108 protein-coding genes and 3 riboswitches (2 of these 111 cut by a window edge) are annotated in these 115,343 nt (G+C 39.4%); of the genes, 37 read left to right on the top strand and 71 right to left on the bottom strand.

Annotated features, from left to right (window positions below; translation table 11 throughout):
* The 5 genes from J2X07_RS04595 to J2X07_RS04575 form a co-directional block, all read right to left on the bottom strand.
* On the bottom strand, positions 1 to 224 hold the start of the coding sequence (locus tag J2X07_RS04595; protein ID WP_310256998.1) for a 1,2-dihydroxy-3-keto-5-methylthiopentene dioxygenase. The gene continues 313 nt to the left of window position 1, outside the view; the window shows 224 of its 537 coding nt (coding positions 1-224); it begins with the start codon at positions 222 to 224; the stop codon falls past the left edge of the window.
* Positions 202 to 879 (bottom strand): methylthioribulose 1-phosphate dehydratase, encoded by a 678-nt coding sequence (locus J2X07_RS04590; protein WP_310256996.1) that lies wholly within the window; start codon positions 877 to 879, stop codon positions 202 to 204. Before J2X07_RS04590 ends, J2X07_RS04595 begins: the two co-directional genes overlap by 23 nt.
* A complete protein-coding gene (locus J2X07_RS04585; RefSeq protein WP_310256994.1) occupies positions 876 to 1,544 on the bottom strand; it encodes a 2-hydroxy-3-keto-5-methylthiopentenyl-1-phosphate phosphatase in 669 nt (222 codons plus the stop codon). The genes J2X07_RS04590 and J2X07_RS04585 overlap by 4 nt, the downstream gene beginning before the upstream one ends.
* Positions 1,541 to 2,782, bottom strand: a complete 1,242-nt coding sequence (locus J2X07_RS04580) for a 2,3-diketo-5-methylthiopentyl-1-phosphate enolase (protein ID WP_310256992.1) — start codon at positions 2,780 to 2,782, stop codon at positions 1,541 to 1,543. The genes J2X07_RS04585 and J2X07_RS04580 overlap by 4 nt, the downstream gene beginning before the upstream one ends.
* A gap of 320 nt (positions 2,783 to 3,102) precedes the next feature.
* Positions 3,103 to 3,221: riboswitch (SAM riboswitch) on the bottom strand.
* A 69-nt stretch (positions 3,222 to 3,290) separates the two neighbouring features.
* A complete protein-coding gene (locus J2X07_RS04575; protein ID WP_310256990.1) occupies positions 3,291 to 4,457 on the bottom strand; it encodes a pyridoxal phosphate-dependent aminotransferase in 1,167 nt (388 codons plus the stop codon).
* 140 nt (positions 4,458 to 4,597) lie between these two features.
* On the opposite strand from J2X07_RS04575, the gene J2X07_RS04570 reads away from it, so the two are divergent.
* The 6 genes from J2X07_RS04570 (at position 4,598) to J2X07_RS04545 (ending at position 11,666) form a co-directional block, all read left to right on the top strand.
* The gene (locus J2X07_RS04570) at positions 4,598 to 5,380 is read left to right on the top strand and encodes a carbon-nitrogen family hydrolase (RefSeq protein WP_310256988.1); all 783 of its coding nucleotides are present in this window, start codon (positions 4,598 to 4,600) and stop codon (positions 5,378 to 5,380) included.
* 113 nt (positions 5,381 to 5,493) lie between these two features.
* Positions 5,494 to 5,661: riboswitch (SAM riboswitch) on the top strand.
* Positions 5,662 to 5,748: 87 nt separating this feature from the next.
* Entirely contained in the window at positions 5,749 to 6,966 is a 1,218-nt protein-coding gene (mtnK, locus tag J2X07_RS04565) for an S-methyl-5-thioribose kinase (RefSeq protein ID WP_310256986.1), read from the top strand.
* Between the two features lie 3 nt (positions 6,967 to 6,969).
* Positions 6,970 to 8,028 carry an S-methyl-5-thioribose-1-phosphate isomerase gene (gene mtnA, locus J2X07_RS04560; RefSeq protein WP_310256983.1) on the top strand — a complete coding sequence of 353 codons (1,059 nt, stop codon included), beginning with the start codon at positions 6,970 to 6,972 and terminating at the stop codon, positions 8,026 to 8,028.
* Positions 8,025 to 9,152 (top strand): sugar ABC transporter substrate-binding protein, encoded by a 1,128-nt coding sequence (locus J2X07_RS04555; RefSeq protein ID WP_310256981.1) that lies wholly within the window; start codon positions 8,025 to 8,027, stop codon positions 9,150 to 9,152. Before mtnA ends, J2X07_RS04555 begins: the two co-directional genes overlap by 4 nt.
* A complete protein-coding gene (locus J2X07_RS04550) occupies positions 9,149 to 10,657 on the top strand; it encodes a sugar ABC transporter ATP-binding protein (protein WP_310256979.1) in 1,509 nt (502 codons plus the stop codon). Before J2X07_RS04555 ends, J2X07_RS04550 begins: the two co-directional genes overlap by 4 nt.
* Positions 10,638 to 11,666, top strand: a complete 1,029-nt coding sequence (locus tag J2X07_RS04545; protein WP_310256976.1) for an ABC transporter permease — start codon at positions 10,638 to 10,640, stop codon at positions 11,664 to 11,666. Before J2X07_RS04550 ends, J2X07_RS04545 begins: the two co-directional genes overlap by 20 nt.
* A gap of 34 nt (positions 11,667 to 11,700) precedes the next feature.
* Here J2X07_RS04545 and J2X07_RS04540 read toward each other — a convergent pair whose 3' ends face one another.
* On the bottom strand, positions 11,701 to 14,634 hold the full coding sequence (locus tag J2X07_RS04540; protein ID WP_310256972.1) for a bifunctional diguanylate cyclase/phosphodiesterase: 2,934 nt from the start codon (positions 14,632 to 14,634) through the stop codon (positions 11,701 to 11,703).
* A 353-nt stretch (positions 14,635 to 14,987) separates the two neighbouring features.
* The gene (locus J2X07_RS04535) at positions 14,988 to 15,347 is read right to left on the bottom strand and encodes a YisL family protein (RefSeq protein WP_310256969.1); all 360 of its coding nucleotides are present in this window, start codon (positions 15,345 to 15,347) and stop codon (positions 14,988 to 14,990) included.
* Between the two features lie 145 nt (positions 15,348 to 15,492).
* Between J2X07_RS04535 and J2X07_RS04530 the strand changes: the two genes are divergently transcribed.
* Positions 15,493 to 16,701, top strand: a complete 1,209-nt coding sequence (locus J2X07_RS04530) for an ornithine--oxo-acid transaminase (RefSeq protein ID WP_310256967.1) — start codon at positions 15,493 to 15,495, stop codon at positions 16,699 to 16,701.
* 183 nt (positions 16,702 to 16,884) lie between these two features.
* Here the strand turns inward: J2X07_RS04530 and J2X07_RS04525 are convergent, their stop codons facing one another.
* The 3 genes from J2X07_RS04525 to J2X07_RS04515 all read right to left on the bottom strand — a co-directional run bounded on the left by J2X07_RS04525 (position 16,885) and on the right by J2X07_RS04515 (position 20,520).
* Positions 16,885 to 17,673, bottom strand: coding sequence for an SDR family oxidoreductase (locus J2X07_RS04525; protein WP_310256964.1), 789 nt, complete (start codon positions 17,671 to 17,673; stop codon positions 16,885 to 16,887).
* Positions 17,674 to 18,174: 501 nt separating this feature from the next.
* Complete coding sequence (locus J2X07_RS04520; RefSeq protein WP_310256961.1) at positions 18,175 to 19,599, bottom strand: NAD-dependent succinate-semialdehyde dehydrogenase; 1,425 nt, start codon at positions 19,597 to 19,599, stop codon at positions 18,175 to 18,177.
* A 36-nt stretch (positions 19,600 to 19,635) separates the two neighbouring features.
* The gene (locus tag J2X07_RS04515; protein ID WP_310256958.1) at positions 19,636 to 20,520 is read right to left on the bottom strand and encodes a fumarylacetoacetate hydrolase family protein; all 885 of its coding nucleotides are present in this window, start codon (positions 20,518 to 20,520) and stop codon (positions 19,636 to 19,638) included.
* A 189-nt stretch (positions 20,521 to 20,709) separates the two neighbouring features.
* Here J2X07_RS04515 and J2X07_RS04510 point away from each other — a divergent pair, with 189 nt between their 5' ends.
* On the top strand, positions 20,710 to 22,467 hold the full coding sequence (locus J2X07_RS04510) for a B12-binding domain-containing radical SAM protein (RefSeq protein WP_310256955.1): 1,758 nt from the start codon (positions 20,710 to 20,712) through the stop codon (positions 22,465 to 22,467).
* 236 nt (positions 22,468 to 22,703) lie between these two features.
* Here the strand turns inward: J2X07_RS04510 and J2X07_RS04505 are convergent, their stop codons facing one another.
* Positions 22,704 to 23,786 carry an efflux RND transporter periplasmic adaptor subunit gene (locus tag J2X07_RS04505; RefSeq protein ID WP_310256953.1) on the bottom strand — a complete coding sequence of 361 codons (1,083 nt, stop codon included), beginning with the start codon at positions 23,784 to 23,786 and terminating at the stop codon, positions 22,704 to 22,706.
* A 14-nt stretch (positions 23,787 to 23,800) separates the two neighbouring features.
* Positions 23,801 to 24,472 (bottom strand): hypothetical protein, encoded by a 672-nt coding sequence (locus tag J2X07_RS04500; RefSeq protein WP_310256950.1) that lies wholly within the window; start codon positions 24,470 to 24,472, stop codon positions 23,801 to 23,803.
* A 322-nt stretch (positions 24,473 to 24,794) separates the two neighbouring features.
* Here J2X07_RS04500 and J2X07_RS04495 point away from each other — a divergent pair, with 322 nt between their 5' ends.
* Genes J2X07_RS04495 through J2X07_RS04485 form a run of 3 tightly spaced genes read left to right on the top strand, consistent with a single transcriptional unit; the run spans position 24,795 to position 28,458 of the window.
* Positions 24,795 to 26,246 (top strand): spore germination protein, encoded by a 1,452-nt coding sequence (locus J2X07_RS04495; RefSeq protein ID WP_396193589.1) that lies wholly within the window; start codon positions 24,795 to 24,797, stop codon positions 26,244 to 26,246.
* The gene (locus J2X07_RS04490; RefSeq protein ID WP_310256945.1) at positions 26,243 to 27,337 is read left to right on the top strand and encodes a GerAB/ArcD/ProY family transporter; all 1,095 of its coding nucleotides are present in this window, start codon (positions 26,243 to 26,245) and stop codon (positions 27,335 to 27,337) included. Before J2X07_RS04495 ends, J2X07_RS04490 begins: the two co-directional genes overlap by 4 nt.
* The gene (locus J2X07_RS04485) at positions 27,334 to 28,458 is read left to right on the top strand and encodes a Ger(x)C family spore germination protein (RefSeq protein ID WP_310256943.1); all 1,125 of its coding nucleotides are present in this window, start codon (positions 27,334 to 27,336) and stop codon (positions 28,456 to 28,458) included. Before J2X07_RS04490 ends, J2X07_RS04485 begins: the two co-directional genes overlap by 4 nt.
* Positions 28,459 to 28,666: 208 nt before the next feature.
* Here J2X07_RS04485 and J2X07_RS04480 read toward each other — a convergent pair whose 3' ends face one another.
* From J2X07_RS04480 to J2X07_RS04435, 10 genes are all read right to left on the bottom strand, one after another.
* Complete coding sequence (locus J2X07_RS04480) at positions 28,667 to 32,068, bottom strand: AAA family ATPase (protein ID WP_310256941.1); 3,402 nt, start codon at positions 32,066 to 32,068, stop codon at positions 28,667 to 28,669.
* Entirely contained in the window at positions 32,065 to 33,246 is a 1,182-nt protein-coding gene (locus tag J2X07_RS04475) for an exonuclease SbcCD subunit D (protein ID WP_310256938.1), read from the bottom strand. Before J2X07_RS04475 ends, J2X07_RS04480 begins: the two co-directional genes overlap by 4 nt.
* Positions 33,247 to 33,257: 11 nt before the next feature.
* Positions 33,258 to 37,004, bottom strand: coding sequence for a helicase-exonuclease AddAB subunit AddA (gene addA / locus J2X07_RS04470; RefSeq protein ID WP_310256934.1), 3,747 nt, complete (start codon positions 37,002 to 37,004; stop codon positions 33,258 to 33,260).
* On the bottom strand, positions 37,001 to 40,504 hold the full coding sequence (addB, locus tag J2X07_RS04465) for a helicase-exonuclease AddAB subunit AddB (RefSeq protein WP_310256931.1): 3,504 nt from the start codon (positions 40,502 to 40,504) through the stop codon (positions 37,001 to 37,003). Before addB ends, addA begins: the two co-directional genes overlap by 4 nt.
* A gap of 351 nt (positions 40,505 to 40,855) precedes the next feature.
* A complete protein-coding gene (locus J2X07_RS04460) occupies positions 40,856 to 41,914 on the bottom strand; it encodes a GGDEF domain-containing protein (protein ID WP_310256928.1) in 1,059 nt (352 codons plus the stop codon).
* A gap of 117 nt (positions 41,915 to 42,031) precedes the next feature.
* Positions 42,032 to 42,967 (bottom strand): GGDEF domain-containing protein, encoded by a 936-nt coding sequence (locus J2X07_RS04455; RefSeq protein WP_310256925.1) that lies wholly within the window; start codon positions 42,965 to 42,967, stop codon positions 42,032 to 42,034.
* Between the two features lie 85 nt (positions 42,968 to 43,052).
* Positions 43,053 to 43,142, bottom strand: a riboswitch (cyclic di-GMP riboswitch).
* 79 nt (positions 43,143 to 43,221) lie between these two features.
* Positions 43,222 to 43,869: a serine/threonine protein kinase gene (locus tag J2X07_RS04450; RefSeq protein WP_310256923.1), complete on the bottom strand. Its 648-nt coding sequence runs from the start codon at positions 43,867 to 43,869 to the stop codon at positions 43,222 to 43,224.
* A 106-nt stretch (positions 43,870 to 43,975) separates the two neighbouring features.
* The gene (locus tag J2X07_RS04445; protein WP_310256920.1) at positions 43,976 to 44,335 is read right to left on the bottom strand and encodes a hypothetical protein; all 360 of its coding nucleotides are present in this window, start codon (positions 44,333 to 44,335) and stop codon (positions 43,976 to 43,978) included.
* A gap of 14 nt (positions 44,336 to 44,349) precedes the next feature.
* Positions 44,350 to 44,559, bottom strand: coding sequence for a hypothetical protein (locus J2X07_RS04440; RefSeq protein WP_310256917.1), 210 nt, complete (start codon positions 44,557 to 44,559; stop codon positions 44,350 to 44,352).
* A 94-nt stretch (positions 44,560 to 44,653) separates the two neighbouring features.
* The gene (locus tag J2X07_RS04435) at positions 44,654 to 45,484 is read right to left on the bottom strand and encodes an STAS domain-containing protein (RefSeq protein WP_310256914.1); all 831 of its coding nucleotides are present in this window, start codon (positions 45,482 to 45,484) and stop codon (positions 44,654 to 44,656) included.
* 134 nt (positions 45,485 to 45,618) lie between these two features.
* On the opposite strand from J2X07_RS04435, the gene J2X07_RS04430 reads away from it, so the two are divergent.
* Positions 45,619 to 45,987, top strand: coding sequence for a DUF2243 domain-containing protein (locus J2X07_RS04430; RefSeq protein ID WP_310256912.1), 369 nt, complete (start codon positions 45,619 to 45,621; stop codon positions 45,985 to 45,987).
* Here J2X07_RS04430 and J2X07_RS04425 read toward each other — a convergent pair.
* Together J2X07_RS04425 and chrA are read right to left on the bottom strand one after the other, a co-directional pair.
* On the bottom strand, positions 45,978 to 46,634 hold the full coding sequence (locus J2X07_RS04425; RefSeq protein ID WP_310256910.1) for an N-acetylmuramoyl-L-alanine amidase: 657 nt from the start codon (positions 46,632 to 46,634) through the stop codon (positions 45,978 to 45,980). The two genes, J2X07_RS04430 and J2X07_RS04425, sit on opposite strands and share 10 nt — an antisense overlap.
* A gap of 82 nt (positions 46,635 to 46,716) precedes the next feature.
* Positions 46,717 to 47,919, bottom strand: a complete 1,203-nt coding sequence (gene chrA / locus J2X07_RS04420) for a chromate efflux transporter (protein ID WP_310256909.1) — start codon at positions 47,917 to 47,919, stop codon at positions 46,717 to 46,719.
* Between the two features lie 205 nt (positions 47,920 to 48,124).
* Between chrA and J2X07_RS04415 the strand changes: the two genes are divergently transcribed.
* Positions 48,125 to 48,556 (top strand): MarR family winged helix-turn-helix transcriptional regulator, encoded by a 432-nt coding sequence (locus tag J2X07_RS04415; protein WP_310256906.1) that lies wholly within the window; start codon positions 48,125 to 48,127, stop codon positions 48,554 to 48,556.
* A gap of 75 nt (positions 48,557 to 48,631) precedes the next feature.
* Positions 48,632 to 50,239 carry an MDR family MFS transporter gene (locus J2X07_RS04410; RefSeq protein WP_310256904.1) on the top strand — a complete coding sequence of 536 codons (1,608 nt, stop codon included), beginning with the start codon at positions 48,632 to 48,634 and terminating at the stop codon, positions 50,237 to 50,239.
* A 388-nt stretch (positions 50,240 to 50,627) separates the two neighbouring features.
* Here the strand turns inward: J2X07_RS04410 and J2X07_RS04405 are convergent, their stop codons facing one another.
* The 17 genes from J2X07_RS04405 to J2X07_RS04325 all read right to left on the bottom strand — a co-directional run bounded on the left by J2X07_RS04405 (position 50,628) and on the right by J2X07_RS04325 (position 67,126).
* A complete protein-coding gene (locus tag J2X07_RS04405; RefSeq protein WP_310256901.1) occupies positions 50,628 to 50,894 on the bottom strand; it encodes a hypothetical protein in 267 nt (88 codons plus the stop codon).
* Between the two features lie 64 nt (positions 50,895 to 50,958).
* Entirely contained in the window at positions 50,959 to 51,798 is an 840-nt protein-coding gene (locus J2X07_RS04400) for a GNAT family N-acetyltransferase (protein ID WP_310256899.1), read from the bottom strand.
* A gap of 124 nt (positions 51,799 to 51,922) precedes the next feature.
* Positions 51,923 to 52,561, bottom strand: coding sequence for a response regulator transcription factor (locus J2X07_RS04395; protein WP_310256897.1), 639 nt, complete (start codon positions 52,559 to 52,561; stop codon positions 51,923 to 51,925).
* Entirely contained in the window at positions 52,554 to 54,383 is a 1,830-nt protein-coding gene (locus J2X07_RS04390) for a sensor histidine kinase (protein ID WP_310256895.1), read from the bottom strand. Before J2X07_RS04390 ends, J2X07_RS04395 begins: the two co-directional genes overlap by 8 nt.
* Before the next feature lie 166 nt (positions 54,384 to 54,549).
* On the bottom strand, positions 54,550 to 55,908 hold the full coding sequence (gene mgtE, locus J2X07_RS04385; protein WP_310256892.1) for a magnesium transporter: 1,359 nt from the start codon (positions 55,906 to 55,908) through the stop codon (positions 54,550 to 54,552).
* Positions 55,909 to 56,077: 169 nt separating this feature from the next.
* A complete protein-coding gene (locus J2X07_RS04380; RefSeq protein WP_310256889.1) occupies positions 56,078 to 56,476 on the bottom strand; it encodes a DoxX family protein in 399 nt (132 codons plus the stop codon).
* 163 nt (positions 56,477 to 56,639) lie between these two features.
* Entirely contained in the window at positions 56,640 to 57,389 is a 750-nt protein-coding gene (gene map / locus J2X07_RS04375) for a type I methionyl aminopeptidase (protein WP_310256886.1), read from the bottom strand.
* Positions 57,390 to 57,703: 314 nt separating this feature from the next.
* Positions 57,704 to 58,309 carry a TVP38/TMEM64 family protein gene (locus J2X07_RS04370; protein WP_310257400.1) on the bottom strand — a complete coding sequence of 202 codons (606 nt, stop codon included), beginning with the start codon at positions 58,307 to 58,309 and terminating at the stop codon, positions 57,704 to 57,706.
* Positions 58,310 to 58,397: 88 nt separating this feature from the next.
* Positions 58,398 to 58,775 carry a hypothetical protein gene (locus J2X07_RS04365; protein ID WP_310256883.1) on the bottom strand — a complete coding sequence of 126 codons (378 nt, stop codon included), beginning with the start codon at positions 58,773 to 58,775 and terminating at the stop codon, positions 58,398 to 58,400.
* 84 nt (positions 58,776 to 58,859) lie between these two features.
* The gene (locus tag J2X07_RS04360) at positions 58,860 to 59,315 is read right to left on the bottom strand and encodes a pyridoxamine 5'-phosphate oxidase family protein (protein WP_310256879.1); all 456 of its coding nucleotides are present in this window, start codon (positions 59,313 to 59,315) and stop codon (positions 58,860 to 58,862) included.
* 95 nt (positions 59,316 to 59,410) lie between these two features.
* Positions 59,411 to 60,583 carry a beta-aspartyl-peptidase gene (iadA, locus tag J2X07_RS04355; RefSeq protein WP_310256878.1) on the bottom strand — a complete coding sequence of 391 codons (1,173 nt, stop codon included), beginning with the start codon at positions 60,581 to 60,583 and terminating at the stop codon, positions 59,411 to 59,413.
* A 146-nt stretch (positions 60,584 to 60,729) separates the two neighbouring features.
* A complete protein-coding gene (hpaD, locus tag J2X07_RS04350) occupies positions 60,730 to 61,713 on the bottom strand; it encodes a 3,4-dihydroxyphenylacetate 2,3-dioxygenase (protein ID WP_310256876.1) in 984 nt (327 codons plus the stop codon).
* 15 nt (positions 61,714 to 61,728) lie between these two features.
* Positions 61,729 to 63,204 carry a 4-hydroxyphenylacetate 3-monooxygenase, oxygenase component gene (gene hpaB, locus J2X07_RS04345; protein WP_310256873.1) on the bottom strand — a complete coding sequence of 492 codons (1,476 nt, stop codon included), beginning with the start codon at positions 63,202 to 63,204 and terminating at the stop codon, positions 61,729 to 61,731.
* An 11-nt stretch (positions 63,205 to 63,215) separates the two neighbouring features.
* The gene (gene hpaE / locus J2X07_RS04340) at positions 63,216 to 64,730 is read right to left on the bottom strand and encodes a 5-carboxymethyl-2-hydroxymuconate semialdehyde dehydrogenase (protein WP_310256871.1); all 1,515 of its coding nucleotides are present in this window, start codon (positions 64,728 to 64,730) and stop codon (positions 63,216 to 63,218) included.
* Positions 64,714 to 65,505 (bottom strand): fumarylacetoacetate hydrolase family protein, encoded by a 792-nt coding sequence (locus tag J2X07_RS04335; protein WP_310256868.1) that lies wholly within the window; start codon positions 65,503 to 65,505, stop codon positions 64,714 to 64,716. The genes hpaE and J2X07_RS04335 overlap by 17 nt, the downstream gene beginning before the upstream one ends.
* On the bottom strand, positions 65,506 to 66,429 hold the full coding sequence (gene hpaI / locus J2X07_RS04330; RefSeq protein ID WP_310256865.1) for a 2,4-dihydroxyhept-2-ene-1,7-dioic acid aldolase: 924 nt from the start codon (positions 66,427 to 66,429) through the stop codon (positions 65,506 to 65,508). It abuts the gene before it with no gap.
* A 13-nt stretch (positions 66,430 to 66,442) separates the two neighbouring features.
* Complete coding sequence (locus J2X07_RS04325) at positions 66,443 to 67,126, bottom strand: GntR family transcriptional regulator (RefSeq protein ID WP_310256862.1); 684 nt, start codon at positions 67,124 to 67,126, stop codon at positions 66,443 to 66,445.
* A 213-nt stretch (positions 67,127 to 67,339) separates the two neighbouring features.
* Here J2X07_RS04325 and J2X07_RS04320 point away from each other — a divergent pair, with 213 nt between their 5' ends.
* Both J2X07_RS04320 and cspD read left to right on the top strand, forming a co-directional pair.
* Complete coding sequence (locus J2X07_RS04320; protein WP_310256859.1) at positions 67,340 to 67,630, top strand: late competence development ComFB family protein; 291 nt, start codon at positions 67,340 to 67,342, stop codon at positions 67,628 to 67,630.
* Positions 67,631 to 67,833: 203 nt separating this feature from the next.
* Positions 67,834 to 68,034: a cold-shock protein CspD gene (cspD, locus tag J2X07_RS04315; RefSeq protein ID WP_310256856.1), complete on the top strand. Its 201-nt coding sequence runs from the start codon at positions 67,834 to 67,836 to the stop codon at positions 68,032 to 68,034.
* Positions 68,035 to 68,136: 102 nt separating this feature from the next.
* Here the strand turns inward: cspD and J2X07_RS04310 are convergent, their stop codons facing one another.
* From J2X07_RS04310 to J2X07_RS04300, 3 genes are all read right to left on the bottom strand, one after another.
* On the bottom strand, positions 68,137 to 68,280 hold the full coding sequence (locus J2X07_RS04310) for a hypothetical protein (RefSeq protein ID WP_310256854.1): 144 nt from the start codon (positions 68,278 to 68,280) through the stop codon (positions 68,137 to 68,139).
* Positions 68,281 to 68,376: 96 nt separating this feature from the next.
* On the bottom strand, positions 68,377 to 68,964 hold the full coding sequence (locus J2X07_RS04305) for an MEDS domain-containing protein (protein ID WP_310256851.1): 588 nt from the start codon (positions 68,962 to 68,964) through the stop codon (positions 68,377 to 68,379).
* 224 nt (positions 68,965 to 69,188) lie between these two features.
* Positions 69,189 to 70,067, bottom strand: a complete 879-nt coding sequence (locus J2X07_RS04300; protein ID WP_310256848.1) for a hypothetical protein — start codon at positions 70,065 to 70,067, stop codon at positions 69,189 to 69,191.
* Positions 70,068 to 70,201: 134 nt separating this feature from the next.
* Between J2X07_RS04300 and J2X07_RS04295 the strand changes: the two genes are divergently transcribed.
* Both J2X07_RS04295 and J2X07_RS04290 read left to right on the top strand, forming a co-directional pair.
* On the top strand, positions 70,202 to 71,677 hold the full coding sequence (locus J2X07_RS04295; RefSeq protein WP_310256846.1) for a methyl-accepting chemotaxis protein: 1,476 nt from the start codon (positions 70,202 to 70,204) through the stop codon (positions 71,675 to 71,677).
* Positions 71,678 to 71,741: 64 nt separating this feature from the next.
* On the top strand, positions 71,742 to 72,239 hold the full coding sequence (locus J2X07_RS04290; RefSeq protein WP_310256844.1) for an NUDIX domain-containing protein: 498 nt from the start codon (positions 71,742 to 71,744) through the stop codon (positions 72,237 to 72,239).
* Positions 72,240 to 72,267: 28 nt separating this feature from the next.
* Here J2X07_RS04290 and J2X07_RS04285 read toward each other — a convergent pair whose 3' ends face one another.
* Positions 72,268 to 72,684: a transporter gene (locus tag J2X07_RS04285; RefSeq protein WP_310256841.1), complete on the bottom strand. Its 417-nt coding sequence runs from the start codon at positions 72,682 to 72,684 to the stop codon at positions 72,268 to 72,270.
* Positions 72,685 to 73,076: 392 nt separating this feature from the next.
* Here J2X07_RS04285 and J2X07_RS04280 point away from each other — a divergent pair, with 392 nt between their 5' ends.
* On the top strand, positions 73,077 to 73,412 hold the full coding sequence (locus tag J2X07_RS04280) for a toprim domain-containing protein (RefSeq protein WP_310256839.1): 336 nt from the start codon (positions 73,077 to 73,079) through the stop codon (positions 73,410 to 73,412).
* A 69-nt stretch (positions 73,413 to 73,481) separates the two neighbouring features.
* On the opposite strand, the gene J2X07_RS04275 is transcribed toward J2X07_RS04280, so the two are convergent.
* The 3 genes from J2X07_RS04275 to J2X07_RS04265 form a co-directional block, all read right to left on the bottom strand.
* Positions 73,482 to 73,856: a VOC family protein gene (locus J2X07_RS04275; protein ID WP_310256837.1), complete on the bottom strand. Its 375-nt coding sequence runs from the start codon at positions 73,854 to 73,856 to the stop codon at positions 73,482 to 73,484.
* Positions 73,857 to 73,873: 17 nt separating this feature from the next.
* On the bottom strand, positions 73,874 to 75,097 hold the full coding sequence (locus J2X07_RS04270; protein WP_310256835.1) for an MDR family MFS transporter: 1,224 nt from the start codon (positions 75,095 to 75,097) through the stop codon (positions 73,874 to 73,876).
* A gap of 362 nt (positions 75,098 to 75,459) precedes the next feature.
* On the bottom strand, positions 75,460 to 76,092 hold the full coding sequence (locus J2X07_RS04265; RefSeq protein ID WP_310256832.1) for a DsbA family oxidoreductase: 633 nt from the start codon (positions 76,090 to 76,092) through the stop codon (positions 75,460 to 75,462).
* A gap of 334 nt (positions 76,093 to 76,426) precedes the next feature.
* On the opposite strand from J2X07_RS04265, the gene J2X07_RS04260 reads away from it, so the two are divergent.
* Positions 76,427 to 77,086, top strand: a complete 660-nt coding sequence (locus J2X07_RS04260; protein WP_310257398.1) for a deoxynucleoside kinase — start codon at positions 76,427 to 76,429, stop codon at positions 77,084 to 77,086.
* 45 nt (positions 77,087 to 77,131) lie between these two features.
* Positions 77,132 to 77,347, top strand: a complete 216-nt coding sequence (locus J2X07_RS04255; RefSeq protein WP_310256831.1) for a hypothetical protein — start codon at positions 77,132 to 77,134, stop codon at positions 77,345 to 77,347.
* A 17-nt stretch (positions 77,348 to 77,364) separates the two neighbouring features.
* Here J2X07_RS04255 and J2X07_RS04250 read toward each other — a convergent pair whose 3' ends face one another.
* Both J2X07_RS04250 and J2X07_RS04245 read right to left on the bottom strand, forming a co-directional pair.
* Positions 77,365 to 77,694 (bottom strand): hydrolase, encoded by a 330-nt coding sequence (locus tag J2X07_RS04250; protein ID WP_310256829.1) that lies wholly within the window; start codon positions 77,692 to 77,694, stop codon positions 77,365 to 77,367.
* A gap of 173 nt (positions 77,695 to 77,867) precedes the next feature.
* Positions 77,868 to 78,803: a magnesium transporter CorA family protein gene (locus J2X07_RS04245; protein WP_310256826.1), complete on the bottom strand. Its 936-nt coding sequence runs from the start codon at positions 78,801 to 78,803 to the stop codon at positions 77,868 to 77,870.
* Positions 78,804 to 78,950: 147 nt separating this feature from the next.
* On the opposite strand from J2X07_RS04245, the gene J2X07_RS04240 reads away from it, so the two are divergent.
* Entirely contained in the window at positions 78,951 to 79,130 is a 180-nt protein-coding gene (locus J2X07_RS04240) for a small acid-soluble spore protein H (protein WP_310256824.1), read from the top strand.
* 66 nt (positions 79,131 to 79,196) lie between these two features.
* Here the strand turns inward: J2X07_RS04240 and J2X07_RS04235 are convergent, their stop codons facing one another.
* The 3 genes from J2X07_RS04235 to J2X07_RS04225 form a co-directional block, all read right to left on the bottom strand.
* The gene (locus J2X07_RS04235; protein WP_310256821.1) at positions 79,197 to 79,571 is read right to left on the bottom strand and encodes a cupin domain-containing protein; all 375 of its coding nucleotides are present in this window, start codon (positions 79,569 to 79,571) and stop codon (positions 79,197 to 79,199) included.
* An 11-nt stretch (positions 79,572 to 79,582) separates the two neighbouring features.
* Positions 79,583 to 80,005 (bottom strand): DUF1992 domain-containing protein, encoded by a 423-nt coding sequence (locus J2X07_RS04230; protein WP_310256818.1) that lies wholly within the window; start codon positions 80,003 to 80,005, stop codon positions 79,583 to 79,585.
* Between the two features lie 563 nt (positions 80,006 to 80,568).
* Positions 80,569 to 81,528, bottom strand: coding sequence for an ABC transporter substrate-binding protein (locus J2X07_RS04225; RefSeq protein ID WP_310256817.1), 960 nt, complete (start codon positions 81,526 to 81,528; stop codon positions 80,569 to 80,571).
* Positions 81,529 to 81,715: 187 nt separating this feature from the next.
* Between J2X07_RS04225 and J2X07_RS04220 the strand changes: the two genes are divergently transcribed.
* The 6 genes from J2X07_RS04220 (at position 81,716) to J2X07_RS04195 (ending at position 86,450) form a co-directional block, all read left to right on the top strand.
* Positions 81,716 to 82,726 carry a FecCD family ABC transporter permease gene (locus tag J2X07_RS04220; RefSeq protein ID WP_310256815.1) on the top strand — a complete coding sequence of 337 codons (1,011 nt, stop codon included), beginning with the start codon at positions 81,716 to 81,718 and terminating at the stop codon, positions 82,724 to 82,726.
* A complete protein-coding gene (locus J2X07_RS04215; RefSeq protein ID WP_310256811.1) occupies positions 82,723 to 83,766 on the top strand; it encodes a FecCD family ABC transporter permease in 1,044 nt (347 codons plus the stop codon). The genes J2X07_RS04220 and J2X07_RS04215 overlap by 4 nt, the downstream gene beginning before the upstream one ends.
* A gap of 16 nt (positions 83,767 to 83,782) precedes the next feature.
* A complete protein-coding gene (locus J2X07_RS04210; protein WP_310256808.1) occupies positions 83,783 to 84,601 on the top strand; it encodes an ABC transporter ATP-binding protein in 819 nt (272 codons plus the stop codon).
* A complete protein-coding gene (locus J2X07_RS04205) occupies positions 84,576 to 85,334 on the top strand; it encodes an IucA/IucC family C-terminal-domain containing protein (RefSeq protein WP_310256806.1) in 759 nt (252 codons plus the stop codon). The genes J2X07_RS04210 and J2X07_RS04205 overlap by 26 nt, the downstream gene beginning before the upstream one ends.
* A gap of 92 nt (positions 85,335 to 85,426) precedes the next feature.
* Positions 85,427 to 85,708, top strand: coding sequence for a hypothetical protein (locus J2X07_RS04200; RefSeq protein ID WP_310256804.1), 282 nt, complete (start codon positions 85,427 to 85,429; stop codon positions 85,706 to 85,708).
* Between the two features lie 16 nt (positions 85,709 to 85,724).
* On the top strand, positions 85,725 to 86,450 hold the full coding sequence (locus J2X07_RS04195) for a hypothetical protein (RefSeq protein ID WP_310256802.1): 726 nt from the start codon (positions 85,725 to 85,727) through the stop codon (positions 86,448 to 86,450).
* A 48-nt stretch (positions 86,451 to 86,498) separates the two neighbouring features.
* On the opposite strand, the gene J2X07_RS04190 is transcribed toward J2X07_RS04195, so the two are convergent.
* Positions 86,499 to 86,861, bottom strand: coding sequence for a cytochrome C oxidase subunit II (locus J2X07_RS04190; RefSeq protein WP_310256800.1), 363 nt, complete (start codon positions 86,859 to 86,861; stop codon positions 86,499 to 86,501).
* Between the two features lie 154 nt (positions 86,862 to 87,015).
* On the opposite strand from J2X07_RS04190, the gene J2X07_RS04185 reads away from it, so the two are divergent.
* Positions 87,016 to 87,744, top strand: a complete 729-nt coding sequence (locus tag J2X07_RS04185) for a thermonuclease family protein (RefSeq protein ID WP_310256798.1) — start codon at positions 87,016 to 87,018, stop codon at positions 87,742 to 87,744.
* Between the two features lie 512 nt (positions 87,745 to 88,256).
* Here J2X07_RS04185 and J2X07_RS04180 read toward each other — a convergent pair.
* The 3 genes from J2X07_RS04180 to J2X07_RS04170 all read right to left on the bottom strand — a co-directional run bounded on the left by J2X07_RS04180 (position 88,257) and on the right by J2X07_RS04170 (position 89,910).
* Positions 88,257 to 88,445, bottom strand: coding sequence for a hypothetical protein (locus J2X07_RS04180; protein ID WP_310256795.1), 189 nt, complete (start codon positions 88,443 to 88,445; stop codon positions 88,257 to 88,259).
* Between the two features lie 314 nt (positions 88,446 to 88,759).
* Complete coding sequence (locus tag J2X07_RS04175) at positions 88,760 to 89,347, bottom strand: DedA family protein (protein WP_310256793.1); 588 nt, start codon at positions 89,345 to 89,347, stop codon at positions 88,760 to 88,762.
* Between the two features lie 140 nt (positions 89,348 to 89,487).
* The gene (locus tag J2X07_RS04170) at positions 89,488 to 89,910 is read right to left on the bottom strand and encodes a CBS domain-containing protein (RefSeq protein WP_310256791.1); all 423 of its coding nucleotides are present in this window, start codon (positions 89,908 to 89,910) and stop codon (positions 89,488 to 89,490) included.
* 239 nt (positions 89,911 to 90,149) lie between these two features.
* Between J2X07_RS04170 and J2X07_RS04165 the strand changes: the two genes are divergently transcribed.
* Complete coding sequence (locus tag J2X07_RS04165; RefSeq protein ID WP_310256788.1) at positions 90,150 to 91,070, top strand: metal ABC transporter solute-binding protein, Zn/Mn family; 921 nt, start codon at positions 90,150 to 90,152, stop codon at positions 91,068 to 91,070.
* Positions 91,071 to 91,376: 306 nt separating this feature from the next.
* Here the strand turns inward: J2X07_RS04165 and J2X07_RS04160 are convergent, their stop codons facing one another.
* The 3 genes from J2X07_RS04160 to J2X07_RS04150 form a co-directional block, all read right to left on the bottom strand.
* Positions 91,377 to 93,185 carry an ABC transporter ATP-binding protein gene (locus J2X07_RS04160; protein ID WP_310256785.1) on the bottom strand — a complete coding sequence of 603 codons (1,809 nt, stop codon included), beginning with the start codon at positions 93,183 to 93,185 and terminating at the stop codon, positions 91,377 to 91,379.
* A gap of 3 nt (positions 93,186 to 93,188) precedes the next feature.
* On the bottom strand, positions 93,189 to 94,952 hold the full coding sequence (locus J2X07_RS04155) for an ABC transporter ATP-binding protein (RefSeq protein ID WP_310256782.1): 1,764 nt from the start codon (positions 94,950 to 94,952) through the stop codon (positions 93,189 to 93,191).
* Between the two features lie 397 nt (positions 94,953 to 95,349).
* A complete protein-coding gene (locus J2X07_RS04150) occupies positions 95,350 to 95,886 on the bottom strand; it encodes a copper resistance CopC family protein (RefSeq protein ID WP_310256779.1) in 537 nt (178 codons plus the stop codon).
* 220 nt (positions 95,887 to 96,106) lie between these two features.
* Between J2X07_RS04150 and J2X07_RS04145 the strand changes: the two genes are divergently transcribed.
* The gene (locus J2X07_RS04145) at positions 96,107 to 96,196 is read left to right on the top strand and encodes a YjcZ family sporulation protein (protein ID WP_310256776.1); all 90 of its coding nucleotides are present in this window, start codon (positions 96,107 to 96,109) and stop codon (positions 96,194 to 96,196) included.
* 230 nt (positions 96,197 to 96,426) lie between these two features.
* Here the strand turns inward: J2X07_RS04145 and J2X07_RS04140 are convergent, their stop codons facing one another.
* Both J2X07_RS04140 and J2X07_RS04135 read right to left on the bottom strand, forming a co-directional pair.
* A complete protein-coding gene (locus J2X07_RS04140) occupies positions 96,427 to 98,523 on the bottom strand; it encodes a peptidoglycan D,D-transpeptidase FtsI family protein (protein ID WP_310256774.1) in 2,097 nt (698 codons plus the stop codon).
* A 144-nt stretch (positions 98,524 to 98,667) separates the two neighbouring features.
* Complete coding sequence (locus J2X07_RS04135) at positions 98,668 to 99,723, bottom strand: EAL domain-containing protein (RefSeq protein ID WP_310256772.1); 1,056 nt, start codon at positions 99,721 to 99,723, stop codon at positions 98,668 to 98,670.
* A gap of 165 nt (positions 99,724 to 99,888) precedes the next feature.
* On the opposite strand from J2X07_RS04135, the gene J2X07_RS04130 reads away from it, so the two are divergent.
* From J2X07_RS04130 to J2X07_RS04120, 3 genes are read left to right on the top strand one after another with little or no spacing between them, the layout of a single operon-like run.
* On the top strand, positions 99,889 to 100,668 hold the full coding sequence (locus tag J2X07_RS04130; RefSeq protein ID WP_310256771.1) for an ABC transporter permease: 780 nt from the start codon (positions 99,889 to 99,891) through the stop codon (positions 100,666 to 100,668).
* A gap of 3 nt (positions 100,669 to 100,671) precedes the next feature.
* On the top strand, positions 100,672 to 101,457 hold the full coding sequence (locus J2X07_RS04125) for an ABC transporter permease (RefSeq protein ID WP_310256768.1): 786 nt from the start codon (positions 100,672 to 100,674) through the stop codon (positions 101,455 to 101,457).
* Positions 101,458 to 101,469: 12 nt separating this feature from the next.
* Complete coding sequence (locus tag J2X07_RS04120) at positions 101,470 to 102,435, top strand: ABC transporter ATP-binding protein (protein ID WP_310256765.1); 966 nt, start codon at positions 101,470 to 101,472, stop codon at positions 102,433 to 102,435.
* 180 nt (positions 102,436 to 102,615) lie between these two features.
* Here the strand turns inward: J2X07_RS04120 and J2X07_RS04115 are convergent, their stop codons facing one another.
* Together J2X07_RS04115 and J2X07_RS04110 are read right to left on the bottom strand one after the other, a co-directional pair.
* Positions 102,616 to 103,476 (bottom strand): patatin-like phospholipase family protein, encoded by an 861-nt coding sequence (locus tag J2X07_RS04115; RefSeq protein ID WP_310257396.1) that lies wholly within the window; start codon positions 103,474 to 103,476, stop codon positions 102,616 to 102,618.
* Between the two features lie 143 nt (positions 103,477 to 103,619).
* Positions 103,620 to 105,224, bottom strand: coding sequence for an SH3 domain-containing protein (locus J2X07_RS04110; RefSeq protein WP_310256762.1), 1,605 nt, complete (start codon positions 105,222 to 105,224; stop codon positions 103,620 to 103,622).
* 237 nt (positions 105,225 to 105,461) lie between these two features.
* On the opposite strand from J2X07_RS04110, the gene J2X07_RS04105 reads away from it, so the two are divergent.
* A complete protein-coding gene (locus J2X07_RS04105) occupies positions 105,462 to 105,878 on the top strand; it encodes a hypothetical protein (protein ID WP_310256760.1) in 417 nt (138 codons plus the stop codon).
* 62 nt (positions 105,879 to 105,940) lie between these two features.
* On the opposite strand, the gene J2X07_RS04100 is transcribed toward J2X07_RS04105, so the two are convergent.
* Positions 105,941 to 106,717, bottom strand: a complete 777-nt coding sequence (locus tag J2X07_RS04100; protein WP_310256758.1) for a Cof-type HAD-IIB family hydrolase — start codon at positions 106,715 to 106,717, stop codon at positions 105,941 to 105,943.
* Between the two features lie 81 nt (positions 106,718 to 106,798).
* Positions 106,799 to 107,728 (bottom strand): DMT family transporter, encoded by a 930-nt coding sequence (locus J2X07_RS04095; protein ID WP_310256756.1) that lies wholly within the window; start codon positions 107,726 to 107,728, stop codon positions 106,799 to 106,801.
* A gap of 414 nt (positions 107,729 to 108,142) precedes the next feature.
* Here J2X07_RS04095 and J2X07_RS04090 point away from each other — a divergent pair, with 414 nt between their 5' ends.
* The gene (locus tag J2X07_RS04090; protein WP_310256754.1) at positions 108,143 to 108,349 is read left to right on the top strand and encodes an alpha/beta-type small acid-soluble spore protein; all 207 of its coding nucleotides are present in this window, start codon (positions 108,143 to 108,145) and stop codon (positions 108,347 to 108,349) included.
* A gap of 59 nt (positions 108,350 to 108,408) precedes the next feature.
* On the opposite strand, the gene J2X07_RS04085 is transcribed toward J2X07_RS04090, so the two are convergent.
* Positions 108,409 to 110,856, bottom strand: a complete 2,448-nt coding sequence (locus tag J2X07_RS04085; RefSeq protein ID WP_310256751.1) for a DUF6359 domain-containing protein — start codon at positions 110,854 to 110,856, stop codon at positions 108,409 to 108,411.
* Positions 110,857 to 111,312: 456 nt separating this feature from the next.
* Entirely contained in the window at positions 111,313 to 111,951 is a 639-nt protein-coding gene (locus J2X07_RS04080) for an SOS response-associated peptidase (protein ID WP_310256748.1), read from the bottom strand.
* Positions 111,952 to 112,024: 73 nt separating this feature from the next.
* On the opposite strand from J2X07_RS04080, the gene J2X07_RS04075 reads away from it, so the two are divergent.
* A complete protein-coding gene (locus J2X07_RS04075; protein WP_310256745.1) occupies positions 112,025 to 112,264 on the top strand; it encodes a hypothetical protein in 240 nt (79 codons plus the stop codon).
* Here the strand turns inward: J2X07_RS04075 and J2X07_RS04070 are convergent.
* The 3 genes in view from J2X07_RS04070 to J2X07_RS04060 are tightly spaced (each overlapping or abutting the next) and all read right to left on the bottom strand, a layout consistent with a single transcriptional unit that may run on beyond the window.
* Positions 112,221 to 113,351, bottom strand: coding sequence for a GerAB/ArcD/ProY family transporter (locus tag J2X07_RS04070; RefSeq protein WP_310256742.1), 1,131 nt, complete (start codon positions 113,349 to 113,351; stop codon positions 112,221 to 112,223). The genes J2X07_RS04075 and J2X07_RS04070 overlap by 44 nt on opposite strands.
* The gene (locus J2X07_RS04065) at positions 113,348 to 114,565 is read right to left on the bottom strand and encodes a Ger(x)C family spore germination protein (RefSeq protein WP_310256741.1); all 1,218 of its coding nucleotides are present in this window, start codon (positions 114,563 to 114,565) and stop codon (positions 113,348 to 113,350) included. The genes J2X07_RS04070 and J2X07_RS04065 overlap by 4 nt, the downstream gene beginning before the upstream one ends.
* Positions 114,562 to 115,343 carry the end of a spore germination protein gene (locus tag J2X07_RS04060; RefSeq protein ID WP_310256739.1) on the bottom strand. 898 nt of this gene lie beyond the right edge of the window, so 782 of the gene's 1,680 nt are visible here — the last part of the coding sequence; its start codon lies beyond the right edge, outside the window; the stop codon is at positions 114,562 to 114,564. The genes J2X07_RS04065 and J2X07_RS04060 overlap by 4 nt, the downstream gene beginning before the upstream one ends.

Genomic DNA, 115,343 nt, shown 5'->3' with positions numbered 1-115,343 from the left:
GTTACATATCCTCTACGTTTAGAGATGTCATCGATTTCACTGCGGAATGTTTGGATTACTTCTGCTTTTTCTTCGTCTGTTAAACTGTAGTTTTCACGAAGATTCTCAGGCAGTTTTTCAATGTCCCACTTTTCGTAGATAACTCCTTGGCTGTTTAAATAAGACTCTACCTCATTTTGTACTTCAATTCTTTCATTGTTATCATGAAATCTTAAATGTGCCATATTTTACCCCTCCAAATGAATTGAACTTATGTTTTTTATTAAGTAAGGCAAGTGACTGTAGCTTGATCATATATGAAAATAAGAATTCAAAAGCCTCGAGATGTTTTTTCGCTTCAAACGCATTTTTTCCCCACACCGTGATACCATGGTTTCGAATCAATACCGCTTTCGTTTCTGGCGTGATTACTTCTGCAACTGCTTGTGACAATTTCTCTAAATCTGCATGATTTTTCACGATCGGAACTGTTATGCTTCCGTCTTCTTCCCAGATTCCAAAAGCTTTGATCAGTTCTTGTTCTTTAAACGTAATTTTTCCTGCATCTCCATATAACTCAGAAATAAGATTGTTGTCGACGGTGTGTACATGAAGACAACAGCCCGCATCCGTTAATTTATAAACCTCGCAGTGAATACCAGTCTCAGCTGAAGCTTTAAGTGACGTTTGTTCCACAGCTTTACCTTCTTCATCTACAAGTAAAAAATCCTCTGCTGTTCGTTTTGTTTTGTCCTTTCCACTGGCTGAAACGTAAAACCTCAATGGATCATCAGAAACTTTAATCGATACGTTACCGCTCGTTCCAGGAAACCAGTTCCTTGCAGCAAGTTCATCCTTCACATCAGCAAGTTCATTCCATCGTTCTTCATGTATCGTCAACTTCTTACCTCCTTTTTCTCTAAAGCATGAATCACATCAAAAAATGTTTCAAAAGGTGTATATGGAATTGAATTTTCTTCACATTTTTCAATTAAGTAATCTCTTGCAAACACGACATCTGCACGCTTAGATGCTTGAAGATCTGTAATCGAATCCCCGATTACAATTTTTTGCGAATGAGGATACTTTTGCTCCAGCCTTCTAATCACCGATGGTTTGCAGCAGCCGCAATCATTCGTGCATTTGTCATCACACGCATTCGGCCAGGTAATTTCAATAAATTCTTTTGAAAAATCACTTCCGTTACAAATGATCTGTTCTGCCTCTATTTTGTTTTCCAATACGGGATGAACAAAGAAATCAATCCCGCCGCTCACAATATAAAGCGGTATGTTTTCTTTTTTTGTAAAATCAATAAATTCCTGAAAGCCATCCCTAATTTTTGAACGGGTTAAAACAAACTGGATAATTTCATCACGCTTATCAGATGAAATTCTGGAAAACAACTTCCCTACCCCTTCTCTTATCGAGATCGACTCATTCAAGATATCTTTTACAATCGGCTGCCAACCATCTGGTGCAAACTCCTCCATAATGGCGACAATATTATCTTTTTCTGTGACTGTTCCATCAAAATCACAAAAGATCACTGGATGACTCGTCATGTAACAGGCACTCCTCCCCAAAGCTCTAAAGCTTTTTGAAGTTCAGGATGTTGTTCACCATACTTTTCGAAGTCTTGCCCTTTTACAACTGCATCAATAGCTTGACGAAAAGCCCGTGCCCCGCCTGCTGCTCCATCTGGGTGACCGTGTATTCCGCCACCCGCATTAATCACACTATCGATGCCAAAGTCTTTATACAAAACTGGTGCCAGCCCTGGATGAATACCTGCAGACGGTACTGGAAATGCCTTTTTTAGTGCGATGCCGTCCGTTGTCAAAGCCTCGCTTATACTGATTGCTTCGCTGCGCTCTAGCGCTACACTTCCATAAGGACTTGGGAATAAGACGAGATCAGCACCCGCATATCTCAAAAGTTTTCCTAAAAGGACGGAGTAACCAATTCCGTAAAGAGAAGAGGAACCGATTGCGCCTGATAAAGCTGGATGTGCCATAATCGGGAGCTGAATCTCTTTATCCTCTGCCAGTTCTTGAAGAACATCTGGTCCATACGATAAGACATTGAAAAGCAGTGCATTTGCTCCTAGCTCTGCAGCCCGTTTTGCTTTATCTTTCAGTTCACCCGTGCGTCCCGTTAAGTTCACTGCATACAGTGTCTTTTCACCTGTTCGTTCTTGTACTTTCTGAAGTACTTTTTTTGCCGTTTTAACTCGGTCTTCAAATGGGGTGAGTGGATTATCAAATAAAATCTCGTCATCTTTTACAAGATCAACACCACCTAAAGCTTGTTCGTAAAGTTGCTGTTCAAAAAAAGATAAGTCTTTTCCTAAAACACCTTTAAAAATACTCATGACGAGCGGCCGATCATGGACACCTAATATTTTTCGAATACCCTCAATACCATATTTCGGCCCAGGAAAACGTGATTCCAGCTGTTTATCAAACTCTAAATCTACGAGTTTTATTTCACCGTCCAGTGAAAGCTTTCCGAAGACTGTCGTTAAGATGGCCGGAATATCTGGTGAAAAATTGGCTGCAGGATATGAAATTTTAATTATGCCTTTCGTGCGTTCGCTTCCTAAAAATTGATTCGTTTTATGATCGTCATCCAATACCTCGACACTTTCTACAATGCCTTTATGCTTTTCCAGCTGTTGTTTTTCTAATTGCGGAAGATCTGTCCACGAGCCTACGGTTAAACCAAGTGCGATCCCCTCCGCCTTCTTTTCCAAATTTCCATTTTTGTCATGTACTAAATATGTCGCTGTTACTTTACTCATCGTTGTTAAACCCCTTTCAAACACAAAACTTGCTATGAACTTTTCATCCTTTGACCAATTAAAAGCAAGAAAGTCTAGGAATCATTTATTTGCTCCTACATGACGACGAGATTCGCCGCTAATCAATGAACTTCCAATCGTTTATCATTCAGAAGCAAGAAGGTCGAGGAAGCAAAGGTTCGAGAATCGGACGCGTATTCAACATACGTAAGTATCGCAGAAACGAAGCTGACGACGAGATTCGATGCTTATCAATAATCAAACACAATAAAAAGCCCCTTCCAAAAAGGAAGGGGCGCCAATTATCTCAGTTCCGCTTCCTCTCATCTCTCAGTCCATTAATAGACTGCAAGAATTAGCACCGTTTTCAGCTAAATAAAATAACTGAATGGTTGCCGGGTTTCATCGGGCTAGTCCCTCCACCTGCTCTTAATAAGAGTGCAAATTGTTTGAATATAATGTTAAATGTGATTATGACAGGGTAGAAACGTTCTGTCAACAAAAAAAATTATAATAGCTTTGCAATACGGTCTGCCGCTTCTAGTAATCTCTCTTCAGAAGTAAGTAGACCTGCACGAACGTATTTGTCACCTTCTTTTCCAAAACCAATTCCCGGGGCTACAACAACATGGGCTTTATCTAACAGATGATCGGCGAATGATTCTGACGTGAACCCTTCTGGAACTGGAAGCCAGCAAAAAAAGGATCCTTTTGGCGCATCAACATCCCATCCGTGTTCTTTTAACCTGCCGATAAATGCATTTCGTCTGTTTTCGTAGGTATGAACAAGATCATCCACACAGTCTTGCGGTCCGTTAAGAGCTTCTGCTGCAGCATGCTGTACGGCACCAAACAAACTGACATAAAAATGATCCTGCAATAAGTTAATGGACTCAATGACTTGTTCATTTCCGACTGCAAAACCAACACGCCACCCTGCCATGTTGTACGTCTTAGATAATGTATAAATTTCAATTCCTACTTCCTTCGCACCATCAACTTGAAGGAAACTTACCGGTTTTTGACCATCAAACCCAATCGCACCATAGGCAAAATCGTGGCAGACTAAAATATCATGCTTTTTAGCGATTTCCACGGTTTCTTCAAAAAAGGCTTCCGTCGCAACTCCTGCAGTCGGGTTGTTTGGATAGTTTAAAAACATGAGTTTTGCTTCATCGAGTACACCATCGTCTAAACGAGTATAATCAGGTAGAAATTCATTTTCTTTTTTGAGTGGCATCGTTTCCATTCTTGCCCCGGCCATTGCGATGCCTGACCAGTAATCCGGATAGCCTGGATCTGGAACAAGTGCAATGTCACCGCCGTTTAAATAGCATTGTGAAAGCTCAACAAGACCGACTTTCCCCCCAAAAAGAACAGCCACCTCTTTTTCAGGGTCGAGGTCAACTCCATATTCCCGCTTATAAAAATCAGCAGCTGCCTGTTTTAAAAAGGGATAACCGCGAAAAGGAGAGTACTTGTGATACCCTGAATGGTCAGCACCTTCTTTTAGTGCTTCAACAATATGACTTGGCGTAGGAAGATCTGGATTTCCTTGTCCAAGATTGATAACATCATAGCCTTGATCCACATAGCTTGTCACCTTTTTTACTAGCTTCGCGAAGAATTGTTCTGGCAGCTTGCCTAAAACATCTGCCTGCTCAAATCGTTTCAATCGATCACTTCCAGTCTAAATTGAATATTCTTGAAATTCTAATGAGTTATGTTATACGCTTAAGGAAATTCTGTAAAGACTTTTTTTACCTTTTCTCATCTGACAGGTGTTTATCGCATTTTAATTAGGGGGTTACAAAAATGAAAGTTGCATGTATACAAGTGGATGTTCAATTCGGCAAACCGGAGTTGAACTATGAACATATTGAAAAAAAGATTCGTGAAGCTGTACTTCATCACAAACCAGATACCATTATACTTCCAGAACTGTGGGATACAGGCTATGACCTGACACGATTAGATGTGATAAGTGATGTTAACGGTGAAAAGGCAAAGAGGATCTTAAGCACACTTGCTAATGAGTTATCCGTTAACATTATCGGCGGTTCTGTTGCAATGCGAACAGGCGGTTCGGTATATAATACAATGCTCAGCTTTAACCGGAATGGCGAACATATTGGGACGTATTCTAAAGCTCACCTTATTACACTGATGGATGAAGAAAAATTTATTTCACCAGGAAATAAAACAGGCATGTTTACCATTGATGCCACTCCTTCTGCAGGGGTGATCTGCTACGATATCCGCTTTCCTGAATGGATTCGAAAACCTTTTCTTGAAGGAGCTAAATTACTTTTCGTTCCTGCTCAATGGCCGATTCAAAGGGAAATACATTGGCGTGCTTTACTCATTGCCCGTGCGATTGAAAACCAAAGTTACGTGATAGCGTGCAACCGCATTGGAAGTGATCCGAATAATACGTTTGCCGGACAGTCGCTGATCATTGATCCATGGGGTGAAATCGTTGCAGAAGCTTCTAAAACAGAGGAAGAAATTCTAGTTGCAGAACTTTCACCATCACTCGTCGACGAAGTGCGCGCCAAAGTACCAGCACTGAACGACCGCCGAAAGGATTTATATTAAAAAATAATCCTCTACCAAAAATAGGGTTGACAACCTCTTTTTATCGATGTAGTATAACGATTATGAATTGCGCGAATATTAATTCGCTTTGAATTATTAATTGAATAACAGGTCTCTTATCAAGAGCAGGTGGAGGGAATGGCCCGATGAAACCCAGCAACCGACCGTAATTCCATTGTGAAATGGGGCGCCCGCAATTTAGGGGAGCCGCTGAATGAACGTATTCAGCGTATGGCACGGTGCTAATTCCAGCAGAACATTTTGTTTTGCTAAGATAAGAGGCACGGGACTATACCTTTCCGAGCCTCTTTTCTTATATAGAAAAGGGGCTTTTTATATTTCATTAACCTAATAAGGGGGAAACAGCAATGAGTATCCAATTGGAGCGTACATACGAACCGCTAACTGAATTAAACGTGATAGAAGTCATCCGTGAGTTAAACTATTTTCTTCTCGAACAAGAAAATGAATTAGTTGTAAATGAAATTGGGGACGGAAATTTAAATCTTGTTTTTCATATTGAACATCCTGCCACAAAAAGAGCATTGATTGTAAAACAGGCACTTCCTTATGCGAAGGTTGTAGGCGAAAGCTGGCCGCTTACACTCGACAGAGCAAGAATCGAAAGTGAAGCCTTACTCACAGAAGCGGAATCTGTCCCTCACCTTGTCCCCAAGGTATTCAAAACGGATAGAACACTCGCTGTAACTGTTATGGAAGATTTGTCAGACCACACCATATTAAGAAAAGCACTCATTGAAGGCAGCACTTATCCAAAGCTAGCTGAAGATATTGGCACATTTTCTGCCAGTACAGCCTTTTATTCCAGTGATTTTCACCTCCATCCTTTTGAGAAAAAAGAGCAGGTCGCTAAATTTACGAATCCAGAGCTATGCAAGATCACAGAAGATCTCGTATTTACAGATCCTTTCTTTGATCATGATACGAACGATTTTCCTGAAGAACTAATAGACTCTGTAGAAAAGCTTTGGAATGATGAGGAGCTTTTGAGGAACGCAGCACAATTGAAGTATTCCTTTTTAACCCGCGCTGAAGTTCTGCTTCATGGCGATCTTCATACCGGAAGTATTTTTATCACTGAGAATTCAACAAAGGTGATCGATCCGGAATTCGCATTTTACGGACCTGCTGGATTTGACCTTGGTCATTTTTTTGCTAATTTAGCACTGAATCATCTTTCTCAGAACGCCCATGCAAAAGAGCCGTTTAACCGTGAGTCTCTGCAAAATTATTTACTCGAAACGATCTCAAATACATGGGATACCTTTGAAAATACGTTTTCTGATTTATGGCACGAAAAAGCTGCTGGTCCCTTTTCAAAAACGAACGGCGTGTTAAAGGATTTTCTTCAGCAAACATTTCAGGACAGCATTGGTTTTGCAGGCTGTGAAATCATTAGACGAACAATCGGCCTTGCACATGTTGCTGACTTAGATTCGATTGAAAATAAAGAAGTCCAATTGTATTACAAAAAGAAAGCACTGGAGCTTGGAAGCAAGCTGATTAAGAAACGATCATCTTTTACAACCATTACACAACTAACAGATACGATCAGAGGTGCATAAGAAATGACAGTTACAGATAAATGGGTTGCTTCGGTTCGTTATCGGAGCAATCACCTGCTTTTATTAGATCAGCAGCAGCTACCGCACAACACCGTTTACTTAAACGTAACCACGATCGAGCATGTGTGGGACGCTATTTCCAAACTTAAAGTCCGCGGGGCTCCTGCAATCGGAATTGCAGCTGCATACGGACTTACTCTCTGGAGTAACGCTGAAAAAGAAACAGATTTGAATACTTTTTTAGAAAAATTGAAGAAACAGCGCGATTATCTTGCCTCTTCCCGTCCAACAGCCGTTAATCTTTTCTGGGCAATTGATCGTGTTACTGCTGCCGCTCAATCGGCATCATCTGTTGCAGAAGCAAAATTACGAATTGAGCAAGAAGCACAAAACATTCAAGCAGAAGATGAGGAAATTTGCCGAAAAATCGGAGAATACGCCTTATCACTCCTTCAGGACGGTGATTCTGTAATGACGATCTGTAATGCGGGAGCGATTGCAACAAGTAAATACGGAACAGCACTTGCTCCCTTTCATCTTGCAAAGGAAAAAGGCTGGAATCTCAGCGTTTATGCGAACGAAACAAGACCTGTCTTGCAAGGATCCCGGCTAACTGCATGGGAACTACAATCTAATGATATAGACGTGACGCTGATTACGGACAATATGGCCGCTCATACGCTGAAAACGAAGAACATTAAAGCAGTGATCGTAGGCTGTGACCGAGTGGCGGCTAATGGAGATACCGCCAATAAAATCGGTACGTTTGGTCTTGCATTGCAAGCTAAAGCACTTAATATCCCTTTTTACGTAGCTTGCCCACTCTCCACATTAGACCTGAATACAAAAAGCGGTGACGATATTCCGATCGAGGAACGTCCTGAAGAAGAAGTCACCCATATAAACGGTGTTCGTATTGCACCAAAAGGAATTAAAGTGTTTAATCCAGCCTTTGACGTCACTCCCGCTGATTACATCTCAGCAATCATTACAGAAAAAGGCGTTGTCGAAGGAAACTATATCGAGTCCCTATCACAATTAAAGGAGGAGGAAACGAATTGAAATCATGGAAAGTGGCGTCTGCTGGTATCCTAACCGCATCAATACTCCTTACAGGCTGCACGAGTGAACAAGATGCTGTCGCACAAAAAACAGAAACGAAAACGGTACATGCTGAGAAATCTACAGATAAAACAAAAATAACATCATCGAAAAAAATTCCTTCTCAGCTCCAGAAACCACTAAAAATTGCGTCTATCAATCAGTTTTCAATTGGGACCTTCTCTTCCCAATATGTGAGCGGTGTCAAGAAACAAGTGGAAGAATTCGGTGGTTCTGTCCAAGTCTATAACGCGGATAACGATTTATCAAAAATGGCCGCCTATGTAGAGACTGCCATCAACCAGCAAGTCGATGGAATCTTAATTGACCATGGCCGTGCCGATGCGATTGCTCCTAGTGTAAAAAAAGCAGTTGCACAAGGAATTCCTGTCGTTGCATTCGATAGTGATATTAACATTCCAGGTGTAACTGTCATTGACCAGGATGACTATAGTCTTGCTTGGAACTCCTTAAGAACGATGGCACAGGACTTAAACGGCAAAGGCAAAATCGTGTATGTGTGGGTTGGCGGTTTTACACCGATGGAACGGCGAAACGTGATGTATGAAGCGTTTAAGAAGCGTTATCCAAATATAAAAGAGGTCGCCCGTTTTGGGAATGCGAGCCAAAATACAGCATTAGACACCCAGTCTCAGATGGAAGCTCTTTTACAAAAATATCCGAACAAAGGTGATATCGATGCTGTTTTCGCTCCATGGGATGAGTTTGCGAAAGGTGCAACAAGAGCGATTCAGCAGGCTGGCCGAGACGAGATTAAAGTATATGGAATCGACCTTAGTGATGAAGACCTGCAGTTGATGCAGGCTGACGAAAGTCCATGGAAAGCTACAGCAGCTACTGATCCTGCTGATGTTGGAAAAATGCAGGTTCGATTCCTCTATCAAAAAGCAGCTGGAGAAGAAACACCGCAAGTATATAGCGTACAGCCTCATTTAGTAGAAAAAGAGGTTCTTCCCTCTTCAAAAATTTCAATGAGCGAAATGGGTAAATACGTTGAGGGCTGGGGTAAATCTGATGCAGCTGAATCACCGTGGATGAAAACATTAAAAGAGGCTAGTAAATGATGAGTGAACTTTATTTAAAAAAAATCACAAAATCATTTGGTGATCAGAACGTGTTAAAAGGAGTGGATTTTACAGTCAAAAGTGGTGAGGTCCATGCCCTCCTTGGAGCAAATGGCGCCGGTAAAAGTACGCTCATGAAAATTCTTTCCGGCGACTATAAAAAAGATGAAGGAACACTTTTCCTGGATGGCATCGAGCAAAATTTCCAAACGCCGATTGATGCTAAAGAAGCGGGAATTGAAATGGTCGTGCAAGAAGTGGATACAGCTCTCGTCTCTTCTTTAAGCATCGCTGAGAACGTTATGATGAACGCCATCATTAATGGTCCTTCCTTTTTTTCTTGGAGGCAGCGTAATAAAAAAGCTTCTGATCTTTTGAAACGTGTTGGTCTGAACTTGGATCCCTCTCTTTTAGTCTCTCAATGTACGTTAGCAGAAAAACAATTAATTTTGATCGCTAAAGCTCTTTCTCGCGACTTATCTTTTATTATTCTTGATGAGCCTACTGCTCCATTAAGTTTGAGAGAAGCAGAGCGATTGTTCGATGTCCTTCGTGGATTACAGCGTGAAGGAGTAGGAATTATATACATTTCCCACCGGCTTCCAGAAGTGTTGGAGCTCTCTACAAAGGTAACCGTATTGAAAGATGGATATGTCTCTCTTCATAAAGAAACGAATCTTTGCGATAAAGAAGAAATTATATCTGCAATGCTTGGAAATGTTCTTGAAGAAATTTCGAACAAAGATGAAGACCGCGAACATGGTGACATTATTTTCGAAGTGAAGAACTTCAGAGTTTCTTCTACTGGAGAATCGGTCTCCCTTTCCGTCAGACAAGGGGAAGTCGTTGGAGTAGCTGGTCTTGTTGGTGCTGGTAAAACTGAGACGGCTAGAGCGCTATTTGGCGCTGACCGTTCGTTAGACCCCGTCTATGTGCATAAAAAAAAATGGAGATTGACGAGTACCGCTAAAGCAATTTCTGCAGGTATTTCGTTCATTCCAGAAGAGAGAAGAAAAGAAGGAGTTTTAGTAGATTTCAATGTAATCGAGAACTTAACACTCCCTGTGTTAAATAAGTTTACGAGATTCGGTCTCATCCAGAAAAAGAAAGAAATAATAGAAGCGGAGAAATGGATTAAAACACTTGGAATTAAAACTCAATCCCCCTCTTCCCGGCTGAATCATTTAAGCGGCGGAAATCAGCAGAAAGCTTCTATCGGCAAGTGGCTGTTAAATGATGGTGAGGTTTTTATTTTCGATGAGCCGACAAAAGGTATCGACGTAGGTGCCAAGCAAGATGTGTTTCAATGTATCCAAAACCTTGCTTTAAAAGGCAAAGGCATTCTTTATTTCACGAGTGAAATTAGTGAACTCCTAGCCTTTTGTGATCGGATTCTCGTTATGTATGATGGAAAAATTGCAGGTGAACTAAGCAAAGAAGAAGCAACGACAGATAAAATTATGTATTACGCGACAGGAGGTCACTATGGCTCAGTACGTTCATGAAGAACAGGTAAAAAATACGAAACTGCCCTTTACTGAAAAACTATTTCCTTTTTTATACCGTTACGGAACACTGCTGGTTATATTGTTAACGGTTATAATATTCAGCCTTATCAACGATAAATTTTTGAGTTATCACAACTTCACAGACATATTGCGCTCGATCTCCATCATTACCTTGCTGGCAATCGGAGTGACGATTTCACTGATCGTTGGCGGCTTTGATCTGTCGGTAGGTTCGACAGCCAGTCTTGCTACGGTTACGAGTGCTGCTGCATTAGTTCTTTACCGGCAAGAAACGATTGTAGCGATTTTAATTCCGATCATCATCGGTTTGCTCGTGGGTTTATTAAATTCATTTTTCGTTATTAAAGTGCGTTTGCCAGACCTTCTTGCCACACTTGCAGTGATGTACATTATTAACGGGCTGCACCTGACATTTACTAAAGGATTTTCCATTTATAACAACATGCCTTTAGCAGAAGGAGGAACAGCTCCGGGGGTATTTCTTCCCTCTTTTCTGTTTATCGGACAGGGTGAGATTTTTTCAGTCCCATTCCCTGTTATTATCATGCTTGCTGCTGTAGTCATTGTTCATTTCATTTTACAGCAGACGCGTTTTGGGAGACTGCTATATATCACTGGCGGGAACGAAGAAGCTGCACGCCTTTCTGGCGTTCGTGTTAAACGCTATAAAATGTACGCTTATCTTCTTTCCTCGTTTTTTGCGACACTTGCAGGTATCCTGCTCGCCGCCAGAATCGGGACAGGTCAAGTCTCTGCAGGTGCACCTCTTTTAATGGACGGTGTTGCTGCTTCCTTTATCGGTTTTTCTGTATTTGGCGCAGGCAAGCCCAATGTCATTGGAACATTCGTCGGTGCAGTATTGATCGGTATTTTATTAAATGGTCTTACGATGCTGAATGTTCCTTATTACGCTCAAGATATTGTGAAAGGTACTATTTTAATCGGGGCTCTTGCATTTATGTATTATGAAAAGAAACACGCTTAGTGCTAAATCAGAAAAAAACAGCCTTGCCTAATAATTAGGTCTGGCTGTTTTTTGTAAGGGAATAAAATTTAAGAAATACGTCAGCTTCGATTGATGGCATTGGTTTGGAAATGATATACCCTTGTGCATGATGACAGCCGTATTCTTGCAATAGCTTTAATTGCTCAAATGTTTCTACGCCTTCAGCTACCGTTGTTAAAGACAATCCTTCACACATCATGATAATCGCTTTTATAATGGCTGCATCACTCGTATTAAAGTAATCCTCACTTAAGTGACGAATAAAGCTCTGATCAATTTTTAACGAGTCGACTGGCAGATCTTTTAAATAACTTAAAGAGCTGTAACCTGTTCCAAAATCATCGATCGACAGTTTTACGCCAAGTTCTCGAAGTTCCTCCATGATGCTGATGCTGTACTCTACATTATGAATCATTGTACTCTCAGTTAATTCAAGGTTTAAACAATGCGCTGGTATTCCCGTCAATTCCAGTACTTCTTTTACTTCATATACGAAGGATAGCCGCTGAAATTGTCTGCTTGATACATTTACAGAAATCGATAAATGATCTTTATCTTCATCATGCCATTGTTTAAGCTGTTTACAGGATTCAAAGAGAACAAATCGTCCAATTTCATCAATGAGCCCAATCTCCTCTGCAAGCGGAATAAACTGCATAGGCGAAATAAGACCAAGTTCCGGGTGCTGCCAGCGAATCAGCGCTTCAAATCCAATGATCTTTTCGGTTTTCATACAGATTTGCGGCTGAAAAAAAGGAAGCAATTCACCTTTTTGAATCGCTTTGCGAAGAAAACCTTCTAATCTTAAACGCTCTAGACTGAAAGCGTTCATTTCACCTGTAAAGAATTCTCTTTTCCCAAATCCCTTTTCTTTAGCTTTATGTACGGCGATATCTGCGTTTTTTAATAAAACATCTGTATTCAAGGTGTCATCCGGATAAATGCTGATTCCGATCGATGCACTTACGGTATACTCTTCTCCATCTAAATAGATCGGCATTTTTAATGCTTCTGTTATCCGTTCTGTCGTTTCTATGATTTCACCTGGTTTATTCAGTGAAGGTAAGATGAGCGCGAATACATCTCCGGTAAATCGGCATAACAAATCGTGGTTTTTCGTTGCCTTTCTTAATTGCTTGCTCACATGCTTCAGCACAACATCACCAATATGGTGGCCGAGACTTTCATTTATAATTTTAAAACGGTCCAGATCGATAAACATAACGGCGAGCTTCTGATTGTTTCGGTCGCTTTCTTCCAGCAGTTCATGAAGTCTTTTTTCAAACAAACTTCTATTAGGCAATCCGGTAAGCGAATCATGAAAAGCTAGTCGTTCCATCTTTTCTTCCGCTTTTTTCTGCCACGTAATATTTTTTCCGATTCCATAAATCCCTACTACTTTTTGGTTAACAACAATCGGTATATTCGTTATGCTGCAAACTACATTTTTGCCATCTTTTTTAAGAATGGTCATTACAAAAGTTTGAGGTTTTTCATGAATTGCCAGCTTGAAGTGTTCAATAACCTGTTTATGATTTTCTGGACAAACAAACTTTAATGCATGCGATTTCATCATTTCTTCTTGAGAGTATCCGAGTGTTTGAACGAGTGCTGGATTGACACTGGTGATATAGCCGTTAAGATCCATCGAATAGATTAAATCAGGGTTATGCTCAAATAACGATTTGTATCTCTGTTCACTTTCTAAAAGATTGTCATTAAGCTGCTTCATCTCTTCTGTGCTTGTTTGAATTAAGTGGGATAATGCAAGCAGTTCATCGATATCCTTTGATTTTTCAGGCTTTTTTGAACTGATTCTTTTTTCGAATGTAGCATCTGCCGTTTCACTTAAAATCAACAGCGTTAAAGCATGTGATAGCAGATGAACCTGTTTGCCATCATGAAAATACTCTCCATATGTAAAGAAACCTGTAGTAGGCACAAATTGATCAATGGCAAAAAACTCTTCTTCTAACGTGCTTTTTAAAAATCTTCTTCTCGCCATGCAAGAATACATAAAAATGGATTCAGCTGGTTTATTTTGAAGATCTTTTGTTACGATATCTATCGTATTTATTAATAAACTTGCATCTCTATAACCAATTTGAAGCTGATTTCCACGCTTAACTGTTTGATGGTATGAAAAACCATTTCCATCTTCGGAAACTTTTATGGATAACGGAAAATAACTCTTGTCCTTTTTTACGATTAGAGGATATTCTGCTGCAGACTCAGGAAGGCTTTCAGCAATCTCTTTTCCTAAATATTGTGCATATAATTCATAGATAGACAACCCGTCGACTTCTAATTCTCCCCGTTCAGATACATCTGTAACAGAAAACACCTTGCCTGCTGGTTTCCACTCTGTATAAGACATCGTATTTACATATAATTCTTCACTATCAATGGCAGCAGCAACAACGCCTTTATCAAAAACACCTGTTTCCGTAAACAGGCAGATGTTTTTGAATAGCCCATTATCCCCAGCATTTCCACCTGACACAATCACTTTCGGTGCAACAGAATGAATGCCTTGCAGGAAAGAAGAACTTTCCATATACATTCCATTTCCAAAGATTAAAAGAAGCTTCGTTTTTTCGTTTATAAAGTTTTGCGCCAGGTGTTTTCCTAACTCTTCACTGTTGTTGTCTTCTAATAGCGGTATGTAAGAAGTTCGAGGAAGAGACTTTTCGAATATCGAAATTGAAATAACCGTTTCCTTGGTTGTCACACGGCCTTTTAAAACTTCCCCATCCGTTGTGACACCAATTATTTTGGCGTTCGGCAAATGAACGGTAAGCTTTTCTCTTAATCGATTTATCCATGTCTTATCAAGTCTTCCTGTGAAAACTTGTACTAACACATATTTTTGTTGTTTAAAATCATTTTCTTTAATCCATTTTTTAAACTGAATTTCATTTTTATATAAAAAGTTAAAGGTTTTCATGCTACCACCTCATTTAACAAGAACGTTCGAATATTATACTTCTATTATTATCGGTGGTCTCAGTTATTTTTTAACAGTTTAATCAGTGGTATTTTTTTACAATAAATTGTTTGGGGGGCCAGACCCCAAACAATTTATTTCCCTCTTCATTTTCCTTGATTTGTTCTGGTAGTTTCATGGATTTTAATATATGAATAAGATCCATTTGAAATTTCATTCATTTTCCACAGTATGATTTCCTTTTCTGTTAAGAAGGGAATCTTTTAAATCAAGCTCAATTTCATTGAAACAAAAAAAGACCCAAAAAGTGCGCGATCCGGCACTTTTTTGAGTCTTCGTTATCATTCTAGTTTTTAACCGCCAATTACAACGTATCCATAAAACAAGACTAATAAAAAAGTAATAAAGAAGAATACCCAATTCATGATTCGAACTTCTCCTCGTTTTCTTTGAACAAGGATGATTTCCATCAAGCCAATTAAAGTAATCCCTAGAATTCCTTTAATAATAATTGGTCCTTTATTCACAATACCTGCGTCCATTAAATAGTTTGCAAACATATGACCACCTGTTGCAAGAATCACTAAATACAAAACGCGTGTAATCATGTGAAAAATTTTCGCTTTTTTTCCTGCATTCTTTTTGTATAGCATATACGTTACAACAAAAAAGACTAATCCTAGAAACCAGGATGTTACGTGTACATGAATCATAAATATATCCTCCTATGTATAATTCTCCATAATACTATACCATGAACTGATATGAACTAGACAACTAAAAGAGATTCCCCTATAAAGAAAGCCTTTTCATTGGTATAATAGGGTTGTGAGAAATCTTGCGAATAGAGGTGTTTCCATGAAACAGACAGAAACGAAGAATACGGAAAAAGTTATTTCTAAAACGGAACAATATGGAGCTCAAAACTACCATCCGCTGCCGATCGTTATTTCGAAGGCTGAGGGTGTTTGGGTAACCGATCCTGAAGGAAACCGCTATATGGACATGTTAAGTGCATATTCAGCAGTAAACCAAGGACACCGCCACCCCAAAATCATTCAAGCTTTAAAAGATCAAGCAGACAAAGTCACGCTCACATCGCGTGCTTTCCATAACGATCAGCTTGGTGATTTTTATGAAAAAGTATCAAGTTTAACAAAAAAAGACATGGTACTGCCGATGAACACTGGTGCTGAAGCCGTTGAAACTGCGATTAAAGCCGTCCGCCGCTGGGCTTATGATGTAAAAGGTGTTGCTGAAAACCAGGCAGAAGTTATCGTGTGTGAAGGAAACTTCCACGGTCGTACAATGACAGCTGTTTCAATGTCATCTGATCCTGATTATCAGCGTGGCTTTGGTCCAATGCTTCCTGGTATTAAAGTAATTCCATATGGTGATTTAGAAGCACTAAAAGCTGCAATCACTCAAAATACAGCTGCGTTCGTTCTTGAACCGATTCAAGGGGAAGCTGGTATTGTAATTCCTCGGGATGGATTCTTAAAAGAAGCACTTGACGTATGTAAACAAGAAAACGTTCTTTTTGTAGCCGATGAAATCCAATCAGGTCTTGGACGTTCTGGAAAAATGTTCGCATGCGATTGGGAAGAAATCGAGCCAGATATGTACATTTTAGGGAAAGCACTTGGAGGCGGAGTGATGCCGATTTCTTGTGTTGCAGCTAATCGTGAAATCCTTGGCGTATTCAATCCTGGTTCACATGGTTCTACTTTCGGAGGAAACCCTCTAGCATGTGCGGTTTCAGTCGCTTCTGTTGACGTTCTAGTAGAAGAGAACTTAGTAGATCGTTCCTTAAAGCTTGGTGAATATTTCATAAACGAGCTTAAAAAGATCAACAATCCAGCGATTAAAGAAGTGCGCGGTAAGGGATTGTTTATCGGTGTCGAACTAAACGAACCAGCCCGTTCTTACTGTGAACGTTTAAAAGAACAAGGATTGCTCTGTAAAGAAACACACGAAAACGTAATCCGTTTCGCACCTCCTTTAATCATTTCAGAAGAAGATCTAGACTGGGCAATTGAGCGTATTAAGAACGTATTATCTGTTTAATGATAGGTTAAGCCGACTCGTAATTGAGCCGGCTTTTTTGTTTAGTGCAAGAGATACAAAAGAAGCAGTCATTATTGCTCCTGAGTCTGCAAGAAAGTTCTGCCGATGTGAGCTTCCTCGTAGCATGCATTAAGAAAAGAATACTCAGGTGGCTGGCGCGCTGTTCCTTCCGACATCAACACCTTATAATGCTTTCACCATACCGCCGTCGATCAACAGAGATTGACCAGTAATGTATGAATTAGCTCCTGAGCATAGGAAGACGACCATCCTCGCAAACTCTTCTGGTGTTCCATAGCGTCCGAGCGGTATTCCACTCACCACGCTTGCCTTCACATCTTCTGTAGAAACACCTTTTTTATCAGCTGCCATTTGATCCAGTTCTCCTACACGATCTGTACCGATCCGGCCAGGTCCGATCGTGTTAATCAAAATGTTGTCTTTCCCTAATTCTTGAGACAAACTTTTTGAGAGGCCATTGATCGCCGTCCGGAACGTATTTGATAAAATAAGTCCATCGATCGGCTGCTTGAATGATGATGATGCGATATTTACAATCCTGCCGCCCCCATTTTTCATCATGTTCGGCGTAACGGCACGTACTGTTCGAACGAGACTTAACAGCGTTAATTCGAACGCTCCCTGCCAATGTTCATCTTCAAAATCGTTAAACCCGCCTGCTGGAGGTCCGCCTGCATTGTTAACCAATACATCGATACTGCCAAATGTTTCAACCGTTTCTGCAACGAGCTCATCAATCTCATTTCGCTGAGTGATGTCACACTTTTTATAACGAACATTTGCACCTGTTTCGATGTTGATCGCTTCAGCTGTTTCTGAAAGCAGCTCTTCATCGCGGCTTGTCAGCATCACGTTTGCTCCTTCTTTCGCAAACTGCAAAGCACAAGCTTTTCCGAGTCCTTTGCTTGATGCAAGAACTAATACGTTTTTCCCCTTTAATCCCAAATCCATAGATGCTCACCCGATTCTATTCATATTTTTTATAAAGCTTGGTGTCAGCTGGTTTTAAAAAGATTTTCGCATATTTGTTGCTCTTGTAAGTGGTTGATTTCTGTTACAGGATGCCCGCTTTCCGCGGGGTGTTCGGTGAGCCTCCCTAGCGTCTTGCGCCTGCGGGGTCTCACCTGTCTAGCTACAGCGGCAAGCCCCTCGAGGTCAAAAGTTAAATGGTCCTGAAGCAAAAAGCGCCTTCTTAGCCCATTCCCCTTTTGCTAGTCGTGGCTGAACAAACCGCCTCCGCTTTTCGGACTGTCTAGCTACAGCGGCAATCCCCTCGAGGTCAAAAGTTTAATGGTCCTGAAGGCAAAAAGCGCCTTCTTAGCCCATTCCCCTTTTGCTTGTCGGGGCTGAACAAACCTCTTACACTTTTCGTACTGTCCCACTGATCACGCTGGAGTCTCACACCTTGCACTCTAATCAACTTTTCAATGAGGTCTCTAGAAAAAGAAGCTTTTATAAAACATAACTTACGTATTTTGTTTCTAAGTAAGCTTCCATTCCTTCAATTCCGCCTTCACGGCCAAGTCCGCTTTCTTTCATTCCGCCAAACGGTGCCTGTGCAGCTGATGGAACACCATCATTCCACCCGATGATTCCATAATCAAGACCTTCTACTACCTGTGTTCCTTTGGACAAGCTTTCCGTATATACGTAAGCTGCTAGCCCAAATGGACTTTTGTTTCCAAGCTGAATGCCTTCTTCGATCGAAGTGATCTTATGAATCGGTATGACTGGACCAAACGTTTCTTCGTTCATGATCAGCATATCTTGGTTCACGTTTTTCAGAACAGTCGGCTCATAATAATAAGCTCCGTTTTCAGCTGTGCCTTTTCCGCCAATCACACATTCTGCACCATTTGAAACGGCATTTTCAACATGTTCTGCGATTTTTTCGAATCCATCTTTGTTGATAATTGGCCCGATATCGGTTCCTTCTTCTAATCCGTTTCCGACTTTTAATTTTTTTGCTTCAGCAGCAACAAGTTCCACAAATTCGTCGTATACATTTTCTTGCACATAAACACGGTTGATACAAATACACGTCTGCCCCGCGTTACGAAACTTTGAAGCTACGACACCGGCAACTGCTTTCTTGAGATCAGCGTCATCGAGTACAATGGCCGGTGCGTGACCGCCTAGCTCCATAGATACATTTTTTACAGTTGCTGCACTTTGTTCAATCAGTTTTTTTCCAATTTCAGTGGAACCGGTAAACGTTACTTTTCTTACTTTTTCACTGTCCATGATCGCTTTTCCGATGATAGAAGAAGCGCCTGTTACGAGGTTGATAACCCCTTTAGGAAATCCTGCTTTATCGGCAAGTTCCACGAGTTTAATGGCTGTTAAAGGTGTTTCTTTAGGTGGTTTTACGATAAACGTACACCCCGCTGCCAGTGCCGGTCCTAGTTTTCTTGTAATCATAGCTGCAGGGAAGTTCCATGGTGTAATCGCTGCAACAACCCCTACCGGCTGTTTCAACACTTGCATTCTTTTATTTTGACCGCTAGAAGGAATCGTTCTTCCGTAAACGCGTTTCCCTTCTTCTGCGTACCATTTTATGAAGGAAGCAGCATATACGACTTCTCCAGCAGATTCTTTTAAAGGTTTACCCATCTCTAATGTCATCAGTTCTGCAAGTTCGTCTTTTTCTTCCATCATTAAATCATACAGCTTCATCAAATAATCAGCCCGCTCATAAGCTGTTAATTTGGACCACTGTGAAAATGCATCGTGAGCCGCATCGATCGCCGCATTCGTTTCGTCTTTTCCACATGAAGGCACAGTTCCAACTACTTCACCATTTGCAGGGTTATATACCTCTATTTTTTCAAGATCGTTTCCTGTCCAAGAACCATTAATATAAAGCAGTTTATCCATGTGAATTCCTCCTCTATGTATCTTGTAAGTTCGACTTCATTCTACTATTTCATTACGAAGTGTCCCGATTCCTTCTATTGAGATTTCAATCGTGTCCCCTCGTTTTAAAAACACGGGCGGTTTCATGCCTTTTCCTACTCCTGCAGGTGTACCTGTTGCGATAATATCTCCTGCTTCAAGTGTCATACCTTTCGACAGTTCCGCTATCATGGTAGGGATATCAAAAATAAAATCAGACGTTTTTCCGTTCTGTCTCACTTCACCATTTACTTTCGTCTGAATCGATAATTTCTCTGGATTTGGCACTTCAGAATGATGAACGATCCATGGACCCATCGGACATGTACCATCCAGACTTTTACCGATTAAAAATTGTTTGTGTCTTTGCTGCAGGTCACGAGCGGTAATGTCATTGATGATCGTGTATCCAAAAATATGATCAAAGGCATCCTCCTTAGAAATATGAATACCCTTTTTACCAATGATTAAGGCAAGTTCACCTTCATAATCTAACTGATTTGTCAGCTTATCATGACTTGGAATACCTGTATCGTGTCCGATCACAGCAGTCGGCGCTTTAGAGAACACCATAATATCCTCAGGAATATCAGCCTCGCTGCCCATTTCAATCGCATGATCGCGATAATTTTTCCCGATACAAAAAACATTCTTAGACGGCCGAGGAATCGGAGCTAATAGTTCTACTTCGTCAATTGGGTATGTAAAATCAGATGTACCATGCGTATTCAGTAAATCTTCCACGACCTTAATAAAATGCTCAGCCTGCTCAATCCCTTTTAAAAGTGTTTCTGGAAACGTTTTTTGGCTAAGTCTTGCAAGAGCGGTAAGGTTAATGATACTTTCTTCTTTTATAACACCAATAAACAAATCATCCTTATAAATAGCAGTTGCAAATTTCATTGAAATGTTAACCTCCTGTTTTTACTAGTCGTATTTATTTCTACTATAAAGTGTAGATCTTTTAGGCGTAAAGCAATATGCAATAGTGTTTTGGATAAAACTGATTTTTTACTTCTTTTTAAAATATGGTAAAATAGTGTGTCATCTAAATAACCCGAATTTTGGGTAATGGTAATGAGGTTATAAATCATGAAAACAGTACTAAGTACATTAAATGCAAAATATATACACACATGTCTGGCACTTCGCTATTTAAAAGCATACAGTCAGCCGGAATTCCCTGTCACGATCCGCGAGTTTACGATAAAAGATCCGTCTTTGAACATCGTCACTGACCTGTTTAATCAAGAGCCTGATGTTCTCGGATTCAGCTGCTACATCTGGAACATTGAAGAAACGATTAAAATCATTCAAATGTTCAAGAAAATTAAGCCTGAGACGAAGATCGTTCTTGGCGGTCCGGAAGTTTCTTATGATGTTGCTTACTGGCTTGACCGGATACATGAAGTCGATTTTATCGTCGTAAATGAAGGTGAAGAAACGTTCAAGCATTTGTTAAATGAGATTCAAAATGATGGACAGTTTAACAAAGTGGCAGGTTTAGCCTACCGTATGGAAGGTAAACCAAAAATCAACGGCCCACGTGAAAAACTGGACTTAAAAAAGGTTACCTCTCCCTTCCGCTTTGAAGAAGATGTAAAAGATCTATCTAAAAGAATCACTTATTTTGAAACGAGCCGCGGATGTCCTTACTCTTGTGCGTTCTGTTTATCTTCTATAGAAGTAGGTGTACGCTATTTTGACCCTGATGCCGTAAAAGAAGACCTGATCTTTTTAATGGATAATGGGGCAAGAATCATTAAATTCGTTGACCGCACCTTTAACATTCGACGAGATTATGCTCTCGACATGTTTTCTTTTTTGATCGAGAACCGGCGGCCAGGAGTCGTGTTCCAGTTCGAGATTACAGCAGATATCATGCGTCCTGAGGTCATTGATTATTTAAATGAACACGCACCAAAAGGACTTTTCCGGTTTGAGATCGGCGTTCAATCAACAAACGATGCTGTAAATCTTCTTGTAGAACGCAGACAAAACTTCGAGAAGCTTACCCGTACAGTTACGAACGTTCGCGACGGCGGCAAAATTGTTCAGCATTTAGATTTGATCGCTGGATTGCCTAAGGAAGATTACACGTCGTTCCGAAAAACGTTCAATGATGTTTTCGCATTCGGCATCGAAGAAGTTCAGCTTGGTTTCTTAAAGATGCTGCGTGGAACAGGGCTGCGGCTAACTGCAGAACAGCATGATTATGTTTATATGGATCATTCTCCATATGAGATTTTAGGAAATAATGTTTTATCGTTTGAGGAGATTATTCGAATTAAACAAGTAGAAGATGTACTGGAGAAATATTGGAATGATCATCGCATGGATCACACCGTAAAATATTTAATCAACCATGTGTTTGAATCACCGTTCGATTTCTTCCAAGAGTTTGGAACGTATTGGGAAACGAGAGGCTGGTCTCGAATCGGCCATCAGCTTGAAGATTTATTTAAACGACTAATTGCGTTTTTGACGGAAGCGGCGCCACATTGCCTCCCTGTTGCTGAGAGTTTAATGAAGCTAGACTATTTAGAGCGTCAGCAATTTAAACCACGTAAGCCTTGGTGGGAAAACACACAAAACAAAGAAGAGGCTTCAAAAGTGCTTACTGTTCTAGCAAATGAGCCAAATTTAATGGATGGTTTCCCCGTAATGACGGAGAAAGATCTGCATAAGCATGGATTTGTTGCTGAGACAGCAATCGATCCATTAGCAGATCAACTGAATTCAAGCGATGAGAATTCGTATTTATTAATTGCTTTATTTGATCCTAAACTGGAGAAAACGCAAATCTTCACATTAGCAAAATCTGCTCTACAAATAAAAAAGGATGCGTAACCCGCATCCTTTTTTTAATGACTGTTTTCGTATTGTTGTTTTTTATATTTTTTTCCTCTTCATTGATAAGTTGATTGGAGTGTAAGGTGCGAGACTCCTGCGGGAGAAGCGGGACAGGTGAGACACAGCAGGTGCAAAGCGCCAAGGTGGCTCACCGCACGCCCCGCGGAAAGTGAGCATCCTGTAACGGAAATCAACCACTTCCAAGTGCAACAATTTTCCGAAAACAGCTTTTTTTATTTTAATTGAAAAGCAGGTTCACCCGAAACAAATACTTTAGATGGGTTCATAACAACTGCTTCCCCTTTTTTTAGTCCTTTTTTAATCTCGACAACACCATTTTGCTTTAACCCTGTTGAAACTTCTACTTTATATAGTTTATTCTTATCAATCGTATATACATATTGCTTGCCATCATTATTAATCACTGCCTTTTGTGAAACACTCACAGCATTTGCTGATAACATTTCAGGAATGACGATATTTGCTTTCTGACCTTCCGTTAAAGCCGATTGATCTTGGGCAATTATTGAAATGATAAATTGCTGATCTTTTTTAGATGGCATTACACTTTGAACAGTACCCGTTAGTTTCTTTTTGGCAGCTGGTGTTGTAAATTGAACCTCATCCCCTGTTTTTACGATACCCGCGATAGTTCCGTTCACTTCTGCCAAGATTTCATAGTTGCCTTGACCGACAATTTCTACAATTGGTTTACCACTGTCGCTGCCATTCACTTCAGTGACTACACCATCTACTGGACTTTTAATAGAAAGCTCGTCCAGCTTTTTTTCCACCTCAAGAATTTCATCAAACAAAACCGAACTTTCTTTTTCTGCCAAGTCTACTTCAAGCTCAGCATCTGCTAATTGTTTTTGAATCATGACTTTTGTATCTGCTGAATCTTTATCTTCATCAAAACTAGAAAGTTCACTTTGCCAATTTGTGATTTCACTTGAATAATGATTTGATTTAACATCTGCAGCTTCCTTGTCTCTCTTTAAGCTTCGAAGCTCTTTTTCTATATCATTATTTTCATAACTTGCGATCGTTTGACCAGAAGTAACCGTTTCACCTTCACTTACCTGTATCTCTTTAATCGCGCCCAGTGTCGGATTATAATGAACATCAAACGTGTTCTTGGATTGAGCAAAACCTGTTACGTTCCACTCTTTAATGAAATTACGTTCTAGTGATCCAGCCGTTTTAAGTCTCGGTGCTTCTACTGCGGTTGTCTCTTCTCGACCAAACAACATAATATTCATCGTTAAAAGGAGAGCAGCGATCACTCCAGCTGAAGCCCATTTCCATTTACTCATATGTACGCTCCCCCTTACACCAGTTGTCCGCTGACAAGTGCAGCATATAGAGAAAATAAAACGGTCCAAAAAACACATGTTCCGAGTGTAATGATTAAGCAATACGATTTTGATTTAAAGGATAATTGCCTAAGTGCATAATAGGTCACAGCCGTACCCCATACGGTAAACACATTCACAAAGTTTAGAAATTCCTGCCAAAACCCATGCTTAAAGATCAGAACTCCTAAAAATCCTAACCCTAACGGCTGGACCACTTCTTCTCCACCAGATGTAAACTGAAATGGAAGTTCAAACGCCATTCCTGCTAAACACAATATATAAATAACACTCATTACATAAAAGAGTGTTTTATAGCCAACATCACGGAAAAAGAAATATAAAAATAGCGTGCCTGCTTGTATGACTAAAAAAGGAGCAAGGATTCCCCATACGAACCCAGCTAAGGCAAGTAAATATCTTAAAAGCTCTAATTCAGGTGCAGAAAGCTTTGCTGATACCACAAAATGAATCACTTTAAATGAAGGAAATGCAGCAAAAAAAGACAAAGCATGTAGTAATCCGCTAACTGCTAAAATAGCAGCAAATCGCAGCCAAAAACCTTCATTGTCCTTTGATTCTTTAAAAAATGAAAAATATGTATAAGGCTTAGTCAGTGCAGGAATAAACTGTGCGTTTCCTATCATACGGCCTCCCCCTTCTCTCTCTTTATCTCTACATCCTATCACAGATTCACTTCAGTGAATGACAATTTTTGACGTTTTCATCAAAAAATAGTCATATCTCCGCATAATTACATTTCTATAACAAAAACTAAGTCAAACTCTGCAGATCGGGATGAGGTTTATGACTTTCTTTAAGAAACCGAAAAAATTAACACAAGTCTTGCAAGAAAATCAAGAAATAAAAGAACAAAATGCTCAAAATAATACAAATCAAAGTAGCTCTCAAATTACTGCTCAAAACCATATTCAAAACGAAGAAGACGAGATTGTTGTTGAGGAGCAAATGACGATTGAAGAATTAATAGCAGAAGTTAAGAAACCTTTTTCGAATACGCAAGACATGGTGACACACTGGATTAACCTACCATCAGATGATTCCAAAATTGTGTTTCTATTTCTAGATTCAATTATTGATAAAAGTATATTGAAGCTTCACATCCTAAATCCTTTTTTTGAGTTAAAAAAAGACATTGACCTATTATCATTTGAACAAATCGCTGGTCTTGAATTAAAAAAACAAACAGATTTTACTCTAGTACCCCAACTGCTTCTTCAATCGAATGCGCTTGTTTTTACTCAAGATACTTCTTGCTATTATTCTATATTAGCTCCTTTAAATACACAAAGAGATATAAAGGAGCCAGATAACGAAGCGATCATCAGAGGTTCTCATGAAGGATTCATTGAAAGTATGACAATGAATCTTGCACTTATCCGAAAACAGCTAAAAACGCCAAAGCTGACGATCAAATATTTCAAACTTGGGAGCGAAACACATACAAATGTCGCATTAGTTTATGTAGAAAATATTGCAAATCCAGATCTTGTAAGAGAAGTGGAAAGAAGAATTACATCCATTGATGCTGAAGCAGTATACACACTTGGTAACGTTGAGGAAAGTATCGAGGACAAACCGTTTAGTTTTTTTCCGCAAATGTTAAGTACTGAACGGCCAGATCGTGTTGCAGCCAATATGATGGAAGGCAGAGTCGCACTCGTATACGATACTTCTCCTACTGCACATGTTTTACCGGTAAACTTTTTTACTTTTTATCAGTCTGTAGACGATTATAATAAACGCTGGCATATTGGATCATTCTTTCGTGCAATAAGACTTTTTAGTTTTTTTATTGCCATTGGACTTCCTGCAGTTTATATCGCAACCGTTTCTTTTCATTTTGAAATTATACCCTTTAACCTGATTTTGCTAGTTAAAGGGTCACTGGAAGATATCCCTTATCCACCTTTATTCGAGGCGATGCTAATGGAATTAACGATTGAATTAATTCGTGAAGCTTCCATAAGGCTTCCTACCCGAATAGGTACGACCATTGCCATCGTAGGTGGTTTGGTTATCGGTGATGCTGTCGTTAAAGCTGGACTCGTGTCTAACTTAATGATTATTGTTGTGGCGATTACCGCAATCGCGGCTTATATCGTTCCTTCAAACGAAATGAGTGCAGCAGTGAGAATTTTGCGTTTCCCTTTCATGCTGGCAGCCGCAACCTTAGGATTTCTTGGAATTGTATTTGGCTTTATCGTTTTACTATTTCATTTATGTAAACTGTATACATTTGGCTCCCCCTATTTTGCACCTTTAGCTCCATTTAAGATCGATGACATGAAAGATGCAATCATCAGACTTCCATTCTGGAAACAAAATAAACGGCCGAATGATGCAAGTCCTTTGAAAAGAGATCAAGCAAATCGAACAAGAAAGTGGGATAGGAATTGAATAAACATACAATCACACATAGACAGTTATTTTTCTTGATCTTACAAACGCAAATCGGAGTGGGTATTCTCTCTCTTCCTTATTCACTGTTTCAAAAAGCAAAAATTGATGGCTGGATTTCACTCTTTATTGCTGGGGTAATCATCCAATTTTCATTGCTTGCGATTTGGAAGCTTTGTGACCGTTTCCCACAAAAAACATTGTTTGATTTTCAGCCAAAAATATTAGGGAAAAATTTAGGTTTCATTTTCAATGTCATTTATACACTCCATTTTCTTTTCATTTCAGTCCTAATATTAATTTTGTACAACAGTATTGTGTCAAAATGGATATTATTTGAAACCCCAAGCTGGGTCATTATTTTGATTATGGCTTCTACCGGCGCTTATTTTATTACAAGTTCGCCTAGAGAAATGGCGAGGTTCTATACAATCGTGACACCCCTATTATTAATCCTGTTGGGTTTCATTTTGTACGCCTATACAGGGGTTCACCCACTCTATATCCTCCCTATAGGTGAAATGGGTATGAGGACCATCCTAAAAAGTTCTCAAGACGCTGTAGTCGCTTTATTAGGGTTCGATGTTGCACTTGTTTTTTTAGCGTATACAGAAGGGGAGAGATCTAAAAAAATCAAAGTAATATCATATGCATCACTATGTGTAACAATCCTTTATGGATTTGTGGTTTTGACAACCTTTATATATTTTAATCCTGAAGAGATTAAAATCGTGCCAGAGCCTGTACTCTATATGTTAAAAGCTTTTTCATTCAGTATCATTGAGCGGACGGATTTAATTTTCCTTTCCATATGGATGATATCTGTAGCTACTTCCTTTATTTGTTATTTTTTTCTAGCTGCCAAAGGTGTACAAAAACTTTTCGGATTGAAAAACAACAAAAAATCGGCTCCTTATTTAGCGATTATCTGTACGTTGATCGCAGTTATTCCAAACGATAAACTCGAAGTCGCAGCTTGGAATAAATATATTAGTTTTACTTCTTTACTATTTTCTGCTTTATTTCCAATTCTTCTATTGATCATTGCTGTATTAAGAAAAAAGGAAGATAAAGGAGCTGCTTCTTCATGAAAAAAAGATGGTGCTGCTTACCAGCACTTTTTCTCTTAACTGGCTGCTGGGATACACAAGCACTACATAAAACAAAACTAATTACTGCAGGTGGATTTGACTACACGAAAAATGGAAATGTAACCATCACAGCATCGATTCCGCAATCTATAGCTCCTGCAGCTGGAGGACAAACTCTCATAAATCAAGCTTATTCCGCAACTGGACATACAGCACGTCAAAGCCGTGTATTACTTGACAGAAAAGTTTCTGAACAGTTAGATGTGTCAAAGAATCAAATTATTATTTTTGGAGAAGATTCTGCCAAAAAAGACATCTATCAGCTGTTGGATGTTTTTTACCGTGATCCTAAATCTGCACTAAATGCTAAAATAGCCGTTACAAAAGGCAGTGCCAAAGATGTAATTAGCAACAAGTACATGGAAACAGAAAGTGGGTCAACAGGAATAGGAGAATATTTAAGGGATGTCATTAAAAGTTCTGAAGAATCAGCTACTGTTACGAAAGAAACGATTCAATCCGTCTGCCCCATCATGTTTGATCCAGGGCAAGATTTCACCTTGCCCTATATCATCCCTCTAAAACATACCGCAAAAGTGGATGGTGTTGCCGTTTTTCATGGTGAAAAAATGGTAGGAACGATTACAGGACCAACCTCAGTATTGTACGTTATGCTTACAGGGCAGCATTACACGAAAGCAATGTCAACTACTAGAAAAATTTCAAGTGACAAAAAAGTAAAACTCAATAATTTTACTTCATTTAAAGTAAAAAAGAACAAACGGATATTAGATGTAACTGTTTCTGCAACTGGGCAGATATCAGTCGATCTACAATTAAAAACAAGAGTCATTATCATTGAATATCCACACAATAACTTGAATACATCTGGGGAAGTTGAAAAAGTTGAAAAAGAATTGTCAGCCACGTTAACGAAAGAGTCTCAAAAAATTGTAGCGAAACTTCAAAAAATGAATGCAGATACGTTTGGAATTGGAAGAGAATTGATGGCCTTTCATTATCCTTTTTGGAAAAAGTTAGATTGGGAAAAAGAATATCCGAAAATCCCTATTCATACTAAAGTTGATATTACCGTAATCGGGCATGGAATCATTGAATAAAAAAGGCTGTTTTAATAAACTCACGGTTTTTAGTCATAATCTAACGAATTTTTCAATAAATTCACAGATTTCGGCTATAATCTCGCGGATTTTTCAATAAACTCACGAACCGAAATGACATAATTGAAAACTCTCCTAACCAGATTAATTAGAAAAAAGAGGCATGAACTCAAAAGTTTAACACTTTTGAGTCAGCCTCTTTTCCTGCTTATAACTGATCGAGCCTCACTCTCGTTCCTTTTCCTGAATGTTCAGCTGGCTCTACAATTAATCTTTTTGTTAATCTTGCTTTTAGTTCTGGCACATGCGATATAACTCCAATCGCAAAGTTCTCCATTTGTACTTTTTCCAGTGCTGTTACTACCGTATCAAGCAACCCTTGATCTAGTGTTCCGAATCCTTCATCAAGGAAGAAAAATTGCAGCGGATACTTTCCTCGCAACTGAATTTGTGCGGATAATGAAAGTGCTAATGCTAGAGAAGTTAAAAACGTCTCCCCGCCGGATAATGAGCTTACTGGGCGTTTAATACCACCGTTTGCATCATCGCGAATGACAAATCCACTGTTGGAATCTACTTCTATCGCGTACCGGCCTCGTGTAAGTTTAGACAAACGGCTGGAAGCATCACGTGTAACGTGAATCAGCTGTTCTTCTGCCATAAATTCCACGAATGTATTTCCCCTGAAAACCGTTTGAAGTTTGCCGATCTGTTCAAGTAATGTCGATACCTTTGTCTTCTCACTGCTGAGCTCATTATACCGAATATGATTCCTTTCAATCGTTAACCAATTCTGTCTGGATTGTCCAACGGCTTCCCGCGCTTCATTAGTTTCCGACTTTATCGCCTTTAACTGTGCCTCTGCATCTGTTAATTGTTCTTCTGTCAAACGTTCAGAAGAAAGCTTGTTTTTCAAAGAATCGATAGATGTTTGAACAGCTTTACATTGGTCATCATAGTGAGTTAATTCGTTCTCCCATTTCTTCTGCTCCTCTTCTTCAGTTAAGCAGCTTTCGTATTCCTCAAAAGAAGAAAACATCGATTTCCCTAGCTGAACCTGCCATTCTTTCTCAGATTTTATTTTTCTCTTTTGAACATCTTCAAAACGCTGCAAAATGGAATGGTATGCTTTGTCACGATCTAAAAATTTCACCCGAGCTGCTTCGAAGTTTTCTTCTGCTATTTTAAAGTGCTTCAGAAGATCTTCCAGCTGTTCTTCAACGATTAATAATAGGTCTTGTGCACTGTTATCGCCAACCCGTTTTTGAAGTTTTTCTTGAAGAATTTCAATATCTTTTTGCAAGAGTTTTTGCTTATTGGATGATGTATTCAGTTCTAGTTCAAGCTTACCTTTCTCATCTTTTGCTTTTTCAATTTTAGCTGTTTGTTCTTCTAAAAACCTGACAGCTACTTCAAGGCTTTTTTGAATCTCAGCTTGGCGTTCTTCCCTTTTTTCGAAATCCTGTTTCTTTTCCTTGAGCTGTTTTCGATCGAATGGAATATTTGTCTCATCCCATTCAATTTGAAATTGTTCGATTTTAGTCTGAATGCCGGAAAGGTTTTCTTTCAGTTTTTGCAGCTGTTTTTCTGAATTCTCGTTTTCAAACGAAATACGCTCCAGCTTTTTTTGAAGATCATCCATTTGATGCAGTGCTGATTCAAATCTATCTTCAATTGAAAGCCGGTCTTGCATAATTCCTTTAACCCGCACAGAAAGTGAACCTATTTTCTCGTGATCGATGTTTGAAGTTACTTCAGCCGTCCCGGCAGTTAAGAATTCTCTGGCTGCCGCAATTTCCTTGTTTGCTGATCCTAATTTGTTCCAGATCTTTTCTGAAACTTTTTCTAGTGATTCACGAACATGGCTGAGATTATGATTCATTTGTTTTAGTGATTCATTTGCAGATTCTAATTCGTCTGTTTTCTCCTGAAGATCATCTATTGGTTCCATATCATTAATAGGAGATGGATGCACAGTTGATCCACACACGGCACATGGTTCATTATCCTTTAATTGGGAAGAAAGCTGGGCAGCCAGATACTTGATTCTGTTTTGTTCTTGAGCAGTTTTGACAGCTTTAAGCTCTTGCTGCAGCAAACTGATGAGCTGCTCATTTTCTCTTTCTGCTTCGCATGCTTCTCCGTACAACTGCTCCACATCATTGGACAAACTCTTCCATTTCTCCATACCATTTGTTAAAAGGATTTGAGCATCTTTTTTATTTTGAAGGATGACACTGGCACTTTTTTCAGTTTGAGCCAGCTCATTTTGAATTTTAGCTTCTTCAGTTTCAGCATTTTGAAATTGCTGAAATAACAATAAAGCTTGCTGAAACATGGTTCTCTCTTTTTGAGAAATTTCTATGGACGACAATTCTGTTTTTAACTTCGTTTGTTTGTCCTTGCCTCTTTCAAGCATTTGTGCTGCATTTTCTTCTGTTTTTTTACTCTGATTAAACGCATTTAACAATTGATTTTGTATTTCTTCTTCTTGCTTTAAGTAATTACGTTTTTCTTTCAGCTCTTTTTCCCATTCAAACGCATCTTTTAACCCGCTTCGTTTATCGATAAGTACAGGTTCTTGTTTATTTTTTTTTGTTTTAACAGCATCAAACTCTTTTTGAAATTCTTCAAACGCCGTTTTTAATTCTTGTGTAAGCTGTTGAAGTTCATCCTTTTCCTTACTAAGTTTACGTTCAGTTAGAATAGAATCCTGCCATTCTTTTGCATATGGAGACACTCTATCAGCAGAGATTGCCTGTTTTAGTCTCTTTTTAAGCTGCTCCATAACCGGTTTTTGGAGATTTAGTTCTTTCAGTGTTTTTAGCAGTGTTTCGTTTTCAGTCTGAACTTCCCAATAGGATTTTAAAGTTGTGAACTTTTCTTCGTCATGCTTTAACCGCTCAGAAACGGATTTAAGTTTTTGTTCGTTTTCTTTTAAAATCTTAGCTGCTTCATTTAAAGCTTCACTTGTAGCATCGCCTAAACCTGCTTGCTCGGCATTGATTTCGTTCAGTCTGTTCCTTTGCTCATCAGATTTTCTTTTTAGCTTTTGGTTGAGTACATCACCATACTTTTCAAGCTGAAAAAGACGCTGCAGCATCTGCCTTCTGTCAGCACCCTTCAAGGAAAGAAATTCAGCAAATTTTCCTTGGGGAAGCACAACAGCACGAGTGAAATCTTCAATCGTAAGCCCGAGCAGCTCCTGAACGAGACGGGTTACATCTCTTTCCTTATCTGCATGAACGACAGTATCCTCACCAATTGCTTCAATTAGTCTGGAAGTACTTGTCCGAATCGTATGCTCTCCAGATCTTTTGTAAGACCGCTCGACTGTATAAAGCTTTTCGGCAGCTCCTTGACCAATTTGAAACGTGAAAGAAACAGATAGCTTCTCTTCCGCTTGATTCAAAATTCCGTGTGTTCCGCTTGCTGCGCGTTCTACTTTGCCATATAAAGCAAGTGTGACTGCATCTAGAATGGTTGATTTACCGCTTCCGGTTGGTCCAAAAATACCAAAAACGCCACCTGAGCAAAGTTCACTGAAGGGGATCGTTTGAGCTTCACGAAAGCTTTGCAATCCGGATACGGTTAAGGATACGGGTCTCATATAACAGCCTCTCCTTCGGTATCTTCTTCACCGACAAGTTCTAAGAAAAGGGATATCAATGCTTCATCAGGCTGTGCTCCGCCTGTCTGCCGTTTATAAAAAGAGGTAAAAAGTTCGTCTATCGGCATTTTTTGAGCAGAAACAGAAGCTTTCTCTAAGCTATTTTCAGTGAATACTGGTTTGATGTGTATAATTCCTTCATGTGCCTTTCTAAGCCTTTGGATTTCTTCCATCGACAAAGCGTCTTTTACATGGATGGAAAGATCGATCCAGCAGTTGCGGTGTATCCCGTCTTCGATGCCTTGCAGAACTTCTTGTATCCCATTTTTCGCTTCCCAGGCCACGAGAGGTTTGCCGCTCTTAAGATAAATTTCTTTCACTTGAGCATGCTGATTCGGTTCCACATCTATTATGAAAACAGATTTCGCTTGCCCGCTCTCTGAAAAACTATACGATAAGGGTGATCCGGAATATCTTGCATCTGTTTTCGCTCGCTTAACTGCTTGCGGTCTATGAAGATGACCTAGTGCCACGTATTGTGCAGCCGCTGGCAGACTTTCAGCTGCCACCGTATAGGCCCCGCCAATGTGAACCGGTCGCTCGGAGTCAGATTCTTTGCTTCCCGCCACATATAAATGACTCATCGCAATGTGTACATTTCCTGGCTGAAACAGCTTGGATACTTCTTGAAAATATGAATCTACCCATAGATCATACTTATTACGAACATCAAGCTCTTCGGCTGATTCACTTAAAAGCATCTTTAATCTTGATTCAGACGGATACGGCAAAGCAGCAATCTCCAGTATCTCTCCAGTGCGCTCTATCGGCACCCTGCATAATTCTAACGAAGGAAGTCCGACTAACGTGATACCGAGCTCTTTTGAAAGAGGAAATGATGCTGCAAGCCTGTCTGGCTGATCATGATTTCCGGCTATTGCAATAAAAGGGCACATTCCTTTTCGGCTAATTTTCGCAAGCGTTTCGTAAAACATCTGCTCGGCTGCTGCAGGCGGGTTTACCGTATCGAACACATCTCCTGCCATTAAGACGGCGTCTACTTTTTCTCGTATGACGATATCTACTAATTCATCTAGAAATGCTTGCTGTTCTTCCAAGCGGCTGCGCCCCTCTAATGCTCGGCCTAAATGCCAATCTGCTGTATGAAGCAATCGCATCAAAAAACCTCCTATTTCACTTGTAAAATATGTCCGCCGTCAAAAAAGTACAGATAGCTTTCTTTTACAGGCTTCTTTAAAATCCGTTCAATCGCTTTCGCATATAGTGTTAGCTGAACTTCATAACGATCAAGTAATACTTGTTTTGCTCCTTCAAAACCGTTAGTGAAACGGTTTGATATTTTGTCTGTTTTATAATCGACCAAGATGAAACCATCGTCTTCCTCTACTAAACAATCAATAACACCTTGAACAAGTACGTGCTCATCTTCTTTACTTCTCCAGCTTGCCTGTACTTCTGACAAAGGAAGAGCCATACTAAACGGCAGCTCCCGCTGAATATTCCCAATCTCTATGATTCTTCTTCCAAGTGGCCCTTCTAAAAAGGCTTTAATTTGCGGAAGCTGGATATAACGTGCTTGTTCTTCTGTAATTAGTTCTTTTGCAATCATCGCTGCCAGCTGCTTCTGCAGATCCTCTAATGTAATAGATTGTTTGAAGTGAATATGCTGCATCACCATATGCATAGCTGTCCCTGCTTCTGCTGCATTCAGCTGCGATTCCTGCATAAACCGAGGACGTTCGTGAATGACCGGCTGTGCCACTTTTACGAGGTCCGTACTGCTATATTCATCATTGCTTTGAAACTGCTTTTTTATTTCAGTAACAGATTGCTTTGATCGGGTAACAGACAACTGTGAATGTTCATATTTCCACTCAAGCCGCCGCTTGATTTCTTCTTTTAAATCACTCGTAAGTTCGACAGTTTCACCTTTTTGCAGGGACATTATCAATTCTTGATGATCTTGTTTTTGTTCGATATTTTGCTCTTCATATTCACTCGCTGGCAGAATCGTAATTTTCCAGTCTGTCTGATCGATGAACACTTCTCCCCTGCCCTGCTCACTTGTTTTCAAGTGCTCTAAAATAGGACCCGCATTTTTATGGCGGATAACGGCAGGACCAACCCAATCCAGATAACTCTTTACTTGGGCTCGATCAAAATCAGGCAGAAGCCAGTTATCCTCATAAAGTGAATCGCTCCATTTATCTGCAGCTTTCTCGATATCATTTACGGTTCCAACCAGATACAATTTTTCTTTAGCACGCGTTAATGCCACATAAAGAACACGCATCTCCTCTGCGATAAGCTCCAGCTTTTTCCGCCCAGTTATCGCAAGCTTAGGAAGGGTCGGATACATCACGCGATACTGTGGATTAATATATTGCGTTCCAAGGCCAAGCTCTTTATGAAGAAGCACCTTTTCTTTTAAATCCCGAGTATTGAACTGTTTGTTCAAGCCTCCGACAAATACAATCGGAAACTCCAGACCTTTACTTTTATGAATCGTCATGATGCGAACCACATCTTCCTGTTCACCTAATGCTCTGGCTGCTCCAAGATCTTTTCCTCGCTCCTGCATTCTTTCGATAAAGCGAAGAAAGCGGAAAAGTCCTCGGAATGATGTGCTTTCATACATTTTTGCCCGGTCATATAACGCTTTTAGATTAGCTTGCCTTTGTTTCCCTCCAGGAAGGCCTCCAACATAATCAAAATAGCCAGTTTCTCTATAAATATCCCAGATCAAATCTGCAAGTGATCCTTGCCTTGCCTGGTCTCTCCATGAATTCAGCTTTCCTAAAAAGAACGATGCTTTTTCACGGATTTCAGATTTTTCACCTTCTGCTGCGTACTGTTCAACAGCTCCGAGATAGTTTTCCTTTTTTTGAATCAGCCTGACGATCGCAAGCTCTTCGCCAGACATACCGACAATCGGCGAACGCAGCACCGCTGCAAGCGGAATATCCTGAAGCGGATTATCGATCACTTTTAAAAGAGACATCATGACATGAATTTCGGTAGCATTAAAATATCCTGTAGATAATTCAGCGTACGCAGGAATTCCCTGCTGCTTGAACTCCTCTAAAATGACAGGAGCCCATACTGAAGTTGCGCGGAAAAGCATAACGATATCCTTATACTTTGCGGGACGCATCGTCTTCGTATATTTATCAAAAACAAGGTGAGGAGATCCGCCGTTCGTCCCGATCAATTCTTTTATTTTTTCAGCAATTACTCTTGCCTCAAGCTGAACTGTTTCCAGCTCAGACTTTTCCATCTCACCTGTATCTATTCCTTCTTCATCAACAACTGGTTCACTTTTGTTGATCAAAATCAATTCCGGTTCATTGTTTTCAGATTCAGGATAATAAGCTGCCCCATGCTTAAGTTCAGCATCTTCACTATACTCGATCTCACCAACGGTCTCATTCATAATTTGTCGAAATAGATAGTTAGTGGCATGCAGCACACCATCACGGCTTCTGAAGTTTTTTGCTAGATCAATTCTGAGACCCGCTCCGCCTTCTTTTGTGAACTGTTTATATTTGGATAAAAAGAGCAGTGGTTCTGCTAATCGGAAGCGATAGATCGACTGCTTCACATCACCAACCATGAACATATTGCCTTGATCTCCGTCTTTAGCAACAAGCCTTACGATTGATTCTTGTACAAAGTTTGTGTCTTGATATTCATCTACTAAAACTTCTACAAAACGTTCACGGTATTCCTTTGCTGCATCTGAAGGTACAGGCTGATCCATTGTTGACCCTTCACCTTTTAATATGTGAAGACAATAATGTTCCAGATCTCCGAAATCAACGAGTGACTTTTCGCGTTTTGCCTGCGAATACCTGCGTCCGAATTCTTTAACCAATGAAGTCAGCTCCATGACGATCGGAGCCATTTCCTCGATATGTGTCACATATGACTCGGGGTGACGCTCAAAGAACTCTTCTTTCATCATTCCTAGCCGCTTTTTAACGGTATCCCTCATACCTTTTACTTTCTCTTTTAACATTTCATCGACATCTTGTCCGCGAACGGCTTTCAACTTCGCAGGCTCGTAGTTTTGAAAGATTTCGTATAATGAGCTCCAGCTGTTCTTTGCCTGATTCAGTTCGTTCAAAAATTGCAAGTCCTCTTGTAAGGCTGATGTATATGCCGCAGGTCCACCAGGAGATTCTGCCAGTTCGTTTGCGCGTATTGTAAAATGCTGGAGACCTTCTATTTGCAAACCAATGTCAAAGAGCAGCTCTTTTGTCCAAGATAATTCGTCGATAGACATATGGCTTACTTGATAGTTTTGAGCCATTTGATCAAGCCAGCTTTCAGGGGCGGGGTGACTCCTCGCAAAATCATAAAGTGAAAGTACAAGGGTTTGCAAATCAATGTCGTTCCGGTCTGAACTATAGGCATCCACTACTTGATAAAAAGTGTTGTCTTCGCCTTTGCTGTATTCTTCTTCAAACAGATCCTCGATTACTTCCTGGCGGATTAATTCTGCTTCAGTTTCTTCTGCCACACGGAAGCCTGGGTCTAAATCTGTTTCGTAATAATATTTTCTTAGCACCTCGATACAGAACGAATGAAGGGTTGAGATTGAAGCTTTATTCAGTAAGTTCAGCTGTCTTCTTAAATGAAGCGAAGAAGGATGCTGTGACAGTTCTTTATCGATCGCTTCTCCAATTCGCTTTCTCATTTCGGCAGCTGCAGCATTCGTAAACGTTACGATAAGCAGTCTGTCGACATCTGCAGACTGTTCCCGGATCATCGTAATAATTCGTTCAACAAGAACAGCAGTCTTTCCAGATCCTGCGGCGGCAGCTACGAGAATATTCTCTCCTCTAGCTTGTATCGCCTGCCACTGTTCATCTGTCCATGTTGAACCTTCAGGTTTAGGAATTAACGTTTTCAAAGCAAGTCCCCTCCTTCCTGCATCATTTTTTCTAAAATAATTTCGTCTTTTTCAGATCTCAGCTGACGGTACTGATTTTCCTCTAGTGTCTGGTCAAATTGACAGACAGGTTTATACGAACAATACGTACATGGGGTCTTCTTACTCATCTCATATGGGGAGATATCAATGACTCCATTCGTTATTCCTGCGCCACTGTCTAACGCCTTCTTGCGCACATGGCTTCTCATCGTCTGAAAATGAGGGCTCGTCGCGACAGAAGACTGTGTTTTATGAAATCCTTTTGCCGTCAGGGCAACTGGAATAATGTTTGAACGTTTCTCCATCGTGCTATCCATTAGGTTTACCGCTTCTTCCTCTGCTAGAACAAGACCCTTCATTTTGAACTTTTTCAAAATTTCCTGCTCAATCTCTTCAACAGATAAAAGCTTCTTCTTATTCAGCAGCGGGTTATGAACATGAAAATATAAAACACCTGCCGGAATCGATTCTTTTCCCAGCCATTTTTGTGAATGGGTAACTGCTACGTCAAGATAAGTTAACATCTGAAGCGCAATTCCATGATAGAGCTCTGACAAGCTTAATCCTGTAGAGCTGGATTTATAATCGATAATACGCATTAAAAGACCATTTGAACTTTCAGCAGTATCCACCCTGTCAATACGTCCAACCACTTCCATCGATGTCCCGTTCGGAAGTTTGTACATGAGCGGAGGAAGCGTTCCGCCAGTCCCAAATGCCAGTTCAAGTCCAGCAGGAGTAAATCCGCTTGCTTTTGCATGTTCACTTAGTACATGGGACGCTTTCCCGACCACTTCTTTCAGTTTCTTTTTGATATAAAGGTGCCGATTTGAGCTCAGTAAGATCTCATGCTGAAGCTGTGGTGCAAGTAATTCTACGATATCCCCTGCCATACGGTAACAATCCCCTTTGGAGAGATCACTCCAAGACACTCTTCGCTGCAGCAGTGCATCGTTCATCTGTTTTAAGGCAGCATGGAAAAGCTGTCCAATATCAGGGGCTTCAAGCTTGTACATCTGCCGTTCTTTCAGCTTCAATCCATATGATGCAAATTGAGAAAATGGGCAAGACTGGAAAAGTTCCATGCGTGAAATACTCGTTAAGATTGTTTCGCCGTACAATTCTCTCGAAACTTCTTCGCTTAAATTCGCTTCTCGATTTAAATAAAACAAACTGGATATCGATTTGGCTGCATATGGTCTATATTTGTGATTTGTGATGGACCAGTTGTACACATCCCACCAAACAGGTGAAACCGGATAACCTTTTTTCCATTCACGAAGCTGAGCGCTTAAATAGGAGACACTTTTTAAAGGATGCTGAATAAAGTCCATACTTCCTTCTAAAGAAGGCTCATTTTGGTATAATTCTTCTTTTAAATTCGAAAAAAGATCATGCAGCCGGCCAATAACCATTGAAGGCTGCAGCGTTTTGCCTTCTTCATCGGCAAGAGCATACGACACATATAGCCGGTCACTTGCATTTGTTAAAGCCAAATAAATCATAAACTGTTCATCAAGCAGTTTACGTCGTGATGAAGGCGCAAGCTCAACACCATTTTTGGACAGCGCATCTCTTTCATCTTCAGATAATAAGCCATCATCTTTTGGTTTCGCGGGAATAATTCCATCATTAACGCCTAAGATAAAATTGACTTTTACATCCGTAAATCTGGATCGTTCAAGGGTTCCTGCTAGAACTTGATCCAATGACGGGGGAACCAATGCAAATTTCATGCTTTCCAAACCTGTATCCAACATCTGCAGCCATGTATCTTTTGAAAGCTCTTCTCCACCAGTCAATTCAACCATCTCATCCAACAAGTTCAGAACAGCATTCCATACTTGACCGTGCTCTCGTGCTGCCCGGAGCTTCCCGGCCGATTCTGCTTTGAATCTCATTTTTTCCAGTTTTAATGGGATGCTGAGCTCCTCTAAAAATGTATAGAGTGCACTGCAATAATCTGTAACTGTCTTGCTGGAATTCAGCCTTCTTGACAGGCGTTTTAATGGTGAAACAATCATTTCACGAAGATCATTGAATAGTTGTTCTTTTTCATCATCACGGGTTGTTTTTCCAAAATCCTCGGCTTCGAATCCTCGGAATCTTTTATACTTCCACGGCTTAGAGTCGATCCACCTATTTCCTTGTATACCGAGTGCAAGTACGTAATTTTCAAGCTCGTCCATTCCCCGTCTTATCTCAGATGTCGTTTTACTGATCTCATCTGCTGGGTAGAGCAATTCTGTTTTTACCGCACGGAAAACAGCTTCGTATCTCCAATTTTTCAAAACAATATCTAAAGAAGAACGAATTAGTTCAATGAGAGGGTGATGAAGCATCGATTTTTTTTGATCTAAAAACACAGGAATATCATAATCAGCAAAAACCGTTTCGATCAATGGCTGATAACTGCCCGAGTGACGGACAGTTACAGCGATATCCCTATATCTGTAACCTTGATCACGCACGAGTTCAATAATTTTTCGTGCAGCTCCTTCTACTTCAGATCTTAAATTAACCCCAGCTCCAACGTGTATTCCATCTGTTTCTTCAATGGAAATGGCTGGTCTTGTATCATAATGTTTTTCAATATGTGAAATTGACTGCGAACGGAATTTAGGAGTTTCATAGCGTAAAATGGGCTCCAACAGTTCCACACCAAGCTCTTGTGCTTTTTGTGTTAATAGTTGTGCCGTTCTTTTCGTCATATAAAACAGATCTAACTCATGGGGATCAGAACCATTTTCTTGGGACGGATCTGTCGTAAGTGCGATCGTTACTTTTTTCGCATGCTTCATCAATGCTGCTGTTACTTCTAGCTCCTGAGGAGTAAACGAATGAAAACCGTCTATGTAAATTTCACAGTTCTTGACCATATCAGAAAAAGCTGTTTTTTCCTGCAGCAGTCTCAAGTAATCTTCTGAATCTAGATATTTTCCAGCTAACGCTTTCTCTAATGCACCTGATATCACACTTAAATCAGATAGTTTATCCATCAGTACTTTTTTGTTATTTGCTTTTTGCCCGAGGCTCAAGAGCGTTTCCGCATTATATGATAAATGTTCTGAAGATACACAATATCGCTTCAGTTCTGTCATCATCACTTCAAGTAATTCATAAAAGCCGTTCTGCTCTGATGCTTTTTTGAAAATCTTAAGTTCTTCTTTTTTGTTCTCGATAATCTTTCTGAGCATCATACGTACCCCAGAACTTGTAATGTGGAGCCGCGTCATGCCTCCCGTTTCACCGAGAACGCGCCATGCAAGCCTTGAGAAACTGTAGACTTGCGCTCTCATCATCCCGTTCAAACCAGGTGTACTTGCAAGTTTGTATTCTGACTGAAATGTCATTTGATCTGGTACTAGATAGATAATGGGACTTCCAGTTGGATCCTCTGCTAGTTTTTGTTGAATGTCCTGAAAGACAGAGTGGGACTTTCCGCTGCCGGATCGTCCCAAAATAAATTGCAAATTCATATTTTCATCCCCTGTTCCGTACACAATTTCTATTCTTATTATCTCATAATCTCCTATGAGAACAAAGGTTAGCATTCTCAAAAACAAGTGAATCAAGCTGGTATTTACAGGATATCTCTTAATAAAATGCTCGATTTAATATTGTTTCGTCTCTTTTCTTTAGGGTTTATGGTATTCAGTGTTGTTTTGGAGGTAGTCGATTTCCGTTACAGGCTGTTCGATTTCCACAGGGCAGGAGTCTCGCCCTTTCGGCTCCAATTAACTTTTCCATGAAGAATTTCTTAAAACCCACTTAATTGCAACAATCTTTCAGAAATAGAGACTAATAAAAAAAGAAAACCAGCCTCTATTTCAGCTGATTTCCTTATTATGATCTGCCCTGTATGTATTTCTTCCGGCTGTTTTCGCCTCGTAAAGAAGTGCATCCGCTCTTTTTATAAGACTTGCTGGCTTTTCACCAGGATGATAGACCGCAATTCCATAGCTTAATGTTACAGGCAGAACGCCATGATGTAATCGGTAAGGGTATTTTTTTAAATGGTCATTCACTTGGTCAATAATTCTTTTAACGGTGGTTTCTTTATCTGTATGTATGATCCAAGCGAACTCTTCTCCCCCATAGCGGTATGCAGTCCCGTCTTTCATCGGTAAATACCGTGTAAAAACCGAGGAAACTAGCTTTAGCACTTCATCACCAACAACATGTCCATGAGCATCGTTCACTTTTTTAAAATGATCAATGTCACAAAACACCAGTACAAAGGGGGATTCTTCTTTTGTCTTCTCTAATACATCCTCTTGAAATTTACGATGATTGAAAAGACCCGTTAAATAATCCTGAACAGATTGCAGCTGGTACATGTTTTTCTCAAAATAGTTCTGCCTTTCCTTTGAGGCAAGTACTCCGCCATATAAAGCAATCAGCCACAAAAATGTACTGTTTACAAAGAAGTTAAATAATGTCGTCGTCTCTTCATATCCCGCATCATATAAAAATAACGCAACAAATTCTGTAAATATTGCAGCAGCTAAAACGATAGAACCTTTTAGCCTCCAGTAAATCGCTGCATGGATGACAATCAAATATCCTACAGGAATGAACGGACTTTCTGAGTTGCCTGTAAGCAGCAGAAGCCACGTGTAAACAATAAAATCAAAAACAATGCCTCCACGCGTAAATATTCGATAATAATAGGATTTCTCATGAAAACGCCAAAGAACAACTTGTGTTGCTGTCATATAAGCAATTCCGATCGTTAAAAGCAAAGGAAATGACTCTTTATTAAAGTTCAATATGTTTGCAACTGGATTGTAATAGAATAAAGGTACACAAACGATTACAAAAAACCATCTTAATAGTGACGAAATGGTCTCTGAACGATGATCCGTTATTACAAATAAGTCTTTCATTGCTGCCATCTTCTTTCATATTTATGTTCCTAATTCTAGAAATTATAGCATATGGGCATACTTCCCTGATAAGACTTTTCCTTACATATCAGTAAAATGGTTCAATCGGCACAGGAATTATGTCTTAATTTCTCGTTTATTGCTATACATTCGTTCATCAGCTAATTGAAGGTAATAATCGATATTCTCATAAGCATCACTTAAAAGCTCGATTGCACCATATGCGAGCGATATCGCCTTATTCCAATTCATGAGCTGGCTCTCCATTTTTTCAACGAGGTGATACGCTTCTTCTTCGTTTAAACCAGGCAATAAGAATACAAACTCATCGCCTCCAAATCTAAACCCGGATGAGAGTTTTAATCGTTTAGCCAATTCGGCAATTTGCTGCAAAAGTTCATCACCTGCATGATGACCGTATTCATCGTTTATTTGTTTAAAGTGATTAATATCAAACATAACAAGCGTGATCGGAACATTCATTTTTTGGGCATTTTTTATTTCACTTTCCAGGCAATCATAAAAATAACGGCGATTGTATAGATTCGTTAAAGGATCTCTAATACTTATCTCTTTTAAATCTTTAAATTGCTGTGAAGAAAATCCGCTTAAAAACCCTGTAATTGAACGATGCGCTGCATGGTTCCAGCGATCGAGCATTACCAGCTGAATAATGACCTCTTCATCTCTTGTGACTATTTTCATCTCTTGAAGTACTGCGTCTCTTATACTTGTTGAAAAACAAGCGAGAGCACGATGTGGAATACGCTGATGTTTTAAAAAGTGTATGCCAGATCGAAAAGCCTTTTCCTCGGCGTGTTTTAAGAAGTCTTGAAAACGATCTTCATTTAAAAACACAGCATGTACGATTCCACGAAGAAATTTTTCCAGCACTTTTTCATATTGTTCAACAAAACCACTTAGAAAAATACTAAAGTCCTCATATAAACGCAGTTCTTTTTTATGCGTGTCTATCATGGACGGGATGGATCTAATGAATCTTTTATACAAATCTTTTTTGAGTGTGCGCAGGTCTAGTTGGGTTTCTTCCATATTAGCAACCCTCAAATCTCCAAAAATTTACATACTAAAAGCCATTTCCCCAAAAATTGAAAGGGAAATGGCTTATCCGTTCCCCTTTGGCAACCGGCTGCCATTGTATGCACACACACACTTTAGGCCCATAGCTTTGCGTCCCAGCCTTTCAACTGGTTTGCCCTTATAACAAAGGTTTTTAAATTTATAGTTATTATATCCTATAAAGGAAAATTACGCCAATATTATTTATAGGTAATATTAACTATTCCTCATTCGTTTTTAAAATTATATTTAAGCTTACGATAATACCTATACCCTATTCGAACTAGATTTAAAACAAAATATGGAATACGTAAAGGAAAACGGTATAGTGTTTTTTTGTAAAATTTGAAATAAGCTTTCCTTAGATCCGTCCATTTTCTGCACTCTACCTGTTTATAAAAGTCAGATACATCCACAATGACTCCTCTGCCCTTACTGATCATGACATTCTTCCCATGAACATCGACGGGATATAGCCCCTTTTTCTTAGCGTAATCCAGAGCTTCATCAATGTCATAAATAACTTTTTCCGGAATTTTAACTCCTTTATGAACACAATCATAAAGAGTGATCCCTTCAATTCTTTTTAATATGAGGAATCTGTCCTCTGTATAGTAGCAAACGGAATAGCCGGGATGTTCCCCCAGTCTTTCATATACCTTTTTTTCTTGAATAAGGCCATCGGCTTCTCTTCCGTAAACTTTAACGACATGACCTGGAAAGTCTGGGTGAAGGAATACAGCAGCATAATTTCCGCAGCCGATTAATTTCCAAGGATGAGGAGTGTTTATCGGACATACCGGATCAAACGGACTGGGGGTTTCGATTATTATTTCTCTATTTAACTGTCTTGTAAGCTGGATAAAGTGTTCCATACATTTCCTCTTTTTCGGTGATATACCTTGAGATATAGCATCTAGCAATACGTTCATTGTATACACAACCAGATAAAAAGGAAACCGATTTGCAGGAAAGAAATTTTTACTGTGAAGCCCCGCGAAGATAAGACATCATGAGGGTTTCAGCTTTATTTTTTAAATGGACATTCGGAAATCTCATAATTTCACGATAGCCTCTGATGAATATCTCATATTCGGTAACATCGTTGTCTTTTTGGCCATCCATCACCTTGATTTTTCTTTTTCTTAGTTCGACGCGAACATCGTACAAGTCTTTGCTGATCTGGTTCATAATTTGCTCCAGCAAAGCAATGTAAGGCTGCTTTAACTTAAAAGGAGAACGATTCACAACTTGCAGATCACGGTGGAAAACCGTTAATAAAATCGGATACATAACAAATTTATCAATGAGCGAACGTTCCTCTTCATTACCATACTGCATGATGAATCCCCCTCTTAAGAAGGCAAAAATTTAAATTCAAAAGATAAAATATTGCTGATTTCAAATGTTCTTATTTGTTTCCGCTCAGAGCAGAAAGCCGTAACAAGCTTACCGTCACAAGCATAAGGCGTGATAAGCCGCTGTGTGATTGCACCGCTTTTAGAAAGGTAGATTACCTCGATTGGCGCCCTTTCTTGGATGCATCTCATAAACATACTTGTCATGTTAGAGACCTCCTTTTTTTTAGTATATACGAACAGGTGTTCTTTTAACACTAGAAAAAAATACCTGCCCTTTATTTGGACAGGTACCTTTAAGTTATTTGGATGTTGATTCAAAGCCCATCGCTTCAAGCTGCTGATACAAATTTCCCGCAATAGAGATGCCCTCAAAGCTGATTCCCAACGAAACTACTGTTTGAGCAAGTTCAGGACGCATACCGCTTAATGTCACTTCAACACCTAATAATTTTAAGGAGTTGATTACTTTAAATAAATTGTGTGCAACCATCGTATCAATAACCGGAACCCCTGATAAGTCGATAAAAAGATGTTCTACCTGCAACTCGGTGCATCTTTCCAACGCGGTTTCCATAATTAGCTTTGAACGATGAGTATCAATTGTACCAACAAGCGGAAGTACTGCGATAGATCGTGTAAGCCGGACAACAGGTACCGATAATTCTTCGATTGCCTCACGAGCAAGGCCCAATACTTTATTGTTGTTTTCAACATAGGCAACACTAAATGCATGAACGGCTTCATCCAGAAGCGGATCTATAATGGAGGCAGCTTTTAACACCGTTTCTGCAGAAGACGTCTGTTTTTTTATTTCGTCTCGAATAAAATCCCATAATACAATTCTGTAAAAGCGAGTACTGTACAATGCCAGATCAAGAGGAACTTCATACTGCACAGCAAGTTCTCCATTCCTTTTTCCCCATTCGATGAATCCTTTTTCGACTTCTTTTAAATTTTCATATAATGCTTCTCCAAAATAAGAAAAAAGTTCTCCACGTAATTGAAGCACTTGTTCTGTAAGCTCCGGTGGATTTTGACCATGCTGGATTCTTACTTCATCAATTTTTCTTGCCAAATCGTATTTATGTTCTACGATTTTTTTCCCTAACAGCTGCAAATGACCTTCCATCTCTATATGATCCCCCTAAAAATATATAAAAGTATTGCATAGCTCCTATCTATATACCATTATTATACATGAGATAAACATTTTAATGAGATAAACAAGAAATTTGTCGAAAATCTGAACACAGGGGAATACATATGAAAATTTGGCTAGGCTTTATTTTTGGACTTTTCGCAATGTCTCATTGGTCGACTTATGCTTTTGCATTTGAATTAAAAGCTGAAACCGCTGCAGAAAGAATTGGCGCAGTTTCTATTGGCGTTGCTATATTAATCATTTTATTAATGTTAATCTACAAACGGTATGACGCCTCGTTTTTTCACGGGTTCTTGGCTGCTATCGGATTATTTTTAACAGTAGACAATATTTTATTTCATTGGGTATTTAAGCTGCATCGGATTACTAGTGGTCCGGAAGCAAATATCCTTGAGCCATTATTTGTAGTTGCAGGAATCGGCCTTGTTTATTATGCGTGGAAAAAAGAGCAGCCACAAACTTATGAATGATCAATAAGGACTGCAAACCCTGCCGCTTTTGCTTTAGATGCCAGTTTTTGAGCGTTCTCTCTCGACGAAAAAGCACCGATTTGAACTTTATAAAGAGTATTGGATGCCACAACAGTATCTTTAAACGCTTCATCTTGAACAACCATTTTTTTCAATTCATATTTTACATCCTCGAGAAAAAAGGGAAATGATTTATCATATTGATGCATGCTATTGAGCGGATCCGTTCTGCGTTTTGGATCCAGCTGAAAGTGTCCTTTTATATGAGTTTCAGGATCCCAGCCATACTTTTCACACAAAAAAGCAAAGAACCAGACATAACGATTGTATGCCTCCGTAAAGTGAATCGACGGACCGTAACATAACTCAACTCCCACTGCCCACTCATTTGCATCCGATACGTTTGACCTCACATGCCATGCTTTTTCTTCCAGGGGAATGATGACTAGTATCTGTTTATCATCAATAAAAACATGTGCGGATGCTTCAAGTTGTCTACTGTTGAAATAATGGTAATTTTGTTGTGCTGTAGAATCCGGGTTACCTGTATCATGTGCAACAGCATAGCGTGGAACTCTATTACCCCCTGGCCGCTGCTGCAGCTCCTTTTTTATGTATTGATAGGTGATCGGATATTTTCCTTCCATTTCATCAGCTCCTAATATTTTTTTGCTTTCATCTATAAGTAGCTGAAGAAATGAAAAAAGAGCCATCGAAAAGGCTCTTTTTTTATGAAATAAATGATGTAATTATACCGCCTATAACTGCTGCAGCTACAATCATCCAAGGCGGCAGTTTCCAGATTACGAGTGCTGTAAACGCAATAGCAGATAAAACAAAATCTAAAGGTGCTTTTATCGTGCTCGTCCATAGAGGATCGTAAAATGCCGCAAGAAGCAATCCTACTACGGCAGCGTTCACGCCTGTTAAAGCTGCGGAGAATTTTACATTGTTTCGAAACGAATTCCAATATGGAAGTGCTCCATACACTAGTAAAAAGGAGGGCAGGAAAATTGCAATTACTGCTATTATTCCGCCGCTAATTCCAGCTGTCATCGTCCCCAGGTATGCAGCAAACGTAAAAAGAGGACCCGGAACTGCTTGTGCTGCTCCGTATCCGGCAAAAAATTCCGAACTGCTCACCCAGTGTGAAGGCACGACTTCTCTTTCTAACATTGGAAGCACAACATGACCTCCGCCAAACACCAATGACCCTACTCTGTAAAACGTATCCATCATCGCGATTTCAATTCCGAAAAACTGTGACCGAAGAAAAGGCAAAATGGCGAGTACCCCTGAAAACAGCACTAACCAAACCCAGCCTCTTCCTCTTTTAACATTTGGTTCAGAGTGTTCATGATTATAATCATTACTACTTTCACGATATAAAAAATAACCAATCATTGCAGCTATTAGAATAACTCCAAGCTGGGCGATTGCCGATGGCATTAAAAGAACGGCTGCCGCTGCAAGTACAGCAAGTCCGGCTTTGCTGTTCGTGTTCGCCAGATTTTTTCCCATTCCAACCAGCGCTTGAGCAACTACTGCTACCGCAACGATTTTTAGCGCATGAATCAAACCATCCAAATCATACGAGGTTCCCTTTAAAAAATAAGCAAATAATATAAGTGCAATAACAGATGGCATCGTGAAGCCGAGCCATGCAAAAAAGCCGCCTAGAAGACCGCCTCGCATCGCTCCGATACCAATACCGACCTGACTGCTCGCCGGTCCTGGCAGGAACTGACACAGAGCTACTAAGTCTGCATATGTACGATCATCCAGCCATTTTCTTTTTTGGACATACTCATCCCTAAAATAACCTAAATGTGCGATCGGACCTCCAAATGATGTCAGACCCAATCGTAAAGCTGTAAAAAATATTTCTAGTAATGTGTGCCTATTTCTTTTCGCTTGCTTCAAGGAAAACATCTTCCTTTCTACATCCCGCCTCCAGGTGGTGATTGTGTAACGATTGCCCACACCCAGTAAGCAATTCCGACTAAAAAACCAAAACCTAAAAGCAACAAAAACAAAGTTGAATTTTTCATCATTTTTTCCCCTTAAACTATTTACTTTCTTTTTATCTATAAACTATCATATACTATTAGAAGAAACAAAAAACAAGGGTGTTTATATGAAAAATGTTGAACAGGGACGCAAAGAGATTGAACATGAGCTTGAGATGAGCATACGCAGGCTTTTTAGAACGCTGCGAAAAGGACTTAACGAACTCTACACGGATTATATTCCAAGTAATGAATTTGCTGTTTTGCAAACACTGAGTAATCACAGTCCACTAATGGCTTCCGAAATAGCTAATGAACTTAAAGTTTCTTCCAGCCACATTACAGCCGTGACTGACCGGCTTGTAAAAAAAGGATACATTCGACGTGTACGATCTGATTCAGACCGTAGAATCGTCTACTTGGAAATTACAGATGAAGGAAGAAAAATTGCTGGTGAGATGGACGAAATCAAAAACGAATATTTTGGAAACAAATTCAATCACCTATCAGATGAAGAAATGAAGACTATGATAAGATTTTTCACAAAACTGCTGGATTAATTGCGGCAGTTTTATTTTTGGAAGGTACTTCACTTTGTGAATTATTTACTATATGAATAGGGGGGCAACAAAAATATGGAACATCTCGAAATGAGACGTAAAGTTATTATTATGATTTCCATTATGGCAGCAATGCTGTTTGCAGCATTAAACCAGACGATTGTAGGGACGTCGCTGCCGAGGATTATTGCAGATATTGGTGGTATCGAGTACTACAGCTGGATCTTCACGATTTTTATGCTAGCATCCAGTGTTACCGCCATTTTAGTAGGTAAGCTTTCCGATATTTACGGGCGCAAGCCTTTTATTCTTCTAGGGATTGCCGTTTTTTCTGTAGGATCACTACTTTGCGGTGTATCTCATAGTATTATTCAACTCATTTTATGCCGTGGTATACAAGGATTTGGCGGCGGTATGATCATGTCGACAGCATTTACAGCGGTGGGGGATTTATTTCCTCCCCGTGAACGTGGTAAATGGCAAGGAATCATGAGCAGTGTGTTCGGATTAGCGAGTGTATTCGGTCCCACACTTGGCGGATATATCGTCGATCACTTCCATTGGCACTGGGTCTTCTGGATTTTCCTGCCGTTTGGTTTAGTTGCATTTGCAGCCATCTATTTCTTATTCCCATCGGTAGACCGCAAGAAAAAAGAATCAATCGATTATGCTGGTTCTATATTCCTTACAATAACAATGGTACCTCTTCTGCTTTCCTTTACTTGGGCAGGAAACCAATATGACTGGGTATCACCACAAATCATCGGTCTATTCGCAGTAGCGATTGTAGCATTCTTTCTATTTATTTTTACCGAAAAGCGCGTATCAAGTCCTGTACTTCCATTAGAAATGTTTAACAATAGGGTGTTTACGGTCTCTAATATCATTGGATTCTTTTTAGGAGCAGGTATGTTCGGCTCCATCATGTATATGCCGTTTTTTATCCAGGGAGTTATGGGTACATCAGCAACGAAATCAGGCTTTGTTATGATGCCTCTGACGTTATCCATGGTTGCCGGAAGTACCATTTCCGGCCAGATTGTAACGAAGACAGGCAAGTATAAAAAGTTAGCAATGCTCGGACTCTTTATTATGGTATGCGGTATGTCAAGCATGCACTTTATGGACACTGAAACAACAAACATGACAGCGATCTTGAATATGATTTTAGTTGGTGCTGGTCTAGGTATTGCGTTCCCGATTTTTACACTTACCGTTCAAAATGCTACGGAACATAAATATTTAGGTGTTGCTACTTCTTCTGTTCAGTTGTTCAGACAGCTTGGCGGGACGATTGGCGTATCCATTATGGGTAGCGTAATGAATAACCAGCTTGCTGATCGTTTTAATGAAAAATTACAAAAATTGATTGCGGCTACTCCTAACTTTCCAAAAAGCATGACGGGAAAAATTCACGAACTTGCTAACCCGCAAGTATTGTTAAATCAAGGAGCAGTCATGAAGAAATTCAGCAGCTTACCGCCTGAGTCCGTCATGTTCCTTAAAAAAGTGCTAGGGATATTACGGGAATCTTTAAGTCATGCACTAAACGGGGTATTCCTGACTGGAGCCGTTGTTATTGGATTAGGTTTAGTTATTACTTTCTTCTTCCTGCAAGAAATACCGCTAAGAACGTCTAATCATGAAAAAACAGAAGCAGCATCGAAATCAGAAACTGCATAAGAAAAACAAAGAAGAGGCTGACTCAAACGTGTAAAACGTTTGAGTTCATGCCTCTTTTTCCTAGACTGTTTTCGCATACTTTGTTGTTCTAATAAGTAGTTGATCTCCGTTGCAGGATGCTCGCTTTCCGCAGGGCAGGCGGTGAGCCACATTCGTACGTTTCACTTTTAAGTGTCTCTCCTGCCCACCTGTCCTGCAGGAGTCTCGCACCTTCCACTCCAATCAACTTGCCAATGATGAAAAAGATTAATTCGTTCCAAAAGCAGCAATCATTAAGAAAATAGCACCTTCCTAACTTACCTAGCTCAAGGATTATCCTTTTTGTCATTTTTGATCTGTTCGCAAGTTTATAAAAAACCCGCGAGATTATGAGAAAAGAGTAGTATTACTATACCGTTCCAATAAAGTTGAATAAGGTCACTATGAAATATATTGCAAGCACAAATGAAACAAGTGATATATATTTAATGACGCCTTTTTCTTTCTTAACAATTGCTGCGATTGACAATACAAATCCTATTATATAAATAATTGCACCTATTAATACCCCATACCAATTAGTGATTATCGGTAAATTAAGTGGAGAAAATGGCTCAATAGATAAAAACAAACCTACAACCACCAAAATAATTGACCACAAACCATAATTTTTCACCAATTTGTTCCTTTTTAAATTTTCATTATGATACCAAATTTATGAAACTAAAAGAAAATCACAATTAAGAATGATTTTGGACTGCATTATCCACTGGTTCTTCTTTCCTTATCCGTGAAGGATAGTTCATGCTCCAAAAACCGATATCTTTGAATCCTAATCTTTTATAGATTGAGCCTGCCTTCGGATTATCATAGAACAAGCAAAGCGTTTTTCCTTCTGCAAGCACATCCAGGCATAATGCATTCATACATATTGATGCAAGTCCTTGGTTTCTTTTTTCAGGATGTGAACAAACCCCTACGATCATAGCGGACAATGAGTTTTCTGCAGTCGTTGATGCACAAGAAACAATGTTTTCTCCTTCTATCATGAAGTAAGTTCTTCCTGTCTTCGTCGTAATCGATTGTTCTAAACTTTGTCGAGCAGTTGGACCAATTTGGAATTCTTTAATCATGCTTTTAAGATGCATCAGTTTATCAACATCTCCAAGCTCTGCTATTTGAATTTTTTCTCTGTTTGTTTGCTTATTTAATAAACGATCGTCCTTCAATTCAGCAAAATACGTTTCCTTTGTACGTTCAAAATGAACATATGGAAAAAACTGTTCTGTAATTTCCTTTTTGCCGGAAAGCATCTCATAATCAGTATCACTGTTGATAATCACTGAAAATGCTTCAGCATTAATTGTCCCTTTCGCATATGGAAGATAGTTGCCTAAATAACGCAAAAGAATTCCTTGAATATTTCCCTCTTCATCCACATCCGCCCATATATCTTGAAAGTCTGTTTCGTACCCAAAATTTTCGATATCAGAGAGGATAAAAAGGTTTAATGCTGGTTCGTCACTAAGATATTCCATCACCTTTTCGTGCCAAGTTTGATCTGTTTTTATAATCATCATCCAGATTCTCCCACCCTATGTTTTTATCTATTTTATAGGTAATTTGTAAAAAAGCAATACGAAAACAGCCTTATTAAAAGAATCCTGCCAAAAAAAAAACACTCAAAAGAGTGCTTTAAAGGATTTACATGGATACAAGCTGATTCTGAACCGCATAGATTACAGCTTGAGAACGGCTTTTCACTTCTAGTTTTTTAAAGATTTTACTTACATGGATCTTAACCGTTTTATCACTTATGAAAAGTTTTTCTGCGATCTCTTTATTGCTCAATCCTTCAACGAGGCCGATCAGGACCTCTTGCTCACGTTCAGTAAGGTTTGAATCTTCCCTTTTCACCTGTGTCTGCTGCAAGTGAATATTGACAAGCTTCTTTGTCATACGGGGTGTAATCATTGATTCTCCGCGATATACCGCTTTAATTGCGTCGACAACATGTTCAGATGGGGCATCTTTTAGTAAATATCCATCTGCTCCTGCCTTCAATGAAGCTAGCAAATACTCATCATGTGTATACATCGTTAAAACTAAAATCCTCGCGTTAGGTTTTTTCGCTTTAATAATGGATGTCGTCTCGACTCCGTTAATACCAGGCAGATTGATATCCATGATGATCACATCTGGGGACAGTTGCTCTGACAAGACTAGTGCCTCTTCTCCAGAAGTCGCTTCACCTACTACATGCATATCCTCTTCAAATGATATGATGTTTTTTAATCCATCTCTTAAAATAGCGTGGTCGTCTACAAGTAAAATATTAATCAACTGAATGCGCCTCCTTTGGTTCTAGGTTTGGTATTTGCAACCTGATTTCTGTTCCTTTTCCTTTAGCTGATTTAATATGAAGTGCTGCTCCTAAACTCTCTGCAAGTTCATTCATGTTCAAAATTCCATAGTGCGGTTCATTTTTAGCTTTCATCATACTTTCATATAATGAGAAACCTATTCCATCATCTTTTATTTTAAAGAGTACTTGTTCATTTGAATAACTTAAAAGTATATCAACTTTGCTGGCTTCTGCATGTTTAATTGTGTTTTGAAGACTTTCTTGAAATATATCAAAGATTACTTTCTCGACCATCGTACTGAGCTGATTGCTTTCTCCTCGGACTTGAAAACGAATCTGAAAAGTATGATTTTCCTCTTCTACACCATTAATTTTAGCTTGAATCGCTTGAAGAAGTCCAACTCGTTCAGTAGGATATGGTCTTAATGCGTAAATCGATTCTCTGAGTTCTTTTAAACTCCCGCGCAGCTTTTCTGTGCTGGTTGCTACTAAATCTTTTGTTCGATCGGGTTTTGTTGTGAAGAGACGTTCTGCAGTTTCAAGCTGCATGACTGAACCTGCTAATGTTTGTGCAATTCCATCATGAATTTCACGGGCAATGCGGTTTCTTTCTTCTAATAATACCCGCTTTTCTCTTTCTGAGATTAACAATTTTGTTTTCCACACAACTGTCAGCTGGTTAACAAGGGTTGCCATCGATTGTGAATCAATACTTCTAAAAGAATTTGTCCTCGTTCTCCCCGTAATGAGAACACCCGTCACTTCATCTTCCGTTATTAAAGGCGATACCATCACTGATTTGATGCTTGGTTGAAAGAAAATAAAAGCCCACTCATTATCTGACATTTTTTGATTAAATAAATGCTGAACCTTATCCTTTTCAAATCTCTTAATCATGGCTTCCGTTAATTGGTAACCGGGCAATACTTCTCCGTTTTCATAAATCATTCTCCACGTTTGACCGTCATTTAAAAACAGCAGTACGGCATCGGTTCCCAAAAACTCTAAGAAAGGCAGCTCTACTTTTTCCAGCCAGTCTTTAGAGGGAAGGTGTTCGTTAAAATTTGTGCTAATATCATACAGTGCCTTGAACCGGTTCCTCTCCTGCTGCAATCTGGCAATGAACGATGAGATCAATGCAATGGCAACTAATGGAGAAAAGAAAAAAACAAAGGAGAAAACATCAACGACACCTCGATTTTGGTTGCCCAACGTGACCATTAAGGTTACGTACAGAATCGAAAACAAAGTTACAATTGATTCGGATATGGCCTTTGTCTTCCAAACTTGAAGCGGATATGGTGCCGGTCTGATCCATAATAAAACATCTATGATGAGATTATTAAATAGGTAATATAGCAGAGCAATCAGAATCATGTGTAATTCTGCGTGCCACAAAGGTGCTAACTCGTTAGCAAACGTTTCCATAACAAATTGTGTTACATGGATCGCCACAAAGAAACTGATAACGAGCTGTGCGGGAGTAAAAAAAACAACTCGCAGCGGCCGCTTGTTTAGGGCATTAACGGCTAAAACTACAGCACCAAAAATAAAAATTGCCATTCCCCAGCCATACAAAAGCTCAAATGTATAAACAAGAGGAAAACTTAAAGAACTAAATCCTTTCCAAACTGGAATGGGAAAATATTCGGTGATCAGCAGCATTAATAAAAGTGCCGAAAAAATAAAGAGGTCTGGGACTGGCTTTAAGAAAAAAGAACTAAAGAGCCAAGTTATTAGTCCTGCTGCAATAATTGACGAAATAAAACGGATTGCTGCCGCTTCGCGATTAAGTCCCACAACGTTCACCTCTTTTAAAAAATTCTGTTAATTTATTATAACATAGGATAAAACCAACAATTTCAATCCAAAATGTGGGTTTTAGATGCGTAAAAAAACCGAAATTGACAAAAGGCACCTGCCTTTAACCAATTTCGGAAACACATTACTTTTAAACAATAATGGGTCATAAAAGATGAGATAAGAACATTGTTGCTGTACCAAAATATACAAGCAAAGAAAAAATATCATTTAAGGTTGTAATGAGCGGTCCGGAAGCTACTGCCGGATCGACTTTGAAGCGGTATAACAGTAAAGGAATCAACGTTCCTGCTAATGTGCCTATAATTAATGTGAAGAATAAGGAGCTGCCCACAACTATACCTAGTATGAGGTTTCCTTTCCACAAATAAGCAACAAGAGCGATTAAAATACCACACGTTATACCAATGATAAACCCAACACCAAATTCCCGAAGAATCAATTTAATGATGGTCGCACGGTCGATATCGTTTGATACGAGCCCACGAACAACGACCGCAAGCGATTGGGTTCCAGTATTTCCTGTCATACCTGCAATCATTGGCATAAAGTATGTGAGTGCAACTACCCGGTGTATAGTACTTTCAAAGTTGCTGATAATGCTTCCAGATAATATTCCGATAAAAAGTAATAAAATAAGCCATGGCAATCTTCTATAGGATGCAACGATTGCACTCGTTTGAAAGTCGATGGATTTACCTGTTGCTGATAATTTTTCAATGTCCTCGTTCGCCTCTTCAATCAAAACATCCAGGACATCATCTACCGTTACAATACCGATTAAACGTTCTTGCTCGTCAAGTACCGGAACCGCGATAAAGTCATAACGCTCAATTGTACGCGCAACTTCTTCCTGGTCCATATCCGCAGGGACGGCAATAACCCTGCTGTACATGATTTCTTCAATTTTTTCATCCATTTCAGCTAATAAAAGGTCTCTATAAGAGACAACCCCAACCAGCTTTTTTTCATCATTAATGACATATAGGTAATAAATGTTTTCTGCAAATCCGGCAAACGTCTTCAGTTTTTCAACCGCATCACGAACGGTAAATATTTGAGGAATCCATACAAATCGATTCGTCATGATCCCACCGGCAGTATCTGAGTCAAACTGCATCAAACTTTGAACACTTTTGGATTCGTCAGCCTTCATTGAACCTAAGAAATCTTGAAGTTCGTTTACATCAAGATTTGCCAGCAAATCGGCAAGGTCATCATTTTCCATCAAGTTCATAATATGAGATGAACGTTCAATGCCTAATTTATGCAGGATCTCCATCTGCAGGTCACTGTCTAATTCTTGAATCAACGATGCAATCTGTCTTGTTGTTAAGAAAGTGACAAATTTATGCCTGTGTTTCTCCGGCAGATTTTTATAAACGATAGCAATATCATAAGGATGAAGTTCGTCCATTAACAACTGAAATTCTTTTTTTCGAAGCTCTTTTAAGTTTTTTATGACATATAATAAGATCTCGTTTTCTGACATTTCTTTAAACAAGGAACGTCACCTCCCTTACAAAATACCTATTCATTATAAGTGATTTTTTTATATGTGACTATGATTGTGAATAGATTAATACCCTTATTTTTCGTTTTTTTTCATAGAAAAAACCATCTTAATAGGAAGATTAAGATGGTTTTTGCTTTTCTATTCGCTTTGTACTTTATTAAAACCAGTAATGATCAAGTGAATAATTACCTGCGCCAATTAATGCAACACCAATTACAACTGCGATTAGAACGAGGTTAAATTCATATCCATTCGCCGTTACCCAAAAGCCGTTCTGCAAGTGTACTTTGTAGATCGCTACTACCATTGTTGCAGCGATTAAAATGGCTCCTACCGTTGTAAATAAGCCTGAAGCAAACAACAAGCCTCCGAAAAATTCCGCTAACCCAGCTAACAATGCCATTGTATAACCTGGCTTGATACCGATTGATTCCATCCAGCCGCCTGTTCCTTTTAAGCCGTAGCCTCCGAACCAGCCAAACAATTTTTGTGCGCCATGGCCAATAAGGGCCAAACCGACAACAAGACGAATAATTAGTAATCCTAAAGATAACATAAAATAATTCCCACTTTCTTTTTTTATTTTTTATTACTTAACTTACTTTATGTTAGTATATTACGATATGTTGCTTATTTATGTCAAGTAACTTTAAAAAAATAAAAAATAGGATAAAAAAAATTCCGCATCCCTTATTTAAAGTTATGCGGCTAGTTGATATTTAAGCCTGTTCCGTTAAAATAATGGGTCCATCTTTTGTAATAGCAACCGTATGCTCATATTGAGCCGATAGACTTCCGTCAAACGTTAATGCTGCCCAGCCATCACTAGCCATTGATAAAAAGGGAAGTCCTTGATTTAAGATTGGTTCGATTGTAATAACCATACCTTCTTTCAGCTTCACACCTGTATTCCGTTCACCAACATGGTGTACTTGAGGTTCTTCATGTATCGCCTGCCCGATTCCATGTCCGATAAATTCTCTAACGATAGAGTATCCCTTTTTTTCAGCATACGATTGGATTGCATATCCAATATCACCAATGCGATTGCCGATTTGTGCTTTTTCAATTCCTTTATAAAGAGCTTTTCTTGTTGTATTCATTAACTTTTCTGCATCGGGAGATATGCGTCCTACTCCATAAGACCATGCAGAATCAGCAAGCCAGCCATCTAGGTCAACGACAAAGTCAATCGTAACAATATCACCATCCTGCAGCGGTGTTGTATTGGGAAAACCATGACAGACAACATTGTTTACGGAAGCACATGTAGCAAATGGAAAACCCCTATACCCCTTTTGGGCAGGTCTTGCTCCATGACTTTGCAGGTACCGGTCTACAAATTGATCAATCTCCCACGTAGTAATCCCTTTTTGTATCTTATTCGCCAAGGATTTATGACAAGCAGCAAGCAGCTGGCCAGCGCGGTGCATCTTTTCAATCTGTTCATCTGTTTTCAACTGAATCAATCCAGCACCCCCTTCTCTTATTTAAAAACTATATTCCAGCAAAAATCTTTGTGTGCCTGGTTAAGAAGGGGGACTGACCCCAAACAATTTATTTCCATTTATGATTTTGAGAATCTTTATAAAGAAGGCTGCTCGTTTTTGTAGGTGAATTTTACTTTCTTTTGATTTTGGAGCCATATGATATGAGATATTTCCTATGTTACTTTTCCTTCCTCACTTTTTCTTTTTGCCAAACAAAAAAGACTTGGATAGGCAGCTATCACAGCGCCTTTCCAAGTCTTTTTATCTGCCTATTCAAATGTCAGAGTTGGAGTTTATGCCTGACGTTCAGAGGATTTCAATCGGGATTCCACTACTTTTCCACCCAGCCATAAAACAAAAATACCAAAAGCAATCAGCCCTAATTTCAAAGGACTCTTTAGCACATCTACAAAATCATACCCAATAAAGGACACGATCGCGATCATCACAAGTTTTCCGAGTGTCAGAGCTAACAGGAACGTGCGTGTGTTTATTCGCGACAATCCCCCGACTACATTTATTAGTGCTGACGGTGAAAACGGAAAACAATAAATGAGAAATAGCATGCCAAATCCGTGGCGCTCCACCCAATTTAACAAACGGGTTGTATTTGCATGTCGGTTTAAAAAATCCAAAAACTTTTTTTGTCCGAATCTCCGTACTAACAAAAATACTAATATAGATCCTAAACAAACCCCGATCCAGGAATATAAAAAACCAAGCCAAAATCCGTAAGCGGCTGCATTACCAGCTACTACAATGAATAACGGCAAGATTGGCAGGAATGACTCAAGCATTGGAAGTAATATACCTGGCAAAAAACCAAGATCACGATATTGTTCAAGTAAATTTAATATGTTTTTTTCTGTAAAATATTGCTGCAAGTTTCTCCAGTCCATCGGTCGCTCACCCATTTCTTCCTCATACCCTCATCGTTGCCATTGTTCATTCATTTAAAACCGATTAAAGGAAAAACAAGGAGTTCTTTCAATTTATTTTATCATATTTTTTTTCGAGTTTAATACCAAGAATATATAAACAAAAAAGGGCGATAAGAACCTGTGGAATCAAAAAAAGAATAATCGTATGTTCTATTGCTGATGTTTCAGGACTATTCGGAAAGAGCAGCCAATAAAAAGATACCGAGCCATGCAAAAAAATTCCGATTGCCGCTATCCCTTTTATTAACGATGCAATACCAAAGCGATTAAGTGAGACCAATATTACAGCGATCCCCCAGAATAAAAGAAGATAACCCCAGGTGGTAAACCCTTTCGATTTATCTTCAAGAAAGCTCGTAATATAAAGGATACCAATTAAAACAGAAAACAAACCCGCAAATAAAAACAATCGCCATGGAGCCATTTCTTTACTCCTTTCCAAACAGTAAAAGAAAACCGCCGCAACACATGATGTCAGACGATTTTCTGCGATGAAACGATATATAGTTTAGGCCATTAAAGCTTTGTAAACTTTTTCGTCGAGTTCTTTTGCTTTCTTTTCATTGTAGGTTTTTTCGTATACAGGTTCCTGAACAACCTTTGCGCCCCAGAACATACTTTCAAATACGTGCTCGATAATTACTTCAATTTTTGAAAGTTTCAACGGAACATCTTGCATCGTGTCTTCAAGAATGTTCGCTTTTCCATTTATGGAATAGACGGTTTCTAGTGCCACAACCGTTAGAACAACATTGGGGTTTTCTTTAATATTTGTTACGATCCTTGAATTGTTCGTAACGGTAAAACGAATCTTTTCTTCTGACAAACTCTTCACCCACGAGATTGCATTAACAGATGGTGCCTTCGATTCTGCATCAACCGTTCCGAGCAGTACGAGCTGCTCACCCTGCAGGTAATCAAACAATTCCGGACTTAACGTTGTTGGTATTTCCTGTTTCGCCATTGGGGTCGCCACCTTACATTTTTTGTATTATGTATGGTGTTTATTTTATCACAATTTTCTAATTTTAAATAGAAAAAGGAGTTGTCATGTCCTCGTTATTCCTCAAAGGTTCCTTTTACAATAGCCTTGCCTTCTCGAACCATAACTTGACCGAGTGCAATCACTGTATCGATGTTAAGATTCTCTTTATTTAAAAGCACAAGGTCAGCATCGAGCCCTGTAAGCAGCTGGCCTTTATTTTTCAATTTTAAGATTCTCGCTGGGTTGGAAGTAATGGTCTGTAATGCTGTTTCCAGCGATATTCCCTCTGATTGAACTGCATCTCTCACTTCCTTATATAGAGAATTCACTTTTCCGATGCGAAGCCCGATAAACTCTCCACGATCATTAAAAGCTGGTAAACTCCCTTGTGCATCAGAAGTGAAAGTGATTTGCTCAACAGGAACACCTGCGTCAATCATACGTTTTAAGCCGACACTAGACTTTACTTCGCCTTCTTCAATAAATTGCTTAGTCGTGCTTGTTGTAAAATCAACAATTCCGCCCTTCTTGGCGTATTGGATCCCCGCTTCAAAAATGTAAGAGTTACGGTTAATGTGCGTAGGATAAAATTGTGAAACAGGCAGATCTGTCGTTTCAATCACTTCTTCGATTAATGACAGCATGCTTCTGCTGTCACCAAGATGAATGTTCACAACTCCAGCTTTTCCAGATAACATGCCAGCAACTCGAGCTTGTGCTGCAAGTCTTGCAAGCTCATGCGCTGTCGGCTGGCTGGAGCGATGATCCGCTATCGCTATTTCACCGACACCGATGATTTCTTCAACCATCATGATGTCTGTCTGTATATTGTCAGTCAATGTGCGAACAGGGACTTGGTAGGACCCAGTGTGAGCGTAGCAGGAAATCCCCTCTTCTTTCAGACCTTTTGCTTTTGCTATCAAGTTAGTCATAGTGCGAGCAGTTCCATCCGTTCCAATCACACCAACAACCGTTGTAATCCCTGCAGTCGTAATGTCCGTTAAATAGATTTCTGGCGTTCTTGTTTTGTACCCGCCTTCTCCGCCTCCGCCTGTGATATGAACGTGGCCGTCTATAAATCCAGGCGTGATAATCATTCCTGAAGCATCAATCACTTTAACGTCTATTGAAGAAGACCATTCTATGCGCTCTGAGATGCTGGCGATTTTCCCGGCAGCTAATAGGATATCCTTTTTACCAAGATAATGAGGTGCATATACCTCACCGCCCTTAATGAGAGTAAACATGTAAATATCAGTCCTTAATAAATAATGTAGTATTCCAATTATACCTTCAACAATGAAAATCGTAAAAAAAAAGACTGCAGCTTTATAAAATGAAAAAAAGCTGACTCGAAATTAACATCAGAGTCAGCTTTCTATTTATAATCAAATCACGTTACAAAGTCCGGCTTGCGCTGTGCGAGGGTCGGGCTTTTTTGATTTACTGGTTCTCCCTTTTCCAGGTCCAAAAAGGAAGTTGCTTCGTTAAACCAGCTGTCAGGTGCTTTATGACCCCAAAACGTTTGTCTTCGAGGATCGTTTATATCCCATTTTACAGGTTTGAAATCAGGATCACTCGTTAAGTAATCTCCGTTGTAAAGTTCAATTCGATTGCCATCAGGATCTCGTACATATAGGAAAAAGGCGTTTGATAACCCGTGGCGGCCAGGTCCACGCTCAATGTTATCCGCATATCCCATACTCGCCATCACGTCACAGCAATGAATAAGACTCATCGGATCAGAAAGCCAAAAACCGATATGATGCAATCTTGGTCCTTCTCCATTCATAAATGCTACGTCATGTACGGTTGGTTTTCTATGCAGCCATGCCGCCCATGTCCGATCATCTTCTGTTGCTGTATATTCCGAAACTCGAAAGCCCAGTTCCTTCGTGTAGAAGGAAACGGCAGCCTCCACATCGGGCACCATACAATTAATGTGATCAATTCGCTGAACACGTGCACCACGGTACAAATCATACTTTTGAATGCAGCGTTCAACACCTTTCATCTCCGCAAAAAATTCTAACGGTATGCCTGATGGATCTTCCACGCGTAATGTTTTACCGATCCCAGTTGCATCATCAGCTTCATACCAGTTCGCTTTTGAACCTTTTCCTTTAAAGAAAGCTTCTAAGGCTGTGAGGTGGCTGTCTTCCCATACTTTGTAGCTGACGAGGTGAACACCTGGCTTTTCTGCTTTTTTCAATAGAAGACTATGATGACAATGCTCTTCCAGCCCTCTTAAAGCAATCCATTCTGAACTAGAATCCGTTTCAATAAAACCTAAAGCATTTACATAAAAATCTCTTGAAGCGTTCAAGTCTGTTACATTCATAACGACTCGGGCAATCCGGATAATGTTAAAGTCCATTTGATTCATCCCTTCCTATACCCGCGTGTAATTATGACTGCTGGAATTCACACGTTTTAAAAAGTCCTGAACCCTCACTTTATAAGGTTCCTTATTGAATTGATCGTAATAAACATTAGACATGCGCGCAGGATCTCCAAAGAAGTAATATTCATAAAGCGCCTGACGTCCGCCAAAAGAACTTACTGAAATATCCCAAGCTAGACGGAACAGCTGAACGCGCTCATAGCCATCAATGTTTGCTCCTTGCGTATAACGGTGTACAAGTTCTCCGATATCATCTGCCTTAAAGTCTGCTTCAGTCGGAATTCCCATCAAACCTGAAGCTCCCAAAATCCTCACGATTTCAACAATGCGCTGATACATTTTCGGATACCAGTTGCGTGCAGCATTCAAAGGTGCAAAATCAGGTGTCATATTTCCATACTTATCAATCGATGCATTGTGTTCAGCACGGTAAAGATGTGAACGCATCGTCTCTAAGATCAGCATGACTTCTGACGCTTTTTCTTTAACATGCGGAAACACATCGATACCGATCGATTCCATCATATTTAAAATAACACCAAGGACAAACTCTGTTTTGACCGTGTTTTTCGCGATAACTTGATGTGCCATATGAACGATCGCATTCGTCTCGACATATGTGCGGTTGCATATGTCAGAATTTCCGCTGACAAAGACGCGCTCCCAGGGAACGAGTACGTTATCAAAAACGACGATCGCGTCGCTCTCTTCAAATCGTGAACTTAGCGGGTGATCCCACTGGCTTCTTCCTGTATCAAATGATTCACGGCATAAGAACTTTAACCCTTCCGTGTTGTTTGGAATAGCGAATGCCATTGCGTACGGATCATCTTCAGCTGAAGCTTTGTTCAACGTGGACGGAAACACAACAATCTCATCCGTCACCCCGCCAAGAGTCGCAAGGAGACGCGCTCCCTTGATGACAATTCCGTCTTTGTTCTTTTCAACAATTCGAGCTGAAAGGTACGGATCTTTTTGTTCAGACTGCTTTTTTGAACGGTTCGTTTGCGGGTGAATGAGGGTATGCGTTAAACTGACGTCATTTTCACGGCAATAGTCATAATACTTTTTTGCATTTTCAGCGAACATCGGGTCATCTTGTGCAAAAAAACTTCCAGATGTACCAAACGCCATCACGCTTGTATTTAAATAATCTGGTGTACGCCCCATCATTCCGCCTGTATACCCTGCCCATTCGGATATCATTTCACGGCGGCGGATAAGATCTTCTACGGTTTTTGGTGCGATAAATGAAAGACCTACTTGATCACCAGTCTGTTCAGAGGTATAGAGCATCTTGTCTGCTTTTTCGTGTTGGAGGTCGTACAAATTGGCAATGGATCTTACCGTATTACGGAATGCGGGGTGTGAAGCCACATCATCCACTTTTTCACCGTGAATCCATACGTTGTTTTTCGCTTTCTGAATTCCTTGAATATATTGTTCCCCCGTGCGTGCAGGCAAAGAAATCCCTCCTAGTGGTTGGCTTCAGTTTGAAGCTTTTGTTTTTTCTTACCAAACTGCTGAATATGATGATCAGCGAGTGCAACATGCACCACTTTCATTTCTGTGTAAAATTCAAAAGCGTAATGACCGCCTTCACGCCCGATTCCTGAGTTTTTAGAACCCCCGAACGGAATACGAAGATCACGGACATTTTGTGAATTCAGCCAAAGCATACCTGCTTCCACGCTGTTTGCGACACGCAGACCTTTTTTCATGTCGTTCGTCCAAACATAACCGGCAAGACCATAATTGATGTCATTCGCATACGCAATGACTTCTTCTTCATCTTTAAACGTCAAAACAGATAAAACAGGGCCAAAAATCTCCTCTTGAGCTACCGTCATGTCGTTTTTCACATTTAATAAAAGAGTAGGTGCAACAAAGTTTCCTTTTTTATGAGATTCAGAGAGTGGTTGTGAGTAAATCTCTGCTCCTTCTTCTTGAGCAATCTTCAAATAGCGTTTTACATTTTCATAGTGATCTTTATGAATGAGCGGTCCTACTTCTGTATCAGGGTCAGAAGGATCGCCAACGATGATATTTTCTACTCTTTCTTTTAAGCGGCTGACGAACTCCTCTTTAATTGTTTCTTGTACAAAAAGCCTTGAATTTGCTGTACAGCGCTCACCGTTAAACGAAAAGATTCCCCATACACACGCATCAATCGCGCGTTCCATCTCACAATCATCAAATACAATGATCGGTGACTTTCCGCCCAGCTCCATAGAAAAGCGCTTTAAGGAAGCCGCTCCGTTTCTCATAATCTCTGAACCAGTTTTCGTTTCTCCGGTAAACGAGATCAACTGGACGTCTGGATGAGCAACGAGTGACGCTCCAGCTGTTTCTCCAAATCCGTGAACAACATTAAAAACACCTGTAGGAAGCCCAGCTTCATGAATCAGTTCGGCTAGTTTGTTCGCTGTAAGCGGCGACCATTCTGCCGGTTTTAAAATGACAGTGTTTCCTGTAGCAAGTGCTGGAGCAATCTTCCACGTCTCGAGCATAAACGGTGCGTTCCACGGTGTAATGAGTCCCGCAACACCTACAGGCTTTTGAATGGTATAGTTCATAAATTCATCATCAACATGATATGCTTCACCTGACATGCGGTTTTTCACCATCTCTGCGTAAAAACGGAAGTTATCCGCTGAACGGCCAACCATTTTCCTCGTCTGTGCAATCGGCAGTCCTGTGTCATAGGACTCAAGCAAAGCAATCTCTTCAATATCACGATCGATCAATTCCGCAATTTTATAGATAAATTGAAGACGTTTTCCCTGCTTCATCTTTCCCCAAGGTCCTTGCTTAAAAGCTTCTTTTGCTGCTTTTGCAGCTAGGTTAATATCTTCTTTCGTCCCTTCACTTACTGTATTAATTTTTTCGTTTGTAAAAGGATTCAAATTCACAAATGTTTCTCCGTTTACACCAGAAACGAACTGTCCGTTAATGTAGTGCTGAATTTTTTCCTTAACTTCTGGCTTCATCGGCCTTCCCTCCTGTTGATACCTTATCGGTACGCCCGTCTACAATCTTATTTTCAAGAACACCCAAATAGTCGATTTCAAGTCTGACAACATCTCCAGGATGTACGTGAGAGATCCCTTTAGGCGTTCCTGTCCAGATCACATCATTCGGTTCAAGCGTCATGAATGATGAGACGAATTCAATAATCTCAGGAATCGAATACATCAAGTCTTTCGTATTTCCTTGCTGTCTTAATTCACCGTTTACATACGTACGAAGTTCAAGATTCGCCACGTCTGGAATATCTGCTGCGTCTACATAATACGGACCCATCGGGCCAAACGTATCATGCCCTTTTGCTCGAACGGGCGGGCGGTACCAATTGTTTACGAAATCACGTACAGTCACGTCATTCGCAATTGTGTAACCGCTTACAAATTCCATCGCATTTTCAGCTTTTATATTTCTTCCCTCTTTACCGATCACAACGGCAAGCTCATTTTCGTAATGCATGTATGTTGCACCATCTGGATAGAACACTTGCCCTTTATGTCCCACTATAGATGAATTTGGTTTGATGAACAATACCGGTTCAGCTGGCTTTTCTAATCCTAGTTCATCCGCGTGATCTGCATAGTTCAACGCGAGACCGATCATTTTATTCGGCTGAAACGGTGGAAGCCATGTTTCAATGTCTTTTATATCAGCAGTTTTTCCCGAAGAGAATGTAATTGTTTCATCTACAATTGTTCCTTTTTGCTCTCTGCCTTCATATATCACGCGTGCATGTTTCATTTACACTTCACTCCCTATTTTTTCTACGAGTCCATAATCTGCTAATACTGATCTGATTTCTTTTTGCAGAGATTCAGCAGGCAAGTCCATCGGCATTCTTAATGTAGGATTGATTTTTCCCATCATACCTAACGCTGCTTTTAATGGAGCAGGGTTTGTATCTTTAAAAAGTACATCGTTAAGGGGCATGAGGTCGTAATGCAGTTTCATAGCTTCCTGCACATTTCCTGACTCCCAAGCGTTATACACTTCTGCCACTTTCGATGGCAGAACGTTAGCCGTTGCCGATATGTAGCCCGCTCCGCCAATGGCAAGCATCGGATAACATAATAATTCAATGCCTGAATACAGCAAAAAGTCGCGTCCGCATTCGAGCAGCACCCGGTTAACGTGTTCAAAGTCCTTATTGGATTCTTTTACACCGATTATGTTTGGGCAGTCTTCGTTTAATCTCGCGAGTGTTTTTACTTCCAGATTCACTGCCGTTCTCCCTGGAATGTTATAAATGATCAATGGAATATCAACGCTGTCAGCGATCGTTTTAAAATGTTTGTAAAGTGCATGCTGTGAAGGTTTATTGTAATAAGGAACGATGACCATTGCGGCATCTGCTCCCATTTCTTGGGCGAGTTTTGTTAAGTGAAGGGATTCTTGGTGGTTGGTTGATCCTGTACCCGGAACGATAGGTACACGCTTATTTACGGTTTTAATCGCTGTTTCCATCACTTGCTCACGTTCTTTTAATGTGAGTGAGGATGGTTCTCCGGTAGTTCCTGTGACCGAAATTCCATGACTGCCTGATTGAATATGCCAGTCTATTAAACTTTTAAGAGAATCCAAATCAAGGGATTCATCGTCGTGGAACGGTGTAATGACCGGTGCGATCGACCCGCGAAGATTCTTTTTCACTTCTTCAAATTTCATTCCTTCCATCTCCTTATAAAGTATTCATTTTTAATTTTGACTGAATCGTTTTGTCCTCCTGAAAAGCTTTTAGCGTATTCATTTTGTGGCACCGAGTAAATGACTCGATTTTTTTGGGATCTTCTCTTTTTTCAATCATCTCTATTAATTGATAATGTTCCGCAATAGAACGTTTCATTCGGGCCGGCTGCATTGTCGTACCATTTTTTCTGACAGTACTAAGCCTCTCCCAAGTGGCCTGAATTTGTTCCATTAAAAATTGATTGGTGCAGTAGGTATAAGTGAGTTTGTGGAATTCTTTGTTGTAGTTGGAGAAAAGAGAAAAATCGAGTACATCAAGTGCGTCTTCCATGAGTTGAGTATACGTTCTTAAATTCTTCAGCTTTTCATGAGGAAAGTGGACAGACGATTCTGCAGTTGCGTAACCTTCTAATACTGCCAAAACTGACAAAGTCTCTAAATATGCTTCTTCATCAAACGGGGTTACAATCGCTCCCGAGTAGGGTTTGAATGAGATGAGAGAATCTGCTTCCAGCTGCCTGATCGCTTCACGTACAGGAATCGCACTTGTGTGGAGTTCTCTAGCCAGCTGATCAATCACTAGTTTGTGACCAGGCGGATACCTGCCATCCAGAATGCGGGAACGGATGACTTGATAAGCATATTGCTGCTTGTTGGGTTTGTGTGTAGTCTTCATAACTCTATGTTAATCTCAAATCATATATGATTTCAACACAATTTTCAGAAAAATCATATATAATTGTCAATTTAGTAAGAAAGTAACGTTTTATGAACATATCTTAAAAATTGATAGGGATATGGTCATAATCACTATTTTATAAGTTTACACATGTAGTAAGAATAAGCTATTCTATTTCTATAGATTGTATACAAAGGGGTAAATAAACCCATGAAAGTGATTAACGCCATGGAAATACTTGTAGAAGAAGCATTAATGAACTACTGGGGCCAACTTCAGCTTCCATGCAAATGTGAGATTTGTAAAACGGATGTTTATGCGATTACACTCAATAATTTGCCGCCCCGATATGTCTCAAATGAAGATGGCTATGCATACGTAAAAGCACAAAACTTTGATGACCAATCTCGAGTTAATATTTTAAATCAGATCGTTAAAGCAACTGGAATCGTAGCAACGCGACCTTCACATGAAATAGAACCATCTTCCTATTCCGAATAGAAGATGGTTTTTCTGTCTCATGACGCTATTTTTGTCCCTGTCTCTTTATTCCTATTTTTCAGAAAAGTCCCTTGATAGCGCTTTTTCTTTGTGATATATTGATTTCAACCATACTCGACTGGATTACATCTTATGTGTTAAGAGTTTGAAAGGAAGTCTGGTAATTCCGGCACAATTGTGCAAACGTTTTAGGAGGCATTCACATGCAAACAGGTAAAGTAAAATGGTTTAACGCAGAAAAAGGTTTTGGTTTTATCGAAGTTGAAGGCGGAGACGATGTATTCGTACATTTTTCAGCAATTCAATCAGATGGTTTCAAATCATTAGATGAAGGTCAAGAAGTAGAATTTGAAATCGTTGATGGAGCTCGTGGACCACAAGCTGCTAACGTAACTAAAAAATAAACAAAACTTATACACGAACCGGCAATCATCTGCCGGTTTTTTCTTTTGCACTTGAAAAGAGCCTTGTAAAAACAAAAAGGCTTCTTCAATTAGAAGAAACCTCTATTCTTTCATCGTTATTTTTGATTTGTAATTTTCTATTTTCCCAAGTATATCCGCTTTATCTTCGCATGAAAATATCCCAAGTTTATGAAGGATCAGCGTATACTGCTGCAGTTTAAATAATGAGCTTTCTTTGTACCACATGGCATCCACCTGTCTTTCCTTAAGGAAACTTTTTTCTCCTTTGAAAACATTATATGCCGTATGCTACTTTAATGACTCTTTCTTAAAACTATTTTTTTAGTGTTCATTTGTAAACATTTTAACTTCCTTATCATTATATTGATCTGAAAAGTACAAATCATCGTCAGTCATGATGTATTTATGCGTTCGTAACAGAATGGTTCTAAGAGTTTCAGGCATACCGGTTTCTTCGTATGCACACATTACTCTTAAATTAAGTTCATCTACCAGGATATCTACACTTTTTTCCAATTCTTCAACAATAGAAAACGGCCCCTCAATCGTACTCCACTCAACATGTGTCCATGTCCGAACCGGTATATTTTGTTCTAAAAAGGGCTGAAGTGATCTATGAATGTATTTAGAAATGGCAGGAGGATGATAGCTTCCACTTGAATAGTAAAAATCAAAATTACTAATATAATGGATTTTATCCCGATCTTTTTCATCCAAATATTTCTCCAATTCATCCATTAAATAAGGGAGTATCCTTTCACTTTCAATAAGTAAGATTGACTCGCCATATTCGATTCCATTAAGAATATAGGCCACCGTGTTTTGTATATACTTGTGCAAATCGCTAAAAGAATAAAATAGATGAGCACTATTTTGATTATTTAGCACCTGGTTCATTTTTTGCTTCATTTGACGACCTCCTCGTTTTCATTTTACTTTCGCAATCTTTATATCACTTAAATTCTTTTTCCTTAAAATAATTCCTCTCCTAAAAGGGGGCTGTCCTCTAATTTTTTTTTGGTTTTGAAAGTTGCCACTGTGACTCACCTACCCTCACGAAAATGAATCACCTGCAAGAGCAGCAAAGTATGAAAGCAGCCAATAAAAAAAGCGTACCAGCTGGCACCCTTTTTTTACTTCATTTTTAATGTGGATAACATTGCCCAAATTTCTTGTTCCCATTCCTTAGACTTATCATGCTTTGGCAAGTTTACTGTATACTTTACCATCTTACCACTCTGTTGTTTTTGAATGACAATGTATTTTGTATATGAATCTTTAGAAGCTGTGATAAAAAGTTCTGTGTTCGCAAATCCCGGACCAGCTACTTCACTGCTCTTCACTTCTTTTACTTCACCAACCGCTTCTAGTTCATCATTCGCCCACTTCTTCAAATCATCTATCGATGCGTCATCTGCAACTGGCTCAATTCTTACAAAAGTTTCTGCATATGGCGAGGCAAACAATAAGTCTTTTCCGGGTTCTTCAGCCGTGAACTCAAAATCATCAACTTTATAGAAGGAATAACCTTGCTCGCTTTGTATGAGAGCTGCTTCTTTTCGAATCTTTTTGCCATCTATCGTATACTCTAATGTTTTTGTTGGTGGCTGTTCAACTTCATCAGAATCGACCGCCACAATTTTTTCCAATATATTTTGATCATTTTCGTCTTTTTTATAAGTGACCGAAACCGTTGCCCCATCTTTTAAAGCTGCGAGTAATTTGCGAGTTTCATCCGTTAAACGAAGCACAAGGATTTCTCCATCCGCTTCCACTTCAATGGAATTATTATCGATTTGTCCGACATATGTTCCATCGATTTGAATAGCGGTTTGATCCGTAGCTGCTTCTTCTTTTTTATCAGATTTATTTTCATTTTGTTCCTTTTTTGGAGCTGTTGCGGCAGTCTTATGCTTTACATCTTTTGGCTTGGAATCCTGATTGTTGCTGCAAGCTGATAATATTACTGCCATTATTACTAAAGCGCATTTTATCCCTGTCTTATTTGTCATGTTTGGCCACCTCATAGATTTAGACGAATTATTAGAAAATTTTGTTACATAAGGTTTAAAAACCGTTAATTCTTAAAAAATATTGTCGATATATAGAATAGCACTTTTATATTCTAAAACGGAGATGAAAAAATTTGAATCCATCATTTGCCTCAAATTTACAAACGAACAAACTCGTTACCAAAATGTTATGGGGTATGTATTTTTTAGGGCTTGGAAGTACATACGCTAGTACGAAAACATTAGAAAGCGTTGCTTTTTACGGGATTGGAGGACTGATTATTCTTCTTGTCCTTACTGTATGGACAAGCCGGCAATGGGCTCCAGAGGCCGTTCAATATTTTGTTGTAATTGGTATGACTGCCCTGGCTGTTATCATGGCTGACTCAAACCCGAAAATTTCTACTTATTTAATGACTTACGTTTGCCTTGCCTTTATCACGCTATACCATAACTACATTTCTATTTTACTATCGGGTGTTAGCGGATTATTTTTAACCAATTTTTTCTTTTTCCAATATAAAGATACAATGTTTGCCGGACAAGATCCTAAGATTATCATTTCATTAAATGTTTTTTTAATTGTCATCACTTCAGCACTCGTTGCTCAGGCTAAAATTGGACAACGCATGCAAAACAATATCCTGCAGGCAGAAAAGCGTGCAGAAAATGATAAAGTAAAACTGGAGCATTTGTTATCAAAAGTAAAAGAAGCGACGGAAAACCTTCATTTATTTAGCCAATCCGTAAAAGAAAACGTAACTAGAACAGGCGAAATATCCAGCAACATCAATCATGCATTTTCGGAAGTCGCAAAAGGTGTTGAGTCACAAGCTGTCAGTGTTGGCGGCATGAACGATTCAGTAACGAGTACAAACGATGTAGCAAAAGGATTGTTCCAGCATTCTACCGACATGAAGCAATTATCTGAAGAAACAGCACATGTTACGAAAGCTGGTGAAAATCAGGTTCTAGAACTTTCAGCTAAAATGGAAGAAGTAAGTGACTTGATGAAACAAACGAATTCACTGATGAATGAACTGAATGAACAGAGTGAATCGATCGGAGATATTTTAACAACGATCGAAGAAATTTCTTCACAGACGAATCTATTGGCATTAAATGCTGCGATTGAAGCAGCCAGAGCCGGTGACCAAGGACGAGGATTTGCCGTGGTAGCTGATGAAGTTCGCCGTTTAGCAGAAGACTCGCAAAACTCCACAAAACAGATTGCTGGTATCCTTGGAGAAATACGCAGCAAAGCAAAACAGGCAGCACAATTCGTTGATGGGTCTCAAGGAGTCGTTTCATCCAGTTTGGAAGCCACTCAAAAAACAGCCAATAATTTCAAACAAATTTTATCGAATACAGATCAGGTGGCTGCTCAGTCATCACAAGTACAGTCGCTCATCAATCAACTTTACGAATCTACCGGACAGATTGTAGGCGAAATTCAATCGGTTTCTGGAACAGCTGAATCGTCAAGTGGTGCTGTTGAAGAAGTACTTGCCAGCGTTGAAGAGCAATACCGCTGTGTGGAAGATGTTGTGGAGAGTTTCACGAAATTCGAAGCACTAACTTCAGAATTGAATGAACTAGTAAAAGAATAATGTTATTGCTTAATGCCTTTTCATACATAATGAAGAGGCATTTTTCATAAAGGAGACGGATACGATGCATACGCATAGAGGAATCTATTTAATTTGTGTGAATGATGCTGGTCATCTGCTGACGATTAAAAAAAGCGGAGGACCTTACAAAAATCGCTTAGACCTTCCCGGCGGCACTCCCGAGAATGGAGAGTCCGAATTAGAAACCGTTGTACGTGAGGTGTTAGAAGAAACCGGATATCATGTTCTGACTGCTGCTAAACTAGCAGAAAGAATCTACGAGATTCCATGGTACTATAAAATTTGGACGGTTTCACAGCATACCGCTATTTATTTTATAGGAAAAATCAATGAAACTACACGTCACTCTCTAGCCTCAATCCCTGATCAAGATTCTAAAGGTGCATTTTGGGTCGATCCTATGGAGCTGAAGCTGCACGAAGAGTGGTGTTCACCGCTTGTATGGGAAGCTTCACAATACTTATCGTGTAATGATATTCCTACGGAAATGAAATTGTATCAAACATGGGATGTTCTTCAAGCTCCTGAATATGAAAAATAAAAATAACCGCCAAAACGGCGGTTATTTTTTATGAACAGAAAAAAGCGTTGATTTGGCGAGTGTCCATTCCGAAGTACACCCAACGACGTCCATTCCATCGGAAGCCTGCAACAGAATGGCGGCCAGCAAAAGTAAGCCATGCCCAAAATCCATGTCCCCAGTTCGGCCATATATAGACGTACCGGTACAGACAAGGACGAATGGCACCTGCATCAATTGCATATTGGCCATGGTGTCCTCCTTGTCCTCCGTGGCCTCCTAAACTAAAACCTTGGGATTGATGTGGTGTGTATGATGGTGGAGGTGAATGTGGAGCCATACCTCCACCGCCCCCTCCTGGAGGTCCGCCTGACGGTCCACCATGAGGTCCAAACCCTTGTCCTTGACCCTGTCCTTGTCCTTGGCCACCTTGCCCTGGAAAGAACGGAAACATCCTTTGTACCAAAATATCCAACTCCTATAAAAAATTGTTTGTGCCCTAGTATCTTATTCACAGCAAATGGTAGACGTATAGACAAGTATCCCGTGGTTTAAGAATTAATAAAGATTGCCTCTGCTGTATTTCGGGTATATTACTAAAAATCAAGCTTTTTGAGGAGGTATACAAAATGGGACGCATCAGCAAAGGGCTAAAAGGGATGGCTTTCGCATTTCTGCTCAAACAAGGCAAAAAGAGATTACTGCCTATTATCGCTAGAAAATTAAAAAATAGATAAAGAAGCAGCGGAGAAGTATCCGCTGCTTCTTTTTTGTTCCGAGGTTCGTATGAGTAGTTGTACTATTTTCACAACGCCCGCCATAGAATCATAATGAATCTTATGATTTACAGGAGGCGCTATGACCGGATACATTGTTGAAGGAAAAAGTGATCAACTGAAAGTTCAGTGTGTGGACCCTCATGCTCATTTTGTTATTTTAAACGGTATTTCATTCCGTCATAAAGAAAGAAGAGCTATAGAAGAAGCTTTAATTTTATGTGATGATGTATACGTTTTAACAGATCCAGATGAACCTGGGGATAAAATTGCTCAAAAAATAATGGAAGCCTATCCTGAGATTAAACGCATCTTAATAGACCCGAAGAAAGCTCGTAATGTGCGTGAACACCGTTATAAATACGGTGTAGAGTATTGTTCTAATCAATATTTAAAAGAGACGTTGCCGGGAATTTAACAACGATCAGTTTTTAATAAGGACTCTTTTTCAGAGTCCTTTTTATGAATCGCAATAGTCTTTATCAGATTATTTCGCCTCAAAAAACTCGAGTGATTCTTCATCAGGTCCGTAAAAGAAAAAATACTTTCCATTTGGCAGTTCGGTTATTTCTTGATCTTTTAATTTGACCCCTTTTTCTTGCAGCAGTTTAAATTTTTCTTCAATATTCAGTACTGAGAATGCGAGGTGATGTACCTTCCCTTCATTTGTTACTTCTCCGGGATAACCTTCGATAAGTTCCACAAGCACTTTTCCATCAAGTCCTAAAAAAGCTAAATTCACATCCACGCTCGTGTGGTCAAATCTGTCTATAAACTCCAGACCTAAAATATCCTTATAAAATAAAATTGATTTTTCCATATCTGAAACCATTATTCCAGTATGTTCAATACCTGTTATCATGATAGTGTTCTCCTCCCTTATGTTGAAACCGAATGATTTGCTGCTGTGTTTTTACGTACAATTTCCCCGTATTGAAAAAATGGAAGTGACAATAAAGAAATGAGCGTTAAGCAGCCAAATACATAGAATCCATGATGAAAACCAAATGTACTCAGCAGCAGTCCTCCGATCCATGGTCCTGCACTAAAGCCGATTGACCGAAATGACATCGCCCCAAAATAGGTACCTCTCATATGATCAGGTGCCAAGTCATCCAACAGTACATCACTCATCACAAATACAATAATTTCACCCACTGTTAAGACAACCATGCTGATGACTAAAAATACAGCATTCGCTGATAGACCAAAACCTAAAAACGAGAGGCTGAATGCGATACTTCCGAAACGGAGTGCATTCATTGGTTCCCATCTCTTTATGTAATTCGTCACTGGAAACTGAAGTAAAAGGACCGTTGCCGCATTTGCTACGACTAAGTACGCAAATAGTTTAACACCATTTTCAAATTGAGGGGCGTTCCCTATATATTGCGCCAAAGTAGTATCCATTTGTGACTGTGACATCATCACTATTGTGTTTCCTGCTAAGAAAAAAGCAAGAACTTTATCTTTGGATAGCACGGTTAGTGCTGATTTCACTGAGAACTTTCTTTCTTCACCGCCTTTTAATTCAGACGAGTACCGAGTCAGCGTACTTATGATCACAAGGCCGTAGAGCAGGTAAGCAGCTGCCGTTATATAAAAAGCTTGTGTTGATGATGCAGTACCAAGATGCGTTCCGATAACAGGACCGATAGCAGCCCCCACGTTTATTGCAAAATAACGGGCATTGAATACACGTAGCCTGTTCTGTTTTGTAGTTACGTCGGCGAGCAAAGCTCTTGAAATTGGTTCGAACCAAGAACGGCACAAACCGTTTAACATGTTTAGTAAAAAGAAATGCCATACATGGTCAGCGACCGCAAATCCCGCAAATACTGCACTCCATGTGAATATGGCAACAGTCATTACCGGCAGCCTGCCTATACGGTCTGATAAATATCCACCAAAAAAACCTCCAAGAGTTCCCGTAAGAGCACTTACTCCAATGATAATCCCAACAGTGGCTGGATCTATTCCTTTTTCAGTGTATAAATAGATAGCCAAAAATGGCATTGTCATAAAAAAAGCCGCTCTTGTAAAAAGTGTTCCAGCTATAATTACAATAACAGCTGGATGCCACTTATCGAAAAATCCCCTCATTCCCATCCCTCTCTTCTTTTTCTGTTTTATACTTTATCACTTTTCAATAGAAGATTGGAAAGAAAATTTACATTTTTTGAAACTTTCTTTTATTTGACTCGTCTTATATAAATGTACCCCCTTTTCCTGAAAGAGCCCACCCCTTACTAGGGCTCTTTCCCCATTGATTAACTGGACGTTACTTCTTTAACGCGTCTTTGTCACAAAGTGATAACGTTTATCAAAAAAATCACATATTTCTCATGTTTTTAATCCTAGTTGCTATATTATAGTCATCCCTATCAACAACCCCCTTTTTTCATTGTTAAGAACGTTAAAAGAGCGCCAAGAAGGATAACCTTCTAAGCGCTCTTTTTTCTGTACTATTCACATTCATCGCCTTCACAAAACTCCATTTTCTCATCGCGGATTGCACCTCTCAAGGCTCGTTCGATGTTCGCCTGCGGATGGAGTCCTTTTAGAACACGGTCACCTATATACAAGGTCGGGACTGCTGTGATTCCGTCTTCTTCATGTGCCTTGCGTAAATATGCTTCTCTCTCATCACTAAATTCGCGTAAACGAAGCGATTTTTCAAATGCTTCCCCATCCAGTCCAACTTCTTCTGCAATATTTCGAAGTACTTCGATCTGGCCGATATCTTGCCCTTCCTGATAAAACCGAGCAAATACCCGGTGAGCGTATTCTTTTTCTTTACCCTGCCTTTTTGAGAACAATAAACCTTCATGTGCATAATGTGTATGCGGCTGAGGTGTAACATCAGGCAATATCATTTGAACACCAAATTTTTGCGCAAGCGGCAATACAGATTCATACCACGATCGTTGAATATAACTGTCTTCTGGTTTTAACGTTTTTTGCGGATACGGCCGCAGTTCAAACGGGATCCATTCTATGGTTACATCTTTTCCTTCAATGGCTTTTAAAAGCGGTGTCTCTGCTAGAAAACAATACGGACAAACAAAGTCTGAGTATACTTTAATAGGAATTGCCATAATTGTTCATCCTTTCTTCTAATCATCTCTTCCTCTTACTTTTCTCCAATTTCCGACAACACCCTCTATTCACATTTTTCAATCCGTGATATATTTAGAAAGGCTTTATGTCATACATACCATATATTGATTTTACATATTTACATAACGATTTGCTTTTTTGCAACCGACCCGGTTCAGCATTTCATTGTCCAGCTTCACCAGCCAGACACTCGAGGTCACATCTCTCCTTCCTAGGATACAAAAAACGTATCCGTTGTCAGGAGATTATGTGCTTGTCGTGTCTAAATGGCTGGTTCAGCATTTCATTTTAGGAGGATACACCGTGATTTTAATGGCAGGTATGATCGGTACTGGGAAAACAACATACGCTGAGTTTTTGAGCCAGCAGCTTGAAAGCGAAATTTATTATGAGAGCGTCGTTGATAATCCTATTTTACCCGATTATTACAAAAACCCGAAGCGATGGGCTTTTCCGCTTCAGATTTACTTTTTAAACACACGTTTTAAAACAATTCGTCAAGCGCGCACAAACCCAGACAATGTTCTGGATCGAAGTTTATATGAAGATTTAATTTTTGCAGAGCTCAATTTTGACTCCGGCAACATGACTCAGCTTGAATTCGATACGTATAAAGACTTGCTTGAGACGATGATGAACGAAATCGATAAAATGCCGAAGTCACGTGCTGATTTATTGATATATCTCGACAGTGACCTTGATACAGTTCTCGAGCGTATTACGCAAAGAGGCCGTTCTTATGAGCAGGTAGACAAAAATCCTGAGCTTTTAGCTTATTATAAAACATTGCACGGCAAGTATAAGGAATGGATTAAAGCTTATGATAAGACACCTGTTCTTATCATTGAAAGCAAAGAGTACAACATTTTTGACAAACAAGATCAAGACAAGATTCTCTCATTGGTAAATACAGAGCTTAAGCGACTCCATTCATTGGAAGGCGAGCCAGCTCTAATGAATGAAACTCGTTAATTTCACAAAAACTATGGACAAACAAGAATTAAGGAGTGAAAACAATTGTTTACACTAATCCTGATATTGTCAGTCCTCATTTTAGCTGGTGGTCTTTGGTGGACTCTTCAGTTAGCCAAAAAACAAAAAAGCTACACAAAGGATGAAATAAATCCAGCCGTAGCAAGACATACTGCATTATTTAACCCAGTATTTTTAACGTACATCGGTTTTACGGTAGTTGTAATTGTTATTATCTACATTGCATATTTCGTATATTAAACCAAAAGGCCAAGACATTATTCTGTCTCCGGCCTTTTTTCTTCCCAAATACTCATGGTTTCAATAAAATTTCTTGTTTCGTCCAGACCTAAATCATGGATAAATTGATATACTTCTTTTAGCTTACTATCATATCTGTGATTGTCTGGGTCATTGGAATAAGGAACATAAGGCAAGTGTGTTCGTACAAATGTGTCGTTTGCCATACTTTCCATCTCTTCAAACATGTATGCAAGCTTTCTTACATCTTCATCAGAAGCGGAGATTTCAAACTGAAAAGTGGAAGCCGTTTTTATCGGAAGTATTTCCCCGCTTTCCACGTTTACGTAATAAGGTCTTTTTCCCATGTGAAGCGCCTCCTTTTATCACTAGCTTTTCGCCACAAGACGCATTTTATGTAAGGCTGTTTTCTCATTTTCCTTAGAGCGTGCGGTGAGTCCTCTTGAGATTTTTGCCATAAGTGGTCGCAACTGTCCCTCATATCCTGTTATAGTCTCGCAACTTACTTTCCTGATTTTCATCACCACCATCTTTTTCTCTTAAAATATCCCATAATCAATACAGCAAGTATGAAACATAGGGTTAAAACATAAAAATAGCCGTATCTCCATCTCAATTCTGGTATATATTCAAAATTCATCCCATACAAACCAGCGATAAAAGTAAGAGGTACAAATACGGCACTAACGAGCGTCAGTGTTTTCATTATGCGGTTCATATGATCGGATTTTAATGACATCTGCAGATCAAGAATCCCTTTTAAATTTTCTTTATAATTATCAAAAGCAGCCGTAACTCTTGAAAATGCTGAAAGTAAATCTTTGAAATAAAAGCCAGATTCATCACTCGCAAATTCAAAATCATCATGTCCCATTTTTTGAATGACGAACTCTTCAGCCTCTACATATTGCCTCAGGTTGTGCAGCCTGCTTTTCCAGCGGTAAACGTTATGACCGATCTCCCTTTTCAAAGGATCAACAAAAACTTGTTTTTCCAAATCCAAAAATTCATCAGAAAGTTTGTCCACTACCTCCAAATAGGAATCAACAATATCCTTCATTAAATAATAAAGCATATAACTGACGTGCTTCATGTGCTCCGGATTTTCGATAAAATCCTGTACGAGCTTTTTTCTAAAGGGAAGGACATTCTCAGACATCGCGATTAAATATTGATTTCCAATCAGCAAGTTGATTCTGATCGGCTTAAAATCTTCTGTGTCTAAATAAAAAGTGGAAACGACTGCATGATTGGCGTAAATATTAATCTTTGGATGTTCCGAAAATGAAGAGAATGCATGAGTAGCTAAAGGGTGGATCTCCATCTTTTGCAGCAGTTCATCCTTATTCATTTCTTCAGGGCTATTATAAAACATCAATATGGTTTCATCAGAATCGGGGTAATCAAAGTGATCAATTTTTCCTGTTCGATTCGATGATTTTTTATACTTTAGCATGTTTAGCTCCTATGTGTGCCGTTTTGAATAGTTTCTCCTTTTATTGAAAATGCATAACAGCTGCAATGAAAATAGATCATGTGAGAATATCGGCATCTATTTGAACAAATATTAAATTTGCTGCAATTATTTCAGGAGGTGAAAAAAATGGATGCACAAAGAGCACAAGAGATATGTTCATCAACCGAAATGGCAAACGTCACTTGCCACGGGGAACAAATCTACATCGAGCATGTCGATCAAGAAACAGGTAAAGCTACAATTCATTCACTTAATAACCCGAATCAAAAGCAAAGTGTTGACGTTTCGAGCTTAAACGAACAATAAAGAAATGCTACTGCAGAAGGTACAGTGCCTATTTACGGAAAAAATGACCCTTTAGTATCCAATGGATTAAAGGGTCACATAACTAATCGTTTTTACTTTTTTTATTACAACCCTGTCTCCATGTGCGGGGGGTGTTGAAGTCACAAGAAATTCAACAGCATGCTGACTTTCGTTTCTAATTTGATGAGGTATACCGGGGGGGATTTCGATTCCTTCGTTAGCTTTTAAGATGTATTCTTCTCCTTCACGTTCCATCACGGCTTCTCCTTTTAAAATGAAGAAAAATTGCTTGGAAAAAACATGATAGTGCCTGACTTCAGATGTTTGTGGCGGCATTTTTTCATGAATGATACTTAAGTCATCCCGCTTGAGAAGAAACCATCCATCGCAAGCATCTCCCCATTGATAATGTTCAGCATTCTCAGCGCTAATCTTTGACATAGGTCCTCCATTTATTTGTTCAAAACGTCTTCCAGTTTCACTTTCATACGCTGTGCTGTAGGCGGGCATGACAAGTTGTGCTGAAATACTTTTTGATTAATCACTTCTACGGTCTTTTTAATGTTGTATTCAACTGTGTATGATTTTAATTCTTCTTTCAATACGTCTATCTCTTTACCGAGTTTCACCCAATTTGGTAAAATGTTATTGTCTTTCATGACTTTTTGAAGTCTTTTCTCAGGATTGTATTGAAGATCCATATCAATATTGAGCGGTTTGCCCATCCCTTCTAAGTCGTCAAAAGCCCCTTCTTTCCGAGCGCGATTCACAATAGCAGTTATATGATCTTCGTAGAAAAAACCGGTCGTCTGCTCGTCCTTCATTAAAATTTCCCGTTTTTGTATTTCTTTATCAATTGATGGTTTTTTGCTCATATCAAAAACCTCCAGGAATATATTTACTTCTTACTTATAATTTATGTATGACAGCCTTTTTTCCTCGTGTTAAATATGGCAAATTTATAACAGAAATGCGAAAAGTTAAATTTTGTACTTCTTGAACGTGGTTGATTTCCGGTCCAGGTTGCTAGCTTTCCGGGGGGTGTGCGGTGAGCCTCCTAAGTGCTTCGCACTTTCAGGAGTCTCACCTGTCTAGCTACAACGGTTAGCCCCTCGAGGTCAAAAGTTAAATGGTCTTGAAGGTAAAAAGTACCTTCCTAGCCCATCCACCTTTTGCTTGTCGGGGCTGTACAAACCGTTTCCGCTTTTCGGTCTGTCTAGCTACAACGGTTAGCCCCTCGAGGTCAAAAGTTAAATGGTCTTAAAGGTAAAAAGCACCTTCCTAGCGCATCCACCTTTTGCTTGTCGGGTCTGTACAAACCGTTTCCGCTTTTCGTTTGTCCCACTAATCCCCCAGGAGTCTCGCACATTAAACTTCAATCAAATTACCAATGAAGATAAAAAAAGAGGAAACGATAATCGCTCCCTCCTGCACTCATTTATTTATTTAAAAAGAACTTTTCTAAATCATCAAGCATTAAGTTAGCTGCTTTTACACCGCCAGCTGTATTCCAAATCGCATCATCTACTTTGTGTGCATTATTGGATTTTACAACTTCTAAGTTCTTCCAAAGCGGATTGTTCGTCCATTCTTTTTCAGTGTCAGTCGCTTTCCCATCTCCTGCTTCATATGTGAAGTAGAACAATACATCCCCATTCATATCAGGAATACGTTCTTGTGTTACTTCTTCAGCGAAGTCGGGTTTGTTTTGGTCAGCAGGCCGTGCAAATCCGATTTGTTTTAAGATAACACCAGAGAATGAATCCTGGTGATAGATTCTTGTTTTACCAGGCATAAAACGAACCATGGATACTTTTTGGTTAAGCTTGTCACCTGCTTCTTTTTTGAAGTCTTCGATACGCTTGTCAAACGCAGCCAGTACTTCCTTACCTTTTTCTTCTTTGTTCAATGCTTTTGCGTAAAGTTCAAAGTTCACTTTCCAGTCACCGCGAAGATCTTCCGCAAAAACAGTTGGTGCGATTTTGTTCAGTTCATCGTATTGCTTTTCTTGGCGCATCTTGTTACCGATGATCAAATCCGGTTTTAACGAAGCAATCTTCTCAACGTTAACGGCACTCTCATCTCCAACCACTTCTACACCCTTCATGTCGCTCTTGATATGATCATACCAAGGATCACCTAGCCAAGATTTAACTGCACCGACTGGTTTTACCCCTAAAGCTAGTACAGCTTCTGTTCCCTCGTTTGTTAAAACAACGACACGTTTGTTGCTTTTCACTTCAGTCGTTCCCATTGCGTGCTTTACCTTATAAGAAGAATCAGTTCCAGATGATTCTTTACCTTTTTGTTTATCATCCTTGCCTCCGCATGCCGCTAGAGCAAGCATAAGCGATAGTACTGCCGCAAACGCAAGTAACTTGTATGTAATCTTTTTCATTTTTCTTTCTCTCCCCTTTTTTCATATACACAAATGATAATGAGAATCAATTACAATACGTATCATAATACGGGGTTGTATCCGCTGTCAACGATTAATTGATAATGATTTTCAAAGTCATTGACAGATACTATAGAAACTCTTAAACTGTAATTGAGAATAACTTTCATTATTAAAAGAGGCTGCAATGAACGGTATATTACATGGAAACAAATTAAAAACTGCAGGATTGATCATTGGTATCGTTTTTGCTTTTATCATCCTGGTACTAAGTGTCATTATGGGCTACACAAACACTTCCTTATCAACAGCTATTGATGCTTATACAGCTTTTAACGGTTCTAATGAACAGTTAATTATTAAAATTTCACGTGTTCCCCGCGCACTCGTCGGAATGGCAGTCGGAATCAGTTTAGGTATTGCAGGTGTACTAATGCAGGCTTTGACTCGAAATCCAATTGCTTCCCCCGATATTTTCGGGGTAAATGCAGGCGCAGGATTCTTTATTGTATTTGGAGTGACCTTTCTAGGAATCTCTTCTATTCAAGAGTTCATGTGGATTGGATTTTTAGGTGCTGCTGTTGCTTCTGGAATGGCATATATTCTTGGATCTGCTGGAAAAGGCGGTTTAACACCTGTTAAATTAACGCTTGCAGGAGCTGTTATAGCTGCCCTATTCGCTTCATTGACACAAGGAATGCTCGTAACAAATGAGAAGGCATTGGATGAAGTTTTGTTTTGGCTTGCGGGATCTGTTGAAGGCCGGAAACTTTCGATGCTTACTGCCGTTTTGCCTGCGCTTTTTATCGCTTGGATCGTGTCCGTTCTGCTCTCGCGCCAGTTAAATGCCTTTGCATTAGGAGAAGATGTTGCAGTCAGCTTAGGACAAAAAACAGTAGTCTTTAAGTTTATTGCAGCACTCATGGTCATATTGCTTGCTGGCGGATCAGTTGCCATTGCAGGGCCTATCAGTTTCATAGGGATCGTCGTACCCCATTTTGCGAGATATTTAGTTGGCAGCGACCATAGATGGATCGTTCCATTCTCTGCTATCGTTGGCGGGATCATGCTAGTAGCTGCTGACATCGGAGCGAGATACATCATTATGCCGGAAGAAGCTCCCGTCGGAGTTGTAACTGCTCTGATTGGCACGCCATTTTTCATCTACATTGTTCGCAAAGGAATTTTTCAAAAATGAGAAAGTATTGGGTCATTCAACGGAATTCGTTTTCATACTTAATCGATAAAAAAACCTTGATAGCCATTTTCGTATTGGCACTGATCGCATTCGTATCAATGCTAGTCAGTATCGGAATCGGAGAATTATATATCGCACCATGGGACGTTTTCACGGCACTTTTCGGATACGGATTGGATATGAACCAGCTGATTATTACACAATTCCGGCTGCCGAGAGTAATCGTTGCATTTCTTGCTGGTGCATCTCTCGCTCTGTCTGGTGCGATTTTGCAAGGTGTAATCCGGAACCCGCTTGCATCCCCGGATATGATCGGAATCACGGGTGGAGCTGGTTTCGCTGCTGTAACGTTTTTAACGATGTTCAGTGATGAGAGCAATAACTTATTAATTAGTATTAATTATCTACCAGTGTTCGCATTCGCCGGCGCAACAATCGTCGCATTTTTAATATATGGACTCGCTTGGAAAAATGGCGTGACTCCCATTCGTCTCATTTTAATCGGCATCGGGGTTATGGCACTCTTTCAAGCACTTACAACGTTAATGATGTTAATGGGACCTATTTATAGAGCAAGTCAAGCAACGATCTGGCTGACTGGTACGGTCTATGGGACTTCATGGAAAGAAGTAAAAGCGATTCTCCCTTGGTTTATCGCCATGCTGCCAATACTTGTACTGCTCGTTCGCCGGCTGAACATTCAAGGTTTTGGCGATGACCTTACGATGGGTGCAGGCATAAAAGTTCACCGTGAACGGTTTCTTCTGCTCATGGTTTGCACAGCTTTAGCCGGATCTGCCGTTGCTTTTGCCGGCGCTATCGGATTTGTTGGACTGATTGGACCTCATATTGCCAGAAGAATAACAGGTTCATCATTTGGTGGCCTCTTCCCCGCTTCGGCTCTTATTGGCGGAATAATGGTGGTATTGGCAGACTTGGCCGGAAGAACTCTTTTTTCACCATTAGAAGTCCCTGCTGGCGTATTTACAGCAGCAATTGGCGCACCATACTTTATTTATCTATTATTTAGAAATCAATAACAGGAGTGGATGACAGATGACCGTATTACAAACTTCAAATCTGACGTTAGCTTATGGAAAAGAACCGATCATCGACGAGTTGAATTTACAAATACCAAAAGGGAAAATAACGGTCTTTATTGGAAGCAACGGATGCGGCAAATCTACCCTGTTACGCTCAATGGCCCGTCTCTTAAGCCCTAAATCAGGCAATGTTCTATTAAACGGAAAAAATATTGCGAAACGCTCAACTAAGCAAGTTGCGAAAGAACTCGCTATACTTCCTCAAGGTCCTGTTGCACCTGAAGGATTAACAGTGCTCCAGCTTGTTAAACAAGGACGGTTTCCATATCAGTCATGGCTGCACCAATGGTCAACAGAAGATGAGAAGGCGGTCATGGGTGCCCTTATGGCGACAAACCTGATTCCGTTTATGGAAAAGCCTGTAGATTCTTTGTCTGGAGGTCAAAGGCAACGAGCATGGATTGCCATGACACTTGCTCAAGGGACAGAAACGATCTTGCTTGACGAGCCTACTACTTATTTAGATATGACACACCAAATTGAAATTCTTGATCTATTGTTTGAGTTAAATGAACGGGAAAAGCGCACAATAGTTATGGTTCTGCATGATTTAAACCTAGCTTGCCGATATGCCCATCATATTGTAGCCATTCAAGATAAATCGGTCTATGCACAAGGTGCTCCAGAAGAAATTTTGACAGAAAAGCTAGTAGAAGATGTATTTCAGATGCCGTGTTCAGTGATTCCTGATCCTGTATTTGGCACACCAATGTGTATCCCATTTGGAAAGGGTCGTGTTGTTCGAAATGTCAATACTCCTCAGTACGCCTAAATCGTTCGGCTGGACGAAAGACGAAAAAGAACATATCAGCAGCAATTACCGATTTTCATTTCAAGCCTCTTTTCAAAGCGAAGAAGTGGTTTCTGCCTCTCAGCTGCTTGAAGAAGAAACATTGCTGAACTACTTGGATCAAACAGGACCGCGTATCGGTTCAAAACAGCGCCCAGTTACTGCTTCACTTTTTTTCAAGCGTTATGCGTTCTGCAGTTTAACTTCAAGTCTGTATGGAATGTCCATACTAAATAAATCGTTTGATATGAATATCGAAAATGTGTATTTGATTGATCATGCTTCTGAAGGGATGTGGCTCCCTTCCTTTACATTAAAAGATGCGTCGGCTCATATTTGTACGGGTAATCGTGATGAGTGGCGGTCAAATGTATTAGAAACTCTTTTTAAAGAAAATATTTCAGTTATGCTAAATCATGTGGCTCAATATGCCCGTATTTCAAAAGCAACTTTATGGGAGAATGCATGGATTTACATACGCTGGGTTTATGAAACTTGGCTTGGAGAAGAGCATCCAGCAGATGTTAAACAACGGATTCAAAGTGATTTTGCATTTTTTATGAATGCCCCCGCTTTCCATTTTGGGTTGTCCAAGAATCCTTTTCAGCGTTTTGCACCTCCGACAGGCTGTAATGAAACAAAAGTAAGAAAAACCTGCTGTTTGTATTATAAAACTGAAAACGGGACGTGCTGCAAAACTTGTCCAAAGCGTTAAAATCGTCGTGAAATTTACCGCGACGTTTTTTTGTTTTTTCTTTCTTGTTTACGGGTATTTTAAATGAGATAAGAAGATTGGAGGCGATTTGAATGTGGTTATGGATATTTTTAGCTGCATGCGCATGTGTGGCGGTTTCCTTTTTAGTCCCTGGAGTTAAAGCGATAAAAGAATCAATGACAACAGTTCAAAAGATGAAAAGTACCGGTGACAGCATGACGGCAAAAATGAATGATATTAAAATGCAGCAGCAGCTTCTTCAAGAAAAGAAAGACTATTTGCGTTATGACCTTTACCAGAAGAAAAATAGTTTTACAGCAGTTAAAGAAGCTTTTGCAGGATGGAAAGATACCCTTCAAAAAATAAAAAACTAGAGGAAAGTGAACGTATTTGAACATTCATTTGTTTGCTATGGCAGGGATTGATGCTCCAAAAGATTCAGATATCCGTCAGCTAAAAAAAGAATCTTTGCCATTATATGAATTAAATAAAAAGGACTTGTTTACAGCTTACTCTACACCTACTGGCGAATACTTATTTCTCAGTGAGAATAACCAATGGTACGCCGCTGGGCATTTTATAAAAAATACTTTGCATGGGTTAAAGTATGGCAGACAAACCTTCCGTCCCCCTTACAAAGAAATAAGTGATGATGAGTTGTCTTTCATAACCATGCTTGAAAGTAATGGGTGGACACCTTCCGATTCTCAATACGATAAGGCCATTTGCCATACCGTTCTTGAAGTGGATTCAATTAACGACGTTTCTCTATATACGCAGTCACGATTAGCACATGCAGATGGTGATGATGATCCACAGGTTGCTCATTCTCTTCATTATATAGAATCAGTACTAGATGGAAAGCGTTCGAGATTCATTTCCGGCTGGGAATCTCATTCTTTTGCAACTATTACAGAGAGTGAATCATTCTGTGACAACATTTTATTGCCTGTTTCCTCTTGGCTGTATTTGCTGTACTATACTCATTTTATTCATAACGAAGGTGAGATTCCGTCCTATCAGATGATGCCGAGACTGCTCGGAAACTTATGGGCCTCAACTTCTAAGAGTTATGGCTACAATGAAAGATTGATTCAAATCCAGCCGTTGTTCTAAAGAAAAAGTCTTCCAGCGCATGAGCTGGAAGACTTATATTCTTATTTTTTATTCAGCAACTAGTTTAGATACCATTTCAGCATGTCCTTGCCCACATGGAACGGAACAACGAATTGTATATTCCCCTGGTTTGAAGTTAACCACCTCAGAACCATTTCCAGAGATATTTACATCTTTTCCTTCAACCATCAATCCATGGTTTCCTTCTACACTTTTAAGTTTAAGAGCTACGTTTTTATTCGCTGGAACCTTATACTCTTTTTTATCAAATTCAAAATTTTTTGCTTCGATTGTTACGGTTTCATCTGCCTTTTTTGCGCTTTCTTTTTTATCTTTTGCGCCGCCGCAAGCTGCTAACAACCCCACAGAAAGAATCGCAATTACTGCAAGCCATAATGATTTTTTTAGCATATGAACTGCCTCCTTATGTAATTCTCATTCTATTATACCCCTATTTTAAACCGTTTAACGTGGAGAATCTGTGACAGAAATCACTTTTCAATCCTTTATTTTTATTTGAATATGGTATTCTGATTAAGAATTTATTGATTGAAGGATGATAGAAATGAAAAAATATTTTGGGCTATGCATCATGTTCACTGCTTTCCTGATGTTCGTTTTAACAGGCTGCAGCCAGTCCGATGAAAACAATGGCAGAATCCCCGTAAAAGTATTGGAAGTTGTGGACGGCGATACCATCCATGTTGAAATTGACGGGAAAGAAGAAACGGTAAGATTTCTTCTCGTAGATACCCCTGAAAGCGTACATCCAAATAAACCAGTGCAGCCTTTTAGTAAAGAAGCAAGCCATTATACGAAAGACTTGCTTTCTAAAAGTTCTGATGTTGAACTCGAACTTGGAATCGGTGAACGTGATAAGTATGGAAGATTGTTAGCTTACGTTTATGCTGACGGAAAAAGCGTTCAAGAAGCTTTATTAGAAAAAGGGCTTGCCCGAGTCGCGTATGTATTTGAACCCAACACGAAATACATAGATGACTATAGAGAGATTCAAAGCAAAGCACAAAAACAAGCGATTGGTATTTGGAGTTTAGAAAATTACGCCTCAGAAGATGGTTTTGATTCCTCTCAAGAATCGTCCAAATTACCTGCATCTAAAAATACAGAAGCTGCTACGAATGGTAAATGTACGATTAAAGGAAATATTAATTCATCTGGTGATAAAATTTATCATGTGGAAAGCGGAAGGTATTACAAAATGACAAAGCCAGAAAAATGGTTCTGTACTGAAAAAGAGGCTGTTGATGCCGGTTTCAGAAAATCTCAGCAGTAACTATATAAAAAACCGCTGTTCAGACTAATGCCTGGTCACAGCGGTTTTTTTATGATGATGATTAACAGCAGTCGTTTTGCCCAAGCATAATAAGGCCAGCTCCAGTACTTGAATCTTCAAAATCAAGCTTCAGTGAAGAAGTCTGTTCCTTAATCCTTGGATCAAACGCAACGCGAATCCCGTTAATTTCTTCAATAATATCAGTCGTTTCAGGCTCATCCAGAGCCAGTCCTATCTTTGGACCTCCTCAGCCCATACCTGAGAAGTAAACTCGAATACCATTTGCATCATTAAGCTCAAGCACTTCTTGAATGTAATTTTTAGCGCTCAATGTAATTTCCATAACCATCACCTCGTTACACGTAGTATACCCTAGATGGATACCATATTGAACGAAGAATGCTTATTACCTTCACCATACATGGAATTTGCTACTTGTCCGTCTCAAATGAACAAATTAAGAGATATGTATTTGAAGGGGGTCTGTCCCGGGACAGACCCCCCTTCTTATTTTAGCCTGCCCCTCGCATTTGCTTTAGCACTTGATCAATTTCTTTCTGATTATATCCGCAAATTTTCATAGCTTCAGAAACTCTCCCAGCTACCTTCGAATGATCATGATAAGCTTTGATCCGCTGCAGGAGTTCATTTACTTTTGCTGCATTATACGATTCATGCTCACTTTTTATGAATGTCTCCATACACATACCCCCTCATGATTTTTTACATCGTAGGGATATATATGTGCCGGACAATCTGCATTAGAATTTGTCCCTTACAACTAAAATTGATACCGTGCCAACTTCATACTTAACCACAGTTGTTCAATTGCAATCTACTTTTGTTTGGTTGTGTTCCATTTTTGTTAGAACGCACTATGTATTGTTTGGTTGTTTTGTTTGGTTGCGCTCCTTCCTTATTTGTTAGCAAGCTCCTTTTTTCAGGATTATTTAAAAAGCAAAAAGCTGACACAAAAGTTTTCATCTTTTACGTCAGCTTCTTTGAAATTATAGAATCATTTCTTCTTTTTCACTTTATAAACAATCAATCCGAATAAGATAATGACTGCTGCAATCATGAAAGCTCTTGTATAAGGTGCTGCATATGTTTTAATATCTTCCCAATTACTGCCCAAGCGGCTTCCTAGCTCAATAAAAAGAATTGACCATGGGATGATCGCAACCGTTGTATAGAACGTAAACTTCGCGAATGACATTTTAGCGATCCCAGCGGGAATACTGATCGCATGTCTCACTACCGGGATGAACCTGGCAAAAAAGATAACTCCAGCACCATACTTCAAAAACCATTTTTCCGAAAGATCAATTTGTTTTTTAGAAATCAAGATGTACTTTCCGTACTTTTCTAAGAACGGACGTCCTCCGTAATAACCCATCCAGTATAAAAACAACTGTGCGATTGTTCCTCCTATTGTACCTGCGATGACTGCTCCAGCAAAATTCAAATGCCCTTTAGCAACCATGTACCCGCCGTAAGAAAGGACAAGCTCACTTGGAATCACTTCAATCATTAGCCCCAGGGCAATACCAAGATGACCTAAACTCATAATCCATTCTAATAATGAAATAACTAATTCTTTCATTGTATCTCCTTAAAAATGATTTAATATTTTCGTTTTCACAACTTTTTACATAACTTGTCCATACAGTATTCATCTCATATGTATGATAAGAATGATGCAAAAATGACTTCGTATGAACAAAAAGACTAAGACAAAGAGCCTTAATCTTTTGCTACTTCTTTGTTCCAAATTAAATTGGCACAATACTTAATGATGTCTCTTCTTCTAATAATCCCGATAAAATAACCGTTATCATCGGTCACTGGAATAAAGTTCTGATCCGTTGACAAAGTAATAAGGTCCTCCATGTTGGAGTTGATCGACACCGAAATGTTATTCACTCGCTGAGGGACATTTTTTAGCTTCGTCTTTATCACTTCATCATAACTTGTTTCAAGTGCTTCTCTTAGTTTCCAGAGCAAATCGCCTTCTGTTAACGTTCCGATATAATGGCCTTCCTCTGATACGAGCGGCACAGAAGTATATTTGTGATAGGATAACTTCTCTAATGCCTGCCTCACCGTTGCTTCGGGATTTAAGAATTTCACTTCGTCTTTCGGCAACAAATAAAAAGCAATATTCATGTTAGTACGCGCTCTCCTTTGTAAGCATAGTTCCCGCTTATTTAAACGCTTCGATTAACACCTATTCCATTATATCAAAAACCTGATTAATCTGCTTATTAATCTATACATCTATAATATATGCCTAGCAGCCTTTTGTGCACCTTTATGTGATAAGTTTCATAAAAACAGAATAATATTTTACAAATCGTAATCATTACGTTTATAATAGATAAGGATTGCGCGAAAGGAGAATTAAAATGCGAAAACTAGGATTAATAAGTGTCGCATTACTTGCAGCTTTACTCACAGCATGCAGTAACAACACATCAACTAAACATGAAGGAACTCTGAATATATATACAACGATCTATCCTCTTCAATACTTTACTGAGAGAATAGCCGGAAAACATGCAGATGTATCAGCCATTATACCACCAGGAGCGGATGCACATACATTTGAACCTTCCACAAAAGATATGGTAAAAATGTCTGATGGTGATGCGTTTATTTACAACCAATCTAAATCAGATGAATTCTCATCTTCAGTAGCTGATACTCTTAAAGAAGAAAAAGTACCTGTAATCGATGCAGCCAAAGGGATTTCCTTAGCCCATATGAAAGAGCATGAAGAAAGTGAAAAGAAAGATGATCATGGTGCATATGACCCGCACATTTGGCTTGATCCTGTACTCGCACAGCAAATGGCAGACAATATTTATAAACAGCTCGTACACTTAAAACCAGATGCAAAAAAAGATTTCAAAAAAAATCATGACCAATTAATAAAGGATTTGCAGGCTTTAGATGGAAAATTTAAAGAAAAAATTGAAAAATCACCTAAAAAAACATTCATCGTCTCACATGCTGCATATGGCTATTGGGCTGAAAGATACGGTTTAAAGCAGATTGCAATCAGCGGACTTTCCCCTGCTCACGAACCAACACAGCATCAAATCCAGAACATTATTGAATATACAAATAAGGAAAAAATAAATTATATCTTATTTGAAGCCAATGTAAACAATAAAGTAGCTGATACCATTAAAAAAGAAACAGGAACAAAAAGCCTGACCCTTCAAAACCTTGAAACTTTAACAAAAAAAGACATAAAGAATAAACGCGATTATCTATCCATTATGAATGATAATATCGATACACTCACAAAAGCACTTCAATAAACAAAAGGCTGTTTTTGCAAATGATGTTGCTTTTGAATGATGGTAATTTCCGCTGCAGTGGCTCGCTTTCCGCAGGGTGTGCGGTGAACCCTTTCGTCGCCTTGCGACATTGAATGGTCTCACCTGTCCCACTCATCCTGCAGGAGTCTCGCCCTTCCGCTCCAATTAACTTATCAATGAAGAATTTTTCAAAAACAGCATATAGCAACAATCTTTTAGAAAAGAGCGTTTAGAAAAAAACCTTTCAAAAAAAACCAAACAAAAAACGCCTGGGATTCATTTCCCAGGTGTTTTTTCCTTTCTGCTTTATATTGCATCCAGCATTTTGAATTGGGATACAACCAGATGATAATATATACCTTCTTTGTTCATCAGTTCCGCATGATTCCCTTGCTCAATAATCTCACCATGATCTAGAACAACAATATTGTCTGCTTCCCGAATAGTGGAGAGACGGTGAGCAATGATAATGGCCGTCCTTCCCTTCAGGAGCGTCTTCAATGCTTTTTGGATTTTTAGCTCAGATTCTGTATCGATACTCGCTGTGGCTTCATCCAAAATCAGAATGTCTGGATCTGCCAAAAGAGCCCTCGCAAATGAGAGAAGCTGTCTTTCGCCTACAGATAAAACGTTTCCTCGTTCTTCGACTTCTGTTTCATATCCATTTGAAAGCTTTTCAATAAACGCATGTGCACCAACTGCCTTAGCTGCTTCTTGCACCTCTTCATTTGTCGCGTCAGGTCTCCCAAAACGGATATTATCCTGAATCGTACCCGAAAAAATGAACGTATCTTGAAGGACGACACTTACTTTTTCACGAAGGCTGCCCAAGCTGACATCCTTTAAGTTTACACCGTCAATCTCGACTTGCCCCTTCGTTGGATCATAAAAACGGCTGACTAAGTTAGCGATAGTCGTCTTTCCTGAACCGGTATGACCGACTAACGCGACCGTCTGGCCCGCAAACATTTTTAAGTCGATCCCTTTTAAAGCTTTTCGCTTATCATCATAGGAAAATTCAACGTTTTTAAACTCAATATCTCCCTTAATTCGGTCAAATTTATGTGCTCCTTCTTTTTCTGCTACATTTGGCTTTTCATCTAAAAACTCAAAGATTCTTTCAGAAGAAGCCATTCCAACCAGCAATTGATTATAAACCTGGCCAAGTCTGGATATTGGCTCCCAGAACATCCCTAAATAAAAGGCAAATGTAACGAAAACCCCTATATCTAATGAGCCGCCTTGAATCAAATAAGAGCCAAACCATAATAGAATCGCAGTACCGATTGCATTTGACATTTCCACAAACGGCCGGAACATGGCGTTTTGCCGGGTTGCGTCTCTCCAGCTTTCAAAATTCTCATGGTTGATGCTGTTAAAAAAGCTCATGTTCTCTTTTTCTTGTGTGTATGATTTTGTCACTCGAATGCCCTGTATGCTTTCATTTAAGTGCGAGTTCAGCTTAGACTGCCTGATTCGAACGACCTGCCAAGAACGTCTGATTTTTCTTCTTAAGCTGGTTGAGATGAAGAACATTAAAGGCAAAATTACCATAATCGCTAATGTGAGTTCCGGACTATAAACAAACATGATGACGATAATACCAAAAAGCATGATCACGTCCATCAGAACATTAATGACTCCATTCGTAAACAAATCCTGGAGTGAATTTACGTCGTTAATAATCCGAACGAGTATTGAACCTGCAGATCGCTGATCAAAAAAACGATGTGACAGACGCTGAATATGCCGGAAAAGATGCTGGCGTATATCATAGATCACATATTGGCCAAGATAATTCATCCAGCGAATCCTCAGAGTATTGGCCCCCCACGAAATAAGATAAAGACCAAATATGGCAATGATGAGCTTGATTAACAGTGAAGTGTCTTTATTTTTAATCGCATGATCAAACGTTAATACCCCTATGAACACAGGAACAGCAAGTCTTACGGCAGTTGAGACGAGCATGGCGACGAACGCTTTAGGCAGCAAGTTTTTTCCGTATGGCTTCATATAGCCGAACAATCGGATAACCTGCCCCCAATTAAAAGGCTTTTCGATCACTTGTTCAGAGGAATAACGAAACCTTGTTGATTTTTTAGCTTCTTTCATCGATTACACCTCCTGACCGTTCTTTTGAAAAACTTTATCTTTGTCCTGATATTGAATATCGTAGATTCGTCTATAATGGCCGTTTTCCGTTTCGATGAGCTCCTCATGCGTCCCTCTCTCAACAATTGAACCCTCTTCCAAGACTAAAATTTCATCAGCATGTTTTACAGAAGAAATGCGGTGGGCAATAATGAATGTTGTTCTGCCTTTCATGACTTCTCTGAATGCTTTTTGAATTTTAAATTCTGTTTCCATGTCAACAGCACTTGTTGCATCATCTAGTATCAGGATACTCGGATCAATGAGAATAGCACGCGCAATTGAGATACGCTGCTTCTGACCTCCAGAAAGCCCAAGCCCTCTTTCCCCCAGCACTGTCTCATACCCATCTGGCAATTCCATAATAAAATTATGCGCCTGGGCGCGTTTTGCAGCATCAATAATTTCCTCCATCTCCGCATGCGGATTACCGTAAGAAATATTATCTTTGATGGTAGATGAAAATAAAAAAGACTCCTGCAGAACAGTTCCAATATTTTTTCTCAATGAACGCAAAGCATATTCTTCAATCGGTTTTCCATCTATTAAAATGGTTCCAGATTGTGGCTGATAAAATCTTGAGATAAGCTGCGTGATCGATGTCTTCCCAGCTCCTGTTGCACCGATCAGTCCTATCGTCTGACCTTGTTCCGCAGAGAAAGATACATCTTTTAAAGCCGTCTTTGTCTCGTTTTTATATTGATGGGTAACGTTTTCAAAAACCACATCTCCATTTAGACGAACATTGTTGATCACTCGCTCTTCGTCATTCATTTCCAGAGGCTCTTCTAAGATCTCTAGCAATCGTTCACCAGAAGCTTTCGATTGAGAAAACGTATTCATCACAAACCCTAAGTTCATGATTGGTCCCATGATATACCAGACAAGACTGAAAAAGGCTACCAGTTCCCCAGCCGTAAGATCTCCTTGTATCACCAAGTACCCACCGTATGCTAATAGGAAAACGACAGATAAATTGCCGATAAGCTCCATGACAGGAAAGTATTTCGCCCAAATATGAGAGGTTTGTAAAAATTGCGATTTATAGTCCTCATTCGAATGATTGAATTTACCAATCTCAAAATCTTCTCTTGATAGTGATTTGACTGTATTGATCCCGCTGATGTTTTCTTGAACTTTCGTGTTTAGGTTGGCCATGGATTTTCGAATACCACGGAAGGCAGGATGTACCTCTTTATCAAACTTATAAACGGCGATTGTTAGAAAGGGGAGCATACAAAGCGTAACGATCGCTAATGGAATAGAATAGTAGAACATAACGGATAAGCTTAATGCGATGATGAGTGCAAAGTTGATGAGTTGTGAAAACCCAAAGGAAAGAAAGAAACGGAAACCTTCAACATCCGCTGTAAGCCGTGACATTAAATCACCAGTTTTGGCATTATCGTAGTAATTGAACGGCATAAATTGCAATTTTTCATATAGAGATTCACGGAGCTGGAAAACAGAGCTAATTCCAAACAAATCTCCGTAATATTGAGTACAATATGTAGCGGCTCCTTTTAAAGCCATGATTACGATAAATCCGATGGCTACATATGGAACATAATTGTATTCTCCTTTAAGAATAATTTCGTCAATGGTAAACTGCAGAACCATTGGATAAACAACCGTAATACATGATACAAAGAGCAACGTAAGAATCGACCAGTAAAAATATTTTCGGTACGGCCAATAAAAGTCTTTTAATCTCCTAAATGTATCCAAGCACAGCACCTTCCCCCTATAGAAATTTAAAGACAATATACATCATATAACAGAATAGTTAGAAAAAACTATATATTTGCTCGTTTTTTTTTAAAGTAATTGAAAAATTTACTTTATTAAGCATTTTTGCTGCTTTGAGCAAATAAATGAAAAAGAACAATGAACAAAGATTTTATGCAACTGTAACTCATTCTATACTTGCTTTTTTAAACAAGGCTCTTTTCAAGTGAAATAAAAATATTTACTTTGCAAAAATCACCGGCCACCTCTCAGGAAAGCGAGCAACCCGGAACGGAAATCAACCATATACAAGAGCAGCAGAGTTTCCGAAAACAACTTCCATTTTAAATAAAAAAGAGGTGGTGTCATTACATACACACTCCTCTTTCCTATATCATCAGCTTCTTTTTCTAAATGCAAAAAATGAACCAACCGCAATTAATAGTACTAATAAAATCGTTAACGGTGCAAAATAACTCGGATTATTCGTTTTATTTTCATGATGATGTTCCGTTTTTTCTTTTTTGGTTTCTTGCTTACCAGCTTTTTCAGCAGGTTTATGCTGGGTTTCATTTTGTTTCGGACGTTCTAGAGAAAATGTGTAATTTCCTTCTATCACGTGACTGTCTGCACCTATGATGCGGTATTCTACCGTGTAAGAACCATTTTCAAGCGGCTTTTCCATCTTTCCGGTCATCTGATTATCTTCAATACTGATCTGAAGCGGAATTTCTTTACTGCCATTCTTAAGTTTCATCGTGCTCAAATCTTCAATTTTTGTAGAAAACGTTAAATTAACAACTTCCAGATCTGTTGTTACCTTTTCACCTTCAGATGGCTGTGCGGACTCTAATTCTGAATGAGCGAAAACAGATAGCGGCATCTGTAATGCAAGTACAAATAATAAAATAAAGGATAATACCTTTTTAATCATTCATCTTACTCCCTATTAGCAAAATTTTCTTTCTTATTTTATTAAAACAAATTAAAGACACTTTTCAAAGTGTACACTCTTTACAAATCGTTGACAATTCTAAATTCAAACATACATTTGAGCCTATTTTCCTTTTAACTGGGCACCTGCCTACTTCGAAAATGAAAACAGGCATACAATACATTGTACTAACAAATGCAGGTTTAAAGGAGGAAAAACAATGGGTTCAAGTCATGGTAATGCTTTTGCATTAATTGTCGTGTTGTTTATTCTTTTAATTATTGTGGGGGCAGCTTTCGTTTGCTGCTAATGAAGTAATGGGTATGCATGTAAAAGATGCAGCTCATCATCAACCATGATTGATGAAAGAAACACTCCAATCCTTATAAAAAAGCTGGCTTATGCCAGCTTTTTTCATTTTGCTCAAAATCGAAGTGTCTTAAAATCAATTAAGGGGATTTACAGCCTGGAAATTCACAAATATCATTCTTTCATATCCATTTCTCGAGCATCTCACCCATATATAAGAAAAACTCAGCATCAATGTGCTGAGTTTTCTGTATCTTCTTTTGATTTGTCATTGTCTTCTACGATCGTTTGAGCACTTGCACCATACTTCTCTCTCAGCTCCCAATAAGCTGCTAGTGCACGCTGGCCGATATATTTATTGACCTTTTGGTAGGCACCGATTGGAGTTCCCTCAGGAACGACAACAGCGAATGCAATTTCCGGTTCATCTGATGGTGCATAACCCACTAATGTTAAATTATGCTTTTCAACCAAAAGACCTGTTCTAGGATTTTTAATAATCCTTTGAGCGGTTCCTGTTTTACCCGATGGATTATGATACTTTTCATCACCATCAAAATAACCTTTTGCCGTTCCGCCTGTTGCGTGCATCACTTGCCAGAAACCCTTTTTCACTCGATCGATATACTTATCTTCAACTTCAATTTTATTCAAAATTTCAGGTTCAATTCGTGTTAAAAGTTTGCCCTCATGTTCGTTGCTCGAACTTGGTTCGCGGATTTCTTTTACTAAATGCGGTTTTATACGGTAACCGCCATTCGCGATTGTTGATACATACTGGACCATCTGCATGGTTGTGTACGTATCAAACTGCCCGATTCCCATATCGTACAATGTACCGCTTTGCCCTGCTATTGGAGTCCCTTGATAGCCTGTAGCTTCGTTAGGAAAGTCGATTCCCGTTTTTACACCAAGACCGAACTGATTGTACATATAACGAGCTTCATCATACGTTTCTGTCCAGTGTTCAGGGCCGATCATGCGGTCCATGATGTTGAACATATAAACGTTAGAGGACATTCGTAAAGCATCTAAGTCATTTATAGGACCCATGTTTTTCCATGACGATTTTGGTGAACCTCCTGCAATCGGGAAAGGTTTGTCTACAAAAACTTGCCCTGGATAAATAAGACCCTTTTGTAAACCGGATAACACAGTTGCACCTTTAATTGTAGAGCCAATTTCATAGGAATTATACAACGCACCATACTCATCATTAACAAACTTGCCGTTTTTATATTTTTTCCCTGCGATTCCTTTTACTTCACCCGTCTTCGGATTCATCATCACGATATAGGCAGATGATAGTAAGTCGTTTCCTGGCAATGGTTTCGCTTTTAATAATTCTTCCTCTAAAATACGCTCTAGTCGGAATTGAAGCTCCATGTCCAGAGTAAGTACAATATCTTTCCCGCGTTGGCCAGGAATGGTTTTTGGTTCTCCGATCGTTTTTCCGCTTTTCGGGTTTGTTAAGTAAACCGCTTTTTCTTTTGTACCTCGCAATACTTCTTGATATTGTTCTTCTAATCCACTTACTCCGACTAAGTCACTTCTGTCATATTGTCGGCTCACAAAATAGTCCATTTTGTCTTTTGGTATTTGTTTAACTGATCCAAATATCGCTGAATCTCCATATGGATAAATGCGTTCTGAATCTGCCATAATATCGATACCAGGAAGGTTAGCCAAGTTCTCAGATATAATGGATATTTCCCTATCCGTTAGATTGGTCTTAACCCGCTGAGCTGCATAAGCATAACCAGTCTCCATCGCCCGTTTATAGGCTAGAATTTTGATATCCTTTTCTGACAGGTTTTTTATTTCATCCTCAGTAATCTTATTAACGAGTGCTTTATACTGCAATTTATCAGTCAGTTTTTTTTCTTGTTTACTCAATCGTTCTTTCAGTAATTTATTGAGGTCGTGCTTTGCGATAAAATAATCTTTTTTATCCCGCTCTGTAATTTTGTCCTCCTGGTCCTCTGAAACTCCTAAAGTATCTGCTAGCCATTTAGCGATTCGCATCGTGTCTGCTGTTTTCGTATCGACTGTTTTCGTATACGTTAAAGAAAAGAATGGTTTATTGCCAACCACTTCACGATAATTACTATCGAGCAGTTTGCCGCGCGGCGCTTCCTTTTTAGCAATAACTTCCTCTACCGCTTCAGACTCGAGACGTTTTTCTTCTCCATTTACAATTTGCAGGACACCCAATCGTAAGACAAGAATAGAAAATAATAGAAAGACAAATAAAAATAATACATTTAAACGAAAGGGTACTTGTGCTTTTTTCTTCTTTATCTCTGGATCCGCTTTCGTTACCATCATTTCGCCCCTTTTGGAAATTTTCCCGTTAATTTTACAATTATATTACAAAAACATCTATTACTAGATTACTAGATGTTGGGCTAAATTCCAACATATTCATTAAAAAAACCTTATCTTTTTTCTGATAAGGTTTCGTTTAATCGCTTATTTGGCTGTAAGTATTACATTTTCGGTGGGAACTGGTTTGCCAAAATAATACCCTTGTGCGAGCTGAACGCCGCAGCGGAACACAAACTCAGCTTCTTCTTTTCTTTCAATTCCTTCTGCTAACACGATAGAACCTATTTCTTTCGCTGTTTGTACGATCTGGAGGATCATTTCTTGCTGTGCTGTGTTTTCATCACAAAACGATATTATTTTGCGGTCAATTTTCACATAGTCTGGCCGCAGCTCTCTTAATACAGATAGAGTCGAATGACCTGCACCAAGATCGTCCAGTGCCACTTTCATGCCTTGTTCCTGGTAGGCAGTCAATATACTTTTTAAATGATCGATATCCGCGATTTCTTCTGTTTCCACTACTTCAAACACTAAATCCTCGGGATCAACACCGGCTTCAGCTGCCGCTTTAAACGTTGTAGCTAAACAATGCTTCGGATCATAGATGGATGAAGGGAGAAAGTTAATGAACCGTTTCATTCCTTTAGGAACTGCGAGTGCACTACTCTTAATAGAGGCGATCCGTGCCTTTCCATCAAGCAAAGCTTGCAGACCAGACCTTTGTGCCATCTGAAATAGCTCAAACGGATTAAAGGAAGGGCCGTTTTTTATTGGCCGCAGCAAAAATTCATACCCATAGATTTCATTTGTTCTTAAATTCATTATCGGTTGTGAATAGGTTGTAAACAGCTGATGCTGAATGACTTCAAGGAGGTCTTCATGTTGAATTCTTTTCAAAAAGTGTGGAAATGAAATCCAAGAAAGGTACGGCTTATTTTCAACGGAATCCTCGGATATGGCACAATAAAATGAACCTTTGGCTGAGCTGTTAAACTTTTCGGACATGTCTTCACAAATGGATTGCAAGAGAGATAAACTCGTAAAGCTTATCGTCAAAACCTCTTGGCGAAACGTAACTTCGATTCGGTTTGTAACAAAATATTGCTCTAAACTTTGCAGAAGAACAGGATGATCCGTACGAATATGAAAGTTGCCTTCATTTGAGAAAGAACTTGAAGGACGACATTGAGAGCACGACATTAAAAAACCTCCATTAGAAAATTTGGCGGACACATTGCCTTATCGGTCAGCCTTAGTTGTATTTTTACTTTTAATAAAACTTGATCGTAAAAAATATTGCAAACTTTTGTAAAATTTGCTATTTTATAATTCTGCGCTTAAAAGTAAACGACAAAAGGGGGACATATGGTTTATTGGATTCTTTTACAAAAAAGCTTTATGCGGAATTTGCAGTATAAGGTTGCTCATCTTATTAATAATGCGGCTAGTGCAATATTCGGCTTTGTCTTTATTGCGATCTGGACAGGCGTTTTACAGGGTAAAGAGAGCGAAAGTCCATACGGTGTTTTGGATATGACCTACTACATAGCTGCTGTTCAGTGTATCCTCTGGGTTTCAGGTTTTTTAACAGCAGGACTCAATATTCAAAATGGTGTAAGAAATGGTGCCATCTCTCTGGAACTTGTCCGACCTACCAACTTTTTTCTGTATGTTACCTCTCAAGAAGCCGGACGGCTCGTTTATAACTTCTTCTTTCGTTCGATCCCGATCGGAATCGTATTTGCACTAACAGTCGGCTTTTATGTACCGCAGCATGTGCCGACCTATCTTTTCTTATGTATTTCAATTTTTCTTGCTATTATTATCTCAATCAATCTGCACTACCTCGTAGGTATAAGTGCCTGCTGGACAACCGAAATATCATGGGCTCACTTCGTCAACTTTACTCTTTTAGCAGGGCTAGGCGGTCAGTTCGTTCCCATTGATTTTCTCCCTGCACCACTTTCAGTCATCACCCATTACTTGCCCTTTGCCAGTGCTATCTACTACCCAGTTATGATTTTTCTTGAAAAATCCTCAAGCAGCGTTATTTTTATTCAGCTTTTTTGGACGATTGTATTAACTATCATGAATCTTTGGTTAACGGAAAGAGCACGTCAAAAACTCGAGATTCAAGGAGGTTAATAGATGAACCTTTTTATAAAACTAGTATCTGGAAGCATTCGATCCCAAATGCAGTATAAAATAAATTTTCTAGTATCCTCCCTTTCATACGCTTTGATTATGGCGGTTGATTTTATTTTGCTTGCTGCCATCTTGCACCGGTTTGATAATGTGAAAGGCTGGAACCTATACGAAGTAGGATTGCTGTACGGCATCTCCTCTGTCGCGATCACGCTATACAGAGTCTTTGGTGTTGAAATTCATAACTTTGAGAAGTACATGATTGAAGGAGAGTTTGATAGTCTTCTCATTCGCCCTGTCTCTCCCTTGTCTCTGCTGTTAACGAAAAATCTCGATCTCTCTAGAATTGGCGGAACCGTTCAAGGTGTTTTGATTTTGGCTATTTCTATTATCGGTCTTAGCTTAAAGGATTTTGATATGTTTCTGCTTCTTGTTTATTTACCAATATCTATCTTCTCTGGTTTGATTATCTGTTTTTCACTTGGTTTACTGACTGCAACCATTGCTTTTTGGACGCAGCGCATAAAAGATTTTCAAGTATTCACTCTGTATGCTCCTTTTAATGCAGCAAACTATCCGATGAACATCTACCCCGGCTGGTTAAAGCTCATATTTTTCACTGTGATTCCTGTAGGATTCATGAACTATACACCGATTCTTTTTTTATTGAATAAAGGCGGAACTGTGTGGAATCTCGCTCTGCCGCCAGCTGTTGCACTTGTTTTTCTTTTTTTAACGTTACGATTCTGGCAGTTTGGTATTCGGCACTATCATAGTACTGGCAGTTAAGGAGGAAACTTTATGATTGTTGCAGATCAGTTAAACAAACACTTTAAAATATATGAAACGAAGAGGGGTTTTGTCGGATCGATGACTTCTCTCTTTTCAACGAAACATCATCTTGTAAAGGCTGTTAATGATATTTCCTTTGAAGTAAAAGAAGGGGAATTTGTTGGTTATATCGGTCCGAATGGAGCAGGTAAATCCACAACGATCAAGATGCTCTCTGGGATACTGCATCCTACTTCAGGAAAAATCGAGGTGAGTGGATTAAGTCCTCAAAAACGAAGAAAAGAAGTGGCAAAAAAGATCGGAATTGTCTTCGGCCAACGTACCCAGCTTTGGTGGGATCTGCCGCTAAGGGATTCGTTTGATATTTTAAAAGAGATGTACAAAGTTCCCGATGCAAAATATAATCAGTTTTTGAAACTGTATGATGACATGCTGCAAATCGGAAAATTCATGAACACTCCTGTTCGAAAACTTTCTCTCGGTCAGCGGATGCGCGGGGATTTAGCAGCAGCCATGATTCATGACCCAGATGTATTGTTCTTGGATGAACCGACGATCGGACTTGATGTGAATGCAAAAACGAGCATCCGTGCTTTCTTAAAAGAACTGAACTCGAATGAAAAGAAAACAATCCTTCTCACAACACATGACATGGATGACATTGAACAACTATGCAGCCGTGTTATTGTTATTAATCACGGCCAGCTTGTTTTGGACGGAACACTGGATGATTTGAAACAAACGATCGGATTACCCAGTGTGATGGAAGTTCAATATCGAAGCAAACCTGAAAATATTGAACCTTTACACGGCATCGAAAAAATGAGCTGGGAAAACGGGAAACTGATTCTTCTGTATGACCGTACTATTCTTTCTTCACCCGCACTGCTTCAATCTGTTACAAAGTGGGGAGAACCGATCGACATACAGATGAAGGAGCCCGAAATTGAAGAAGTCATCCGGAAAATTTACTAAGTAAGATGCCCAGTTAAAACTGACGTTTGTTGGACTGGCACATTGTTAGTTGAATATTGCGCTTCATTGTTTGAAACGTTCTTAACTTTGTTGAATTTGCATCTACACTTGTTAACAATAGCCCCATTAAACTAAAAACAGTCCTTTTAAACGCTAATGCGCTAGAAAGGACTGCTTTTTTTAATTCGCCAGCCAGCTTCGTAATTGATCCAGCTGTTCTGCTGCATCTTTTCTTCCTTGTTCATAAAGAAGGGCAAGTCTTTTCGAATCCCGCTCTACTCTTTTCACTTTCATTTTTTCCAAAGGGCGCAGAACGAATAAATTCCCCTTTTTCTCTTCTTCTTCAATATAATCCAATGTTTCATTGTATTTTAAGTAACGGCCTCTTAAGCTCTCATCAAGTCCTGTGTATTCGGGATAGAAGCGCTTTGTTACCCATGTTAGTTTCGGCTTTTTCTTTCGGTATTCCCGGTTTTGTGTTAATACTACCACTGTTTTTGAAACACCGTCTGCTGCCGCTTTGCGGACGGGTATCGGATCGGCTATTCCGCCATCCATCACATGTTTCCCTGCTAGTTCAATCATAGGTGCAATAAAAGGAATAGATGCAGAAGCACGCAATACTTTTGATATATCGTTTAATTCATAATCATCTCTTGTTAAATAAACAGGCTGACCAGTTCTGCAATCGGTAACGACGATAACAAACTTTTCTCGCGACTGATGAAAGGCTTGGTAATCAAACGGAACAAGCCGATTCGGAAGTTCATCAAAAATAAAATCCATTCCAAATAAACCTTTTTTCTTAAACAGCCAGTTCCGATAAGAAATATATTCAGGGTGTGAACAGTAATCCAAGTTCACTGTACGGTTTCTTCCATGCTGCCTGGACAAATAGGAAGCCGCATTACAGGCTCCAGCAGAAGCACCTATTACATAGGGAAAATAAATCTCATTTTCCATAAATACATCAAGTACACCTGCAGTATATACGCCTCTCATACCTCCGCCTTCAAGGACCAATCCGGAGTTTTTCATAATCATTGCCACCACCTATAGTTAACTTCCCTTATTATTTATGTACTTAAGTATAAAAATACTGCAAAGAAAAATCTAGCAAAGAGTACTATAAGAGAAACTGATTGAAAAAATCCATCTTCTTATAGAAGACGGATTCTTTTTATTTATTGAAAATAGTTTGCGAGTCCATTCGTGATTCCTATAGCTGCTTTTGATTGAAATGAATTGCTTCTCACTGTCATTTCATCAAAAGGATTTGATAGAAATCCTAGTTCAATTAGAATAGCAGGTTGTTTATTTTCTCTCAACACGTGATAATCACCAAACCTGACATTCCCGCCCGGCAGTCCTGTACCCGCTGATACAAGTCCTTTATGTACAGTGTTTGCCAGATTGATATCTTTTTGACCGTAATAGAACGTTAAAATACCTGATGCTCTTGAATCACCCGCTGAATTGTAATGCAGACTTACAAACGCATCGGCAAAATAATAATGACTGACCTCTACTCTTTTATTGAGCGAGACATAAGTATTATCGCTTCGAGTCATCACGACGATTGCCCCTGCCTTACTTAACTCCGTAGCAAGCATGCGGGCACTCATTAATGTGAGATCTGATTCATGTGTTCCTTCTGCTTTTCCATTCGTCCCAGGATCATATCCGCCATGACCTGGATCAATAACGATTCGTTTACCTTTTAGTCCATTCATAGAAGGCTTTGAAGGTGTTGGCGATGTGCTTGCTGGGGGTGTCTGGGAATGCTGCTGTATCGCTACTAGCCATCCCGCAACCCATGCATTTGTGCCGTTTGATAATTTAATCTGCACCCAATCATTTTTGGATTGCACATATTCGTATTCATCGCCTTGATCTGCTCGTCCAACGATAAGATAAGATGTGGACGGTCCTTGTCGCAAGTTTACACCATCAGCCATTACGACTGCCTTCTTATACACAGATGAGGGAGGAGCAGCAGGAGGTTTTGGTTCTGGCTTAGGTGTTGTCTGGACAGGTGATGGTCCGTTCTGAACAGAAAGATAAGTACTTGATACCCATCCTCTCTTCCCATCTGCTGTCTGGACAGAAGACCATCCATTGGTTTCAGTTAGTATTTGAACCGCAGTACCGTTCTTTAATGATCCAATGATCGGAGCATTTGCGTTTCCTGAAGATCGGAAATTCAGTGATGTCGCTGTTACTTTGGCCCATTTTCCTTTAGTAGATGGATTGCTGTTACTACTGGATGGTGCCGCTTTAACTGGTGGTTGCGGAGACTGGTCCAGCAAGTAGGCGTTGCTTACCCATCCATTTAACGTTCCGTATGTAATAGTTGACCATTTGCCTTGTTCTTTTTGAACGGTTACGACCATTCCATTACGCAATGAACCGATTGTACCGTATGTAAGGCCTGGCCCTTTTCTAACATTCAGAGAAGTAGCGGTTACTTTGGCCTGTTTTACTGTAACTGGTTTAGAAGATTGCGCTGCACTTGTTTGGATGGTTTTTAAAAATTCTGCACTTACCCACGCTCTTCCGCCATTAAACGAAATGTTAGCCCATCCTTTTTCAATTTTGTAGACCGTAACTGCTGCACCGCTTTTCAATGACCCGATTAGTTTGCCTTTTAAAGATGGTTCTGAACGAACATTTAAACTCGTCGCATTTACAGTAGCTTTATTTTCAGCAGTTGCAGGTACCGCCCTATACATAGATAAAATAATGATGGCACATAAAAATAATTTAGTAATTTTCGTGGTTGCTTTCACCCATTCCCACTCCTATTTGTCATCTTTTCTTGCTGTAAAGCTTATATCGTCAGTCTCCGTTGTTCATTAAGTGTTTTTTCGCCAAAATGCATGATTATCCTTCTGCAAATTTCCAATTTTTTCTACTTTTTTCAATAAATTTCTTGGTTTTTTGACATCTCCCTTGAGAAGGGAATACATGACCATAACAGAATAAGTAGGATAAGCATTTTTATTAGATGAGGGGAGGAAACGAGTATGAAGTGGTTTTTCAACTTAAATATTTTAAGTGCTTTTTTTGGCTTTATTTTCTTTTGCACAATTGAACTCATGTTAAATACATACCGAATCAGCAATGCTGCAGGAATAAATATAAATCATTATGAAAAATACAGTCCGTTTATTTATATAAGCTTTTTTGTATTATCAACCATTTTGTTACTAATCATTGAGAAGTATTGGATTGGTTTTAGAAAAACAAATTTTTGGGCTGCCGGTCTGTGGATACCATATTCCCTCATCTTTATCTTCCTTTTTAACATTGTGCTTCCTTTTACTGACCCTGCTGATGTCCCAGGTCCAGGTGCCGGAATCCTGTTAATGTTTTCTATACTTTTTTATCCTTTTTACGTGGCTACTATTATTGGGGTTGGAATGGGATTTGATGCAGAGTAACAACCATGTTAGTGGATATAAACAGAAAAAAACTGACACAATAAAGTGCCAGTTTTTCGAAATTATATCAAACCAAAATGCTTTAACCCGTGGTAGATACCATCTTCATCTACTGATTTTGTTACATAATCTGCTGCTTCTTTTGCTTCAGGAAGGCCGTTACCCATTGCGATTCCTGTTCCGACTGTTTTGAGCATCTCGATGTCATTTAAAGCATCGCCAAATGCATAAACGTTCTCAGGCTTCATGTTCATCTTTTTCATAAACGCTTCGATTCCTTTTGCCTTTGAACCGCCAGTTGGCAGAATATCGAGAGCATCCTCATGCCACCTAATAAAATCAAACGTTCCCTTGTAGCCATCGCGATACACTTTTTCATGCTGCTCCTGGCAAAATAATAGTACTTGATATACTTCATTCTCTTTATAATAAGCTGGGTGGTAAGCAGGATAAGTTGGCATTAAATTAAACGTGCAATTTTTAATAATGTCATGATCATCTGCATTGCTTGTCGCCTGCTGATGATCTAAATAAACGAGCGGATGGCCTGCTTTTTCAGCCTCTAATTCTATTTTTTCAATCGCTTCAGCTGATAAAGGAACCTTTTGGATCACTTCATCCTTGAAAACGACGTAAGAACCATTAAAGCTGACAAATGAATCAATGCTCAGTTCTTTTCGTATCGGCTCAAACATAAATGGCCCTCGCCCTGTTGCAATCGCTACATGGACACCATTTTCCGTCAGTTTCTGGATGCCTTCTTTTGTGCTATCCGGAATTTGCTTCTCATCGTTTACAAGTGTCCCATCTATATCAAAAAATACAATTTTATCGTTCATTTTTGCATCTTCTCCTGTTGTAAGACTTACCCTACCATAGTGGTACGATTCGACGAAAATGTCAAATGAATCGATGTGTGTTTATTTATTTACGGATTGATTGATCTTTATTATTCCTTTTTCAGGCATTGACAATAAGAATACTGTTAAGATGATGAGCATTCCGCCTGCCGACTGATACGTCCCAAACGAAGTATCCAGCCAAATTACAGAAACAATCGTCGCTACTAACGGTTCGGCACTGCCTAACAGACTTGTCTCTGTTGAAGTAATGTATTTTAAACTATCCAAATATAAATAGAAGGGTAATAACGTACCCAATACGACTACAAAGGCGAGCATTCCAATTAGGGATGGCGACCAGCGAAGTCCTGCTCCCTCCCATGGCTGCGTCAAAATAGCGACGCCAAGTCCTCCGATAAACATCGCCCATCCTACAATTGCTGCAGAGGAATACTTTTTTAACAGTCTAACGGGATAAACGGTGTATACGGCTACTGATATACCGGACAAGATTCCCCAAAATATTGCTTCCCTCGAAATGGTTATGTACTCGAGCTTTCCATTTGTTAAAAGTAAAAACGTTCCTGTCAATGCTATTAAAACCGCGCTCCATTCTTTTCTCTTTGGCCATTTCAATGCCTTCAATGCAAAATAGATTGTAATGAATACAGGACCTAAAAATTGAAGAAGTGTTGCTGCAGCTGCATTTCCAGCCTGTATACTTAAGAAGAATGTCAGCTGGACTCCAAGCATCCCTGTTAATGAAAACACAACAAGATCAATACGGTCTTTTTTATTTTTCCATACTCCAAAAACGTTCGTTCTGATCGATAAAAGGCATAGCAAAAGAGCACCTGCAATGACCATTCGAACGGCTACAAGCCATGTTGCTTCAATAGTAGAATGTGAAAAAATCCACTGTGCGGCATTTCCGGAAAATCCCCATAACGAAGCACCAGTTAACGCCAATACGATTCCTCTCCATCTGGAGTTCGTTTCATTTTGCAACACCTTATCCTCCTTACTTTTCTACATACATGATATTTCGATACTTCTCTAAAACTCCTTTCTATTATAGTTCAGTGAATCTTTGAATATATAAATTTATTTGTAAAAAAAACAATAAAATTTGATGATAATTACCTGTCACCTTTGGTTCCAATATAATCTGCTATATTCGGCTTCATCCGCCTCCTAATCTGATACATCTCTTTTCTCTCATAAAAAGAAAACACTGAACAGGAAACCTGATCAGTGTTTTGTATGAAAATAAAAATAGGGGGATGATTTACTATACGGCAAAATCATCAAAGTTGTGTAGGCAAATACAAAAATATGCGTTTACCTATATAAAAAATTTTTCCAGTACATGCATATTTTTGTAAAACAAATACAAACTAGTATTACAAGGAGGTGATACATATGGCACGTAACAACTCTAATAACGATTTATCAGTAGCTGGGGCTTGGGCAGCGTTAGAACAAATGAAGTATGAAATCGCTTCTGAGTTTGGTGTTCAACTAGGACCAGACACAACATCCCGTATGAATGGATCAGTAGGTGGCGAAATCACTAAACGTCTTGTTCAAATGGCTGAACAGCAGCTAGGTGGCGGATACCGCCGTTAATTGCAATCGAAAATGGTGAATGAAAAAGTCATCCCAAATAGAAGGATGACTTTTTATTTTTATTTAACTTTATCCAGCTTTACTTGAATCATAACAGGGTCATGGTCACTCGCTCTTCCGTGTTCTTCCATGAACTGCGAGTTAATATGAACGATATCTACTTTTGTCTTTTTTGCCATGTTATTGGATACTAGAATATGATCGAGCACCTGTGCATTACCTTGGTAAGAATAAGTATATCTTTCTTTAAATGGTACTTTCTCAATCATGCTTGTCAGCTCATTGCCCTTCACCGTTTGAAGTGTTTTCGTGAACTCAAAATCGTTGAAATCTCCAAGTAAAACGACCTTCGCTTTCGGATCTTCTTTTTTAACATCCTTCACAAAACCGTTTACGATCTTAGCAATTTCTAATCTTTGTTTTTCACTATTAAGGACAGGAGGCTGATTTTTACCAAACAGCGGCTGATCCCCACCTTTAGAGTTAAAGTGATTACCAACTACGATAACACTTTCGCCTTTAAACATGAATTGGGCTGCTAATGGTTTTCGGCTATCTTCAAATGCCGGGTTTGTTGGATCTATGCGGCCAGGATTAAGTGTTAGTTTTCCATCAGTAAAGTGCACAGCTTCTGTAGCTGAACCTTTTGTTCCTTTTGCGAGCTGAACTCGCTCAGGGTTGTAGATGAACGCCACACGAATATTCCCACCCGGAATTCCTCCGTCTTTTCCATTCTCGGGAGCAATATCTGTATAAGCATAGGTTGGTCCGCCTTTTGCTTCGATTTCAGCAATTAGACGCTCAGCACTTTCTTTTGCATCTGTGTAGCCATTATTCGTTGGTCCGTTTCCATCCTGCATTTCTAGCAAACCAACAATATCCGGAGCATCTAAATTATAAACGATTGATTCGGCAATACGACTGACTTTCTCATCGCTTGTCCCGTCTTTTCCTTCTTCATTCGCTGAGAAGTTTTCTACATTGAAGCTGGCGATTGTAAGTTCTTTATGTTTTTGATGAAACTTTGTTACTTCACGTTTCGTTTTGCCTTCAACAAAAGTTGGCAAATCTTCACGATTGGTCAACAGCTTATAGTTTGAAAAACCGTAGCTCATAACCCCTTTAATCGATCCAATAAAAAAGTCTCCTGATTTAGCAACAAACGAATCGTCATTAATATCAACAAAAATTCGTTCTGGGTTGTAATCATTTGCTGTAATGTTCAAAGCACCTGATGAATTAAACTCTTTCATATGTTGCCAAAAATCTGGTACAACGACTAATTCCCCATAATTTTGCGGAGCAATAACGGAAGGATTATTTACCTGTACGAGCATGCCTTCCATGCTTTCATAAAAGTCAATGCCGTCTTCTTTCGGATCAAACAATCCAAAGTTATCATTATCAATGATTTCTGTCGGCTGTTTGCGCCCGAACATACCAATGATCGTTGCTCTCGGCAAGGCTTGTCCTGCGGATAAAAGTGTTATTGCTCCTTTATCCGCATTCAGTTCTGTTACAGAAAGATCTGTTTTTAATTTATCGGAATAGCCGTCTAATACCCATTCTTTCACAAGACCGTTTACAGCAACGACATTCCCTTTCACTTGACCGTGATTCTTTTTATAAACGAGAATTCCTTCTGAAGTGTTTTCATCTTGGTCGGGTTTTAAATCTTGCATATAAAAATTGTTCGCATCAACTACATGTGTAATGATCCCTTCAACACCTTCAACCGTTTTATTCGCAACAGGTGATTGGTGGCTGGCACCTTGGATGTCATGAATACGAAGACCTGATATAGCAACTTGATAGGCAAAGGTAGAGATATCACTATTCTTTAATCCTTCTTTCACCCCAATTGCTTTAATTGTTATATCCTCATTAATTGTAATCGGTTCTGTGTAACGTGTGCTTTCAGTAGTTGGAGTTGAACCGTCTATTGTATAGTAGATATCTGTATCAGATGTATCTGAAGCAAGTGTAATCGTTGAACCCTTCGATACAATTCCTTCTGCAGGAGAAGCTGTTATTTCTTCTACTTGCGGTAATGGCGGTGTGCTGTCAACAAAAGTATATGTCTTGGCGTTTTTATGACCAGGTACAGAGAAATAAGCTGCTAAATCTCCTGTAATCTGGACTTTTTTTCCGAGGTTCTCTGGGTGGGATTTTAAGTTAAGAGCATCTCTTACTGCTCCGCTTGGCAGCTGAACAGGCAGGATTTTCGTTTTATCTCTTTCATCAGGAGAATCTGAAATGGCTAAATTGGTGTCCACTGGAAAAGGTCCTTCATACTGATAGGAAATAGATGAACCACTTCCCCCTTTTACAACTCCTACAATATAACCTTCGACCGTTTTCCCCGTTCCTGAATTGTTTGCAATGGCTTCATTTACCGTTAACACTTCAGCTGCTTTTGCATGCTGATTTATAGGTAAAATGAAGCTTAGAACCATGACAAAAAGTACGGCAACATGAGTCAAACTTCTCGCTTTCTTCCTCACCATCTCGGTCCACCATCCTATTCTTTAATTTGTAAAACTTAGTAATTCCATGAAAAATATAACACAGTCTGACAGTGCCGATTGTTAGTTATTTGTAAAAACAGTTAGAAAGTCTTACAAGAATTTTACAAAATAGTACACATTTCTTATAAGGCTGTCTTCGCATACATTGTTGCCCTTGAAAGTGGTTGATTTCTGTTTCAGGATGCTCGCTTTCCGCGGGGCAGACGGTGAGCCACATTCGTACGTTTCACTTATAAGTGTCTCACCTGCCAGCCTGTCCCGCAGGAGTCTCGCACCTTACACTCCAATCAACTTGTCAGTGATGTCATTGAAAAATAAACTTGAAAGCAACAAACTTTTAGAAAAGAGCTTTTAGTAAAGTCATTAATAAACAAAAATTGTTAAGTAATCATCAGAAAAAAAGACTTCCTTTTCAGAAAGCCTTGAAACTTGTGGTTACTTTTGTTTTGCTGGGGCTTCCAATGTTACGGACTCAGAAAATAGAGGAAAGTCACTCTGATGAATCATTTGCATTAATGTTTCTTGTTTTGTTTCTTTGTTTAGCCAAGTCTCTCCTTCATCCGGCAGGAACATGACTGGCATTCTGTCATGATATTGTTCGATAAAGGAATTCGCCTTTTTGGTTAAAATTGAGCATGTAATCCTCTCATCTGTTCCTTCATCGGATTCACGTTTCCATCTCGACCAAATTCCTGCAAAAGCAAATGGCTGTTTGTCAGATAAACAAAACAGATACGGCTGCTTTTTACTGCCTTCTTTTCTCCATTCATAAAAACCGCTTGCAGGTATCAAACACCTTTTTTGAATAAAAGATTCTTTAAAGCTAGGCTTTTCATACACCGTTTCACTTCTTGCATTGATCAGTTTATTCCCGATCTTTGGATCCTTCGCCCATTTCGGAATAAGTCCCCATTGCATATAACCTGCACGGTTGCCTTCTTTACTTTTCACAATAGCCAGTACTTGCTGGCTCGGTGCAATGTTGTAACGCTCTTCATAATCAAACTCATTCATTAAGTTAAACGCATCAATAATGACATCTTTTTCGTAGTAAAGCATATAACGGCCGCACATATCTATTCTCCTTTCCCTATAAACGGATAAGTGCACGAATCCGGTAAAAACTAAGTAACAGGAGGTGCAGAACATGAAAAACTCAAAACCCGTTCTTGTTTATATCATTCTTCTTTTCAGTATGCTAACCCTGCTAGTTACAATCGATGTTATCGTAGGAACTCCGCTAATGACGGTATTACAGAGATCTTTTTTCTCTTTCTTCCGTTATGTGGACAGGGTTGAATACTTCCTCGTGATTGCATTGCTCATCTATCCAATCATTATTTTTATTTGGCAGGTTTGGGTGAAGAAGAATCGGCAAAATGCTTAAGTTGTTTCCTTCTAATCAGAAAAACGATTATAAAGAATGCAGGCAAAATCACTTGAAAAGGAATATGAATGAAATGAGGAACAATCCTTAAACCCTCTCTTATATGTTCTACAAAGTTTGATGCGATTGCTATAGAAGAAAGAATCGCAACAATTCCAATAGGAGTTATAATCGTTTTCTCATCCTTCACTTCAAACACATCTTGAGCCGCTTTAACGGCTACATATAAAAAGATAGCAATCTTGAAAAAACCTCCGATGATGAGTGTGAATACAACCAGTGCATCCATGCGCTGGATAAACTCTCCCAAGTTAATTTTTGCAATGGCTGCTAAAAGGGGAAAGAACACATGAGTCGCAACATGCCCGCCAAGAACCATTATATCCATTGCGATCGTCCCGCTTAAAATTAATCCGCTCACAAGCATGGCGAACAGACCCACTTTCAAGGTTTTGTTTTTTGACTTTACATAAGGAAATAACATCAGGAATACGACCATTTCTCCAAAAGGGAAGGTTGGCGTTACGGGAAATGCCGCTTTTATAACAGGCATTATTCCTTTCCCTAAAAAAGGAAGCAAATAATTATGGTCCATCAAATCCGCTGATATTACGAGAACTCCTAATGTCAGTCCAAGCAAAATCACAAGTGTAAAAAATATCTCTCCAGTTCTTACAAGGACTTCAAACCCTAGCTTAAGTACATAAATGATAGTAGCTACCATCAATGTGTTGACAACGGCAATTGGAGTCTGCACAAATACGGCGGATAAGAGTAAGCTTCCAAAATCACGCAGTACTCTCGTTGCCAGGTAAAGAAAGTAGATCAAATAACAAAATCCTAATAATTTTCCGATATACTTGCCGAACAAAACCTGAAGATATTGGGTTAATGACATTTCAGGAAATTGTTTAGACAAGTAATAATAACCTGTAAACATCACCATTCCTAACACCATCCCCATTAGAATCGCAAACCAGGCATCTCGTCCAGCACTCATACCGAGGCCAACAAGAATAGCGCTCCCAAGTTCAAACAAAACGATAATAATGAAATATTGTTGTATATCAATTTTATACGTTTTCATGATGGCCCCTCTTTCTTTTCGAATAAAAATGGTGATGTACGTATACCTGACCTTCTAATTCTAGAATCCACATGGACTTTTACTTTTATTTGAGGATAGATAGCTGCATAATTCTTTTTATAAACATTCAACCATTTATTTGGATTTTCACGATATAAAAGCTCTCCAAACCCTATTACATCGCTATTATATTTTTGTGAAGCTTTGACCGCTTTAACGATTTCTTTCTCTATTACTTTGTCAAAAGTGGCTTCTAGCTTATAAATTTCAGATTCTTTTTCAAGATTCACAGGACAGTTTACTTCTGCAATATTTGTCTCTGGAAAAACATCCACTTTAATTTCGGGAATATCTCCTTTTGTAGAGGCTGATAATGAGGTTTTTGACCTTACCACTTCAACGTTAACGGCACCTTTATATCCCTTACATCCAATAGAGATTGCCGAACTTTTTATTTTTCCTTTGATCCATAGCACTCCCCTCGCCTCCGGACCATCTACCCAGCCTTTTAATTTTCCATCTTTAAAAACACCCATACCAGTAAGCCTGATTCGAGCAGGATCTCCTACTTCATAGTTCTTAGCTGTTACAGCAAGCTCTTTATCCCCTACGATTTCTAGGCCGTTGATTAGCGGTTCACCGCCTTCGTTAATAATAGACTGCAGTACTTCGTTAATATCTTGCTGAAGATTTTCTCCCCAGTTTTCTTCAGTGATTTTTAAAATAGCGGCTACTTCATCTGAAGTTACTTTGTCAATCGCTGAGAATGTTCTTAAAATTTTAGAGGGTGTTGTTCCCCTAGCTATGAGCACTTGTATCGTGGAACGGACCTCTGGATCACGGGAGATCATATCAAGCGATTGATATATACTGTCTTTTGAAAGCTTTTCGCTCAATACAAGCATTCTCGCATGTGCGAAAAATAGACGGCGTGATGTTTGTCTCGAAGCATTTCGGGTAGCTTCCATTAAATTTTTCCCTCTGCTTTCATATACAGTAAAAACAGGCTGTTTCCCTCCGCCTGCCCCTGTAATCCCAGGAGCTACCTCTGTAGGATTTACAATTTGATAACTTACGAGTAAATCGCCGTTTTTTGCTTTATTGATGCCGATTCCCATCACGATTGAAAGTTCATCTAACTCATGCTGATCCCAGCAGCCTGTCAGCAAAACTAAACATATTGAAAAAGGAATGAAACACTTTAAGATCTTCATCTTGTTGTTTCCTCCTCTCTTTTTTTCTTCACTTTGTAAGGGGCTGTGCGTGTCTGGTTTTTTCTAGCTAGTTTCTCGGGTCGTTTTAGCAATTGAGTGATGGGAAAACGAAATAAGCTATCCTTTAAATCTTGAACCTGTAATGGAGCGAACGGACTTAAATACGGATAGCCAAATGACCGCAAACTAGTGAGATGTGCAACGATAACAATTAGGGCAAGCGTGATTCCATAAAAACCGAATACGGAAGAAATGAGCATGAGCGGAAAACGCAATAAACGAGCAGATGTCGCTACCGCAAAGGATGGCACAGCAAAACTTGCGACAGCCGTAATTCCAACAACGATTACCATGACAGGTGATACCAATCCTGCTTGGACTGCCGCTTGGCCAAGAACGAGTGCTCCAACAATTGAGACGGTGACACCTACAGCACGCGGCATCCGAATCCCAGCCTCACGCAAGATTTCAAAGGTGAATTCCATAATCATTGCTTCAGCGATTGCGGGGAAAGGAATTCCTTCCCGCTGGGCAGCGATCCCGAAAAGCAGTGTTGTTGGAATCATCGCCTGGTGGAATGTTGTGAGTGCAATATAAATAGAAGGTGCGATCAATGAAATAATAAATACTGAAAATCGAAGCAAACGCAAAAAGCTGCTGATATCGTAACGCATATAATAGTCTTCCGATGATTGGAAGAACTGAATAAACTGAGTCGGGGCAATTAATGAAAATGGTGTACCGTTCACTAAAATTCCCACTCGTCCTTCTAATATAT

Origin of the sequence: Fictibacillus barbaricus (genome assembly GCF_031457135.1) — a bacterium.
GTDB lineage: Bacteria > Bacillota > Bacilli > Bacillales > Fictibacillaceae > Fictibacillus > Fictibacillus barbaricus_A.
The sequence above is the reverse complement of the archived record's forward strand: the minus strand, read 5'-3'. Positions and strand labels throughout refer to the sequence as shown.

Bases quoted from the DNA above. Each gene is read 5' to 3' on its own strand.
- J2X07_RS04585 (WP_310256994.1), bottom strand. From the start codon at position 1,544: ATGACGAGTCATCCAGTGATCTTTTGTGATTTTGATGGAACAGTCACA.
- J2X07_RS04580 (WP_310256992.1), bottom strand. From the start codon at position 2,782: ATGAGTAAAGTAACAGCGACATATTTAGTACATGACAAAAATGGAAAT.
- J2X07_RS04570 (WP_310256988.1), top strand. From the start codon at position 4,598: ATGAAAGTTGCATGTATACAAGTGGATGTTCAATTCGGCAAACCGGAG.
- mtnK (WP_310256986.1), top strand. From the start codon at position 5,749: ATGAGTATCCAATTGGAGCGTACATACGAACCGCTAACTGAATTAAAC.
- mtnA (WP_310256983.1), top strand. From the start codon at position 6,970: ATGACAGTTACAGATAAATGGGTTGCTTCGGTTCGTTATCGGAGCAAT.
- J2X07_RS04550 (WP_310256979.1), top strand. From the start codon at position 9,149: ATGATGAGTGAACTTTATTTAAAAAAAATCACAAAATCATTTGGTGAT.
- J2X07_RS04545 (WP_310256976.1), top strand. From the start codon at position 10,638: ATGGCTCAGTACGTTCATGAAGAACAGGTAAAAAATACGAAACTGCCC.
- J2X07_RS04540 (WP_310256972.1), bottom strand. From the start codon at position 14,634: ATGAAAACCTTTAACTTTTTATATAAAAATGAAATTCAGTTTAAAAAA.
- J2X07_RS04535 (WP_310256969.1), bottom strand. From the start codon at position 15,347: ATGATTCATGTACACGTAACATCCTGGTTTCTAGGATTAGTCTTTTTT.
- J2X07_RS04530 (WP_310256967.1), top strand. From the start codon at position 15,493: ATGAAACAGACAGAAACGAAGAATACGGAAAAAGTTATTTCTAAAACG.
- J2X07_RS04525 (WP_310256964.1), bottom strand. From the start codon at position 17,673: ATGGATTTGGGATTAAAGGGGAAAAACGTATTAGTTCTTGCATCAAGC.
- J2X07_RS04520 (WP_310256961.1), bottom strand. From the start codon at position 19,599: ATGGATAAACTGCTTTATATTAATGGTTCTTGGACAGGAAACGATCTT.
- J2X07_RS04515 (WP_310256958.1), bottom strand. From the start codon at position 20,520: ATGAAATTTGCAACTGCTATTTATAAGGATGATTTGTTTATTGGTGTT.
- J2X07_RS04510 (WP_310256955.1), top strand. From the start codon at position 20,710: ATGAAAACAGTACTAAGTACATTAAATGCAAAATATATACACACATGT.
- J2X07_RS04505 (WP_310256953.1), bottom strand. From the start codon at position 23,786: ATGAGTAAATGGAAATGGGCTTCAGCTGGAGTGATCGCTGCTCTCCTT.
- J2X07_RS04500 (WP_310256950.1), bottom strand. From the start codon at position 24,472: ATGATAGGAAACGCACAGTTTATTCCTGCACTGACTAAGCCTTATACA.
- J2X07_RS04495 (WP_396193589.1), top strand. From the start codon at position 24,795: ATGACGATTGAAGAATTAATAGCAGAAGTTAAGAAACCTTTTTCGAAT.
- J2X07_RS04485 (WP_310256943.1), top strand. From the start codon at position 27,334: ATGAAAAAAAGATGGTGCTGCTTACCAGCACTTTTTCTCTTAACTGGC.
- J2X07_RS04480 (WP_310256941.1), bottom strand. From the start codon at position 32,068: ATGAGACCCGTATCCTTAACCGTATCCGGATTGCAAAGCTTTCGTGAA.
- J2X07_RS04475 (WP_310256938.1), bottom strand. From the start codon at position 33,246: ATGCGATTGCTTCATACAGCAGATTGGCATTTAGGCCGAGCATTAGAG.
- addB (WP_310256931.1), bottom strand. From the start codon at position 40,504: ATGAATTTGCAATTTATTTTGGGACGATCCGGCAGCGGAAAGTCCCAC.
- J2X07_RS04460 (WP_310256928.1), bottom strand. From the start codon at position 41,914: ATGAAAGACTTATTTGTAATAACGGATCATCGTTCAGAGACCATTTCG.
- J2X07_RS04455 (WP_310256925.1), bottom strand. From the start codon at position 42,967: ATGGAAGAAACCCAACTAGACCTGCGCACACTCAAAAAAGATTTGTAT.
- J2X07_RS04450 (WP_310256923.1), bottom strand. From the start codon at position 43,869: ATGGAACACTTTATCCAGCTTACAAGACAGTTAAATAGAGAAATAATA.
- J2X07_RS04445 (WP_310256920.1), bottom strand. From the start codon at position 44,335: ATGCAGTATGGTAATGAAGAGGAACGTTCGCTCATTGATAAATTTGTT.
- J2X07_RS04440 (WP_310256917.1), bottom strand. From the start codon at position 44,559: ATGACAAGTATGTTTATGAGATGCATCCAAGAAAGGGCGCCAATCGAG.
- J2X07_RS04435 (WP_310256914.1), bottom strand. From the start codon at position 45,484: ATGGAAGGTCATTTGCAGCTGTTAGGGAAAAAAATCGTAGAACATAAA.
- J2X07_RS04430 (WP_310256912.1), top strand. From the start codon at position 45,619: ATGAAAATTTGGCTAGGCTTTATTTTTGGACTTTTCGCAATGTCTCAT.
- J2X07_RS04425 (WP_310256910.1), bottom strand. From the start codon at position 46,634: ATGGAAGGAAAATATCCGATCACCTATCAATACATAAAAAAGGAGCTG.
- chrA (WP_310256909.1), bottom strand. From the start codon at position 47,919: ATGTTTTCCTTGAAGCAAGCGAAAAGAAATAGGCACACATTACTAGAA.
- J2X07_RS04415 (WP_310256906.1), top strand. From the start codon at position 48,125: ATGAAAAATGTTGAACAGGGACGCAAAGAGATTGAACATGAGCTTGAG.
- J2X07_RS04410 (WP_310256904.1), top strand. From the start codon at position 48,632: ATGGAACATCTCGAAATGAGACGTAAAGTTATTATTATGATTTCCATT.
- J2X07_RS04400 (WP_310256899.1), bottom strand. From the start codon at position 51,798: ATGATGATTATAAAAACAGATCAAACTTGGCACGAAAAGGTGATGGAA.
- J2X07_RS04380 (WP_310256889.1), bottom strand. From the start codon at position 56,476: ATGTTATCTTTAGGATTACTAATTATTCGTCTTGTTGTCGGTTTGGCC.
- J2X07_RS04370 (WP_310257400.1), bottom strand. From the start codon at position 58,309: ATGGACTGGAGAAACTTGCAGCAATATTTTACAGAAAAAAACATATTA.
- J2X07_RS04365 (WP_310256883.1), bottom strand. From the start codon at position 58,775: ATGGCTCCATGGCGATTGTTTTTATTTGCGGGTTTGTTTTCTGTTTTA.
- J2X07_RS04360 (WP_310256879.1), bottom strand. From the start codon at position 59,315: ATGGCGAAACAGGAAATACCAACAACGTTAAGTCCGGAATTGTTTGAT.
- iadA (WP_310256878.1), bottom strand. From the start codon at position 60,583: ATGTTTACTCTCATTAAGGGCGGTGAGGTATATGCACCTCATTATCTT.
- hpaD (WP_310256876.1), bottom strand. From the start codon at position 61,713: ATGGACTTTAACATTATCCGGATTGCCCGAGTCGTTATGAATGTAACA.
- hpaE (WP_310256871.1), bottom strand. From the start codon at position 64,730: ATGAAGCCAGAAGTTAAGGAAAAAATTCAGCACTACATTAACGGACAG.
- J2X07_RS04335 (WP_310256868.1), bottom strand. From the start codon at position 65,505: ATGAAACATGCACGCGTGATATATGAAGGCAGAGAGCAAAAAGGAACA.
- hpaI (WP_310256865.1), bottom strand. From the start codon at position 66,429: ATGAAATTTGAAGAAGTGAAAAAGAATCTTCGCGGGTCGATCGCACCG.
- J2X07_RS04325 (WP_310256862.1), bottom strand. From the start codon at position 67,126: ATGAAGACTACACACAAACCCAACAAGCAGCAATATGCTTATCAAGTC.
- J2X07_RS04320 (WP_310256859.1), top strand. From the start codon at position 67,340: ATGAAAGTGATTAACGCCATGGAAATACTTGTAGAAGAAGCATTAATG.
- cspD (WP_310256856.1), top strand. From the start codon at position 67,834: ATGCAAACAGGTAAAGTAAAATGGTTTAACGCAGAAAAAGGTTTTGGT.
- J2X07_RS04310 (WP_310256854.1), bottom strand. From the start codon at position 68,280: ATGTGGTACAAAGAAAGCTCATTATTTAAACTGCAGCAGTATACGCTG.
- J2X07_RS04305 (WP_310256851.1), bottom strand. From the start codon at position 68,964: ATGAAGCAAAAAATGAACCAGGTGCTAAATAATCAAAATAGTGCTCAT.
- J2X07_RS04300 (WP_310256848.1), bottom strand. From the start codon at position 70,067: ATGACAAATAAGACAGGGATAAAATGCGCTTTAGTAATAATGGCAGTA.
- J2X07_RS04290 (WP_310256844.1), top strand. From the start codon at position 71,742: ATGCATACGCATAGAGGAATCTATTTAATTTGTGTGAATGATGCTGGT.
- J2X07_RS04280 (WP_310256839.1), top strand. From the start codon at position 73,077: ATGACCGGATACATTGTTGAAGGAAAAAGTGATCAACTGAAAGTTCAG.
- J2X07_RS04275 (WP_310256837.1), bottom strand. From the start codon at position 73,856: ATGATAACAGGTATTGAACATACTGGAATAATGGTTTCAGATATGGAA.
- J2X07_RS04270 (WP_310256835.1), bottom strand. From the start codon at position 75,097: ATGAGGGGATTTTTCGATAAGTGGCATCCAGCTGTTATTGTAATTATA.
- J2X07_RS04265 (WP_310256832.1), bottom strand. From the start codon at position 76,092: ATGGCAATTCCTATTAAAGTATACTCAGACTTTGTTTGTCCGTATTGT.
- J2X07_RS04260 (WP_310257398.1), top strand. From the start codon at position 76,427: ATGGCAGGTATGATCGGTACTGGGAAAACAACATACGCTGAGTTTTTG.
- J2X07_RS04250 (WP_310256829.1), bottom strand. From the start codon at position 77,694: ATGGGAAAAAGACCTTATTACGTAAACGTGGAAAGCGGGGAAATACTT.
- J2X07_RS04245 (WP_310256826.1), bottom strand. From the start codon at position 78,803: ATGCTAAAGTATAAAAAATCATCGAATCGAACAGGAAAAATTGATCAC.
- J2X07_RS04240 (WP_310256824.1), top strand. From the start codon at position 78,951: ATGGATGCACAAAGAGCACAAGAGATATGTTCATCAACCGAAATGGCA.
- J2X07_RS04235 (WP_310256821.1), bottom strand. From the start codon at position 79,571: ATGTCAAAGATTAGCGCTGAGAATGCTGAACATTATCAATGGGGAGAT.
- J2X07_RS04230 (WP_310256818.1), bottom strand. From the start codon at position 80,005: ATGAGCAAAAAACCATCAATTGATAAAGAAATACAAAAACGGGAAATT.
- J2X07_RS04225 (WP_310256817.1), bottom strand. From the start codon at position 81,528: ATGAAAAAGATTACATACAAGTTACTTGCGTTTGCGGCAGTACTATCG.
- J2X07_RS04220 (WP_310256815.1), top strand. From the start codon at position 81,716: ATGAACGGTATATTACATGGAAACAAATTAAAAACTGCAGGATTGATC.
- J2X07_RS04215 (WP_310256811.1), top strand. From the start codon at position 82,723: ATGAGAAAGTATTGGGTCATTCAACGGAATTCGTTTTCATACTTAATC.
- J2X07_RS04210 (WP_310256808.1), top strand. From the start codon at position 83,783: ATGACCGTATTACAAACTTCAAATCTGACGTTAGCTTATGGAAAAGAA.
- J2X07_RS04205 (WP_310256806.1), top strand. From the start codon at position 84,576: ATGTCAATACTCCTCAGTACGCCTAAATCGTTCGGCTGGACGAAAGAC.
- J2X07_RS04200 (WP_310256804.1), top strand. From the start codon at position 85,427: ATGTGGTTATGGATATTTTTAGCTGCATGCGCATGTGTGGCGGTTTCC.
- J2X07_RS04190 (WP_310256800.1), bottom strand. From the start codon at position 86,861: ATGCTAAAAAAATCATTATGGCTTGCAGTAATTGCGATTCTTTCTGTG.
- J2X07_RS04185 (WP_310256798.1), top strand. From the start codon at position 87,016: ATGAAAAAATATTTTGGGCTATGCATCATGTTCACTGCTTTCCTGATG.
- J2X07_RS04180 (WP_310256795.1), bottom strand. From the start codon at position 88,445: ATGGAGACATTCATAAAAAGTGAGCATGAATCGTATAATGCAGCAAAA.
- J2X07_RS04175 (WP_310256793.1), bottom strand. From the start codon at position 89,347: ATGAAAGAATTAGTTATTTCATTATTAGAATGGATTATGAGTTTAGGT.
- J2X07_RS04170 (WP_310256791.1), bottom strand. From the start codon at position 89,910: ATGAATATTGCTTTTTATTTGTTGCCGAAAGACGAAGTGAAATTCTTA.
- J2X07_RS04165 (WP_310256788.1), top strand. From the start codon at position 90,150: ATGCGAAAACTAGGATTAATAAGTGTCGCATTACTTGCAGCTTTACTC.
- J2X07_RS04160 (WP_310256785.1), bottom strand. From the start codon at position 93,185: ATGAAAGAAGCTAAAAAATCAACAAGGTTTCGTTATTCCTCTGAACAA.
- J2X07_RS04150 (WP_310256779.1), bottom strand. From the start codon at position 95,886: ATGATTAAAAAGGTATTATCCTTTATTTTATTATTTGTACTTGCATTA.
- J2X07_RS04145 (WP_310256776.1), top strand. From the start codon at position 96,107: ATGGGTTCAAGTCATGGTAATGCTTTTGCATTAATTGTCGTGTTGTTT.
- J2X07_RS04140 (WP_310256774.1), bottom strand. From the start codon at position 98,523: ATGATGGTAACGAAAGCGGATCCAGAGATAAAGAAGAAAAAAGCACAA.
- J2X07_RS04135 (WP_310256772.1), bottom strand. From the start codon at position 99,723: ATGTCGTGCTCTCAATGTCGTCCTTCAAGTTCTTTCTCAAATGAAGGC.
- J2X07_RS04130 (WP_310256771.1), top strand. From the start codon at position 99,889: ATGGTTTATTGGATTCTTTTACAAAAAAGCTTTATGCGGAATTTGCAG.
- J2X07_RS04125 (WP_310256768.1), top strand. From the start codon at position 100,672: ATGAACCTTTTTATAAAACTAGTATCTGGAAGCATTCGATCCCAAATG.
- J2X07_RS04120 (WP_310256765.1), top strand. From the start codon at position 101,470: ATGATTGTTGCAGATCAGTTAAACAAACACTTTAAAATATATGAAACG.
- J2X07_RS04105 (WP_310256760.1), top strand. From the start codon at position 105,462: ATGAAGTGGTTTTTCAACTTAAATATTTTAAGTGCTTTTTTTGGCTTT.
- J2X07_RS04100 (WP_310256758.1), bottom strand. From the start codon at position 106,717: ATGAACGATAAAATTGTATTTTTTGATATAGATGGGACACTTGTAAAC.
- J2X07_RS04090 (WP_310256754.1), top strand. From the start codon at position 108,143: ATGGCACGTAACAACTCTAATAACGATTTATCAGTAGCTGGGGCTTGG.
- J2X07_RS04085 (WP_310256751.1), bottom strand. From the start codon at position 110,856: ATGGTGAGGAAGAAAGCGAGAAGTTTGACTCATGTTGCCGTACTTTTT.
- J2X07_RS04080 (WP_310256748.1), bottom strand. From the start codon at position 111,951: ATGTGCGGCCGTTATATGCTTTACTACGAAAAAGATGTCATTATTGAT.
- J2X07_RS04075 (WP_310256745.1), top strand. From the start codon at position 112,025: ATGAAAAACTCAAAACCCGTTCTTGTTTATATCATTCTTCTTTTCAGT.
- J2X07_RS04070 (WP_310256742.1), bottom strand. From the start codon at position 113,351: ATGAAAACGTATAAAATTGATATACAACAATATTTCATTATTATCGTT.
- J2X07_RS04065 (WP_310256741.1), bottom strand. From the start codon at position 114,565: ATGAAGATCTTAAAGTGTTTCATTCCTTTTTCAATATGTTTAGTTTTG.